Consider the following 109,144-nt stretch of genomic DNA (forward strand, 5'->3'; position numbering starts at 1 on the left):
ATCGACGCCGCCCAGCGCGCCCTGGCCGGCGAGGGCAGCGTGCCGCTGCTCTTCAACGCGGCCCCGCACACCCGCTCCGGCGTCCCGGCGGGCGGCGCGCGCCCGGCCGAGATGTCCGGACGCACCACGCGCGCGGAGCGCCCCGACGGCGGACACGTCCTGGACAACGGCCTGCTCCGGGTCGGCGTCGACGCCCGGGGCCTGGTCGACTCGGCACTCGACCTCGCCGCCGGCCGCGAGACGATCGCCCCCGGCCGCACCGGCAATCTGCTGCAACTGCACCAGGACCTGCCGAACATGTGGGACGCCTGGGACGTCGACGAGTTCTACCGCAACACCGTCACCGACCTCACCGACGCGGACGAGGTCACCCCCGGCGACGACGGCGTCACGGTGAGGGTCGTCCGCACCTTCGGCGCCTCCCGCGTGACACAGGTGCTGTCGCTGCCGCCGGGGGAGAAGCGCCTGGTGGTGGACACCGAGGTCGACTGGCACGAGACGGAGAAGTTCCTGAAGCTCGCCTTCCCCCTGGACCTGCACACCGACCGCTACGCCTCCGAGACGCAGTTCGGGCACTTCTTCCGGCCCACCCACACCAACACCTCCTGGGAGGCGGCCAAGTTCGAGGCGTGCAACCACCGCTTCGTCCACCTCCAGGAACCCGACTGGGGCGTCGCGGTCGTCAACGACGGCACGTACGGCCACGACGTGACGCGCGCGGTCCGCGGCGACGGCGGCACGACCACCACCGTCCGCGTCTCCCTGCTGCGCGCCCCGCGCTTCCCCGACCCCGAGACCGACCAGGGGGTGCACCGCTTCCGGCACGCCCTGGTGCCCGGGGCGTCGATCGGGGACGCGGTGCGCGAGGGCTGGCGCGTCAACCTGCCCGAGCGGCGGCTCCACGGCGCCGGCGAGGTGGCGCCGCTGGTGACCGTCGACCGGGACTCCGTGGTGGTCACGGCGGTCAAACTGGCCGACGACGGGAGCGGCGACGTGGTGGTCCGCTTCCACGAGGCACACGGCGCCCGCGCCCGCGCCACGCTCACCGCCGGCTTCCCGGTCGCCGGCGTGGAGGTGACCGACCTGCTGGAACGCCCCCTCGCGGACACGGCCCCGCCCGCCGTCGACGACGGACGGATCACCGTACGGCTGCGGCCCTTCGAGCTGATGACGCTGCGGCTGAAGCGGGCGTGACCACGACAAGGAGGAGCCCGGCATGAGCGACCTCGCCGCCCCCTCGGGTCCGGACCGGCCGGCCCGCCGCGGACTCGGCCGCAGCGGTGTGGAGATCACCCCGCTCGCCCTCGGCACCTCGGGCATCGCCAACCTGTACACCCCGGTCACCGAGGAGCAGGCGTACGAGGCGGTGCGGACGGCGCTGCGGCGGGGCATTCGCCACTTCGACACCGCCCCGCACTACGGCCTCGGTCTCGCCGAACGCCGGCTGGGCGCCGTCCTGCGGGAGCTGCCCCGCGACACGTACACGGTCTCCACCAAGGTGGGCCGCCGCCTCGAACCGTCCGACGCGGGCGGCGACGACCTCGCCCACGGCTTCGCCGTGCCCGCCACCCACCGCCGCGTCTGGGACTTCAGCGCCGACGGCGTGCGCCGCTGCCTGGAGGCGAGTCTGGAACGCCTCGGTCTGGACCGTGTGGACGCCGTCTACCTCCACGACCCCGACGACCACGAGGAACAGGCCTTCCGCGAGGGCTACCCGGCCCTCGAACGGCTCCGCTCCGAGGGCGTCGTCGGGGCCATCGGCGCCGGCATGAACCAGACCGCGATGCTCACCCGCTTCGTCCGCGACACCGACGTCGACGTGGTGCTGTGCGCGGGCCGGCACACCCTGCTCGACCACAGCGCCGCCGCCGGACTGCTGCCCGCCGCGCTGGACCGCGGCGTGTCCGTCGTCGTCGGCGGCGCCTTCAACTCCGGCCTGCTGGCCGACCCCCGGCCGGGCGCCACCTACGACTACGCCGCCGCCCCCGCCGCTCTCCTGGAGCGCGCCCTGCGGATCAAGGAGGCCGCCGAGCGGCACGGCACCTCGCTGCGCGCCGCCGCCCTGGCCTACTGCGCCGCCCACCCGGCGGTCGCCGGCGTCCTGGTCGGCGCCCGCTCGGCCGCCGAGGTCGACGACTGCGCCGACCGCTTCGCCGAACCCGTCCCGGACGCCCTGTGGGAGGAACTGCGCGCCACCGGCCTGCTGTGAACCCCGGTCACCGGGCGTGCGTGCCCGGCGTGTGCCCGAACGCGCGGCGGAAGACGTCGATGAAGGCGCTCGTGGACGACCATCCGCACCGGTGCGCCACCTGCGTCACGGGGGTCCGCTCGGCCAGCAGGACCAGCGCGCGGTGCAGGCGGAGCTGGGTACGCCATTGCGGGAAGGTCATCCCGAGGTCCCCGCGGAACAGGCGGGACAGCGTGCGGTCGCTCGCTCCGACCTCCCGGCCCAGCTCGGCGAGGGTGCGGTCGTCCGAGGGATCGGCGCGCAGCAGGTCGCAGACCCTGCGCAGCAGCGGGTCGTCCGGGGTGGGCAGATGCAGGGGCTGCTGCACCGAGACGCGGAGCTGGTCGAGGAGCACTCCACGCAGCCTCCTCGCCTCCGGGCTGCCGCGGTCCTCGCTGCGGGTGTGAGCGAGGATCAGCTCGCGCAGCAGCGGGCTCACCGCGAGCACGGCGGGGCCGTCCAGCCGCAGCGGATTCTCCCGCGCGGGCAGCCCCACCAGGTGCAGTTCGAGGTCGCCGTGCGCCTGGTGGGCGTGGACGGTGCCGGCCGGGACCCAGAGGGCACGCGTCGCCGGGGCGACCCAGGAACCGGCGTCGGTGGTCACGGACACCACCCCCCGGCCGGCGTAGACGATCTGGTGGTCGTCGTGCCGGTGCGCGTCGATCTCCCCGCCGGGGCGCAGGCGTTGGGCGCGGGTGGGAGCCACGGGGGTGTGGCGGACTTCCGTCATCGCCTGGCAGATTATCGGAAGCGCGACACGCGCCGCGCCCCGCAGGCTGACGAGGTGCGAAAAAACCTCCCGATCACCCTGCTGTCCGTCGGACACGCCTGCGTCGACGTCTACCAGGGGGCCGTCGCCGCCCTCGTGCCCTTCTTCGTCGCCGAGCGCGCCTACAGCTACGCGGCCGTCTCGGGCGTCGTCCTCGCGGCCTCGGTGCTGTCCTCGCTGGCCCAGCCGCTCTTCGGCGTGCTGACCGACCGCCGGGCCGTCCCCTGGCTGCTCCCGGTCAGCACGCTGCTCGCGGGCCTGGGCATCGCGCTGAGCGGGGTGAGCGACTCCTACGCCGTCACGCTCGCGGCCGTCGCGCTGTCCGGCGTGGGAGTCGCGGCGTACCACCCGGAGGCCGCGCGGCTGGCCAGGGCCGTCGCCGGCGGCAGTCACACCGCGATGGGCTGGTTCTCGCTCGGTGGCAACCTCGGCTTCGCCCTGGCGCCGCTCACCGTCGCCGCCGTGATCGCCGTCGGGGGTCTCCGGCTGACGCCGCTGCTTCTGCTGCCGGCCGTGGCCGGCGCCGCGCTGTGCCTGCCCGTGCTGCGTGCGCAGCGGCCCCGGCCGTCCGGCACGGCCGGGCCGTCCGCGGCGGCCACGGACGACACCGCGTCGTTCGTACGGCTCTCCCTGGCCGTCGTGTGCCGTTCCGTCGCCTTCGTCGGCCTGGGCGCGTTCGTCTCGCTGTACGCCGCCGAGCGCATGGACGGCAGCAGGGCCGCCGGCACGGCCGCCCTGTTCCTGCTGTACCTGGGGGGTGCGGCCGGCAGCGTTCTCGGCGGTGCGCTGGCCGGCCGCTGGGGCCGGATCCGGGTCTCACGTTGGTCGTACCTCCTGACGGCCGCATCCATCACCGGGCTGCTCCTCGTCCCCGGCCCGGCCCTCTACCCGTTCGTCGCGCTGACCTCGGCCGGCCTCTACGTCCCGTTCTCGCTGCAGGTCACCCTGGGGCAGGACTACCTGCCGTCGCGGGTCGGCACCGCCAGTGGGATCACGCTCGGCCTGACCGTGAGCGTCGGCGGCCTGATCAGCCCGCTCATCGGCGCCCTGGCCGACCAGACGTCCCTCCGGACGGCCCTCACCCCGCTGATCCTCATGCCCGTCCTGGCCTGGCTGCTGTTCCGCACCCTGCCCGAGCCCGCGCTCCCGTCACCGTCCGGCGCCACGGAGTCGGACGGCCCCGCGCCGTCGCACCCGTCCTAGGACTTCCGCGCGCTCCCGGCCAGCCGGGTCGGCGGCAGGAACTCCCGTACGTACGTCCGCTCCCAGCAGGCGCCCGTCTCGCGCAGCTCCCGCCAGGTGGTGAAGCGGTACCGGAACAGGCGGGCGCGGATGTGGCGGGGCGGGGCGTCCGCGGGGAAGGGGGAGCGGCGCAGCAGGCGCAGGGTGTCGGGGTCGTTCTCCAGCAGCCGCTCCACCAGCCCGCCGAACCACGGGCTCGCATAGGCGGGGGACAGCGCCGCGAACCACATCAGCCAGTCCAGCCGCAGGTGGTACGGCGCGAACTGGCGCGGCCAGCGCCGGGGGTCGCCCGGCTTCCCCTTGAACTCGTACTCCCGCCAGCCGGAGTCCTCCCGGGGCACCTCGTCCGCCGTCCCCTCCAGCACCACCTCGTGCCGCACCCGGCCCACGGTGCCGAACGCCCCGTAGGTGTTCACCAGGTGCAGCGGGTCGAAGGAGCGGTTCATCGCCTGGCGCCGCGAGAGCATGTTCCGCACCGGCGCGTGACTGAGCGCGAGCAGCAGCGCGGACACCGCGAGCACGACCACCACGTACCAGAGCGGGGCGTCGTCCACCGGCGGCGGATCGGACGGCCACGCCACGACGGGGAGTGCCAGCACGACGGTGATCCAGTTCAGCCAGGCGAAGTTCCCGGACAGCACCAGCCACAACTGGGTGACGATCATCAGCGCGGCGGCCGCCGACGCGACCGGCTGCGGCGCGAACAGCAGGAACGGCACCACCAGCTGGGTGACATGGTTGGCCGCCGCCTCGACACGGTGCAGCGGCCTCGGCAGGTGGTGGAAGAACCAGCTCAGCGGCCCCGGCATCGGCTGGGTCTCGTGGTGGTACTCCAGACAGGTGAGGCGGCGCCAGCACTCGTCGCCGCGCATCTTGATCAGCCCGGCGCCGAACTCCACCCGGAACAGCACCCACCGCAGCAGGAACAGCACGACGACCGGCGGCGCCACCTCGTCGTTGCCGAGGAACACGCCGAGGAACCCCACCTCCAGCAGCAGCGACTCCCAGCCGAACGCGTACCAGGTCTGCCCGACGTTCACGATCGACAGGTACAGCGCCCACGGCACCAGCCACAGCAGCATCGCCGCCCACAGCGGGACCAGCGCGTCCGCCCCCGCCAGCAGGGCCGCCGACACCGCGCATCCGGCCCACGCGCATCCGGCGAAGAAGCGGTCCGAGTAGTGCAGGTGGAACAGGCTGGGGGAGCGGCGCAGGGGCACCCGCGCCACGAAGCGCGGCACCGGCAGCATGCCCCGCTCCCCGATCAGCGCGCGGAACTGCAGCGCCGCGGCCAGGAACGCGGCCAGGTAGAGCACGGCCAGCCCTTTCTGGAAGACCAGCCGGCCTGTCCAGTACTCGGTCGCGCCGAACCACTCCACGGCCGCACCCTCCGTCCTGCGCCGCCCCGCCGGACCGGTCCCGGCCCGGCTCCCGGGCCTCGTGACGCCCTGCCGCCTGTGACTTCCCGTGTACCACCGGGCGCCCCGGGATACCCGTGTCCCGCGGCGGCCCAGCGGTCGAAGAATCGGCCGAATCCTGGCAAGGTGGCCCCATGGCTGATCGGGGAGCGAGCCCCGTGTCACTCCCGGACGACTGGCCGGAACACCCGGATCCGATCCTGGCGCTCAACCGCATGGGCAGTTTCGACTGGGACCTGGACGCCGGGGTGATGCAGATGGACGCCCAGGCGCACGAGATCTTCGACGTGCGCCCCGACGAGTACGACGACCGGCCCGAGACCCTGGCCATCCGCGTCCCGCCCGCGGAGGCGCGGCGGCTGGACTCCGTCGTGGCCCGCGCGCTCAACACCGGCCAGGAGAACTACGGCGCCTACTTCCGCATCCGCTGCCGCGACGGCTCCCTGCGCTGGACCCACACCCAGGGCTACATCCGGCGGGACCAGGCCGGCCGGCCCCACCGCATCATCGGCATCGTCCGCGACGCCACCCAGGAACTGCAGGACAGCAGCGACCGCCGCGACCAGGCCCTCCAGGAGAGCCTGCGCCGTCAGCAGACCAACGTGGTCCAGCTGACCACCGCCGCGCTCGCCCACGCCCGGACCGTGCAGGACGTCATCGACGTCCTCAAGGACACCCACGGCCTCACCCATCTGGGCGCGACCAGTCTGGTGATGGGACTGGTCGAGGCCGGCCGGATCCGGCTCATCGCGGAAGGCCCCGCGGGCAGCCTCGTGCCCGGCACCGAACTCACCGGGATCGACGAGCGGTACCCGATGAGCGAGGCGGTGCGCACCCTCAGCCCGCGCTTCATCGAGTCCCCGGAGGAGTTCGCCGAGCGCTACCCGGAGCTGTGGCGGGGCATCACCGGGCTGAAGATCACCTCGGCCGCGTATCTGCCGCTCATCGTGCAGGCCCGCCCGATCGGCGCGATGGGCCTGCTCTACAGCGACCGGCGCGGCTTCACCGCCGAGGAGCGCAACATCCTGGTCGCGCTCGGCAGCAGCATCTCCCAGAGCCTGCAGCGCGCGATGTTCTACGAGCAGGAGATGGACCTCGCCCAGGGGCTCCAGCAGGCCATGCTGCCCCGCACCATCCCCAGCGTGCCCGGCGCCGACCTCGCGGTCCGCTACCGCGCCGCCTCCTTCGGCGGCGCCTTCGGCCGGGACATCGGCGGCGACTGGTACGACCTGATCCCGCTCCCCGGCAGCACCGCAGGCGGCAGCCGGGTCGGCGCCGTCATCGGCGACGTCCAGGGCCACGACACGCACGCCGCCGCCGTCATGGGACAGCTCCGCATCGTGCTGCGCGCCTACGCCGCCGAGGGCCACACGCCGGCCACCGTGATGGCCCGCGCCTCCGTCTTCCTGCACGAACTGGACACCGACCGCTCCGCGACCTGCCTCTACGCCGAGGTCGACCTGTCCACCGGCGTGATCCAGGCGGTCCGCGCCGGGCACATCGACCCGATGGTGCGCCGTGTCGACGGCTCCTGCCGCCGGGTGCCCGTCCCCGGCGGGCTGCCGCTCGGCCTGTCCGCCGAGTTCGGCGGGCTCGACTACCCGGTCGGGCGGATAGAGCTGGAGCCGGGCGAGACCCTGGTGCTGTGCACCGACGGCCTGGTCGAGCAGCCCGGCGCGGACCTCGACGACGGCGTGGAGACCCTCGCCGCGCTGATCGCCGTCGGCCCCGACGACGTACGCGGCCTGGCCGACCGGCTGATCGACGTGGCCGAGGAGCGCGGCGGCGACGACGACGTGGCGCTGCTCCTGCTGCGCCGCCGCGAGCCGGAGGGTCCGCGCTCAGGCGGCCGGCTCAAGCAGCTGGTGCCGCCCGGCGAACCGGAGGCGCTGTCCGACACCCGGCGCATGATCCGCACCGCGGCCGCCGCGTGGGGCGCCCGGGACCGGGCCGACGAGATCGAACTGGTCGCCGACGAGATGATCACCAACGTGCTGATGCACACCGAGGGGTCCGCGGAGGTCACGCTCCGGGTGCTCGACGGGACCGAACGGCGGCTGCGGGTGGAGGTCGAGGACTCCTCCAGCGCCCTGCCACGCCGCCGGGAGGCGGGGGAGGGCGGCGTCTCCGGCCGGGGCCTGCTGCTCGTGGAGACGCTCACCGACCTGTGGGGCGTGGAGGCGCGCGGCGGCGGCAAGTGCGTGTGGAGCGAGTTCGTGGTGGCCAAGGACCCGGAACCGGCCGGAGGGAGGAACCCCGGCACGGGCTGAGGACGCGCGCCGCCGGTGGCACTCTTGACGCATGCCGGAACTCCCCGAGGTCGAGGCGCTCAAGGACTTCCTCACCGAGCACCTGACCGGCCACGAGATCGTCCGGGCGCTGCCCGTGGCGATCAGCGTCCTGAAGACCTACGACCCGCCGCTCACCGCCGTCGAGGGCCGCGAGGTCACCGCCGTGCGCCGGTACGGCAAGTTCCTCGCGCTGGCCACGGACGGCGGCCCGTACCTCGTCACCCATCTGGCGCGCGCGGGCTGGCTGCACTGGAAGGATCCGCTGCCCAGCGGCGCACCCCGCCCCGGCAAGGGGCCGCTGGCGCTGCGCGTCGCCCTGGAGACCGGCGCCGGGTTCGACCTGACGGAGGCCGGCACCCAGAAGCGGCTCGCGGTGTACGTGGTGGCGGACCCGGCCGAGGTGCCGGGGATCGCGCGGCTCGGGCCGGACCCGCTGGCCGGTGACTTCGACGAGGGGCGGCTTGCGGAGCTGCTCTCCGGGGAGCGCCGCCGGCTCAAGGGCGCCCTGCGCGACCAGAGCCTGATCGCGGGCGTCGGCAACGCCTACAGCGACGAGATCCTGCACGCCGCCCGCATGTCCCCGTTCAAACTGGCCTCCTCGCTCACCCCGGAGGAGACGGCCCGGCTGTACCAGGCGCTGCGCACCACCCTCACCGAGGCGGTGGAACGCTCGCGCGGGCTGGCGGCCGGGCGGCTGAAGGCGGAGAAGAAGACCGGCCTGCGGGTGCACGGCCGCACCGGCGAGCCCTGCCCGGTGTGCGGGGACACCGTCCGCGAGGTGTCGTTCAGCGACTCGTCGCTGCAGTACTGCCCCACCTGCCAGACGGGCGGCAAACCGTTGGCGGACCGGAGACTGTCCCGTCTGCTGAAGTGACCCCCCGCGGCGGACCGCCGGGTCACTCGGGCCGCAGCACCACCAGCGTCTCGCCCTCCGTGGAGCGCACCTCGTACCGCTCGATGTCGTCGGAGCGCATCGCGGAGCCGCCCGGGACGGTGTTGGGGCGGGCGTCGTGCCGGGGCACCGCCCAGTTCGTCATGACGTTCTCGGAGCCGTCGCGGCCGATGCCCACCAGGACGCAGTCGCGCGGTCCCGCCGCGTCCTTCACCCGCAGCTCCACGCTGCTGCCCCAGTCGCGGTCCTCGACCCTCACCTCGGCCCACACCCCGGAACGCTCGTCGGTCGCCGCCACGGTCAGCGGGCGCGGCCCGTCGTCGCCCCGCGCCACCACCGTGACCGCCGGGGCGGACACCGCCAGCACCACGGACGCGGCCAGCGCCAGCAGCACACGGCGCCGTCCGACGCGCCGCCGGGCGGACACCTGGGTGAGCAGCCGGTCCAGCATCCGCGGCGAGGGCTGCGCGACCGGGCGGACCGTGCGCGGGGTCGCGCTGCGGTAGAGCATCAACTGGCGTGTCGCGGGGCCGAACTCGGTGACCTGGACGGCGCAGCTGGGGCACTCCATGAGGTGGTCCTCGAAGCGGAACGCCTCCGCCTCGTCCAGCACGCCGAGCGCGTAGGCGCCGACGTCGCGATGCCTCTCCAGGGACCTCATGCCGAATCCTCGTGCCGTTGGGTGCGGGTGGGGTTACTCCTTGCTCCCACCGGTACGCACCAGGCAGCCGAATGACTCAGCGGCGCACCGAATCGTGACCTAAGTATTCGGAGACCTCGGGCCCGCGGATTGGTCGGATTCTCGCGGACCTCGGAACGGGCCCGCGCGGCCCCTAGAAGAGGTGGATGGCGAGGTGCCCGAGCGGCAGTCCGAGCTGCCACGCCGGCGTCCACACCTTCGGTCCCTCGTCCTCGCCGGCCGCCCCGCCGCCCGGCACCGCGTTGAGATCAGGGGCCAGCAGCTCCGTCTCCCGCAGCCAGCGCCACGCCTCCGCCGCCAGCTCCAGGTCCGGGCCGGGCGCGCCCCGGCCGGACACGACGGCGTCCGCGGCCAGGTCGTCCAGCCGCTGCTGCACCCACTCCTGCCACGGCTGGTCGTAGGCGGTCAGCGACAGCCACGTCTCCAGCTGGGTGATGACCCGGATGCCGGACAGTTCGCCGTCGGTGTCGGACAGGAACACCGTCAGCGCCAGCGCGTCCCGGCCGGCCCGGAACTCCACGGACGTCGGCGGCATGAGGTCGCCGGTGCGCAGCAGCTCGTCCGCGATGTACTCGGCGTAGAACCAGGCCATGGGGACGGCCGGTTCGCCGCCGCCGTCCGTGCTCTCTCGACCTCTGTGCAGCATCCCTTCCTGCCTCCTCCGGTGCGTGCGCGTCGCCCGAGCCCGGATCCCGGTCCGGAACACGGATGAGGACAGCCGATCCCCAACCGGGTTCCACGGCAAGGCGCTTTACGGAGGTTTGACCCGACGGCCGGTTTCACCGCATGTCGGAGGCGTAGCCCGGAAGCACCCGGCGCAGGGCGCGCAGCGCGTAGTACGCGCGGGACTTCACCGTACCGGGCGGGATTCCGAGGGCGGCCGCCGCTTCCGCCACACTCGCCCCCTGGAAGTACACGAGCACCAGGACCTCACGGTGCTCGGGAGTGAGAGTCTTCACAGCTTCCCGGACGTCGAGCGTCGCGGCGGCCCGTTCCGCGTGGTCGGAGATCACCCGGGCGTTCTCCAGCACGGCGTCGCCGACCTCGGCGGGCCGCGCCTGCCGGGCCCGGCGCGCGTCGATGGCGAGCCGCCGTGCCACGGTCAGCAGCCAGGGGCGTACGGAGTCGAAGTTCTCGGCGCGCAGGGCCTCGGGGTGCTGCCAGGCGCGCACCAGCGTCTCCTGGACCAGGTCCTCCGCGCGCTGCCGGTCCCCGTCGCAGAGCCGGAGCAGAAGCGCGAAGAGGGGCCGGCCGTGCTCCCGCTGGAGAGCGGCGAGCTCGTGCTCGGCGGTGGTCCCGTTCGTGAGTGTCATTCCGGCCGTCATGGCCGTATGGCAACGCACCCCGCCGCCGGGGGACAGGGCGCGCACAGGAGTGTGCGACGGACGGTCGATCGCGTCGACGAACGGTTCGACGAACGGTCGGGACGGCCGTTCTCGCACGCCGGACGGCCTAAAGAGCGTGTCGGAACACCGCCCGCAGCGATGTGGCTTCTTACCTGTTTATCCACAAATACGACCACAGCGGGGTGACGTGATGATCGTACGCAGCAGACAGCTGGCCCTCGTCCTGACGGCCGTGCTCGCCGCGGGCGCCGCCTGCCAGGCCCGCGACCACACGCCGCCGGCCCAGGGGCGTCCGGCTCCCTCGGCGGCGGCCCACCGCGGCTTCACCCTGGTCGCGTCGGGAGACGTCCTGCCCCACACCTCCGTCATCGAACAGGCCGGGTTCGACGCCGGGGGCGCCGGGTACGACTTCCGGCCGATGCTCTCCGGCATCCGCTCCGTCGTCGCCCCCGCGGACCTGGCGCTGTGCCACATGGAGACCGTCTACGGCGCGGACGGCGACTACAGCGGCTACCCGCTCTTCAAGTCGCCGCCCGAGGTCGCCGCCGGACTCGCCGCCACCGGCTACGACGGCTGCTCCACCGCCTCCAACCACACGCTGGACGACGGCGAGGACGGAATCCGCCGCACCCTCGACGCCCTCGACCGGGCGGGGCTGCGCCACGCCGGCTCGGCCCGCTCCGCCGAGGAGGCCGCCGCACCGACCCTGCTGAAGGCGGGCGGGGCCCGGGTGGCGCATCTCGCCTACACCTTCGACACCAACGGGATCCCGCTGCCGCCGGACCGGCCCTGGGCGGTGAACCTGATCGACGAGCGGCGGATCGTCGCCGACGCCCGCGCCGCCCGCGGTGCCGGGGCCGACGTCGTGGTGGTCTCCCTGCACTGGGGCACCGAGTGGCAGGACCAGCCCGACGACCTCCAGCTCTCCCTCGCCCGTTCCCTCACCGCGTCGAGGAGCGGGGACCGCCCGGACGTCGACCTGATCCTCGGCACCCACGCCCATGTCCCCCAGGCGTACGAGAAGGTCAACGGGACTTGGGTGGTCTTCGGCATGGGCGACCAGATCGCCGGCGAGATGACCAACCACGAGGGGGTGAGCGACCCGCGCGGCAACCAGTCCACCGTCGGCCGCTTCACCTTCTCCCCGCCGCCTCGCCCCGGCGGCCGCTGGGAGGTCACCCGCGCCGAGTTCGTGCCGCAGCTGTACGACGTCGACGCCGGCCGGGTCGTCGACCTCAACGAGGCCCTGGCCCAGGGCGCCGAACTGCACGCCGTCCGCGACCGCATCCGCGACGTGGTGTTCAGCAGGGGCGCGGCGAAGGACGGGCTCGTGATGGCGGGCGGGCGGGGCTGAGGGGCGGGGTCGGTCCGGGGCCTGCGGTCCGGGGCCTGCGGACCGGGCGCGCGGGCGTCAGTCGTCGTCGACGTGGTCCAGCGCCTTGAGCAGCTCGCCCAGCACACGCAGACAGGCCGTCACCTCGGCGTCCGTCAGGCCGCCGCCGGTCTCCCGCAGCAGGGCGTGCTCCCGGCGCAGCACCTCGCCGATCGCCGCCGTGCCCTTCTCCGTCGGACGGATGAGCGACGAGCGCCGGTGGGCCGGGTTGGGAATGCTCTCCACCAGCCCCTGGTCCGCCGCCTCGTTCACCGTGCGCTGCACGAACTGGCGGCTGATCGCCTGCGCCCGGCCCATCTGCGGCACCGTCATCGGCCCGTTGCGGTGCAGCAGCGTCAGCACCGCGCGCACCCCGAGGGACAGCTCACCGTCCGTCAGGCCGCGTTCGACGCTGCGCTGGGCGCGCCGGTACAGGGGGCCGACCAGGTCGTACACGTCGGTGAGACGTCGGCCGAGCTCGTCCGGCGGGAGGGGGGTCTCGTGGTCCGTCACCCGTCCATCATGACATCCAGGTTGTCAAAGCGACCCCCACATGACACCTTAGTTGTCATGAATGGTGCTTCGGATCTTCGTTCCTTCCCGTCCGCCGACGGCGACCTCGCCTACCGCGACACCGGCTCCGGCGACCTCGTCGTCCTGCTCCACTCCGGCTTCGTCGACCACCGGATCTGGGACGACCACGTGCCCGTCCTCGCCGAGCGGTACCGGGTGATCGCCCCCGACACGCGCGGCCACGGCTTCTCCGCCAACGCCACCGCCCCGTTCCGCTGGGCCGACGACCTGGCCGCGCTGCTGCGCCACCTCGACGCCGGACCCGCCGTCCTCGTGGGACTCTCCATGGGCGGCGTGATCGCCACCGACACCGCGCTCGAGCACCCCGGCCTGGTCCGCGCGGTGGTCACCGCCGGGGCCGCGACCGGCGACCACCGCTACACCGACCCCTGGCACCGCGAGCTGGAGGAGACGATGGCCCGGGCGCTGGCGGCCGGGGACGTGACCGCCTGGCTCGACGCCTTCCTCCGGCTCGTGCCCGGACCGGCGCGCACGGCCGACGCCGTCGACCCCGACGTGCTGCGCCGCGTGCGCGAGATGGCCCTGCACACGCTGTCCAAGCACGGCCCGGGCGAGAAGGACTGGCTGGTCCGGGTGACCGGCTCCTTCGACCGGACCGGCGAGATCCGCGTCCCGCTGCTCGCCGTCAACGGCTCCCTGGAGCCGGCCGATCTGCATGCCGCCGCCGAGCGCCTGGCCGGCGCCGTCCCCGACGGCCGCACGGCGACCATCGACGGCACCGGCCACTACTCCGCGCTGGAGCGCCCCGACGCGTTCAACCGTGTCCTGCTCGACTTCCTGGAAGCGCTCTAGTCCCGCTTCCCACCGTCGTCCCCGGCCGCCCGCGCGAGCGCCGAACGCCGGTAGGAGTAGCCGAAGTAGACGACCAGGCCGACCGCGAACCACACGGCGAACCGCGCCCAGGTCTGCCACTGCAGGAACGTGATCAGCCAGACCGAGAACACCACGCCCACCGCGGGCACCACCGGCATCCACGGTGTGCGGAAGGCGCGCGGCAGCTCCGGCTGCCGGTAGCGCAGCACGATCACCGCCGTGCACACCACCACGAACGCCAGCAGGATGCCGATGTTGGTCAGCTCGGCCGCCTCGCCGATCGGCAGGAACCCGGCGATGGCGGCCGACGCCACCCCCACGATCCAGGTGACCCGCGTCGGCACGTGCCGGGTGGGGTGCGTCCTGGCGAACCAGCGGGGCAGCAGCCCGTCCCGGGACATCGCGAACCACACCCGGGTCACGCCCAGCATGAACGTGAACATCACGGTGAGGATGCCGATGATGGCACCCACCGCGATCACGTCCGCCAGCCCGGTCAGCCCCACCGACTTGAACGCCGTGGAGAAGCCGCTCTCCGGGTCGATGTCCCGGTAGTCCTGCATGCCCGTCAGCACCAGGCAGGCCGCCACGTACAGCACCATCGAGACGATCAGCGAGTAGATGATCGCCTTCGGCATGTGCCGCTGCGCGTCCTTGGACTCCTCCGCCGCCGTCGACATGGCGTCGTAGCCGAACACCGCGAAGAACACCGTCGCCGCACCCGTGAACGCCCCGCCGACACCGAACGGGAAGAACGGCTCGTAGTGCGCCGCCTGGATGTGGAACACGCCGACGCCGATCACCAGCAGCACGACCAGGACCTTCAGCACCACGACGACCGTCTCGAAGCGCGCCGCGTTCTTGATGCCCAGGTTCAGCAGCGCCGCGATCAGCAGACACAGCAGCGCCGCGAACAGATCGACCCGGTGCCCGTCCCCGGTGCCGGGCGCCCCCAGCATCCAGGCCGGAAGGTCCGCGCCCATCTCGTTCACCAGGAAGCTGAAGTAGCCGGAGATGCCGATGCCGACCACCGCGACGATCGCCGTGTACTCCAGCAGCAGGTCCCAGCCGATGAACCAGCCCGCCAGCTCGCCCAGCACCGCGTACCCGTAGGTGTAGGCCGAGCCGGCCTTCGGGATCATTCCCGCGAACTCGGCGTACGACAGCGCCGCCGCCGCGCTCGCGACGCCCGCGATCAGGAAGGACAACAGCACCGCGGGTCCCGCCGTGCCGTTCGCGACCGTCCCCGCGAGGGTGAAGATGCCCGCGCCGATGATGCCGCCCACGCCGATCGCGGTGAGCTGCCAGAGGCCCAGGGTGCGCTCCAGCCGCGGACCCCGGCCGACCTCCGTCTCCTCGATGCGCTCGATCGGTTTGCGGCGGAGAATTCCTTCGCCCGCCCGGAGTCCGGCCATGCGTCTCACCTCTTCGCGTTCGGCAAGCGGCTGACGAGGACTCATGATCCCCCGGGGGCGCCGGTGACGGAAGACACCACGCGAGCCGGAGGGCACGCCTTCACCGGACTACGGCACCACCGTCACCGGCCAGCGCCCCGCCTTCACCAGCCGCACCGCCACCGACCCGACGAACCGGTGCCCCGCCTGCTCGGACGCGCCCACGACCACCGCGTCCGCCGTGAGGTCGTCCGCCGCCTTCACCAGGCCGTTGTACGGGTCGCCCCGGAAGGTGTGGAACTCCCAGCGGACGTCGAAGATCCCCTTGATCCGCTCCATCGACTCCCGGATCTGCGCCGCCAGGTCCTGCGCGATCTCCTCCGTCGCGTCCGCCACCGGCGCGCCGAGCGCGGCCCCTGCCGCCAGCACCGGCTGCACGTACACGATGGCGAGCAGCGCGCCCTGCCGCCGGGCCAGCCCCGCGGCGTAGGCCGCCGCGCGCAGCGACGAGTCGGAGCCGTCCACGCCGGCCACGATCACCTTCGGGCCGTCCGTGCCCCGCTCGAACCGATGGGCCTGCTGTTCCGTCACGACCGCGAGGCTATCGGAGCGCCGCCCGGCCGGGCACCGCGCGGTCCCCGCACATCTCCCTCCTATGCTGCGCCGATCAGGTGAAATGGTTCCGCCGCACCGGTGTCGCGGCGCTGCGCCGGACCTCCGCGGGGCGACTGATGAGTCATGCAGAAGCATCAATTGCTCACCCGGCGCCGGGCGTTGCTCGCCGGTGCCGCCACGCTGGGCGCGGCAGGCGTGGCCACGGCGCTCGTGCCGGGGGCCGGGAACCGGGGCGCTCCGGCGTCACCGCCCGTCGCCGGAGCGCCCGCGGCCCGCCGCCCCCTCAGGCCCTCCGAGTACCGTCTGAGGCCCCTGACCGGCTACGGCCCCCCGCGCACCGCGCCCGGCAGGACCCCGGTGCGCAAGGAGCCGCTGCTGAAGGTGCCGGAGAACGGCCGCACCGTCGTGCTCACCTTCGACGACGGGCCCGACCCCCGCTACACCCCCGACATCCTGGACACCCTGGCCCGGTACGAGGTGCGCGCGATGTTCTTCGTGTGCGGCGAGATGGCGGCCTACAGCCCGGACCTGCTGGCCCGCATGGCCGACGAGGGCCACGTGGTCGGCAACCACACGTGGTCGCACCCCCTGCTGACCGGTCTGCGCCGGCGCCGCATCCGCTCCGAGATGGAACGCACCAGCGACGTCGTCGAGAAGCACCACGGCGCCCGCCCGGAGTGGTTCCGCGCCCCCTACGGCGCGTGGAACCGCGCCGCCTTCGAGCTCGGCGCCGAACTGGGCATGGAACCGCTCGCCTGGACCGTCGACACCCTCGACTGGACCGAGCCCGGCACCCGCACCATCGTCGGCCGGGTCGAGGACGGCGTCGCCCCCGGCGTCGTGGTGCTCTCGCACGACGCCGGGGGCGACCGCTCGCAGAGCGTGAAGGCCCTGCGCTCCTATCTGCCGCACCTGCTGGACTCCGGCTACCACGTCACCGTGCCCCGCCGGGAGTACGTCTGAGAACGCCCTGAGCAGTCCCCGCCCGGGCGGGCGGGGACTGCTCAGCGGATCTCGGCCAGGCGGGCGAAGGCGACCACGTTGCCGTCGTAGCCGTTCTGCTGGGTGAAGCCGCCGCCGCAGGTGATGACCCGCAGCTCCGCGGTGCCCTTGGACGCGTAGACCCGGTCGCCGGGGAAGTCGTTCTTCGAGAAGACCTCCACGCCGTAGATCTCGAACACGGCGGTCTTGCCGTCCTTGCGGGCGATCTCGACCCGGTTGCCCTTCTTCAGCGCGCCCAGGCCGTAGAACACGGCCGGTCCCTGCGCGTTGTCCACGTGCCCGACCACGACCGACGTGCCCTTCTCGCCCGGCGAGACCGCGCCGGTGAACCAGCCCGCCAGGTTCGGGTCCTCGGGCGGCGGCGCGTCCACCCAGCCCTCCGCGTCCAGGCCCACCGGCACGATCGGCGCGTCCACCTGGATCGCCGGGATCCGCACCCGGTCCGGCACCGCGTACGGCAGCGGCTGCAGCGCGCCGACGGTGACACCGGGGGTCGCGCTGTCCGCGGCGGCCGCGCCGGCCGGCTGCGGCGGGCCCACGTCGAACTCCCCGGAGCCGTTGCGGAGCAGCGCGAGGCCGGTGAGCAGGACCAGCGCTATCACGCCCCACGGAGCGCGCCTCCTCGGGCGCGCCTCCTCTTCGGCTTCGGCCGGCTCGAAAGCTGACATTCGCCTTCCCCTCTCGACACGGCCGTCGCCGTGTCACTCGCGCATGACGTGAACGCTAAGCGGAGGGTGCGCCACCGGCGACGGGACGGCGGCGAACGGGTGGCCCCCGGACGGGCGGGGTGCGCCATCCGGGGTGATCCGCGACGAAGATCTTCTGACGGTCCGTGACCTGCGGCGATGGCCCCGCCCGCACGGGAGGGGCGAGGGCGGCCCTCAACCGTACGGACCATTCCCGAAATGCGCGGCGGCGCAGGGCAACTGAGGGTCTTTCCGGGAGGCGCTTTCTCGCCGATCGGACCGGGGACGGGACCCGGGGCGTCTCCCGCGGAGGATCACATGCGCAACACACGTGCCCTTGCGGCCGCCGGAGCCGCGGTCGCCGTCCTCGGGGTCGCCGCCCCGGCGGCCGTCGCGGACGGCGGACGGGTGCCCAACCCGTCCAACATCGTCGCCCTGCCCAGCGTCATCGCCCGGGGCGGCCAGCTCACCATCACCGTCGACGGCTGCCCCAACGGCGGCCACGCCACCTCGAACGCCTTCCCGCGGACGAACCTGACGCCCGTTCACAGCGGCAACGACACCGCCAGGGGCACCGCCACCATTCACCACGACGCCCACCCCGGTCCCTACGACATCACCGTCCACTGCTCCGGCCGCAGCCTGACCCGCCCGGCCGCCTTCACCGTCATCGGCGGTGTCCGCGGCGGCATCGGCGGCAGCAGCACCACCGGGGCCACCCCCGCCGACATGGCGATCGGCGGGTCGCTGGTGGCCGCCGCGGTCGTCGGCAGCGGTGTCTTCTGGATGCGCCGCCGCGCCGAGAAGCGGATCTGAGGCGCTGCTCCCCCCCGGCCTCCCGTTCCGCCCGTGCCCGAAGCCCGCGCCCCGGACCCTGACGGCGTCCGGGGCGCGGCCGTGCCCGCGGGGCGGGCCGGACCGAGGGCGTCGTGCGGTCAGCTCCCGGTCTCCGGGAACAGCCGCAGGAACGGCTCGGCCGTCGCGGCGAGGCCCCGGCTGTAGGGGGCGTCGAAGTCCCAGATGAGGAAGAGCAGGAAGGCGATGAGCGCCGAGAACAGCCCGGCGAGGATCAGTTCGCGGCGGGTGCGCCGGATCTGCAGGGCGAAGATCATGCCGATGGTGACCATGGCTCCGGTGACCAGGCCGAACCACACCACGCCCGGCATGGTCGCCCCGGTCGACTCCGCGCGGGCGCTGCGGGCCTGGTCGGCGGCGGCCACCTGGTCCACCAGAGGCTGGTAGGCCTGCGCCTCGAAGTCGGTGCGCGGCTCGTAGTCGGTCACGTCCCGGCGCAGCCGGTCGAGCAGTGCGGCGCCCTCGTCGGTCAGCCGGTCGTGGTCGGCCATGGTCCGCCACTCCGTGGTGACGACGTGTCCGACATAGGCGTTGACATCGTCACGGATCCGGTCACGGATCTCGGCGGGGTAGACCCGTACCCGCTCGGAGATCTCGTGCAGGGCGACCGCCTCGGCGCGGACGTTCTCCTGGGCGGCGCTGCGGCCCTCCCAGACGCCGGCGATGGCGAGACCCAGCACGATGGCGTACACCACGCCGATCCACATGGTCATGTACTCGATGACGTCCGGTGTCTCGCTGGGGTCCTCGTCCTCGGCCGCCCTCCGGTGCCGGAGGAGGGTGATGATCACCACGACGGCACAGGCGGCGAGCATGGCGAGGATGAGAACAAGCCATTCCGGCAAGAGGTGCCTCCAGGCAGAGAGGATCGATCGGGTGCGCGGGCGGTCGTCAGCGCGGGCGCAGCGCGGCGACGGCGACCACCGCCGGGGTGGTGATGAGCAGGACGAAGACGAGCGGCGACGTGGTGCTCCGGGCCGGCCGCTTCACTTCGGTCGTGCGGTGGCGCGGGTAGGTGACGGTCCGCAGGGTGGGACGCGGGCTCGGGGTCGCGGACGGTTTCGGGGCCGGTGGCGGGGGCGGCGCCGGACGGAGGGCCGGGCGCGGTCCGGCCGTCGGCGCCGGCCGGGGCGACGGCGGGGCGGGGCGCGCCGCGGGCGGCGGGACGGGCCGCACGGTGGGGGTGGGCTTCGGCGGCGGAGGGGTCGGCGTCGGCGAGGGCGGCGGTGGCGGAGGGGGAGGGGGTGGAGTCGGGGTCGGGGTCGGGGTGGGTGTGGGCGTGGGTGTGGGGATCGGCGTGGGGGTGGGTGGCGGCGGCGGGGGAGGCGGGGAGCAGGGCGGGAGGGCCGGGTCGATGTGGCCCGCGATCGCCACCGCCTGCGTGCCGTCCGGCCCCGTCGAGGCGTACGCGCAGGCGTCCGCCGCCGCCCGGCCGGGTGCGCCGGCGAACGCCCAGAGCAGCGTGACCACGGCCAACGCGCGTACCGCGGTACGGGTTCGGGTCGGTACGAGTGCTTGCACGACGAAGATCATGAGTCGTCCGGAGCCATGTCACGCACGAGAGCCGGGGGAATGCCACGAAGGAGGGAAGAAAAGAAAAACGGGCCGCCGTTGAACACAACCTGTGCCGCCGTGCGTACCCCTCGTCGAGCGGCGGCGCGGCAGAGCGCTGCGACACCTCTGCGATCATCTGGAGTTGACGATGAAGACCTCCTGGCGGACCGCCTCACTGGTGGTGAGCGCCGCGGCGGTGCTGACCCTGACGACGGCGTGCGGTCAGGACACCCAGCCGCCCTCCAGCCAGAACGTGGGGATCACGGCGCCGGGCGACCTCGGCGGCATCGGCAGCGGGGCACAGGCGGGCCAGACCTCCCCGGCCCCGAGCCAGCCGGTCAACACGGCGGGGCAGCTGAACGTGGCGACCGACGCCAAGCTCGGCAAGGTGGTGACCGACGAACTGGGCCTGACCCTCTACCGGTTCGACCAGGACTCCGCGAACCCGCCCAAGTCCAACTGCGACGGGGACTGCGCGAAGACCTGGCCGCCGGTGCCGGCGGACGACGCCTCGGCGGGCGAGGGCATCGACAAGGCGCTGCTCGGCGAGATCACCCGCGCCGACGGCACCAAGCAGCTCACCGTGGACGGGTGGCCGGCGTACCGGTACGTCAAGGACGTGAACGCCGGTGACGTCAAGGGCCAGGGCGTGGGCGGCAAGTGGTTCGCGTTCACCCCGGAGGGCAAGAAGGCGCAGTCGGCCGATCTGCCGGGGCTCTCGACCCGGGAGGACCCCGAGCTCGGCGAGATCGTGGTCGACGAGAAGGGCATGACGGTCTACCGCTTCATGAAGGACGAGGCGTGGCCGGAGCCCGTCTCGAACTGCGCCGGCGACTGCGTGAAGAAGTGGCCGGTCGTCTCGCCGGTCGACTTCGCCGACACCAAGGGCATCCAGAAGAAGGGCTACATGACCTTCACCCGGCCCGACGGCGCCGAGCAGCAGACCATCAACTGCTGGCCCATCTACACCTTCGCCGGCGACAAGGCCCCCGGCGACACCAACGGTCAGGGCGTCGGCGGCACGTGGTACGCCGTGCGGCCCGACGGGAAGCCGGTCGGCGCGCCGGAGAAGTGACGACCTCCCCAGGGCGCCGGCCCCGGCGCCGCCGGCCCCGAGTCCGCCCCTCCGCGATCCCGCGGAGGGGCGGACCGTTTTCCCCGGGTTCCTCCCGCGCGCCGGAACACTCCGGAGTGGCGTGATCACGTCATGTGACAAACCCTGTGCATCCGCAAAGCGGGCACGTGCCAGAGGCAGTGACCGGGAACGGATGGTCAATTTCCGTTTGGGGTCGCCCTGTTGGCGGGCGATCAGTAGCCTCTGCTCGAACACCGGATCGCCTACGCCTTGGAGAGATACATGGAGCGTCCCGCCTGGGCCCCACGGAGCATCGACATCACGGTGCCCAGTGTCTCCCGGATGTACGACTACTACCTGGGCGGTTCGCACAACTTCGAGGTCGACCGGGAAGCCGCCCGCAAGGCCATGGAGTTCATGCCGGGACTGCCCAAGATCATGCAGGCGAACCGGGCGTTCATGCGGCGGGCGGTGCGCTTCGCCGTCACCGAGGGGGTCACCCAGTTCCTTGACATCGGTTCCGGCATCCCCACATTCGGGAACGTGCACGAGGTGGCCCAGGCGGCCGACCCCGAGGCCCGGGTGATGTACGTGGACCACGACCCGGTGGCGGTCGCGCACAGCAAAGTGGTGCTGGAGGGCAACGACCGCGCGGACATCCTCGCCGCCGACCTCCGCAAGCCGGGGGAGATCCTCGGCAGTGACGAAGTCGGCCGGCTGATCGACCTGAATCGGCCGGTGGCGCTGCTTCTCGTTGCCATACTTCACTTCGTGGAAGAAGCGGACGACCCGTACGGGGCGGTGGCCGAACTGCGTGAGGCCCTGGCGCCCGGAAGCATGCTGGTCCTCACCCACGCCGCGTACGAGGGGATCCCGTTGCCGCCGGAGCGGGCGGAGGGGGCGGTCGGCGTGTACCGAGACACGCGCAACCCGCTGATCATGCGCACGCGCGACGAGATCGCGCGGTTCTTCGAGGGGTACGACATGGTGGAACCCGGACTGGTGCCGATGCCTCGATGGCGTCCCGACACCGCACCGGAGGACGAGGATCCCTACGCCTTCTCCGGCCTGGCGGGCGTGGGGCGTACGGCGTGAGCGCGGAGCCGGACGGGCCGGAGGGCAGACTGCGCCGGTTCGCGACGATCTGGAGCCGGGCCGTGTACCCGGTGACCTCGACCGCCGACACCCGCTCCGAGTTCGAGGAGCGGCTGCTCCCGGTGGCCCGGCTGCTGAGCGAGGCGCTGCGTGCCCGGGCCTTCGACGCGGAGGCGGGCCGGGCGGCCGGCGCGGCGCTCGTCGAGGCGCACTGCACGGACCCCGAGGCGCTCAGCCGCACCCTGGACTGCGTCGACGCCTACCTCGTCCTCTACTGCGGCGGCGACGGTGACCGCGAGACCCTCAGGGCGCGCAGCGCGCGGCTCCAGCACGCCATGGCGGCCGGCTTCGCCCAGGCCCTGCGCCGGCGCACGCTGGCCGAGCAGGAGGCCGTCGCCAAGGCCGCGCTGGAGGCGCAAGGAGTGGTCGCGCAGGCCCTGCACGCCACCGAGACCCGGTTCCGCGCGGTCTTCGAAGGCGCGGCCATAGGGATCGGCATCGCCGACCTCGAAGGCAACATCCTCCAGGTCAACGGCGCGCTCGGCCGCATGTTCGGCCTGTCGGGACAGAACCTGCTGGGCCGCAACGTCAGGGACTGGACCCACCCCGACGACGCCCCGCAGACCTGGCGGCTCTACGAGGAGCTGGTGAGCGGCGAGCGCGAGCACTACCACCTCGAGAAGGCCTTCTACCGACCTGACGGAACGGTCCTGTGGACCAACCTCACCGTCTCCCTGCTGCGCGACGCCGACGGCGAACCCCAGTACCAGCTCGCCCTCATGGAGGACACCACCGAGCGGCGGCTGCTCAACCTCCGGCTGCGCTACGAGGCCACCCACGACGCGCTCACCGGGCTGCCCAACCGCACCTTCTTCTTCGAGCGCCTGGAGAAGGCCCTCGCGGCCGGACCCGGCCAGCGGTTCGGGCTGTGCTACCTCGACCTGGACGGCTTCAAGACCGTCAACGACAGCCTCGGGCACGCGGCCGGCGACCGGCTGCTCGTCGAGGTCGCCGACCGGCTCCAGTCCTGCGCCACCGCGCCCGGCGAGATGGTGGCCCGGCTCGGCGGCGACGAGTTCGTCGCCCTCACCACCGGCCCCGACACCCGCCGCACGGTCGACGAGCTGGCCGGCCGCATCATGAACGCGCTGCTCGCCCCGATCAGCGTCGACGGCCGGGAGCTGACCGTGCGCGGCAGCATCGGCATCGTCGAGGGACCGGCGGGGGAGCGCAGCGCGGCGGAGGTGCTGCGCAGCGCCGACATCACGATGTACCGGGCCAAGGCGGCGGGCGGCAACCGGTTCGAGCTCGCCGACCCGGAGGCCGACGCCCGCGCCATCACGCGGCACGGGCTCACCACGGCGCTGCCCACGGCCCTGGACCGGGGCGAGTTCTTCATCGAGTACCAGCCCCTGGTGCACCTCGGCGACGGGAGCGTCCGGGGCGCCGAGGCGCTGGTGCGCTGGCTCCACCCGCAGCACGGGGTGCTGTCCCCGGACCGCTTCATCCCGCTCGCCGAGCACACCGGGCTCATCGTGCCGCTCGGCCGCTGGGTGCTGGAGCAGTCGGTGCGTCAGGCCCGCGAGTGGCGCGACGCCAACGGCGGCGACGCGCTCGGCCCGCTGCGCATCAACGTGAACCTGTCGCCCTGCCAGCTCACCCACCCGGGCCTGGTGCAGGACACCGTCGAGATCCTGGAACGCACCGGCGTCACCCCCGACGCGCTGTGCCTGGAGGTCACCGAGTCCGCGCTCATCGGCGCCGACGACGACCTGCTCAAGCCGCTGCGCCGGCTCGCCGAGATGGGCGTCGACATCGCCCTCGACGACTTCGGCACCGGCTACTCCAACCTCGCCAACCTGCGCCGCCTCCCGGTGAGCGTCCTCAAACTGGACCGCTCCTTCACCCAGAGCATGCAGCAGTTCCCCGCCGACCCGGTCGACCTCAAGATCGTCGAGGGGATCGTCTCGCTCGCCCACAGCCTCGACCTCGCGGTCACCGTGGAGGGCGTGGAGACCGGCGCGCAGGCCGAGCAGCTGCGCATCCTCGGCTGCGACACGGCCCAGGGCTGGTACTACGCCCGCCCGGGCCCGCCGGAGCGGCTGCACGAGCTGGCCCTGGTGGACGCGACGGGATGAGGTGCGCACGGTGACCGGCCACCAGGGCACGCCGGTGCCGCCCGAGGTGCCCTGGCCTGTGCGGGCTCGTCCGGGCCGGGCGCGCAGTTCCCCGCGCCCCTGAGGGCGTGGGAAGAGGGGCCTGCCGGACGGCTTGGCGGTCGCGCTGAAGATCGCCGACGGTTCGGAGCCGGCCCTCACCGCTCCAGCAGCATCCCCTGAAGTTCCCGTGCCGCCCGCGGCGGCGCCACGTCGCTGCGGTGGGCCAGGGCGATCGTCCGGTGCAGGCCCGGGCGGGCCAGCGGGGTGACGCGCAGACCGTGGCCGGAGCGGGCGGCCACCATGCGGGGCACCACCGCCACGCCCAGCCCCGCCCGCACGAACCCCAGCACCGCGTCCATCTCCCCGCCCTCCACCGCGAACTCCGGCTCGAACCCCTCCGCCCGGCATGCGGCCACGGTCAGCTCCCGCAGGTCGTAGCCGTGCCGGAACATCACCAGGCGTTCCCCCTCCAGGTCGGCGATCCGCACCGCGCGCCGCGCCCGGCCGGGGCGGGGGGCGTCCGGGGAGGAGACCACCACCAGGTCCTCCCGCAGCAGCTCCACGGTGGTCAGCGCGGGGGAGGGCGTCGGCAGCGGCAGCACCACCAGGGCGAGGTCCAGCGCGCCGCGGGCCAGCTCGCGCACCAGGTCGTGCGAGCCGCCCTCCTCGATCAGCAGCCGGACGCCCGGGTAGCGGTCGTGGAAGGCGCGCAGCACGTCCGGCAGCAGACCCGTGCACAGACTGGGCGTCGCGCCGAGCCGCACCCGGCCGCTGCGCAGCTGTGCCACCTCCTGCACCTCGTGCCGGGCGGTGTCCGCGTCCGCCAGGATCCGCCGGGCCAGCGGCAGCAGCGCCTCGCCCGCGTCGGTCAGCGTGATGTTGCCGCGCGCCCGCCGGAACAGGTCCGCGCCCAGCTCCCGCTCCAGCGCCTTGATCTGCTGTGACAGGGACGGCTGGGCGACGTGGACCAGCTCGGCGGCGCGCGTGAAGTGCCGGGTCTCGGCCACCGCCACGAAGTACTGGAGCTGCTGGAACTGCATCCAGCCATGATAGGCGGACCCTATCGAATCGAGCCGCACCATGTCTTGGACCGATGGGGCCCTCCGGCCCTAGCGTCTGATGACATGGTTCTGGCAACGCGGACGGACCGACGGCCGTCCATGGCACGCACGGTGTGGGACTCGACCGTCGGCAAGAAGACAGTGATGGCGGTCAGCGGCCTGATCATGCTGCTGTACCTGGTCGTCCATATGCTCGGCAATCTGAAGATCTTCTTCGGGGCCGGGGAGTTCAACCACTACGCCCACTGGCTGCGCACGATCGGCGAACCGTTCATGCACTACGAGTGGACGCTGTGGGCCGTCCGCGTGGTGCTGGTCCTCGCCGTGGTCGCCCACGCCGTCTCCGCGTACCAGCTCAGCCGCCGTGACATCAAGGCGCGCCCGGTCGCGTACGTCCACAAGAAGGCGCGGGCGAGCTACGCCACGCGCACCATGCGCTGGGGCGGGATCATCCTCGCCCTGTTCATCGTCTGGCACCTCCTCGACCTGACCACCGGCACCGTCCACTCCGGCGGCTTCGAGTCCGGCAAGCCCTACCAGAACGTCGTGGACACCTTCTCCACCTGGTACGGCAACACCATCTACATCGTCGCGATGCTGGCCGTCGGCCTGCACATCCGGCACGGATTCTGGAGCGCCGCCCAGACCCTCGGCGCCGGCAGCCGCACCCGCGACCGCGTCCTGAAGACCACCGCCAACGCCCTTGCGCTGCTGCTCACGGCCGGCTTCCTCGCCGTCCCCGTGGGCGTCATGACCGGAGTGGTGAGCTGACCATGACCTCGTACACCGACTACACGACCGGCGCACCGGTCGCCGACACCAAGGCCCCGGCCGGACCGATCCACGAGCGCTGGGACACACGCCGCTTCGAGGCCAAGCTGGTCAACCCCGCCAACCGGCGCAAGCACACCGTCATCGTCGTCGGCACCGGCCTCGCGGGCGGCTCCGCCGGCGCCACCCTCGCCGAACAGGGCTACCGCGTCGTCCAGTTCTGCTACCAGGACTCCCCGCGCCGCGCCCACTCCATCGCCGCGCAGGGCGGCATCAACGCCGCCAAGAACTACCGCAACGACGGCGACTCCATCCACCGCCTCTTCTACGACACCGTCAAGGGCGGCGACTTCCGCGCCCGCGAGTCCAACGTGCACCGCCTGGCGCAGATCTCCGTCGAGATCATCGACCAGTGCGTCGCGCAGGGCGTGCCCTTCGCCCGCGAGTACGGCGGCCTGCTCGACACCCGCTCCTTCGGCGGCGTCCAGGTCTCCCGCACCTTCTACGCCCGCGGCCAGACGGGCCAGCAGCTCCTGCTCGGCGCCTACCAGGCGCTCAGCCGGCAGATCGCGGCCGGCAACGTGGAGATGCACCCGCGCACCGAGATGCTCGACCTGATCGTCGTCGACGGCAGGGCCCGCGGCATCGTCGCCCGCGACCTGATCACCGGGAAGATCTCCACCTACTTCGCGGACGCCGTCGTCCTGGCCACCGGCGGCTACGGCAACGTCTTCTACCTGTCGACGAACGCCATGAACTCCAATGCCACCGCGATCTGGCGCGCGCACCGGCGCGGGGCGTACTTCGCCAACCCCTGCTTCACCCAGATCCACCCCACCTGCATCCCGCGCACCGGCGACCACCAGTCCAAGCTCACCCTGATGAGCGAGTCGCTGCGCAACGACGGCCGTATCTGGGTGCCCAAGGCCAAGGGCGACACCCGCCCGCCCGCGCAGATCCCCGAGGACGAGCGCGACTACTACCTGGAGCGCATCTACCCGTCCTTCGGCAACCTCGTCCCGCGCGACATCGCCTCCCGCGCCGCGAAGAACGTCTGCGACGAGGGCAGGGGAGTGGGCCCCGGCGGCCAGGGCGTCTACCTCGACTTCGCCGACGCCATCGAGCGGATGGGCCGCAAGGCCGTCGAGGCCAAGTACGGCAACCTCTTCGACATGTACCAGCGGATCACCGACGAGGATCCGTACGAGGTGCCGATGCGGATCTACCCTGCCGTGCACTACACCATGGGCGGCCTGTGGGTCGACTACGACCTCCAGACCACCGTCCCCGGCCTGTTCGCGATCGGCGAGGCCAACTTCTCCGACCACGGAGCCAACCGGCTCGGCGCGTCCGCCCTGATGCAGGGCCTGGCCGACGGCTACTTCGTGCTGCCGGCGACCCTCAACGACTACCTCGGCCGCAACCCGAGGCTCGACGAGGTGACCGGCGACCACCCCGCCGTGCGGGAGGCCGTGGCGGAGACCGAGCAGCGCGTCGAGCGGCTGCTGTCGGTCGACGGCGACCGCACCCCGGACTCCTTCCACCGCGAACTCGGCGAGCTGATGTGGGAGTTCTGCGGCATGGCGCGCAGCGACTCCGGGCTGCGCAAGGCACTGGAGCGCATTCCGCAGATCCGTGAGGAGTTCTGGCGGCGGATCAAGGTCCCCGGCACCGGCGAGGAGTTCAACCAGTCGCTGGAGAAGGCCAACCGCGTCGTCGACTACCTGGAGCTCGCCGAGCTGATGTGTCTCGACGCGCTGCACCGCACCGAGTCCTGCGGCGGGCACTTCCGCGAGGAGTCCCAGACGCCGGACGGCGAGGCGGCCCGCAAGGACGACGAGTTCTCCTACGCGGCCGCCTGGGAGTTCACCGGGACCGGCGAGGCTCCGGTCCTGCACAAGGAAGACCTGGTCTTCGAGTACGTCCACCCCACCCAGCGGAGCTACGCATGAAGCTCACCCTGCGCGTCTGGCGCCAGAAGAACGCCGACGCCGACGGCGCCATGTCCACGTACGAGGTGGACGACGTCTCCCCGGACATGTCCTTCCTGGAGATGCTCGACACCCTCAACGAGGAGCTCATCCTCAAGGGCGAGGACCCGGTCGCCTTCGACCACGACTGCCGCGAGGGCATCTGCGGCGCCTGCTCGCTGGTCATCAACGGCGACGCCCACGGGCCCGAGCGCACCACCACCTGCCAGCTGCACATGCGGTCCTTCAAGGACGGCGACACCATCGACATCGAGCCGTGGCGGGCCGCCGCCTTCCCGGTGATCAAGGACCTGGTGGTCGACCGCTCCGCCTTCGACCGCATCATCCAGGCCGGCGGCTACATCACCGCGCCCACCGGCTCCGCCCCCGAGGCGCACGCCACCCCGGTGCCGAAGCCGGACGCCGACCTCGCCTTCGAGCACGCCGAGTGCATCGGCTGCGGCGCCTGCGTCGCGGCCTGCCCCAACGGCGCGGCGATGCTGTTCACCTCGGCCAAGATCAACCACCTGAACGTGCTGCCGCAGGGCGCGCCCGAGCGGGAGACCCGGGTGCTGGACATGGTGGCGCAGATGGACGAGGAGGGCTTCGGCGGCTGCACCCTCGCCGGGGAGTGCGCCACCGCCTGCCCCAAGGGCATCCCGCTGACCTCCATCACGGGCATGAACAAGGAGTGGCTGCGGGCGACCCGCAAGGCGGGCAAGCGGTAGCCGCTCCCACGGACGTTCGCCGGAGGGTGCGGACGGGCGGGGCCGGAAGAAGGTGCTCCTTCCGGCCCCGTCTCGCGTACCCGGACCCCTTCTGCCGCACTGTGGAAAATAAAGCGCGATTAATCACTTTCGTCCCGTTTTTTACCTCCTGATCAGGAGAACCGGAGAGGAGTGACCCGAGAGGAGGGTGATGACAGATGATCACCCGCGAAGAGATCTCGATCCTGCTGGATCACCCCGTGTACGACGGGGACGGCAACAAGATCGGCGACGCGAAGCACGTCTTCCTCGACGACGCGAGCGGACGCCCCGAGTGGGTGACCGTCAAGACCGGGATGTTCGGCTCCAGCGAGTCGTTCGTGCCCATCCGTGACGCCTCCATGGTCCAGGACCACCTGGAGGTGCCTTACCCCAAGGACAAGGTGAAGGGCGCGCCCAGTGTCGACATCGACGCGGGCGGCCATCTGTCGGTGGACGAGGAACACCGGCTCTACGAGTACTACGGCATCAACTGGGACAGCGTTCTCGGCGACCCCGAGGACAGCCGCGGCACCACGGGTCAGGCCGGAACCGCCGGGGCCGCGGGCGCCGCCGGAGCGGCGGGCGCCGCCGGAGCGGCGAGCGGACGCCGCGGCACGTCCGGCGCGCCGGGCACGACGGGGGCGAAGGGCGGCATGTCCTCCGCGGCGGGCGCCAAGGGCACCACGGCCGAACGGTCCGGCGCGGCCGGCGCGATGTCCCACCGCGCCGAGGCCGGCACGGGCGACGCGATGACGCGCTCCGAGGAGCGCATGCACGTCGGCGTCGAACGCCACGAGACCGGCCGGGCGCGCCTGCGGAAGTACGTGGTGACCGAGGAGGTCCAGCAGACCGTCCCGGTCCGCCACGAGGAAGTACGCGTGGAGCGCGAGCCGGTCACCGATGCCAACCGCGAGGAGGCCATGTCCGGGCCGGCCTTCAAGGAGGACCAGCACGAGGTCACGCTGCACGAGGAACGCCCCGTGGTCACCACCGAGGCCGTGCCGGTCGAGCGCGTCCGGATGACCACCGAGGAGAAGGTCACGAACGAGACCGTGCGCGGCCGGGTGCGCAAGGAGCGCATCGAGGCCGAGACGGAGATGACCGACGAGCACGGCCGCCGGGGCCGCGACGTCCCGGGCCGCGGCCGTGACATCCCGGGCCGGGGCCGCGAGTAGCGCCCCCCGTCCCCGCTCTCCCCGCGGCGCGCCGGTGTGCTCACCGGCGCGCCGCGCTGCCGCCGAGCCCCGCGAGCGCGGCGAGCCGCCGGTAGGAGTCCAGCAGCGCCTCACGGTCGTAGGTGCTGGTGGTGACGAGGACCTCCTGGGCGCCGGTGTCCTTGAGCACCGCCTCCAGCTCCCGCTCCACCTCCTCCTCGGTGCCGGCGAGCTGTCCGGTCAGCCCCGCCTCGTAGAAGCCGCGCTCCTTGTCGCTCATCGCCAGGGACTCGACGCGCCCGGCGGGCGGCAGCGGCGGGAAGGTGCCGTGCGTGCGGGAGTACGCCATCGACCAGGCCTCCGGGATCAGCAACCGCCGGGCCTGCCCGGGCGTGTCCGCCACCGCCACGGTGCCGGAGACCACCACGTACGGCTCGTCCGCCCACGCGGAGGGGCGGAACTGCTCGCGGTAGCGGTCGACGCCGCGCCGCATCCGGTCGCGGTCGCGCAGGTCGCCGATGACCATCGGCAGCCCGGCGCGGGCGGCGATGTCCGCGCCCTCGCCCATCGCCAGGACGAACGGCGGCACGGTCAGCCCCTCGGGCGGCCGGGCGTGCACCCCGGTGGGAGAGGTGCCCTCGAACCAGCCGAGCAGCTCGTCGATCTGGGCGGCGAAGTCCTCCGCGTCGCCCTTGTCGCGCCCGAGCGCCCTGCGCACCCCGTCGGTGAACCCCACCGAGCGGCCCAGACCCATGTCGATCCGGTCAGGGAACAGCGAGGCCAGCACGCCGAACTGCTCGGCCACCACCAGCGGACGGTGGTTGGGCAGCATCACCCCGCCGGTGCCGACGCGGATGGTGCGGGTCGCCCCGGCGACCGCCGCCGCCAGCACGGTCGGCGCCGAACCGGCCACCCCGGGCACGCCGTGGTGCTCGGCCACCCAGAACCGGTGGTACCCGAGCCGCTCCGCCTCCCGCGCGAGATCCACCGTGTCCCGCAGGGCCTCGGGGGCGGTGTGCCCTTCGCGCACCCGTGAGCGGTCGAGGAGGGAGAAGCGGGTCGCGGCGATCACGGAACTCATACCGGGTTCAACACCCGGGGGCCGCCAGGATTCCTGCGCGCGCTGTCTAGGGTGTGGGGGTGACCCGCCGCACCGAGCCCACCGACCGCACCCGGCGTCCGCTGGCCGTGTTCGATCTCGACAACACCCTCGCCGGCACCGCGCACCGCCAGCACTTCCTGGAGCGCAGGCCCCGCGACTGGGACGGCTTCTTCGCCGCCGCGCCGCAGGACCCGCCGCTCGCCGAGGGGATCGCGCTGGTGCGGGAGAGCGCCCAGACGTGCGACATCGTCTACCTCACCGGCCGGCCCGAACGCTGCCGCCGCGACACCCTGGACTGGCTGGCCGCTCAGGGACTGCCCGAGGGAGAGCTGCACATGCGCGGCAACGCCGACCGGCGGCCCGCCCGGTTCACCAAGGCGGCCGTGCTGCGCCGCCTGGCCCGCACCCGGGAGGTGCGGATGCTGGTCGACGACGACGAGCTGGTCTGCGAGGACGCCCGCCGGGCCGGGTACACCGTCGTCCACGCCCGCTGGGCGACCCCCTCGGGCGAGCTGAAGGACGCGCAGGAGCGCGAGGGCCGTACCTGAGCCGTACGGCGGCTCAGTCCGTCTCCTCCAGCCGGAAGCCCACCTTCAGGCCCACCTGGTAGTGCGCGACGCGCCCCTCCTCGATCTGCCCGCGTACCTGCGTCACCTCGAACCAGTCCAGATGGCGCAGCGTCCGCGACGCCCGCTCGATGCCGTTGCGGACGGCCGCGTCCACGCCGTCGGGCGAGGTGCCGACGATCTCGGTGACCCGGTAGGTGTGGTTCGACATGCTCTGCTCCTCTCACGGTGGCCCCACCGCCTGTGGCGCACGTCACTCCACCGTGCCCCACCCCGGATCCGGGCGCGAGGCGTCGGCCCGGTTCACCCGACGCCCTTGACCCGGGCATTGGTCCATACCAAGATGCTGGGCACCCGTCCGAGCTCCGGCTCGCCCCCCACGCCGGGCCCCGCCCTGTCCGCCAGACAGAAAAACAGGACCCCACGTGAGACGCCGTCTGCTCGCCCTCGTCTGTGTGTCCGCCTCCCTGCTCACCGGCTGCGGGGTGATGTCCGACAGCGCGGCGCAGCGGCGCACCGTCACCGTGTGGCTGATGCAGCACAGCGCCTCGCAGGACTTCCTGGACCGCTTCACCGAGGAGTTCGAGCGCGAGCACGAGACCCTCGACCTCGACATCCGCATCCAGGAGTGGACCGACATCGGCGAGAAGGTCCAGCGGGCCCTGCGCGGCAAGGACGCGGACGGGCCCGACGTCATCGAGGTCGGCAACACCCAGGTGTCCGCCTACGCCGAGAGCGACGGTCTGCTGGACCTCACCCTGGAGTCCATGCGCGACTGGGGCCGCGACGACTGGCTGCCCGGCCTCGCCGAACCCGGCCGCTGGGGCTCCCAGCAGTACGGCATCCCCTGGTACGCCGCCAACCGCGTCGTCGTCTACCGCAAGGACCTGTTCCGCGCGGCCGGCGTCACCCCGCCGAAGACCCGCGACGAGTGGCTGGAGATCACCGAGCGGCTCGACACCGGCGACACCCAGGGCATCTACCTCGCCGGACAGGACTGGTACACGCTCGCCGGGTTCATCTGGGAGGAGGGCGGCGAACTCGCCACCGAACGCGACGGCGTCTGGCGGGGCGCCCTCGACAGCGAGGCCGCCCTGCGCGGCATGGACTTCTACCGCCGCCTCCAGCGGCTCGGCGACGGCCCCGTCGACGCCGACGAGGAGCACCCGCCCCAGGCGGGGGTGTTCGCCGAGGGGCGGGTCGCCCAGATCGTCGCCGTCCCCGGACTGGTCCGTGCCATCGTCCAGCAGAACCCCGGACTCGAGGACGAGATCGGCTACTTCCCCGTCCCCGGCAAGGAGGCGGGCCGCCCCGGCGCCGTCTTCACCGGCGGCTCCGACCTCGTCGTCCCGGCCGGCACGGACGTCGAGGACGCCGCCGTCGAGGTCGTCGCCGCCCTCACCGGCGCCCGCTGGAACACCGACCTCGCCCGCACCATGAACTACGTCCCCAACAAGGCGGACCTCGCCGGCTCGGTAGCGGGGGAGGAGGGCCTGGAGGCCATGGCGGCCGGCGCCGCACGGGGCCGGGCCACCCCGGCCACGCCCCGGTGGAGCGTGGTCGAGGCCGACAACCCGATCAAGGAGTACATGACGAAGGTGCTCACCGGCGCCGACCCCGGGAAGGAGGCCGAACGCGCCGCGCGGCGCATCACGGAAACCCTCGCCTTCGAGTGAGTGCGCACGAGGGCGTCCTGACGCGCCGCGCGGTGACGGGTCAGCGGGCGGCGCTCAGCGGGCCACGCTCAGCGACAGCGCGAATTGCCCCTCGCCGTCCGTCCACCACCGGGACAGCTCCAGCCCCGCGGCCGACAGCTCCGCGCGCACCCCCTCCCGCCGGAACTTCGCCGACACCTCGGTGCGCAGCTCCTCGCCCTCCGCGAAGTCCACGACCAGCTCGAGCGCCGGGATCTTCACGGACTGCGCGATGCGCGAGCGCAGCCGCATCTCGATCCACTCCCGCTCCGCGTCCCACAGCGCCACATGGTCGAAGGCGTCCGGGTCGAAGTCGGCGCCCAGCTCCCTGTCGACGACGTGCAGCACGTTCTTGTTGAACGCCGCCGTCACCCCGGCCGCGTCGTCGTAGGCACGCACCAGCGTCCTGACGTCCTTCACCAGGTCCGTGCCGAGCAGCAGCGCGTCGCCCGGGGCGAGCAGGGCGCGGACGGAGGCGAGGAACGCGGCCCGCTCGGCCGGGAGCAGATTGCCGATGGTGCCGCCGAGGAACGCCACCAGGCGCGGCCCCGGCGTGTCCGGCAGGGGCAGCTCGGCGGTGAAGTCCGCGACCAGCGCGTGCACCTCCAGACCCGGCCGCTCGGCCGCCAGCGCCCGCCCCGCCCCGGTCAGCGCGGACTCGCTGACGTCGACCGGGACGTATGTGTGCAGCCCGTCGAGGGCGGCGATCAGATGCCGGGTCTTCTCCGAGGAGCCCGAGCCCAGTTCCACCAGGGTGCGGGCGCCGGACGCGGCGGCGATCTCGCCCGAGCGGGCGAGCAGGATCTCCCGCTCGGCGCGCGTCGGGTAGTACTCGGGCAGCGCGGTGATCTCCTCGAACAGCTCGCTGCCCCGTGCGTCGTAGAACCACTTGGGCGGCAGCGTCTTGGGGCTGCCGGTCAGTCCCGCGCGGACGTCGGCGCGCAGCGCGGCGCCGGCGGCGTCCTCGGGGAGGGTGCGGGTCAGACGGAACGGACTCACGTGAGGGACTCCTTGAGCGGGGTGAGCAGTACGTCGGCGCGGCTCGCGGCGAGCAGGGTGCGGTCGGGCACCTCCTGCCAGTGCGGGTCGTCGTCGTAGGGCTCGGAGGCGACGACGGTTCCCCCGCCCGGCCGGGCGAGATACCAGAGGGTGTCCCCCCACGCGGTCGCGGCCACGGTGGCGCCGTCGGTGAGCAGCAGGTTCAGCCGGGCCTCCGGGACCGCCTCGGCGACCTCGGCGACCGTGTCGGCCAGCGCCTGCCCCATGGTGTCGCCGGCCCGCAGCCGCGCCAGCACCAGCGCCCACAGGAACGCCGAGTCGTTGCGCGCCTCCAGCGACAGCAGGTCCTCGGCGGGCAGTGTGGCCGCCAGGGACGCGAGCGAACCCGGCCAGCCCGGCACCGCCCCGTTGTGGCTGAACAGCCACGCCCCCGACGCGAACGGGGCCGCGGCCGCCTCCGCGTCGGCGCCCGACAGCGTCGCGTCCCGCACGGCGGCGAGCAGCGCCTCCGTGCGCACCACCCGCGCCAGGTCCGTGAACGACAGGTCCGCCCAGATGGGCCCGGCCCGCCGGTAGCGGGCCGGGACCGGGTCGCCGTCGGCGTACCAGCCCACGCCGAAGCCGTCCGCGTTGACCGTGCCGTACCGCTGCCGGCGGGGCGCCCACGACTGCCGGTACAGCCCGTGCGGCGGTCCCACCAGCAGCGCGCCCAGCGGCTCCGCGGGTCCCACGTACGCCAGGTGACGGCACATCAGGCGTCCTCCGCCGAGCGGGCGGTGCGGAACCCGGCGAAGATCTGCCGCCGGATCGGATGATCCCAGTTGCGGAACGTGCCCCGGCAGGCCACCGGGTCCACGGCGAACGAACCGCCGCGCAGCACCTTGTACTCCGGCCCGAAGAACACCTCCGAGTACTCCTTGTACGGGAACGCCCGGAAGCCCGGGTACGGCAGGAAGTCGCTCGCCGTCCACTCCCACACGTCCCCGATCAGCTGCCGTACGCCCAGCGGCGACGCCCCCGCGGGAAAACTGCCGGCCGGCGCCGGACGCAGATGGCGCTGGCCGAGGTTGGCGTGCTCGGGCGTCGGGTCGGCGTCGCCCCACGGGTAGCGCCGCGAGCGGCCCGTCGCCGGGTCGTGCCGGGCGGCCTTCTCCCACTCGGCCTCGGTCGGCAGCCGGCGCCCCGCCCAGCGGGCGTACGCGTCCGCCTCGTACCAGCACACGTGCAGCACCGGCTCGTCCGGCGGCACCTGATCGGTGACGCCGAAGCGGCGCCGCAGCCACTGCCCGCCCTCCCGGCGCCAGTACAGCGGCGCGGTGAGGCGGGCGCGGCGCACGTGCGCCCAGCCCTCGGGCGTCCACCAGCGCGGGTCGTCGTAGCCGCCGTCCTCGACGAACGCCTGGTACGCGCCGTTGGTGACCGGCGTGGCGTCGATCCAGAACGGCGCCACCTCCCGCCTGTGCGCGGGCCGTTCGTTGTCCAGCGCCCACGGCTCGGCCGAGGTGCCCATGGTGAACGGGCCGCCCGGCACCAGGATCTCCGCCGGTCCCGTGTACGGCGTCACCGGCACCGGGTCGGGCGCGGTGAGGGCGGCCGGGCCCTTGCGGAGCTGGTGGGTGATCAGCATCGTCTCGTCGTGCTGCTGCTCGTGCTGGGCGATCATCCCGAAGGCGAACCCGGCCTCGGTCAGCCGGGTGCCGTCGAACGCCGTGCGCTCCAGCACGTCCAGTGCCCGTCCGCGCACGTCGGCCGCGTACCGGCGGGCCTCCTCGGGCGACAGCAGGGGCAGGTTCGGGCGTTCGGCGCGGGGGTGCTCGAAGGCGTCGTAGAGGCTGTCGATCTCCGGGCGGATCGCCTCCTGTCCGGCCACCGCGCGCAGCAGCCACTGCTCCTCCTGGTTGCCGATGTGCGCCAGGTCCCACACCAGCGGCGACATCAGCGGCGAGTGCTGCGCGGTCAGGTCGGGGTCCTCCACACAGCTGGTCAGCAGCGTGGTGCGGTCCCGCGCGACGACCAGCGAGGCGACCGCGCGCTCACGCAGGGTTTCGGCGTCGAGGGCGGGGTCGGTCATGAGGGGGTGTCCTTCCCGTGCGGGTGGGTGGTGAGCAGGGGCGCGCCGGATCCGTCCGGACGCCCGTCGTGCCGCGCGCGCCACGCGTCGAGCAGGTCGTCGGCGGGGCAGCGGCCCCGGGCGACGTAGCGGTCCCGGAACGCCGCGACGCGGTCGACCAGGGCGGTCGCGGCCCCGAGCCGGGGCAGGGCGTCCAGCGCCGCCGCGAAGCAGACGGCCGCCGCCTCCCGCAGCTCCGGGTCGGCCAGCCCGTCACGGGCCGCGTCCCGCCACAGCGGGTTCTGCGGGGCGGCCAGGCCCCGGGTCCGCTCGGCCAGCGGTTTCACCGTCCGGTACGCGGTCTCGGCGGCCGCCGGGTCGTCGAACAGCGCCGCCGTCACGGCCAGGGGCACGGTCCAGCCGTCCTCGCCGGGCTGCGCGTCCATCATCCGCAGCTCCAGATGACCGCGCGGCCTGACCGGCGGGAACAGCGTCGTGACGTGGTAGTCCAGGTCGTCGCGCGTGGGCGCGCGCGGCGACCGGCGGTGCGTCCAGTGCCGGAACGACAGGTCCTCCGGCACCTCCCACGGCCCGTCGTCGTCCCGGCGCACGCACATCACGGGCGCGTCCAGCACATGCCGGGCCCAGGCGCCGCGCGGGTCGGCGTCCAGCGCGGGCGCTCCGGCCCGCCCGGCGCCGATCTGCGCCCAGCGCAGCTGCCGTGTGGAGAGCCAGCCGGTGGGCCGGCCCGCGGAGACGGGGGAGTTGGCGAAGACCGCCACCAGGACGGCGCCCAGCAGATGCGCCATCCACCAGCGGCGCACATGGCCGAGCGGGCCCGGTTCCTCGTGGCCGGCGTCCACGCACACCTGCACCGAGGCGGAGGTGCACATCATGAACCGGCCGGCCGCGCCGGCGCGGTCGAGGGCGGCCTCCATCGCGTCGTAACGCGGCTGCCGGAGGAACCGGCGGGGGGTCTGCCAGGGGTCGTGGCCCAGGCCGGCCAGGGTCAGGCCGTCCCCGCGCAGGACGGCGCGGACGGCGTCCAGGTCGGCGGAGACGAGGGTCAGGCACTCGGTGAGGGACGCGGCGGGCGGCGAGCTGAGCTCGAGCTGGCCGCCGGGCTCGACGGTGAGCGCCGAGCGCAGGGGCACCTCACGCAGTGCGGCGTAGGCCGCTGCGAGTCGTTCGGGGGAGACGGGGAGCCGCGGGTCGCGCACCTCATGGACCAGCCATTCGACCTCCACGCCGAGGCGGCGGGGCGGTCCGGTCTTGAAACAGATGCCCCGGATCAGGGCCTCGGCCTCTGCTTCGGTGACGGCCGTGCGGACCGGCGCGCCACCGCTCGACGGATCTGACATGCGGGAATCCTCCTGAGACACCACCATGTCGCCGGCCCGGAGCCAGGTCGGTCCCGGCCGGCATCGACGCGTCCACCCAAAACCCTCGGGGCGCCGTGCACAAGGGCGCCCGGCGGGCGTAAGGGGTCCGTCACCTCCGCGTCCCGCCTGCCACCGGGGCTTTCGCCTCCGGGCCCGGACCGTCCGGGGGGCGGCGAAAACCGCGTTGCGCCGCCTCACCAGCATCACTCAGGATGCTCGGGTGAGCACGACGAGGGGGAACGCGCGGGGCGCGGTCACGGCGGCTACGGGGGTGGCGCCGTGAGCGCGCGCCTGCGGGGCATCGCCCGGGAGACGGAACGGATCGTGGCGGAGGGCGCCTACCTCGCGCCGGACGGCCGCCGGGTGCCGGTCGGGGCCGCCGTCGAGGCGGCGCGGCAGGGCACCACGCTGCACGGACCGGAGCCGGTCCCGGTGCCGCCCTTCGAACCGGCGCCCACCCGCTTGGAAGTGACGGGCGAGAGCAGCCTGGCCGCCGCCCGCCGCCTCACCGGCCCGCACGCCCCGGATCCCGTGGCCGTCCTCAACTTCGCCTCGGCGCGCAACCCGGGCGGCGGCTACCTCAACGGCGCGCAGGCCCAGGAGGAGGCCCTGTGCCGCGCCTCCGCGCTGTACACGTGCCTGCTGCGGGCGCCCGGCTTCTACGAGCACCACCGCGCCCACCGGGACCCGTTCTACACCGACCGGGTGATCCACACACCGGCCGTGCCGGTGTTCCGCGACGACCGCGGCGCCCTGCTGGACGCCCCGTTCACGGTGGGTTTCCTCACGTCACCGGCGCCGAACGCGGGTGTGATCCGCTCCAGGGCGCCCGAGCGTCTGGGGGAGGTGCCCAGCGCGCTCGTCCGCCGCGCGGGCCGGGTCCTGGAGACGGCCGCCCACCACGGCTACCGGCGGCTGGTGCTGGGCGCGTGGGGCTGCGGCGTGTTCCGCAACGACCCGGCCCAGGTGGCGGAGGCGTTCCGTGCGCACCTGGGCCCCGGCGGGCGCTTCGAGGACGCCTTCGTCCACGTGGTGTTCGGCATCCTGGACCGCACCCGGGACGGCGCGACCCGCACCGCGTTCGAGCGGACCTTCGCGGACCTGGCGGACGCGCCGGCGGTCACTCCCAGCCGTACCGCTCCCTGAGCCGCTGCCGCACCGAGTTGAACCGCATCCGGTCCAGCGCGCACGCCTCCCGGCGCATGCCCTGCTCGTGCAGCCGCAGCACCCGGTCGACCGCCACCCAGGAGTCGCGCCCCGACCGGTCCCACGGCCCGCCGCCGATCGGCACCCACTCCCGGTCCCCGGCACGCCCCTTGCTCGACAGCCGCACGGCGAGGAACGTCCCCGCCGCCTCGCGGGCGACGACCAGCACCGGCCGGTCCTTGCCGCGGCCGTCGTTCTCCTCGAACGGGACCCAGGTCCAGACGATCTCCCCGGGGTCCGGGTCGCCGTCGTGCGCGGGCGAGTACTCGGTGCGCACCCGGCCCACGGAGCGCGGCTCGGCCTCGACGGTGGCGTACGGGCCGTCACGGCCCGGGGTGTGCTCAGGGGTGTAGGCGGTCACAGGCGGTACCGTACGTCACCCGTCCGGCGGTACCGCGCAAGGGGGTTGACCACCCACGGGACGCTACGGTCTGCCGTCGGCCCCCGTGAGCTCCCGTCCCGTCACCATCTCGCTCCCGATCCGCACGAACACGCCGCGCCGCAGCGGCATCCACGACCGGGGACCGGTGCGCAGCAGCCGCTCCCGCTCGGCCGGGTCGGTCACCACCGCCGCCCGGCCGGTGACCACCACGCTCCAGCCGGACCGCCGCCCGGCATGGACGTCGTCCGCCTCGAACGCCACCACCACCCCGTCGACGGCCCGCACCAGGTCCGAGTCCGCGGAGGTGCACAGCACCACGGACCCGTCCGGGTCCAGGGTGAAGTTCACCGGCAGCACCGCGGGAAGCGCGTGCCGCGTGTACACGACGCGACCGACCGGCACCTCGCCCAGCAGGCGCAGGCACTCCTGCCGGTCGAGCGCCCGGAAGCCATCGCTGTGGATCATTCTTTCATCGTCGGCGGTGGGACGGGCCCCGACCAGGGCCGGACGGCCCCGTCGACGTCGGCGTACGGCCCGGAGCCCACGGTGGGCGCTCCTCGTGCCGCGGCGCTGTGCGGATGCCTGATCCCCCGCGCGGGTGGAACCCTGAGGGCATGGGCAAGACCGCACTGATCGTCATCGACATGATCAACACCTATGACCACCCGGACGCCGACCAGCTGCTCCCGTCCGCCGAGACGGTGGTCCCGGTGATCTCCGGACTGCTGGAGCGGGCGCGGCGGCAGGACGCGCCGGTGATCTACGTCAACGACAACTTCGGCGAGTGGCGCTCCCACCACGGCGAACTGCTCGACAAGGCGCTGGCGGGGCCGCACGCGCACCTGGTCGAGCCGCTGGTGCCGGACGAGTCGTCGCTGTTCGTGGTCAAGGCCCGGCACTCGGTCTTCTTCGAGACCCCGCTCAGCTATCTGCTCTCCCAGCAGGGCATCGACCGGCTCGTGCTGTGCGGGCAGGTGACCGAGCAGTGCGTGCTCTACTCCTCGCTCGACGCGCACATCCGGCACTTCCGGGTGACCGTCCCGCGGGACGCCGTCGCGCACATCCACGAGGACCTGGCGGACGCGGCCCTGCGGATGATGGAGCGCAACATGGGCGCACAGGTGTGCGACAGCGGCGAGCTGTGGAGGTGACCCGGAGCGGCCGTCCTGCCGGGGCGACACTGGGGGCATGAGCCGTCCCTCCCTCCCGCCGCCGGAACTGCGCGCCTATCTGGAGGAGCTGGTACGCCGTACCTCCGCCGTCTGCGGCGACCGTCTGGTGAGCGTCCTCGCCGTCGGCTCGCTCGCCCTGGGCGACTACCGCCACGGGCGCAGCGACGTCGACGTGACGGTCGTGGTGGACCCCGCCCCGTCGCGCGCGGACCTGACCGAGCTGGCCGCGACGCTGGCCCACCCCGCGCTGCCCTGCCCCGCCGCCGGCCTCGAACTGGTCGCCTACGCGGCCGACTTCGCCGCCCGCCCGTCGGGCGAGGCGGGCTACCTGCTCGATCTGAACACCGGACCGTCGCTGCCCGAACGCGCCAGTCAGGACCCCGCCGACGCGCCCGCCTTCTGGTACGTCATCGACCGATCCGTCGCCCACCAGGCCGGGTTCCCGCTGTACGGGGCGCCGGCGCGGGACGTGATCGCCGCCCCGGACCGGCCCGCGGTGCTCGCCGCGCTCCGCGCCTCCGTGCGGGAACACGCCGGCGGAGAGGGTCACCTGGCCGACAACAGGGTGCTGAACGGCTGCCGTGCCGCCGTCCACTGCCGTACCGGCCACTGGTTCGCCAAGCGCAGGGCGGGGGAGATCGTCGCCGCGTCCGAGCCCGCCTTCGAGCCCTTGATCACCGAGGCGCTGCGCAGCTTCGGACGCCCCCGCGCGGAGGCGGCCGTGCTGCCCGCCGAGGACGTGCGGGCGTTCCTGGCCTGGGTGGCCGCACGCGTCGAGGAGGCGGCTGCGGCCGCCGGGGTCTGAGCCCGCGCGCCTCACCGTCCAGCATCAGATCGAGCAGGCGCTCCGCCTGCTCCCGGTGGCCGGGGCCCGCCGAGGTGAGGGCGATGCCCTCCAGCGCGGCGCCGCTGTCCGAGGCGGGGACGTCGGTGCGGATCGTGCCGGCCGCCGCGCAGGCGTCCAGCGGCCGCCTCGACGTTCTCGTCCCCAACGCGGGCCCCATGGCCGTCGGGTCGCCGCCGCGACGACCCGGATGCGCGACGAGATCGCGATGCCGCCCTCCGCCGTCGCCTCCGCCATCGGTTACGCGATCGCCTGAGCGGCCGTCGGCCGGCGGTTCGCGGAATCGGCAGGCCGCCGGCGGACGTCCGCGAGCGGGAAATCGGGTCGACGTGCGCGAGGACCGTCCTCTACCGTTCCGTCCGCGGCATCGCGTGCCGGTCACCGGCCGGGTGAGGCATGGAGGCGCCGCGGATGCCCGTGGAGGCATTGACCTTGTCCGTCGAGTTCAACCACACCATCGTCCTCACTCCCGACCGGGAGAAGTCCGCCCGCTTCGTCGCGGAGATCCTGGGCCTGGAGCCCGGACCGTCCGCCGGGATGTTCCTCCCGGTGACCACCGACAACGGCGTCACCCTCGACTTCGCCACCGTCGACATCGACATCCCCGTGCAGCACTACGCGTTCCTCGTATCCGAGGAGGAGTTCGACGCGATCCTCGCCCGGCTCGTCGCCGCACGGGTCCCCGTCCAGGCCGACCCGCACGGCCGGCACCCGCGCCGCCTCAACCGCAACGACGGCGGACGCGGCGTGTACTTCCGCGACCCCGCGGGCCACGGCCTGGAAGTGCTCACCCGCCCCTACGGCACCGACCCGGACTCCCCCCTGAACGGCGTGACCGAGGAGATCCCCGGGGCGGTCTGACGCGACACCCCAGCCCCCGAAGCCCACCGGAAGGACCAGCCGCCCGTGAAACGCAACAGGCTCGCCGGCACCGACGTGCACGTCACGGAACTGGGCTTCGGGGGCGGTCCGCTCGGCGGGCTGTTCGAGGCGGTCGACGACGACACCGCGGCGCAGGCGCTGGAGGCGGCCTGGGACAGCGGGATCCGCTACTTCGACACCTCGCCCCACTACGGGATCGGGCAGTCCGAACGCCGTGTCGGCGCGCTGCTGCGGGGCAGGCCGCGGGAGGCGTGGACGCTGTCCACGAAGGTCGGCAGGGTGCTGGTGTCGCAGGACCCCGGCGGCCGGACCGACGAGGCCTTCGAGGTGCCCGCCACCCACCGCCGGGTGTGGGACTTCACCCGGGACGGCGTGCTGCGCAGCGTGGAGGACTCGCTGACGCGTATGGGCGTCGACAGGATCGACGTGCTGTATCTGCACGATGCGGAGGAGCACTTCGAGGAGGCGCTGCGCGACGGCTACCCGGCCCTCGCCGAACTGCGCGCCCAGGGGACGGTGGGCGCCGTCGGCGCGGGGATGTACCACACGGGCAAGCTGACCCGGCTGGTCGAGGAGACCACGTGGACGTGGTGATGCTGTCCGGCCGCTACACGCTCCTCGACCACAGCGCGCTCGACGACCTGCTCCCCGCCTGCGCGGCCCGCGGCGTCTCCGTGCTCGCCGCGTCGGTCTTCAATTCCGGCCTCCTCGCCACCCCCCACCCGTCCGCCGCCGCGACCTACGACTACGCGCCCGCCGCGCCCCGGACGCTGGAGCGCGCCCGCCGCCTGGCCGCCGTCTGCGAGGCCCACGGCGTGGCCCTCCCGGCCGCGGCGATGGAGTTCCCGCTGCACCACCCCGCCGTCGCGGGCGTCGTCGTCGGCATGCGGTCGGTCGACGAGGTACGGCGCAACACCGAGGCGTACGGCACGACGGTCCCGGCGGGGCTGTGGGCGGACCTGCGCGGCGAGGGCCTGCTGGACGCGCGGGCACCCGTACCCGCCTAGCCATGGGCGCGTACCGCGGCGGCCGCCTCGTCGAAGGCGCCACCGAGCGGCATCTCCGGCCGCTCAACCGCACGACGGCTAGTCTGGGGCGGGCCGTCGCCCGGCGTCGCGCGGTGCTGCTCATGGGATCCGTGACCGCCGCGCACCAGGAACGAGTTGCCGCAACCCCGTCCGGAGGGAGCCGTCCATGACCGTCCGCCGTGTCGTGCCCAACCTTCACTCCGAAAACCCGGGGGAGAACGGGGAGTTCTACGGTCTGCTGGGCTTCGAGGAGGTCATGGACCGCGGCTGGATCATGACGCTGGCCTCGCCGTCCAACCCGACCGCGCAGGTCAGCGTGATGACCGGCGACAGGACGGCGCCGGTCCACCCCGACATCAGCGTCGAGGTGGACGACGTGGACGCGGTGTACGAGGCCGTCCGGGGGAGCGGCGCGGAGATCGTCCATCCGCTGCAGGACGAGGAGTGGGGCGTCCGCCGCTTCTTCGTCCGCGACCCCGACGGCCGCGTGGTCAACGTCCTCAGCCACCGCTGAGCCCACGGGCCTTCAGGCCCTGGCCCCCGCCTCCCGCTCCTGGTGTGCCCGGCCGAGGTGGCGGGGGAGCAGCAGCGGGGTGGCCAGGAGCAGGGCGCCCGCGAGGGCGATGGCCGTGCGGGGGCCGGTGAGGCTCGCCAGCAGACCCCAGAGCGCCGTCAGGACGGCGATCGACGCCTTGCTGGTCGCCGACCACGCCGACAACGTGCGCACCACCCGGTCCGCCGGCGTCCGCTCCAGCCGGCGCGTCGCGCACACCGGGTTGAACACGCCCATGCTCGTGATCAGCCCGAACTCGATCACGATCACCAGGATCAGACCCGCCGCGCCCGGCCCCACGAACGCCAGACCGACCGACCAGCAGGCCCGCAGCGTCCCCGCGACACGCAGCACCCGCCGCGCCCCGAACCGCGCCACCAGCCGCCGCGACAGCCGTGCGCCGACGAGCCCGCCCAGACACGGCACCGCGAAGGCCAGCCCGTACTGCCAGGGAGCGAAGCCCAGCGGGCCCACCATCAGCACCACCAGCAGCGGCGACGACGCCATGATCAGGCCGTTGACCAGCACCGTGTTGAGGAACAGCGGACGCAGCTCACGGTCGCGCAGGATGTACCGCCAGCCGTCGAGCAGGTCGCCTGCCCGCAGCCGGGGCCGCGGGTCGGGCCGTTCGGGACGCCGGTCGCCGCCGCCCGCCGCGCCCAGCGCGCCGGCCGACAGCAGATAGCTCACGGCGTCGGCGACCACCGTCGTCACCGGCCCGAACCAGCCGATCGCCGCCCCGCCCAGCGGCGGCCCCAGCATCGTCGCGGTCCAGGCCGTCGACTCCAGCCGCCCGTTCGCCCGCAGCAGGTCCTCCCGCTCCACCACGTCCTTCAGATACGCGCCGACCGCCGCCTGGAAGGTGATGTCGGCCGCCGCCACCGTCACCGACACCACCAGCAGCTGCGCCACGGTGAGCGCGTCCAGGGCGTACGCCACGGGCACGCTCAGCAGCACCGCGCACCGGACGAGGTCCGTCGCGATCATCACCGGGCGTTTGCGGCGGTACTCCACCCAGGGCCCGAGCGGCACCGACAGCACCGCGCCGACCGCGGGGCCCACCGCCGCCAGCAGCGAGACCTCCGCCGGACCGGCGTGCAGCACCAGCAGGGCGACCAGCGCGAACGCGTCGAACGCGAACCGCGTGCCGAAGGTGCTGACCCCGTACGCCGTCCACAGCCACCCGAACCGCCACGCCGGCGACCGCCGCCCGTCCACCCGCCCCCCCGCTCGCGCCGATCCCGTCCCCGGCGGCCGCCGGGGACCGGCCCATCCAAGCGAGCCGGGCCGCGTCGGGCAAACCGATCCGGTTTACCCGCGGCGGGGCGGGCTACGCGGCTCGCACAGGAGAAGCGGGCGAACGCATCCGCGACCGCGACCACGCACCGGGAGGCGCCCCATGACCACGCGCGTACGCGACGTGATGTCCGCGCACATCACCTCCGTGGAGCCGATGACCTCGGTGACCCGGGCGGCGTGGCTGATGCGCGAGCGGAACGTCGGTGACGTCCTCGTCGCCTACGACTGCGACCTGTTCGGCGTGCTCACCGACCGCGACATCGTGCTGCGGGGCGTCGCCGAGGGGCACGACCCCGAGGCCACGACCGTCGGCTCGCTGTGCACCCGCCCGCCGCTGGTGACGCTCGACCCGGACGACACGACCGGCCACGCCGTCGAGCTGATGCGGAAGCACGCCGTTCGGCGGCTCCCCGTGGTGGAGCACGGCGGCTGCCCCGTGGGCGTGGTCAGCCTCGGCGACCTGGCCGCCGAGGAGGACCCGCACTCCGCGCTCGCGGACATCAGCCGCGCGACGCCGACCCACTGAGCCCGCCGTTCGAGCCGGCCGCCGGGTTCAGCCGTCGACCGTCACCGCGCACGACCAGCCGTACGGCCCCGGCCACAGCCGCAGGTCCTCCCAGCCCACGTCCGTCGGCACCTCCCCGGTGACCCGCACGTCCTCCAGGCCCGCGACCGCGAGCCGCACGTCAAGACCGCCCTCGGCCTCGTCGGCCTCCACATCCACCGGCACCTCGCCGTACGCCTCCAGCCGGTACAGGATCTCGTCCAGCAGCGCGGCCAGCAGATCGTCGTCGTTCGTCTCGTCCAGCCGGATGCGGTCCACCCCGGTCGGTCTCACGCCGGAGACGTCGGCGAAGCACTCCACCATCGCCACCACGGCCTCGGCCAGGCAGTGCTCGCGGCTCGCCGCCCAGGCCTCGATGCGTACGTCGTCCTCCTGCGCCACCGAGCGGTGCCCGCTGCGGTCCCGTCGCGGCGCCTGCCCCGCGTCACCCGTGTCACCGGCCATGCACCACGACTGCCCGAGCGCACGGACCCCATGCCCCGCGGCGGTGCTTCGCGCACCGTGAGAGGGGGTACGCGGGTGCCGACCGGGTGATGACCGCTCGGAGGGAGGGCACCGTCATGCGGTTCCGTGATCGCCGGCAGGCCGGACGCGCACTGGCCGCGCGGCTGCGGGAGAGGCAGGACGCGGGCGCCCTGCCCGACCCTCTCGTCCTGGCGCTGCCCCGCGGCGGCGTCGCCGTCGCCGCCGAGGTCGCCGAGGCGCTCGGCGCGCCCCTCGACGTCCTCGTCGTGCGCAAGATCGGCGCCCCCGGCCACGAGGAGTACGGCGTCGGCGCCATGGCCGGCGACGGCGGTCCCGTGTTCGACGAGGAGGCCGTGCGCGGCCTGGGGCTGACGCAGGCCGACCTCGCGCCCGTCGTCGCACGGGAACGCGCCGAGCTGCTCCGGCGCGAACGGCTCTACCGGCAGGGCAGGCCCGCGCCCGACCCGCGCGGCCGCACGGTGATCGTGGTCGACGACGGCCTGGCCACCGGTTCCACGGCCCGCGCCGCCCTGCGCGCCCTCCGCGCGCGCGACCCCGCCCGCCTGGTCCTGGCCGTCCCGGTCGCCTCCCCGCAGGGCGCCGCGGCCCTCCGCCCCGAGACCGACGACCTGGTCGCCCTCCACGAACCGGCCGCCTTCATGGCCGTCGGCCAGTGGTACGACGTGTTCGACCAACTGACGGACACGGAGGTGCTGGAGGCGCTGCGCGGGCGGGAGCAGACGTAGCGCGAGGCGCCCGGGCGGCGCCCGCTCAGATCACCGCGTCCGCCCGCAGCGCCTCGATGTCCTCAGGCGTGCGGCCCAGGTCGCGCAGGATCGTTTCCGTGTGTTCGCCCACCGCCGGCACCGGGTCCATGCGGGCCGGAAGGCCGGCGAGGTCGGCGGGTGGCAGGAGCGCCTCCGCCGTGCCGCCCGGCACCCCGATCTCGCGCCACCGGCCGCGCTCCGCCAGCACCGGGTGGTCGAGGAACGCCGCGACGTCGTTCACCCCGGCGCAGGCGATGCCGGTCCCTTCCAGGTTCTTGAGCAGTTCCTCCGCGTCGTCGCGGGCGCAGCGGTCGGCCACGATCGCGTTCAGTTCGTCCCGGTGCGCCACACGGTCCGAGCTCGTCGCGAACCGCGGGTCGTCCGTCAGCTCCGGCCGGCCGAGGAACTCCCGGCACAGCGCGGCCCACTCGCGTTCGTTCTGGATGGAGAACAGCACCTCGCGCCCGTCCGCCGCCCGGAACGTGCCGTACGGGGCGATCGTCGCGTGCTGGGTGCCCAGCCGGGGCGGCTGGGCACCGCCGTACCGGGTGTAGTAGGCGGGCTGACCCATCCACTCCGCCAGCGCCTCGAACAGGGACACCTCCACGGGGTGCACCTCGCCGGTGGTGGCGCGCGTGTAGAGGGCGGTGAGGACACCGCTGTACGCGTACATCCCGGCGGCGATGTCGGCCACGGAGATGCCCGTGCGGGCGGTCTCCCCGGGGGTGCCGGTGAGCGACACCAGACCCGTCTGGCACTGCACCAGCAGGTCGTACGCCTTGCGGTCGGCCCACGGGCCGGTCGTGCCCCAGCCCGAGATCGTGCACGGGACGAGGCGCGGATGGCGGCGGGCCAGGTCGTCCGCGCCCAGCCCGAGCCGGCCGGCCGCGCCCGGTGCGAGGTTCTGCACGAACACGTCGGCGTCCGCCAGCAGTTCGTGCAGGATGTCCCGCCCGCGCGGATCCTTCAGGTCGAGCGTGAGGGACTCCTTCGAGCGGTTGATCCACACGAAGTAGCTGGACGTGCCGTGCACGGTGGTGTCGTAGCGCCGGGCGAAGTCGCCCTCGCCCGGCCGCTCCACCTTGATCACCCGGGCGCCGAGGTCGGCCAGCTGCCGGGTGGCGTAGGGCGCGGCCACCGCCTGCTCCACGGTCACCACCGTCACCCCGGACAAGGGGAGTCTCCGCACGTCCACGCCTCCTGCCCACGCCCCGGTTCCCCGGGCACCGGCCTTCCTCGGCCGGTACGCGATCACTACGCGATTAGTACGACCAGGGCGAACCGCCTGTCAACGCCTGCCCGTCAGCGTCCGCCCGCGGCCGGCACGCCGGCCGGACGGCTGCGCGACACGATGCGCGTGCCCCACGCGTCCACCGCGCGGACCTGGAGCGACCCGCAGCCGCAGCGCGTCCACACCGTGCTGCCCGCCGCGGTGACGTGCCGTGAGACGACCTGGAACGGCTCCGCGTGGTCCGGCCACCCGCAGTAGGGGCAGGCGGCGCCGGTCGTGCTGGTCATGGCGACTCCTTGGATCCTCACGTGCTTCACGTGACTCGTGTGCCTGTCGTCGGTCGCGACACATCAAGGGTGCGCCGTCGATTACGTTCACGTCCAGGTTGACTTTTTGGACGCCACCGTGAAGTCTCGACTTCATGATTGACCTGCGCCGGCTCCATGTCCTGCGAGCGGTCGCCCACTACGGCACGGTCACCGCGGCCGCCCGCGCGCTGCACTTCACGCCCTCCGCCGCCTCCCAGCAGATCCGCCAGCTCGCCCGCGACCTCGGCGTCGACCTGCTGGAACCCCAGGGCCGCGGGGTGCGTCTCACCCCGGCCGCCGAGAGCCTGCTCGCGCACGCCGACGCCATCCAGGCCCGCTGGGACCAGGCCGAGCTGGATCTGCGCGCCGACCACGGCGACCCGGCCGGGGTGCTGCGGGTGACCGGGTTCCCCGTGGCCGTCTCGGTGCTGCTCGCGCCGATGGCGGCCCGGCTCGGTGAGCGGCACCCGCGGCTGTCGGTCCGGATCACGGAGGCAGCCGTTCCGGCCATCTTCGACCTGCTCTTCGAGGGCGCCGCCGATCTGGCCGTGGTGGAGTCCACCCCGCACAACCCGCCGATGAGCGACACGCGGTTCGACCAGCAGCCCTTGCTGGACGACCCGTTCGACCTGGTGGTGCCGGACGCGCACGCGCTGGCCGGGCGGGACCGGGTCGACCTGGCCGAGGCGGCGCACGAACCGTGGATCGCCCCGGTGCCGGAGAGCCCGTGCCGGCTCCAGGTCATGGCCGCGTGCGGCGCGGCCGGCTTCGCCCCGGAGGTCGTCCACCACGCCGGCGACTGGAACGCCACGGCGCATCTCGTGGCTCACGGCCTCGGCGTGGCCCTGATCCCCCGTCTGGCCCACGTCACCCCGCACCTGCGGGTCACCCGCGTCCGCTGCGCGGGCGACCCGCACCGCAGACTTCTGACCGCCACCCGCACCGGCGGCCACGCCCGCCCGGCCGTCGCGGCGGCCCTCGGCGAACTGCGCCGGCTCGCGCCGGCAGCGCTCGCCTGACCCGGCGCCGGCCGTCAGGCGTCCGTCGCCTTCCGTCCCGGCGCCCCCACCCGCAGCCCGTCCATGACGAGGTCCAGCAGGCGGGCGGCCCGCGGCTGCCAGTCGCTCGAGGGGTCGAGCTGCCAGAGTCTGCCGATCGCGAGGATCAGGTCCTCGGAGGTCACGCCGGGGCGGATGACGCCCGTCTCCTCGCACGCCCGCAGCAGACGGTCCGCCGCCTGCAGCAGCGTGTCGTGTCCGGGCTTCGCCGGGCCGTCCGGGGAGCTGGTGGCCTGCCGGATCGCGTCCGCGAGACCCGCCTTGGTCATGCTGAACCGGGCCAGCCGGTCCATCCACTCCCGCAGCGCCCGGTCGGGCTCCCGCCGGCCGAGCAGCTGGTCCGCGCTGTCGGCGACCTGCTGCATCTCGTGCCGGTAGATCTCCATGACCAGTGCCTCGCGGCTGGGGAAGTTCCGGTAGAACGTGCCCTGTCCGACGCACGCCTTCTTGGCGATCACGCTCAGCGGGGTGTCCGCCGACCGCGTCAGCTCGGTGACCGCGACGGCCAGGATGCGCTCGCGGTTGCGCTGAGCGTCCGCCCGCTGGGGTGTCTCCGCGCTCCGCGACGCGTCCTTGTGATCGCCCACCGGTCCTCCTCCCGGGTCGTGACCGAAACCCGACCTTGATAAGCGGACAGCTGTCCACTACGTTTCGAAGTAACGGACAGCTGTCCGCTTCCGGTCCATCGTATCGGCGGACCCGGGCGGCACGGGACGGCCCTTCCGCATGCCCCGGGCCACCGTCGCGTCCGCCCGACCGCGCACGTCACACCATCCCGCAGTCCGCACGCTCCGCACAGCGCCACGACCACGTCCGCCTGCCCGAATCGCGGAAAGAAGGCCGTCCATGACGCCCCCCACGTCGTCCAGCACCGTCACCCTGAACGTCAACGGCGAGAAACACACGCTGACCGTCGACCACCGCACCACCCTGCTCGACGCCCTGCGTGACCGCCTCGACCTGACCGGCACCAAGAAGGGCTGCGACCACGGGCAGTGCGGCGCCTGCACCGTCCTCGTCGACGGCCGCCGCACCGTCTCCTGCCTTCAGCTGGCCGTCGCCTCCGAGGATCGCGCGATCACCACCGTGGAGGGCATCGCCGAGGGGGACCGGCTGCACCCGGTGCAGCAGGCCTTCCTCGACCTCGACGGCTTCCAGTGCGGCTACTGCACCCCCGGCCAGATCTGTTCGGCGGTCGCCGTCATCGAGGAGCACGCCGCCGGCTGGCCCAGCGCCGTCACCGCGGACGTACGGCCCGAGGCCGGCCCGCCGCCCCTGACCACCGAGGAGATCAAGGAACGTATGAGCGGCAACCTCTGCCGTTGCGGCGCCTACGGCCAGATCGCGCGGGCGGTCGCCCGCGCGGCCGCCGAGGCGTCCGCCGAGAAGCTCACCGAGGAGACCACCGCATGAGGGAGTTCGACTACCGGCGCGCCGACGACGTCACCGGCGCGGTCGCCCTGCTGGACGCCGACCCGGACGCCCGCTACCTCGGCGGCGGCACCAACCTCGTCGACCTGATGAAGAACGGCGTCGAGACCCCCGCGCGGCTCGTCGACATCCGCTCCCTCCCGCTCGACCGGATCGGGACCGACGACGACGGCGGCGTGCGCATCGGCGCGACCGTCACCAACAGCGACCTCGCCGCGCACCCGCTGATCCGCGAGCGCTACCCGGCGCTCGCCCAGGCCGTGCTGGCCGGCGCCTCCGGGCAACTCCGCACCATGGCCACCGTCGGCGGCAACCTGCTCCAGCGCACCCGCTGCGGCTACTTCACCGACATCACCCGGCCCTGCAACAAGCGCGAACCCGGCAGCGGATGCCCGGCGATCGAGGGGGAGCACCACAATCACGCCGTCCTCGGCGCCTCCGAGCACTGCGTGGCCGTGCACCCCTCCGACATGGGCGTCGCCCTCACCGCCTTCGACGCCGTCGTCTCCTGGCGTACCGCCGACGGCGCCTACGAGGCCCCGCTGACCGACTTCTACCTGCCGGTCGGCGACACCCCGCACCGCGAGACCGTCCTGCCGCCCGGCGCGCTCATCACCCATGTCACCCTGCCGCCCGCACGCGTCGCCGCCCGCTCGCGCTACCGCAAGGTCCGCGAACGTGCCTCGTACGCCTTCGCGATCGGCTCGGTCGCCGCCGCGCTGGAGGTGGACGACGGCGTCATCCGCGACGCCCGCCTCGCCCTCGGCGCGGTCGCCTCCCGGCCCTGGCGGGCCCGTCTCGCCGAACGGATCCTCGTCGGCGCGCCCGCCACCGCCGAGTACTTCGCCGTCGCCGCCGACGCCGAACTCGCGGCGGCCCGCCCCCTGCCCCACAACGGCTACAAGGTGACCCTCCTGCGCAACCTCGTCGTGGCCGTGCTGACCGAACTCGCCGAGGAGACCTCCCGATGACCGTCGCACCCCAACGCCCCGCCGCACCGGGCCTGATCGGCACCGCGCACACCCGCGTCGAGGGCCGCGACAAGGTCACCGGCGCCGCCCGTTACGGCGGCGACATCCCGTTCGCCGGGCTCGCCCACGGCGTGCTCGTGCTGTCCACGGTGGCCCGCGGCAGGATCCGGTCGGTCGGCACCGGCCCGGTGCTCGCGATGCCGGGCGTCCTCACCGTCCTCCACCACGGCAACGCCCCTCGCCTGAACAGCGAGTACGTCGGCATGCTGGGCGTCCCGCCGGACCCGACCGCCGTCGTCTTCCAGCACGACCGCGTCCCGCACGCCGGCTGGCCCGTCGCCCTCGTCGTCGCCGAGACGCCCGAGCAGGCGCGGGCGGCCGCCGACGCCCTCGTCGTCCGTTACGAGGAGGAGCCGCACGACGTCGCCCTGTCCGCGGACCGGCCCGACGCCTACGCCGCCGACGGGCACATGCCCGGCACCACGGAGAAGGGCGACCTGGAGGCCGAACTCGCCGCCTCCGCGCATGTGGTGGACGCGGAGTACACCACGCCCGAGGAACACCACGCCATGATGGAGCCGCACGTGGCGACGGCGTGGTGGGACGGCGGCCGGCTCGACGTCGTCGACTCGAACCAGGGCATCACCTGGGTCGCCGACGAACTCGCCCGGATGTTCTCCCTCGACGCGTCCGCGGTGCGGGTCCGCTCCGAGCACGTCGGCGGCGGCTTCGGCAGCAAGGGCGTCCGCGCGCCGCAGGTGGCCGCCGCGATGGCCGCCGCCGAACTGGGCCGCCCGGTGCGGGTGTCCCTGACCCGGCGCCAGATGTTCTCCGTCACCGGCTACCGCAGCCCCACCGTGCAGCGCGTCCGGCTGGGCGCCGGCCCCGACGGACGGCTGCGCGCCCTGGAGCACACCTCGCTCAACCAGACGTCCACGGTCTACGAGTTCGTCGAACCGGGCGCGGGCGTGGCCCGCACGATGTACGACGCCACCGCCCACCGCACCGAGAACCGCGTGGTACGGCTGGACGTGCCGTCCCCGACATGGATGCGGGCGCCCGGCGAGGCCCCGGGGTCGTTCGCGCTGGAGTGCGCCCTCGACGAACTGGCCGAGAAATGCGGCGTCGACCCGATCGAGCTGCGGCTGCGCAACGAGCCGGAGACCGGGCCGGTCAGCGGGCTGCCGTTCGCCGGGCGCAACGTCGCCGCCTGCTTCCGCGAGGGCGCCCGCCGCTTCGGCTGGGACGCCCGCGACCCGCGCCCCGGCGTGCGCCGCGACGGACGGTGGCTGGTCGGCACCGGCACGGCCGCCGCGTCCTTCCCCGCGGGCACCCTGCCGTCCACGGCGGCGGTGACCGCGGAGGCCGACGGGACCTTCACCGTCCGGATCTCCGCCTCCGACATCGGCACCGGGGCGCGTACGGCGCTCACCCTGATCGCGGCCGACGCGCTGCGGGTGCCGTCGGAGCGGATCCATGTGCGCATCGGGGACAGCGACTTCGGCCCGTCGGGCATCGCCGCCGGTTCCATGGGCACGCGCTCCTGGGGCTGGGCGGTCGCCGCGGCCGCCGAGGAACTGCGCGAACACCTCGTGCCGGGCGTCGCGTTACCGCCGGAGGGGATCACGGTACGGTCCGACACCACGCAGGCGATCGCCGCGCTCGCGGCCCGGGAGCGGCACACCTGGGGCGCCCAGTTCGCCGAGGTCGCCGTCGACGTCACCACGGGCGAGGTACGGGTGCGGCGGATGCTCGGCGTCTTCGCCGCCGGCCGGATCGTCAACCCGCTGACCGCCCGCAACCAGCTCGTCGGCGGCATGACCTGGGGCATCTCCATGGCCCTGCACGAGGAGGCGGTGCGCGACCCGGCCTCCGGCGCGCTCTACGGCGCCGACCTGGCCGGCTACCACGTCGCCACGCACGCCGACGTGCCGCTGGAGGTCGACGCCCTCTGGGTCGACGACCACGACCCCGACGACCCGGTCGGCATCAAGGGCATCGGCGAGGTCGGCATCGTGGGCGCGGCGGCCGCCGTCGCCAACGCGGTGTGGCACGCCACGGGGGTGCGCCACCGCGGCCTGCCGATCCGCCCGGACCGGGTGCTGCGGGCGGGAGTTCCGGATGCTTGACCTCGCCGACGACCTGCGGCGCTGGCTGGCCGAGGAGCGGGAGTTCGCGGTGGCCACGGTCGTCTCCGTGGGCGGCAGCGCCCCGCGCGGCCCCGGCGCCGCCCTCGCCGTCGACCGCGACGGCACGGTGATCGGCTCGGTGTCCGGCGGCTGTGTCGAGGGCGCGGTGTACGACCTGTGCGTGGAGGCCCTCGCGGACGGACGGGCCAGGACCGAGCGGTTCGGCTACAGCGACGAGGACGCCTTCGCGGTCGGCCTGACCTGCGGCGGCACGATCGAGGTGCTGGTCACGCCGGTCGGCGCGGGCAGCCCCGTCCGGCCGGTGCTGGAGTCCGCCCTGACGCACCTGTCCGGTGGTGGCCCGGGCGCGCTGGCCTGGGTGACGGACGGCCCGGCCGACCTGCTGGGCCGGGCGCTCCTCGTCCGCCCCGACGGCACGTACGAGGGCGGCCTCGGCGGCGCGGCGGAACTGGACCGCGCCGCCGCCGCCGCGGCCCGCGGTCTGCTGGACGCGGGCCGCACGGGGACGGTCACGGTGGGGCCGGGCGCGGACGCGTACTGCGCCGGCCGTCCGGCCCTGTTCGTGCAGTCCTCCGTGCCGCCGCCCCGGATGATCGTCTTCGGGGCGATCGACTTCGCGGCGGCGCTGGTACGGGTCGGCAAGTTCCTCGGCCACCACGTCACGGTGTGCGACGCCCGGCCCGTGTTCGCGACCCGGGCCCGCTTCCCGGAGGCGGACGAGGTGGTCGTCGACTGGCCGCACCGCTATCTGCGCACCACGCGCACCGACGCCCGCACGGTGCTGTGCGTGCTGACGCACGACGCCAAGTTCGACGTGCCGCTGCTGGAGGTGGCACTGGGACTGCCGGTCGCGTACGTCGGCGCGATGGGCTCCCGCCGCACCCACACGGACCGCCTGCGCCGCCTGCGGGAGGCGGGGGTGGGGGAGCGGGCACTGTCCCGCCTGCGCTCCCCGATCGGCCTGGACCTCGGCGCCCGCACCCCGGAGGAGACGGCCCTGTCCATAGCGGCGGAGATCGTGGCGGCATGGCACGGCGGCACGGGCGCCCCGCTGACGACGACGTCCGCTCCGATCCACCGGGAGGGGCGGACGGCTCCGGCGGCGGCGTGAGCGACGGTTGCCGGTGTGAAGGGCGACGGGGGCCCGCGTCACCGCGGACGGCGAAGGGGCCGGAAGCCGGAGCTTCCGGCCCCTTCGGGGGCGTGCGTCAGGCCGCGGCCTGCTCGCCGTCGACCAGGGCGTGCAGGCGGTCGAGGACCTCCGCCAGCTGCTCGGCGACCTCGGTGTCGTCCGCCGGGTGGGTCTCGGCGAAGCGGGTCACCGAGCCGGGGATGGAGAGCTTGATGTCCTCGACGACCTTGCCGCCGGCGATGCCCACGGCCTTGCGGGCCTCGTCCTGCGCCCAGACGCCGCCGTACTGGCCGAAGGCGGTGCCGACCACGACGACCGGCTTGCCGGAGACGGCGCCGGCGCCGAACGGCCTGGACAGCCAGTCGATGGCGTTCTTCAGCACGGCCGGGATGGTGCCGTTGTACTCGGGGGTGAAGAGCAGCAGCGCGTCCGCGCCGGCCGCGGCCTCGCGCAGCTTCGCCGCGGCGGCCGGGACGCCACCCTCGACGTCGATGTCCTCGTTGTAGAACGGGATCTCCGCGAGGCCCTCGTAGAGCGCCACATCGGCGCCCGCGGGAGCGAGCTTGACCGCGGCCTCGGCCAGCTGACGGTTGTGCGAACCGGCGCGAAGGCTGCCGACGAGAGCCAGGATGCGAACAGACATGAGGAAACTCCAGGGGGTGGACTATGACCTGCGACATAATGCGGACCGGGGTCCGCTTTGCAGTTGTAGCACTTCAACCGGACCGCGGTCCAGTTTCATTCCCGATGCCTTAGGCTGGTTTCATGTCCGCCGCGCCCCCGTCCGCCCCGCCTCCGCAGGAGCCCGTCGAGCCCCCGCAGCTGCTCCAGCTGGGTCTCGACGACGACGAGCCCTGCCTGCGCGCCGACGCCGCCCGCAACCGGGCCCGGCTGCTGGAGGCGGCCGCCGGACTCGTCGCGGCGCGCGGCGCCGACGCCGTCACCATGGAGGAGGTCGCCGCCGCGGCCGGTGTCGGCAAGGGCACCGTCTTCCGCCGCTTCGGCGACCGCACCGGCCTGCTGATGGCCCTCCTCGACCACAGCGAGAAGAAGCTCCAGGCCGCCTTCCTCAGCGGCGCCCCGCCGCTGGGCCCGGGCGCGCCCCCGGCCGAGCGGCTGCGCGCCTTCGGCCGCGCCGCCCTGCGCCGCACCGTGGAGGACCTGGAGCTCCAGCTCGCGGCCCAGCCGGACCCGGGCCGCCGCTTCACCGTCCCGCCCTACCGGGTGCGGCACCACCACGTCGCCCTGCTGCTGCGCCAGGCGGTCCCGGACGCCGACTGCGACCTGCTCGCCCACACGCTGCTGGCCCAGCTCGACCCCGCCCTGGTGCACCACCTGATGCACCAGTGCGGCATGCCCGCGCGGCGCCTCGAGGACGCCTGGACGGACCTCGTCGACCGCATCACCGGCACCGCCGCCTGACCTCCCCGGACGCCCCCTCCGCACCCCGGCGCGCGCTCTCAACTCCCCCGATTGAAGGGCGCGTTACGTCTTCTGCGAAGATGCCGTACGTCATGGTGCAGATACCGAACCCGCCCGCCCCCGCGCCCCCCGCACCGACGGGCTCCGTGCCGACGAGCGCCGATGTGGCCCGCCTGGCCGGCGTCTCGCGTGCGACCGTCTCCTACGTGCTGAACAACGCCCGTGCCGTCCGGATCAGCGAACCCACCCGCCGCCGCGTCCGCGAGGCCGCGCGCGAACTGGGGTACGTCCCGCACGCGGCCGCCCGCAGCCTGCGCGCCGGGCACAGCCGTATGGTCCTGATGCCCGCGCCCGCGTTCCCCGTGGGCCCGCTGTACAGCAGGTTCATCAACGAGCTGCAGGCGGCGCTGAGCCTGCTCGACTACACGGTCGTCCAGCACGGCACCGTCGGCGTCCACGACGACGAGGCCGCGCGCGCCTGGGCGGAGCTGCGCCCGGTGGCGGTGCTGGTTCCCGGCTCCGGGCTCGGCCCGCGCGGCGTCGAGGTGCTCAAGCGCTCCGGGGCGCGGGCCGTCGTCACCCTCGGCCCCGAGACCGTGGAGGGCGCGCACGCGCTGCTCATGGACCACGATGTCGTCGGGTACAGCGCGGGCGCCCACCTGTTCGACCGGGGGCGCCGCCGGATCGGCGTGGTCGTGCCGGGGGAGCCGGGGCTCGACACGTTCTCCGCGCCGCGCCTGGCGGGGGTGCGGGCCGCGGTGCGCGGCACGGACGCGACGGTGACCGAGCTGCCGCTCGCCCATGACGAGGAGGCCGCGGCCCGGCTCGCCGCGCGCTGGCGGGATCTCGGCCTCGACGCGGTGTTCACGTACAACGACGAGTACGCGATGCTGCTGATGCGGGCGTTGCAGGACGAGGGGGTCCGCATCCCCGAGGAGACGGCCGTGGTCGGCGCGGACGACCTGATGCTGGGCAGGCTCCTGCGCCCCCGGCTCAGCACGGTCCATCTCGAACTGCCGTCCGGCCAGGAACTGGCCGACCTGGTCGACCGAGCGGTCCGCGACCCGTCGGCGGCGCCGGAGGCGCACAAGGTGCTGGGCGCGAGGGTGATCCGCCGGGACTCCACCTGACGACTGCCCGCGGCTGGGCGTACCCGTGCGCCGCGTACGAGTCAGGGCGTCTCAGGCGCCCTGACCGCCCTGCTGCTGCGCCTGCTGCTCGGCGATCTGCTGACGCACCTGGTCCATGTCCAGCTTGCGGGCCTGGCCGATGACGTCCGTCAGCGCGGCCTCCGGCAGCGCGCCCGGCTGGGCGAACACCGCGACCTGGTCGCGGACGATCATCAGCGTCGGAATCGACTGGATGCCGAAGGCGGCGGCCAGCTCCGGCTGCGCCTCCGTGTCCACCTTGCCGAACACCAGGTCCGGGTTGGCCTCGGCCGCCTTCTCGTACACCGGTCCGAACTGCTTGCAGGGGCCGCACCACTCCGCCCAGAAGTCGATCAGCACGAACTCGTTGTCGGTGACCGTCTGGTCGAAGTTCTCCTTGGTGAGTTCGACGGTGGCGCTCATGGTCTGGTCCCTCTTCCTGCTGTCGGCTCCGGAGTCGGCACAACACGGCCGACCGGTCACGTATTCCGCGCCCCTACCCATGTGGCCACCCGGCACACCACCCATCAGACTGACGCCATGACGGACACACCATCGAGGCACACGGAAGCGACCGCCTACGACGTCGTGGTGATCGGCGCCGGACCGGTCGGGGAGAACGTGGCGGACCGCACCCGCGCGGCCGGGCTCTCCACCGCTGTGGTGGAGAGCGAACTGGTCGGCGGCGAGTGCTCCTACTGGGCCTGCATGCCCAGCAAGGCCCTGCTGCGCCCGGTCCTCGCCCGGGCCGACGCCCGCCGCCTGCCAGGGCTGAGCGCGTCCGTCCAGGGTCCCCTGGACACCGCCGCCGTGCTCGCCCGCCGCGACTCCTTCACCTCCGGCTGGAAGGACGACGGCCAGGTCCGGTGGCTGGAGGGCACCGGCGCCGACCTCTACCGCGGGCGGGGACGCCTCAGCGGCCCGCGCACCGTCACCGTCACCGGCCCCGACGGCCGGGAGAGCGTCCTCACCGCCCGGCACGCCGTCGCCGTGTGCACCGGCAGCCGCGCCCAGCTCCCCGACCTGCCAGGACTCGACGAGGTCCGCCCCTGGACCAGCCGTGAGGCCACCAGCGCCCGCTCCGCGCCCGGCCGGCTGGTCGTGGTGGGCGGCGGGGTCGTCGCCACCGAGATGGCCTGCGCCTGGCAGGCGCTCGGCTCGCGCGTCACCGTCCTGGTGCGCGGCGACGGCCTGCTCGGCCGTATGGAGCCCTTCGCGGGCGAGCTGGTCGCCGAGGCCCTCACCGAGGCCGGCGCCGACGTCCGCACCGGCACCTCCGTGAAGGCCGTGACCAGGGAGAACGGCGCCGTCGTCGTCCTCACCGACACCGGCGACCGGATCGAGGCCGACGAGATCCTCTTCGCCACCGGCCGCGCCCCCCGCACCGACGACCTCGGCCTGGAGACGATCGGCCTCGAGCCGGGGTCCTGGCTGGACGTGGACGACAGCCTCCGGGTGACCGGCCACGACTGGCTGTACGCCGTCGGCGACGTCAACCACCGGGCCCTGCTCACCCACCAGGGCAAGTACCAGGCGCGCATCGCGGGCGCCGCCATCGTCACCCGGGCGGCGGGCGAGCCGGTGCGGACCGAGAAGTGGGGCGCGCACGCCGCCACCGCGGACCACGCGGCCGTCCCGCAGGTCGTCTTCACCGACCCGGAGGCGGCCTCCGCCGGCCTCACCCTCGCCGAGGCCGAGCAGGCCGGCCACCGGGTGCGGGCCGTGGACGTCGACCTGTCGTCGGTGGCGGGCGCGAGCCTGTACAGCGACGGCTACCGGGGCCGGGCCCGCATGGTCGTCGACCTCGAGGACGAGATCGTGCGCGGCGTCACCCTCGTCGGTCCGGGCGTCGGCGAGCTGATCCACGCGGCGACCGTCGCGGTGGCCGGCCGCGTCCCGGTCGGCCGGCTGTGGCACGCCGTCCCGTCGTACCCCACGATCAGCGAGGTGTGGCTGCGGCTGCTGGAGGCGTACCGCGACGCCTGACCGGCGCTCCCACCGGATCCCGGCCGGGCGGGCGCGGCTACGGCAGGTCGAAGCCCAGCGCCCGCGCCGCCTCCTCGGCCGTCGGCTGCCCCCAGTACCGCGCCGCCGCCGCGTTGCAGGACAGCGACCGCGGCTCGGCCCGGTCCAGGTACAGCGTCCCGTCCAGGTGGTCGGTCTCGTGCTGCACGATCCGGGCGGGCCAGCCGGTGAACTCCTCGTCCAGCGCCCGCCCGTGTTCGTCCTGCCCGGTCAGCCGCACCGACGCGTGCCGCGCCACCACCGCCTGGTAGCCGGGCACGCTCAGACACCCCTCGAAGAACGCGGCCCGCTCCGTGCCGACCGCCTCGTACGCCGGGTTCACCAGCACCCGGAACGGCTGCGGCTCCCGCCCCCGCGCGACCCGTACCTCCTCCGGCACCGGCGCCGGGTCCTCGATCACCGCGATCCGCAGCCCCACGCCCACCTGCGGCGCGGCCAGCCCCACACCGGGCGCCGTGCGCATGGTGACCCGCAGCGCCCGCACGAACCGCGCCAGCAGCGCGTCGCCCAGCTGCCCGTCGTACGGCTCGGTGGCGCGACGCAACACCGGATGCCCGGCGGCGACGATGGGCAACGGCCCCTCGTCGGCGAGAAGTTGCTCGACCCGCTCGGCCAACGGCACGCGATCGCTCGGAGTGTTCATCACGCCAGAATCGCACGACCGTCAGCATGTGAGCCGCAGCTCACACACCCCTCCCGGGAACCCGACGGCCCGTCGTACGGTCCGATGCCCCGCCGACACGCACGGTGCCCGGCTCCCCGAGGGGAACCGGGCACCGGCCTCATGAGGGCTCACATCTCGTCGAAGTCGCCGCCCAGCGCGGCCGCGAGCCGCAGATGCGGCTGCGCCTCGGCGTCCCGCCCCTGCCGCTGCAGGGTGCGGCCGAGCATCAGACGGGCGTAGTGCTCCACCGGGTCGCGGTCCACGATGATCCGCAACTCGGCCTCCGCGCGGCGCAGCTGGGCCGAGTGGTAGTAGGCGCGGGCGAGCAGCAGACGCGGCCCGGTCTGCTCGGGCACCTCCTCGACCAGGCTGCCCAGGACCCGCGCGGCGGCGGCGTAGTCCTTGGCGTCGAAGAACATCCCCGCGCGCTCCCAGCGCTCGGCGTGCGTTCCGTGGTCGTAGTACGTCGTGTTCACCCGGCACCTCCTTCGCGCCCGTCAACCGGGCCGGCCGTCCCGGTATTCCCCCTCCCTCCGCACCCCTGTGACCAGCCGCGCGGCCGGGTGCGGGACGCGTAGGCTGGCCGCACCGACTCGCTCCGGAGGGACCGCGTGACGACCACCACCCCGCCGATCACCCTGGACGACGTGCGCTCCGCCGCCGCACGCCTGCGCGGCGTCGCCCACCGCACGCCCGTGCTGCGCTCCCGCACCCTGGACGCGCTCGTCGGCGCCGAGGTGCACCTCAAGTGCGAGAACGTCCAGCGGGTGGGCGCCTTCAAGTTCCGCGGCGCCTACAACACCGTGTCCCGGCTCACCCCCGGCCGGCTGTCGCGGGGCGTGGTCGCCTACTCCTCCGGCAACCACGCCCAGGCCGTCGCGCTCGCCGCCCGGGAACTGGGCACCACCGCCGTCGTCGTCATGCCGGAGGACGCCCCGCCGTCCAAGCGCGCGGCCACCGAGGGGTACGGCGCGACGGTCGTCGCCTACGACCGGTACACCGGCGACCGCGCGGCCATCGCCGAGGCCCTCGCCGACGAGCGGGGCCTCACCCTCGTACCTCCCTACGACCACCCCCACGTCATCGCGGGACAGGGCACGGCGGCGCTGGAACTGGTCGAGGAGACCGGCGAGTTGGGTGCGCTGATCGCGCCGGTCGGCGGCGGGGGACTGATCGCGGGGAGCGCCACCGCCGTGAAGGGCCTGCACCCGGCGACCCGGGTGATCGGCGTCGAGCCGGAGGCCGGGGACGACACACGGCGCTCCCTGGAGGCGGGCCGGCGCGTCACCGTGCCCGTGCCTCGCACCATCGCCGACGGCCAGGCCGTGTCCACCCCCGGCGAGCTGACCTTCGCCGTGAACCGCCGCCTGCTGGACGAGGTCGTGCTGGTCGACGACGAGGCGATCAAGGAGGCGATGCGGTTCGCCTTCACCCGGCTGAAGATCGTCCTCGAACCGAGCGGGGCCACCCCGCTGGCCGCGCTGCTCACCGGCCGCGCCGGCCCGCTCCCGCACCGCGTGGGCCTGATCCTCTCCGGCGGCAACGTCGACGCGGAACGCTTCGCCCGCCTCTGCGCCCCCGGTGACTGAGCCGGGCGACGGCGCCCCTCACCCGTATGGCGCTCCCGGGTGGACAGGCGGACGATGAGGGGGCGGGGCCCGGCCGGCCCTCGCCGTACCGGGCCGGTCACCGGAAGGGAGCAGGATCATGCTCGAGGTGAAGACGCTGGACAAGCCCGACGAGCGACGCGACTTCCCGAGGGGCCACATCGAAGCCGTCCACCTGACGGGGCTGGACTTCGCGGTCGCCACGTTCGAGCCGGGATGGCGCTGGTCCGAGTCGGTCGGACCGATCGCCGGCACGGAGTCGTGCGGCATCCACCACAACGGCTACGTGCTTCAGGGCCGTATGCACATCCGCATGGACGACGGCGCCGAGAGCGAGGTAGGACCCGGCGACGTCTTCGTGTGCCCGCCGGGCCACGACGCGTGGGTCGTCGGCGACGAGCAGGTCGTGGTTCACGACTTCGCGGGCGCCATGGCCACGGACTACGCGAAGGCGGACTAGGCACCCCTCACACGTCCGCCGGCTGGTCGAGGTAGTGCGCGCGTCCCTCGTCGTCGAGTGCGAAGGGCCCCGCGGGGATGACGCAGAACTCGTTCCCCTCGGGGTCCGCCATCACCAGGAACCCGCCGTCGTCGTACCCCTCCAGCCGCCGCCCGCCGAGCCCTTCGATCCGGCGCTGCTCGGCGGCCGGGTCGGGGGAGGCGATGTCGACGTGCATGCGGTTCTTGCCGGACTTGGGCGTGTCGGCGCGCTGGAAGCCCAACACCAGGCCGTTCTCCCGGCGCAGCCACACATAGGGGCCGGTGCGTCCCACGACCGGCCTGCCGAGTACGTCCGACCAGAACGCGGCGAGCCGCTCGGGGTCCGTCGCGTCGACGATGAGGGCGTTGATCTGTGCTGAGGAATCGGTCATGGCGCGATCCTCTCCCGATACGGCGTGCGGACGGTCTTGGCGCGGACCTCGGACGCCGCTAGGGTCCGTTTACAACGTTGTGTGACTCGTTGTGCGACTCGTTGTGACTCTCACGGGCTCTCGCGGAGGATGCCGATGCCGGGTTCGCGCGCCACCCACCGCTCACCGGTCCGGACGTGGGCGCGAGCCGTGTGCGCCCTGGCGGCGGCATGGGCCGCGGTCGTCGCCGCCCCGGCCGTGCCGTCATCCGCGCAGCCGCCTTCCGTCCGGCCGCCTTCCGTGGCCGCCGACGCGGGAACGGACTACGTGGCACTGGGCAGTTCGTTCGCCGCGGGTCCCGGCATCCCGCCCCTCCAGTCGAGCGACGGCGCCTCCGCGTGTTCCCGGTCGGCCGGCAACTACCCCAGCCTGGTGGCCCGCGAGATCGGCGCGGACCTGACGGACGTGTCGTGCAGCGGCGCGACGACCGGGCACGTGCTGAGGGACACGCAGGGCACCCGCCCGCCGCAGATCCAGGCCGTGACCCCGGACACGCGCCTCGTCACGGTCACGATCGGCGGCAACGACGTCAACTACCTGGGCAGCATCAACGCCTACTCCTGCCAGGCGAGCGGCAGCACAGCCTGCCCGGCCGTGGACCGCGACGCCATCGAGCGGACGTTTCCCGAACTCCCCGGCCGTATCGCGGACATCGTGCGCGCGGTCCACGCCGTGGCGCCCGAGGCCCGCGTCCACCTGGTCACCTACTTCACCCTGCTGCCGGGCTCCGGCACATGCGCCGTCGCACCCCTGACCGACGAGCAGGCGGACTACGAACGGAGCATCGCCGCGCGCCTGGCCGCCGCCACCGCCGAGGCGGCCGCCGCGACGGGCGCCACCCTGGTCGACCTGGCGGGCGCGAGCCGCGGTCACGACGCGTGCTCGGCGCACCCGTGGGTGGAGTCGTACCGCCCGGCACAGGGCCGGTCCACCTACCACCCCAACGAGGCGGGTATGCGGGCGGCGGCCGACCTCGTGCATGCGGCCCTGACCTCCGGCGGAGTGACGCAGACGGCCGCCTTCCGCTCCGGCATCCCCGGCGCGTGCGTCGACGTCCGCAACGCCGCCACCGCCGACGGCACGCCCGTCCAGCTCCACACCTGCAACGGCACGGCGGCCCAGCGCTGGACCCACGTCCCGGGCGAGGGCGGCACCCTGCGCGCCCTGGGCCGCTGCCTCGACGTCAGCGGCGGCGGAACCGCCAACGGCACCAAGGTCCAGCTCTGGCACTGCAACGGCACCGGCGCCCAACGCTGGATCCCCGGCCCCGGCTCGTCCCTGGTCAACCCCCGGTCGGGCCGCTGCCTGGACGACCCGAACGGCTCCACCGCGGACGGCACGCAGCTCCAGATCTGGGACTGCAACGGGACGGCCGCGCAGCGGTGGACGCCGACGGCGGCCTGACCGCACTGCCCTCAGCCGGAGGGCCGGCCGGCACCGTTGCCGACAGCCCCCCTCACACCGGCAGCAACCGCCCCACCAGCGCGTCCAGTTGCCGTACGTTCCTGCACTCCCGCATGTCCACCAGCTCCGCGTACGCCGGGGCGGCGGAGTCGCCCGTGCCCCAGAGGGCACGGGGCTCGGGGTTGAGCCAGTGGACGCGGCGGGCGCGGCGGGTGAGGTCGCGGAGGGCGGGGAGGTTGGGGTCCGCCCTGTTGGTGCGGGCGTCGCCGAGGACGAAGACCGTGGTGCGCGGGCCGGCGGCGTCGGCGTAACGGTCGGTGAACTCGCCCAGCGCGGCGCCGTAGTCGCTGCTGTCGTGCCAGGCGGTGAGCCGGGCCTCCGCGCGGATGCGCGCGTTCAGGCCCTCCGGGTCGGCCGCGCCGTGCACCAGCAGGCCGGTCACCTCGTCGACGCGGTTGACGAAGGCGAACACCCGCACCTTGGAGAACTGGTCGTGCAGCGCCTGCACCAGCAGCATCGTGAAGTCGGAGAACCCGGCCACCGAGCCCGACATGTCGCACAGCAGCACCAGTTCGGGCCGGGCGGGCCGGCGCCGCCGCAGGACGGGCTTCACCGGCACCCCGCCGGTCGACAGCGAGCCGCGCAGCGTCCTGCGCAGGTCGACGGTGCCGCGCGCGGCCCTGCGGCGGCGTGCCGCGAGCCGGGTCGCCAGCTTCCGGGCGAGCGGCCGGACCGTGCGGCGCATCTCCGCCAGCCGGTCCTTGCCGGCCAGCAGGAAGTCGACCCGGTCGGCGGTCGGCGCGAGCGCGCGGCGGGCGATCTCGTCGCGGCCCCGGCGCTCCGCGGCCCGGCGCCGCGCCTCCGCGGTGACCAGCCGCCGGAACTCCTCGACACGGCGCCGGATCTCGTCCTCCAGCAGCCGGTCGGCGAAGCCCCCCGACCCGTCCCGCCCGCGCACCTCGTCCCGCACCCGCGCCAGCAGCGTCTGCGGGCGCAGCCGGTCCAGCGTCTGGTACGACGACCAGCCGTCCGAGCCGGGCGCACTCCCGTACCCGCCGAAGCCGTCGACCGCCTCCACCGCCAGCCGGGCCAGCGCCGCGGTGTCGTTCGCGGCCAGCGCCTCGGCGAGCCGGGCGCGCAGCGCCTCGCGGTCCGCGTCGCCGCCGGCCTCCGGGACACCCACGCCTCGCGGGAAGTACAGGTCGAAGACCGCGTCGAACACCGGGCGCCCGCCGGCGCCGTGCAGCAGGGTCGCCGCCAGGCCCTCCCGGAGCAGTTCCCGGTCGGCGAGACCCAGCGCCTCCACGGCGCGCGCCGCGTCCACGGTCTCCCCGGTGCCGATCCGCAGGCCGTGCGCGCGCAGCGCGTCGACCAGGCCGGTCAGCCGGGTCACCAGGTCCGTGTCCGCGGCGGCGGTCACAGCGCGTCCAGGTCGAGCTTGGCCGCCGCCTTCTGGATGTCGTCCTGGTGCTTGAGGACCACACCCAGGCTGTCCCGTACGACCGTCTCGTCCAGCGTGCTCGCGCCGAGCGCCAGCAGGGTGCGCGCCCAGTCGACGGTCTCGGCGACCGACGGCGCCTTGCGCAGGTCCATCGCACGCAGCGCACCCACCACCCGCACCACGGACTCGGCCAGCGCCGCGTCGATGTCCGGCACCTTCAGCCGGACGATCCGCCGCTCCAGCTCCGCGTCCGGGAAACCGATGTGCAGGAACAGGCAGCGGCGGCGCAGCGCCTCGGACAGCTCCCGGGTGGCGTTGGAGGTGAGCACGGTGAACGGCCGGCGGGTCGCGGTCACAGTCCCCAGCTCGGGCACCGTCACCTGGAAGTCGCCGAGCACCTCGAGCAGCAGCCCTTCGATCTCGACGTCCGCCTTGTCGGTCTCGTCGATCAGCAGCACCTTGGGGTCGTCGCCGCGGATCGCGGTGAGCAGCGGACGGGGCAGCAGGAACTCCTCTCCGAAGATGTCCGTGCGCGCCTCGTCCCACGTCTCGCCCCTCCCGGCACTGATCCGCAGCAGCTGCTTGGCGTGGTTCCACTCGTACAGCGCGCGCGACTCGTCCACGCCCTCGTAGCACTGAAGACGCACCAGCCGGGCGTCGCAGGCGCGGGCGACGGCCTTGGCCAGCTCGGTCTTGCCCACCCCCGCCGGGCCCTCCACCAGCAGCGGCTTGCCGAGCCGGGCGGCGAGGAAGACGGTGGTGGCGACCGCGGGCGACGCCAGATAGCCGGTCTCGGCGAGGCGTGCCGAGACGTCGTCGACGGAAGTGAACAACTGCGGCCTCCGGCTGGGCGCGGGAACGACGGTGTCCGGGCACCCCGTGAATGCCCGGACCCCTATCCAAGCGCTTGCTCACCCGTCTGTCACGCGGTCGCGCCCACCGCCCGCACCGCCGGGGTGCGCAGCACGCGCCGCGCCGTGAACAGGCTCGTGCCGACGGTCGCCGCCGCGCCGACCACGGCGACGGCCGCCCACACGCCCGCCAGCTGCCCCGGCAGCACCGCGTCGCCGCGGACCACGGTGAACGGCACGACCCCGGCGAGCGCCGCCAGGGTCCCGAACAGCAGCCCGACGACCGTGAGGACCAGCCCCTCGACGCCCACCACGCCCAGCACCTGCCCGGGCGTCGCCCCGGCGAGGCGCTGCTGCCCGAACTCCCGGCCCCGGTAGGTGGTCGCCGCGTACAGGGAGTTGACCAGCATCACGCAGACGAACACCACGACGATGCCGACCACCGTGTAGTTGAGGGTCTCCAGGTTCTTGGCGTCGACGGACTTCACCAGCCCCGAGGCCGCGACCGCGTCGCTCTCCACGGCCTGCATGGTGAGCGTGGCCGTGGACACCGCCGTGAAGAGGATCAGCGCCATGAGGATCCCGGACAGCTCACCGGCCCGCCGCCGCAGGTTCCGCACCGCGAGCCAGCCGCTCGCCCCGCCGGGCGACAGCCGGCCGAGCACGCCCGTCAGCAGCCGCGGCGCCATCAGCGCGAACCCCACCGACAGCAGGATCGCGCCCTGCGCCGGGAACGCCATCAGCATCTCGTCCGTCGCGGAGAAGGCGAACGTGGAGGACGCCGCCACCGCGCCGGCCGCCAGCGCCGCCCAGGCGAGCCACGGCCGCCGCCGCACGGTGCGCCGCCGCCCCCGCGTGACCCGCCGCACCGCGAGCAGCGCCGCGCCCGCCGAGGCGACCAGCGTGACGCCGACGCCGGACGACAGCGCCACCGCCCCGAAGGAGTGGTCCACGGACCCGGCGACCTGCCCCGTGTCCTGGAACAGCTCCACCAGCAGCCGCCCGCCCAGCACCGCCGGCAGCACCGCCGCAGCCGTACCCACCAGGGCCACCGCGACGGCCTCGCCCACCACCAGCCGCCTGATCTGCCCGGGTGTCGCCCCCGAGCAGCGCAGCAGCTCCAGCTCGGCCGCCCGCTGCCGCACGTTCACCGTCAGCGCGGAGGCGACGGCGAAGAACACCAGCAGCGTGCCGTACCCGCCGACCACCCCGGCCGCCGTGCGCAGCGTCTCCGAGCTGACCGGATCGACGCCCGGCGCGCCGGCGGTGTCGTGCATCGAGTGGAACGCCATGACGATCGCCGCGCCCAGGAAGGCGGACAGCAGTGTCGCGAGGAACCGTCCGGGCCGCTGCCGGACCGACCGCAGAGCCAGTACGAGCATCGCTCACACCCCCACCGGCGCGTCGTCGCCCAGGTGCGCCAGCCGCTCGGCCACCGCGTCCGCGGCCGGCGCGTCCATCCGCCCGGCCAGCCTGCCGTCCGCGAGGAACAGCACGCTGTCCGCCCAGGAGGCGGCGACCGGGTCGTGCGTCACCATCACCACGGTCCGCCCGTGCGTCCGCACCGCCTCCCGCAGCAGCGCCAGCACGTCCCGCGCGCTGCGCGTGTCCAGCGCCCCCGTCGGCTCGTCCGCGAAGATCACCCGCGGCTCGGCGACCAGCGCCCGCGCGATCGCCGCCTTCTGCCGCTGACCGCCGGACAGCTGGTCCGGCCGGTGCCCGAGCCGGTCGCCCAGCCCGACCGCCGTGAGGATCTCCGTCACCCGCCGCCGGTCCACCCGACGGCCGGCCAGCTTCAGCGGCAGCACGGTGTTCTGCGCCACCGTCAGCGTCTCCAGCAGGTTGTACTGCTGGAACACGAACCCGACCCGCCCGCGCCGGAACCTCGTCAGCTCCGTCTCCCCGGCGCCCGTCAGCTCCGTCCCGTCGACCCGCACGATCCCCGCGTCCGGCCGCTCCAGACCCGCCGCGCACTGCAGCAGCGTCGACTTGCCCGAGCCGGACGGCCCCATCACCGCCGTGAACGTGCCTCGCGCCAGACCCAGCGTCACTCCGTCGAGCGCGGTCACGGCGCTGTCCGCCGTGCCGTACGACTTGGTGACCTTGACCAGCCGCAGCGCCTCGGCGGCCGGCTCCGTGTGCGGGTCGTGCCGCGCCCTGCTGCGCACCATCGTCATCTCCTCCGTCCGGCACGCCCTGTGCCCTGGTCACGACGCTACGGAGGAGCGGAGCGCCCCACACGGGGCGCAGTGCCCGTCCCGGGGGTGTACACAGCGACACCCCCGGGGGGCGGTTCACCGGACCAGGACGACCTCCAGAGTGCGCGGCCCGTGCACGCCCTCGACCCGGTCCAGCTCGATGTCGCTGGTCGCGGAGGGCCCGGAGATCCATGTCAGCGGGCGGGCGGGGTCCAGCCGTTCGAGGGCCTGCGGGACGGACGCGACCACCTGGTCCGGGACGCGCACCACGCAGATGTGGTGGTCGGGGACCAGGCTGATCCGGCGGCGGCCCTGGTCGGGGGAGCCGTCGAGGACGATCGTGCCGGTCTCGGCGATCGCCACGGCGCAGGCGGTGAGGACGCTGTCGACCCGGTCCAGTTCCCGCGGGGTGCTTCCCGCCTCGTCCGGCACCCGGGTCACCTCGGCCGCCGCGAGCCAGCCCGTGTCGAGGCCGGGCGGCACGAGCACGGTCGCCGCACCCCGCGCCGCCAGGAGTTCCGCGACGACGCCCGGCAGCGAGCCCGCGTCGGTCCGGTGCACGACCGCCCGGTAGTCCGCCAGGTTCTCCGCCAGCAGGTCCACCGTCTCCTCGACGGTCCGCTCCCCGTGCTCGCGCAGATAGTCCCGCTCGACCGGCGCGTCCTCGCCCGGCGGCACGTCCGCCAGGGCCCGCCGCACCCGGCCCAGGATCCGCTCCCTGCTGCTCACTCGGCACCGCCCTTCCCGCCGCGCGTCCGCTGCCACCAGTCCCGGAACGGCTCCGCCGGCACCGGCGGCAGGTCCCGGGTCCCGCTCCACGCCCGGCCCGGCCCCGGCAGGGTGCGCGGATGCAGCCGGCGCGTGCGCGCGGCGAGCCGCTGCCCGGTGCGCAGCGCGCCGGGGCGGGTGAGCGCCCAGCGGGCCGCGCGCATCGCCGCCCGCTCGGCGGCGTGTCCCTTCGCCGGACGCAGCCGCACCTTGTTGCCCTCGCGGACGGCCTCGCCGCCCTCCACCACCCGCTCCCGCAGATGCACCAGCACCTCGGGGATGTCGATGGCGACGGGGCACACCTCGTAGCAGGCCCCGCACAGCGACGACGCGTACGGCAGCGACGCGTCGATGTCGCTCCCCGTGCCCCGGAGCTGGGGGCTGAGGATGGCGCCGATCGGGCCGGGGTACACCGAGCCGTACGCGTGGCCGCCGGCCCGCTCGTACACCGGGCAGACGTTCAGACAGGCCGAGCAGCGGATGCACCGCAACGCCTGCCGGCCCACCTCGTCGGCGAGGGTGTCGGTGCGCCCGTTGTCCAGCAGCACCAGATGGAAGGCCCGGGGTCCGTCCCCGTCCGTGGTGCCCGTCCACATCGACGTGTACGGGTTCATCCGCTCGGCGGTCGAGGAGCGGGGGAGGGTCTGCAGGAACACCTCCAGGTCCTGCCAGGTCGGCACGATCTTCTCGATGCCCACCACCGAGATCAGCGTCTCCGGCAGGGTCAGGCACATCCGCCCGTTGCCCTCGGACTCCACCACGACGAGCGTGCCGGTCTCCGCGACCATGAAGTTGGCGCCGGAGATGCCGACCTTGGCGCGCAGAAACTTCTCCCGCAGGTGCAGCCGTGCCGCCTCCGCGAGGTCGGCGGGCGTGTCCGTGAGCCCTTCGGGAGCGGGGCGGCCCCACTCGCCCATCTCCCGGGTGAAGATGTCGCGGATCTCCCCGCGGTTGCGGTGGATCGCCGGGACCAGGATGTGCGACGGACGGTCCTTGCCCAACTGCACGATCAGCTCGGCGAGATCGGTCTCGTAGGCGTGGATGCCCCGCGCCTCCAGTGCCTCGTTGAGGGCGATCTCCTGGGTGGCCATCGACTTGACCTTGACGACCTCCGTCTCGCCGGTCGCCTTCACCAGCCCGGCGACGATCCGGTTCGCCTCGTCGGCGTCGGCGGCCCAGTGGACGACACCGCCCGCCGCCGTCACCGACTCCTCCAACTGCACCAGATAGCGGTCGAGATGACGCAGCGTGCGGTCCTTGATCCGTTTCCCCGCCTGCCGCAGCCGCTCCCAGTCGTCCAGCTCCGCCACCGCCCGCGCCCGCTTGGCGCGGATGGTGTGCGTGGCGTGGCGCAGATTGCCGCGCAGGGTGGTGTCGCGCACGGCCTCCCGGGCCGCCGCCGGGAAAGCGGGCATACCGACGAACGTTCCGCTCATACGGCCGGGTCCTCCTCCGTGCTCGCCAGGATCTCCGCGATGTGCACCGGCCGCATGCCGGTCCGCAGCCGGGTCATCGTGCCGCCGATGTGCATCAGGCACGAGTTGTCCGCCGCGCACAGCACCTCCGCGCCCGTCGACTCGGCGTTGCGCACCTTGTCCGCGCCCATCGCCGCCGACACGTCGGCGTTCTTCAACGCGAACGTGCCGCCGAACCCGCAGCACTCGTCCGCGCCCGGCAGCTCCACCAGCTCCAGCCCCTTCACCGCGCGCAGCAGCCGCGACGGCCGCTCGCCGAGCCCGAGCGAGCGCAGCCCGTGGCAGGTGGGGTGGTACGTCACCCGGTGCGGGTAGTACGCCCCGACGTCCGTCACCTCCAGCACGTCCACCAGGAACTCGGTGAGTTCGTACGTCTTCGGCACCACCGGCGCCAGCACCGTGGCGAGACCGTCCCCGCGCCCCTCCGACCGGGCCCGCTCACCCATGCGCGGGTACAGCTCCCGCACCATCGCCCCGCACGACCCGGACGGCGTCACGGTCGCGTCGTAGCCGCGGAAGACGTCGGCGAAGTGACGGGCCAGGGGCTCCGCCTCGTGCCGGTACCCGGTGTTGTAGTGGGCCTGGCCGCAGCAGGTCTGCGCCTCGGGGAAGTCGACGTCGACGCCCAGCCGGGTGAGCAGCTTCACCACCGCACGGCCGGTGCCGGGATAGAGCGTGTCGTTGACGCAGGTCAGGAACAGGGCGACACGCATCGCGGCTCCTCGTCCGGTCGATCATCGGGTGATGGGCAGGGTAGTGCGGGTCCGGGCGCCGGGGGAGACCCGGTCACCGCCCGGCGAGCCGGGCGCGGGCCGCCTCCCACCGCCGGGTGTCGCCGCGCGGCTCGTACCGGGTGAGCGGCTGGGTGGCGGCCAGCAGCCGCCGCATGGCGGGGAGATCGCCGACCCGCCCCTGGGCGCGGGCCTGTACCAGCACGTTGCCGAACGCCGCCGCCTCGGTCGGCCCGGCCACCACCGGCAGCCCGCAGGCGTCGGCGGTGAGCTGGCACAGCAGGGCGTTGCGGGCGCCGCCGCCCACGACGTGCACCACGTTCACGGCCCGCCCGGCGAGCCGCTGCGCGTCCTCGACGGCGGTGCGGTGGGCGAGGGCGAGCGAGTCGAGGATGCAGCGCACGGTCGCGGCGGGGGAGTCCGGCACCGGCTGGCCCGACGCGCGGCACGCCTCGCCGATCCGCTCCGGCATCCGCCCCGGCGCGAGGAACGCGGTGTCCCCGGCGTCCACCACCGACCGCAGCGCCGGCGCCCCGGCCGCCTCGCGCAGCAGCGCGCCCAGGTCCGGCTCGCCCCAGGCGCGCAGGCACTCCTGGAGCAGCCACAGGCCCATGATGTTGCGCAGGTGGCGGACGGTGCCGTCCAGCCCCAGCTCGTTGGTGAAGTTGGCGGCCCGGCTCTCCTCGGTCAGCACGGGCGCGTCCAGCTCAAGCCCGGCCAGCGACCAGGTGCCGGTGCAGATGTACGCGAACCGCTCACCGTCCGCCGGTACGGCGGCCACCGCGGACGCCGTGTCGTGCGAGGCGACCGCGGTCACCGGCACCGGCCCGCTCAGCCCCGTCTCCTCCAGCACCTCGGGCCGCAGCACCCCCGCCGGGTCACCCGGCAGACGCAGCGGCGCGAACAGCCCCAGGTCGATGCCCAGCCGCTCCGCCACCCCGTACGCCCAGGTCCGGGTGCGCGGGTCGATCAACTGTGTGGTGGAGGCGTTGGTCAGCTCGGTGCCCTGCTCCCCGGTGAGCCAGTACGTGAGCAGGTCGGGTATCAGCAGCAGCCGCTCCGCCTGCGCGAACTGCCGTGTGTCCCGGGCCGCGACGAGCTGGTACAGCGTGTTGAACGGCGCGTACTGCAGCCCGGTCGCCGCGTACAGCTCCCCGGCCGGCACGGTCGCCCACACCGTCTCGGCGACCGTGCCGGTCCGGCCGTCGCGGTAGTGCACCGGGTTGCCGAGCAGCGCCCCGTCCGCGTCCAGCAGTCCGTGGTCGACGGCCCAGCTGTCGATGCCGACGGAGTCCACCGCCCCGGCCGCCCGCAGTCCGTCCAGCACCCCGGCGTACAGCCCCAGCACGTCCCAGCGCAGCCCCTCCGGCACCCGCACCGGACGGTTCGGGAACCGGTGCGCCTCCGTCAGCTCCAGGCTGCCGGGGCCCACCCGGCCGACCATGACGCGCCCGCTGGACGCGCCGAGGTCCACCGCCGCGTACGTCCCCACGCCGCCGCTCATCGCAGGAAGGCGGCGGCGACGCCGGCGTCGACCGGGACGTGCAGTCCGGTGGTGTGGGTGAGGTCGCCGCCGGTCAGCGCGAACACGGCGTTCGCCACGTGCTCCGGCAGAACCTCACGCTTCAGCAGCGTCCGCCGGGCGTAGAACTCGCCCAGCTTCTCCTCCGGCACCCCGTACACGGCCGCCCGCTGCGCGCCCCAGCCGCCGGCGAAGATCCCCGAGCCGCGCACCACACCGTCCGGGTTGACGCCGTTGACCCGGATGCCGTGCTCGCCCAGCTCCGCCGCCAGCAGCCGCACCTGGTGCGCCTGGTCGGCCTTGGCCGCCGAGTACGCGATGTTGTCCGGACCGGCGAACACCGCGTTCTTGCTGGCGATGTACACGATGTCGCCGCCCAGCCGCTGGGCGGTCATCACCCGCGCCGCCTCCCGCGACACCAGGAACGAACCCCGGGCCATGACGGAGTGCTGGAGGTCCCAGTCCTTCGCCGACGTCTCCAGCAGCGGCTTGGAGAGGGAGAGCCCGGCGTTGTTCACCACCAGGTCCACCCCGCCGAAGGCGAGCACGGCCGCCCGGAACGCGGCCGCGATCTGCTCCTCGTCGGTCACGTCCACGGTCACCGCGACGGCCTTGTCCGGCCCGCCCAGCTCCTCCGCGACCGAGGCGGCGTTCTCCCCGTTCAGATCGGCCACGACCACACACGCGCCCTCGGCGGCCAGCCGCCGCGCGATCGCCTTCCCGATCCCGCTGCCCGCGCCGGTCACCAGAGCCACCCGGGTGGCCAGCGGCTTCGGCGGCGGCATCCGCCGCAGCTTGGCCTCCTCCAGCGCCCAGTACTCGATGCGGAACTTCTCCGACTCCTCGATCGGCGCATACGCCGACACCGCCTCGGCCCCGCGCATCACGTTGATCGCGTTGAGGTAGAACTCGCCGGCCACCCGCGCCGTCTGCTTGTCCTTGCCGAAGCTGAACATGCCCACGCCCGGCACCAGCACGATCGCCGGGTCGGCGCCGCGCATCGCGGGGGAGTCCGGCTCCGCGTGCCGCTCGTAATAGGCGGCGTACTCCCGCCGGTAGTCCGCGTGCAGCTCCTCCAGCCGGGTCACCGCCTCGTCGAGCGGTGCGGACGGCGGCAGATCCAGCACCAGCGGCCGCACCTTGGTGCGCAGGAAGTGGTCCGGACAGGAGGTGCCCAGCGCCGCGAGCCGCGGATGCCCGGCCCGCGCCAGGAAGTCCAGGACGGCGTCGGAGTCGTCGAAGTGCCCCACCTGCGGCCGGTCCTGCGAGGCGATGGCCCGCATATACGGCGCGAGAGCCGCCGCCCGCTCCCGCCGCTCGCCCTCCGGCAGCGCCTCGTACCCCTCGACCACCGGTCCGAACGGCTCGGGCCGGCCCCGCTCGGCGAGGAACCGTTCGGCGGTGCGGATGATGTACAGCGAGTTCCGCTCGCACTCCTCGGAGGTGTCACCCCAGGCGGTGATCCCGTGCCCCCCGAGCACACACCCGACCGCCTCCGGATGGGCGGCCTTGACGGCGGCGATGTCCAGCCCCAGCTGGAACCCGGGCCGCCGCCACGGCACCCACACCACGGTGTCGCCGAAACACTCCGCGGTCAGCTTCGCCCCGTCGGCGGCACACGCCAGCGCGATGCCCGAGTCGGGGTGCAGATGGTCGACGTGCGCCGCGTCGACGAGCCCGTGCATGGCGGTGTCGATGGAGGGCGCGGCGCCGCCCTTGCCGTGCAGGCAGTAGTCGAACGCGGCGACCATCTCGTCCTCGCGCTCGACCCCCGGATACACGTCGGCGAGCGCCCGCAGCCGGTCCAGCCGCAACACGGCCAGCCCGCCCTCGGTCAGGGTCCCGAGATCCCCACCGGACCCCTTGACCCACATCAGCTCCACATCACCCCCCGTGACGGGATCGACCTCACGTCCCTTCGCGGAGGCGTTCCCCCCGGCGTAGTTGGTGTTCCGGGGATCACTCCCCAGCCGATGCGACCGAGCGAGCAGAGCTTCAACTTCACGGTGAACCATGACAACCAGTCCTTGAGGAAGAGGGGGTGAGCACAGGTACCTCAGGGGCGCGGGGAACTGCGCGCCCAGCCACGACGCACCCGCACCCGGCGACGGAACAGAAACCCGGCAGACGCCTACGCCCCCCAGCCGGCCTGCTCACCCCCGACCCGCTCGGCCACGATCTTCTCGGCCCACCCGGACCGCGCGTACGCCGCCATCGGATCGGGATCCAACCCCATCTCCTCCCGCACCTCCCGCAGCAGCGGACGCACGTCCGTACTGAACGCGTCCATCAACACGGCGTTGGCGCCGAGCACGTCCCCGGTCCGCTGTGCCGCACCCAACGCGTCCCGGTCGACCAGCAGCGCCTTGGCGGTGGCCTCCTGCACATTCATGACGGACCGAAGAATGGCGGGAATCTTCGATTCCACGTTGTGGCACTGATCCAGCATGAACGCCACCTCCCCCGACAGCCCGCCCCCGCGCACCACCTCGTACATGATCCGGAACAACTGGAACGGGTCGGCCGCGCCGACCATCAGGTCGTCGTCGGCGTAGAACCGCGAGTTGAAGTCGAACCCCCCGAGCTTCCCCTCCCGCAGCAGCGTCGCCACGATGAACTCGATGTTGGTGCCGGGCGCGTGGTGCCCGGTGTCCACCACCACCTGCGCCTTCGGCCCCAGCTTCAGGCAGTGCGCGTACGCCGTCCCCCAGTCGGGGACGTCCGTCGTGTAGAACGCCGGCTCGAACAGCTTGTACTCCAGCAGCATCCGCTGGTCGTCGCCGAGCCGGCCGTACACCTCGGCGAGCGCCTCCGCCAGCCGGTCCTGCCGGGCCCGGATGTCGTCCTGCCCGGGGTAGTTGGTCCCGTCCGCGAACCACAGCTTGAGGTCCGTGGAGCCGGTCGCGTCCATGATGTCGACGCACTCCAGCAGATGGTCCACGGCCTTCCGGCGCACGGCCGCGTCCGGGTGGCAGACGGAGCCGAGCCGGTAGTCGTCGTCCTGGAAGGTGTTGGAGTTGACCGCGCCGAGCCGCAGCCCGCGGTCCTCGGCGTGCCGGGCCAGCGCCGCGTAGTCGTCGACCTTGTCCCAGGGGATGTGCAGCGCGACGGTCGGCGCCACGCCCGTGAACTCGTGCACCTTCGCCGCGTCGTCCAGCTTCTCCTGCGGGGTGCGGGGGACGCCCTGCTGCGCGAACACCTTGAACCGGGTGCCCGAGTTGCCGTACGCCCACGACGGCGTCTCGACTGCCTGGGTCTTGAGGGCGGCTTTCACCGCGGCGCGCTCGGTCACGTCAGGGCTCCTGGGGCATCGGGTCGTCACGACCAGAGTGAAACGATTCAGGACGCGAAGCTAGGGGTCCCCCGAAGGGGTGTCAAGCCCTCCGGCCGCGACCGTCCCCCGTGACCTGCGCGTGACCCGAAGCTGTCGAAAGTTTTTCGACCGTGACCCATTGACGTGACATGCGGGACGCGCCTAACGTCCCGGCAACCCAGTTGAAACCTTTCACGACGTCGTCCGGGCCGACCCGCCGACGTCGTCGAGGAGCCCTCATGACCCACCCGTCCGACACGGGTCCGGCCCCGGTTCTCGCGCTCAAGGGCATCTCGAAGTCCTTCGGCGCGGTCCGCGCCCTGCGGGACGTCTCCCTGGAGCTGTTCCCCGGGGAGGTGCACGCCCTGGCCGGAGAGAACGGAGCCGGCAAGTCCACGCTCATCAAGACGCTCGCCGGAGTGCACCGGCCGGACGCCGGCCAGGTGCTGCTCGACGGCGGGCCCGTCGTCTTCCACGGACCCGGCGACGCCCGCGACGCCGGCATCGCCGTGATCTACCAGGAGCCGACGCTCTTCCCCGACCTGTCGATCGCCGAGAACATCTTCATGGGGCGCCGGCCCCGCCGCTCCCTGCGCCGGATCGACCACAGGGCCACCCGTGACGCCACCACCGCCCTGATGAAGCGGCTCGGCGTCGAACTGGACCCGGACCGGCCCGCCCGCGGACTGTCCATCGCCGACCAGCAGATCGTCGAGATCGCCAAGGCGCTCTCCTTCGACGCTCGTGTCCTGATCATGGACGAGCCCACCGCCGCGCTCACGAACAGCGAGGTCGCCCGCCTCTTCGGCGTCGTCCGGGCGCTGCGCGACCAGGGCGCCGCGGTGCTGTTCATCTCGCACCGCCTGGAGGAGATCTTCGAGATCTGCCGGAGGGTCACCACCCTGCGCGACGGCGCCTGGATCGCGAGCGAGCCGCTCGACGGCATGACCGAGGACGACCTGGTCCGCCGCATGGTCGGCCGCGACCTGGCCGAGCTCTATCCCAAGCAGGACGTGACGCCCGGCGAGGTCGCCCTGAGCGTGCGCCGCCTCACCCGCGAGGGCGTCTTCACCGACGTCTCCTTCGACGTACGGCGGGGCGAGATCGTGGGGCTCGCCGGACTGGTCGGCGCCGGACGCACCGAGGTGGCCCGCGCCGTCTTCGGCATCGACCGCCGGGACGCCGGCGAGGTGGAGGTCGACGGACGCAGTCTCCCCAACGGCGCCCCGTCCGCCGCCATGGCCGCCGGGCTCGCCCTGGTGCCCGAGGACCGGCGTGCCCAGGGCCTGGTGATGGACATGTCCATCGAGCGCAACATCGGCCTCACCGGCCTCGGCGCCACCGTGAAGGCCGGCCTGATGGACCGCGGCGCCGAACGCAGCCGCTCCCTCGACTGGGCGGTCAGGCTCCGGGTCAAGTACGCCCGGATCGCCGACACGGTGAACACCCTGTCCGGCGGCAACCAGCAGAAGGTCGTCCTCGCCAAGTGGCTCGCCACCCGCCCCAAGGTGCTCATCGTCGACGAGCCCACGCGCGGCATCGACGTCGGCACCAAGGCCGAGGTGCACCGGCTGCTGTCGCAGCTCGCCGCCGACGGCGTGGCCGTCCTGATGATCTCCTCCGACCTGCCCGAGATCCTCGGCATGGCCGACCGCGTGCTGGTGATGCACGAGGGCCGGCTCACCGCCGAGATCCCCCGCACCGACGCCACCGAGGAAACCGTGATGGCCGCAGCCACGGGGAGGACAGCCGCATGACGGTGCTCAGCCCCGACCCCACCCCCGTCGCCGAGGCGCCCAAGGCCGGCGCCACCCGGCTGGTGGACCGCGTCTTCAAGATGCGCGAACTCGCCATCCTGGCCGTCTTCCTGGTGATGACCGCCGTCACCCAGGCCGGCAACAGCGAGTTCCTGTCCGAGCAGGGCGTCAAGGACCTGCTGCTGAACGCGACCATCCTGGTGCTGGTCGCCACCGGCCAGGCCCTGGTCGTCATCACCCGCAACGTCGACCTGTCCGTCGGCTCCACCCTCGGCATCAGCGCCTTCGCCGCCGGCCTCTACCTCCAGGACGGCGGGAACCCGGTCGTCGCCGTCGCCCTCGCCGTCCTGCTCGGCATCGGCTTCGGCCTGCTGAACGGCCTGCTCGTCTCCCTCGGCCAGGTGCCCGCCCTCGTGGTCACCCTCGGCACGCTCTACATCATCCGCGGCGTCGACTCCATCTGGGTCGGCTCCCGGCAGATCACCGCCGCCGACCTCCCCGCCGGATTCGTCGACTTCGGCTCCGGCGGCATCTCCGCCGTGCCCTACCTGGCGCTCATCGCGCTCGTGGTGCTGGTGGCGACCGCGTACTACCTGCGGCACTTCGGCGGCGGGCGCGAGCTGTACGCGCTCGGCTCCAACCCGGAGGCGGCCCGGCTCGCCGGCATCCCGGTGCGCAAGCGGATCCTCGCCGCGTACACCTTCTGCGGCGCCCTCGCCGGACTGGCCGGGGCGATGTACCTCGCCCGGTTCGGCAACGTCGACTCCGGCACCGGCAGCGGCTACGAACTCACCGTCGTCAGCGCGGTCGTGGTCGGCGGCGTCGTCTTCACCGGCGGCTCCGGCAGCGTCTACGGCGCCGCACTCGGCGCGCTGCTGCTGACCTCGATCAACAGTGTGCTGCCCGCGCTCGGCGTCAGCTCCGTGTGGGTGCTCGCCATCAACGGCGTCCTGCTCGTCCTCGCCATCGCGGTCGACCGGATCGTCGCGCTGCGCGTGGCCACCGCCCTGAAGAAGAGGAACGCCCGCCATGCCTGACTCCCTCACGCGCGCCGTTCGCTGGGACACGGTCGTCGGCGCCCTGCTCGTGGTCGTTCTGCTGCTGTCGTTCACCACGGTCGACGGCTTCGGCAACGCCCTCAACCTGTCGTTCCTCCTCGGCAACACCCTGCCGATCGCGCTGATCGCCCTGCCCATGACGCTGCTCGTGGTCTCCGGCGAGATCGACCTGTCCGTGGCGTCCACGGCGGGCCTGTCCGGCGCGGTGATGGGCGCCCTGTGGAACCAGGGCATGGCCATCGAGGCGATCATCCCGGTCTGCCTGCTCATCGGCGTGGTCTGCGGCCTGGTCAACGGCCTGCTGGTGACCCGGCTCGGGCTGCCCTCCCTCGCCGTCACCATCGGCACCCTCGCCGCCTACCGGGGCATCGCACAGATCGTGCTCGGCTCCGACGCGGTCACCGACTTCCCCTCCGCCTACCTGGACTTCGCCGCGGGACGCATCGGCGACACCTTCGTCCCGTACGCCTTCCTGCCCTTCCTGGTCCTGCTCACGATCGCCGTCGTCGCCCTGCACGCCACCCCGTTCGGCCGGTCGCTGTTCGCGATCGGGGCCGGCGAGGAGGCCGCCCGGTTCGCCGGCGTCCGCGTCAAGCGGCAGAAGCTGATCCTGTTCACCGTGACCGGCCTGATGTCGGCCCTCACCGGCGTCTTCTGGGCGCTGCACTACGCCAGCGCCCGCTACGACAACGCCACCGGGCTCGAACTGTCCGTCGTCGCGGCCGTCCTCCTCGGCGGCATCGACTTCGACGGCGGCAAGGGCACCCTCGGCGGCGCGATCGCCGGCGTGTTCCTGCTGGGCGCGCTGCAGAACGTGATGAGCCTGAAGGACGTCTCGGCCCAGTCCCAGATCGTCGTCACCGGCGTGCTGCTCGTGCTGTCCGTCCTCGGCCCGCGCGTCGCCCGGCAGATGGCCGCCGCCCGCGCCGGACGGAGGGCCGCGGCCGCACCGCGCCCGGACCCGAAGACGCCCGCACCGACCTCCTGAACCGTCCTCCTCCCTTAAGGAACCCGCCATGCGCACCGCATCCCTCCGCCGCACCTGCGCGGCGCTCGCCGCCGTCACCTCCCTCGCCCTCGCCGTCACCGCATGCGGCGGCACCACCAAGGAGGACGTCAAGAACGAGGGCGGCGCCGCCGCCTCCGCCGGCAAGGCCGACCCGGACGCCGCCACGAAGAAGGGCCTCACCGTCGGCTTCCTGCCCAAGCAGGTCAACAACCCGTACTTCACCTCCGCCGACAAGGGCGGCGAGAAGGCCGTGAAGGAGCTCGGCTCCACCTTCAAGGAGGTCGGCCCCACCAGCGCCACCGACACCGCCGGCCAGGTCTCCTACGTCAACACGCTCACCCAGCAGCAGGTGGACGCGATGGCCGTCTCCGCCCAGGACCCGGGCGCCCTGTGCACCGCGCTCAAGCAGGCCATGAAGAACGGCATCAAGGTCGTCACCTACGACTCCGACACCACCCCCGGCTGCCGCAACGCCTTCGTCTCCCAGGCGTCCGCCGAGGACCTCGGCCGCACCGAGGTGCAGCTGCTCGCCGAACAGATCGGCTACAAGGGCGAGATCGCGATCCTGTCCGCCGCGCAGACCGCGACCAACCAGAACACCTGGATCGAGTTCATGAAGGACGAACTCAAGGACCCCAAGTACAAGGACATGAAGCTGGTCAAGGTCGCCTACGGCAACGACGACGCCCAGCAGTCCTTCCAGCAGACCCAGGGCCTGCTCCAGGAGTACCCGGACCTGAAGGGGATCATCTCCCCGACCACCGTCGGCATCAAGGCCGCCGCCCAGTACCTGTCCGGCTCCAAGTACAAGGGCAAGGTCAAGCTCACCGGCCTCGGCACCCCCAACGACATGCGCAAGTACGTCAAGAACGGCACCGTCGAGGCGTTCGAGCTGTGGGACCCGGCCAAGCTCGGCGAGCTGGCCGCCCGCACCGCGGTCGCCCTCGCCTCCGGCCAGATCACCGGCCAGGAGGGCGAGACCTTCACGGCCGGCGCCATGGGCGAGTACACCATCGGCAAGGACGGCGTGATCAACCTGGGCAAGCCCACCGTCTTCGACGCCGGGAACATCGACCAGTTCGACTTCTGACCCCGCGAGCTGCTTCCCGAAAGGCGGTACTCCGTGCGACGCGTCTGCTTCCTGCTCAAGGTCCGCCAGGACCGCATCGACGAGTACCGCGCACGCCATGCCGCCGTGTGGCCCGAGATGCGCGCGGCGCTCTCGGCCACCGGCTGGCACAACTACTCCCTCTTCCTGCGCGACGACGGCCTGCTCGTCGGGTACCTGGAGACCGAGGACTTCGAGGCGGCGCGGGCCGGCATGGAGGCCACCGAGGTCAACGCCCGCTGGCAGGCGGAGATGGCGCCCTTCTTCGAGTCCCTCGACGGCTCCCGGCCCGACGAGGCGATGACCCCGCTGACCGAGGTCTTCCACCTCGACTGACGGTCACGGGCCCACCCGGCCCGTGACCGGAAAGAGGCGGACGTGCGGGTAGTGTGAGGGCCCGCCGCGCCGCCCCCCGTCTCCCCGTATCCCTGGAGGTCCCTGCCCGATGGCCCAGTCGGTGGGTATCAAGGACGTCGCCCGCGTCGCCGGAGTCTCCGTCGGCACCGTCTCCAACGTGATCAACCGTCCGGACACGGTCGCCGCCGAGACCCGCGCCCGGGTGCTGTCCGCCATCGACCGGCTCGGCTACGTCCGCAGCGAGTCCGCCCGCCAGCTGCGCGCCGGCCGCAGCCGCATCATGGGCCTGCTCGTTCTCGACATGGGCAACCCCTTCTTCGTCGACGTGGCGCGCGGCGCCGAGCGGGCCGCGCGCCAGGCCGGCCTCGGCGTCATGGTCTGCAACAGCGCCCAGAGCCCGAGCGAGGAGGCCGAGTACCTGTCGCTCTTCGCGGAGCAGCGGGTGCGGGGCGTGCTGCTCACCCCCGCGGACGCCACCGGCCGCAACATCGAGGCGTTCCGCCGGCACGGCATCCCGTTCGTGCTGGTCGACCGGGTCGCCGAGGGCACCACCGAGTGCTCGGTCTCGGTGGACGACGTGGCCGGCGGCGCCCTGGCCGTGCGCCACCTGGTCGACGCCGGACACCGCTCCCTCGCCTACGTCAGCGGTCCGCCCGGACTCAACCAGGTCCGGGACCGGCGCACCGGCGCGCTGAACGCCCTCGCCGAGGCCGGACTCGGCCCCGACAGCCTGCACGAGCTGCCCACCGAGCGGCTCGACGTCGCCGCGGGACGTGACGCGGGCGCCCGTCTCCTCGGCCTGGCCCGCCGGCCCACCGCCGTGTTCTGCGCCAACGACCTGCTCGCCCTCGGCGTGCTCCAGGCGATGTACGCGGCCGGCGTCGGCGTCCCCGACGACCTGGCCATCGTCGGCTACGACGACATCGAGTTCGCCGCCGCGGCGGCCGTGCCGCTCACCTCCGTACGGCAGCCCGCCGTCACCATGGGGGCGCTGGCGGCGGAACTGCTGCTGGAGGAGACCGAGGACACCGGCGCCCCCCACGAGCACCGTCGGGTGGTGCTCGCCCCGGAACTGGTGGTGCGGCGCTCCAGCCTGTCGGCCCGTTGACCGCCGTTCAGGAAGTTCTTCATGATCCCGGGGTCGTTGGCCGCAGGAACATGTGCTGAACTGGTCGCGGCCCGACAATCCGTTCGTCCCGGGAGTCCCGTTGACCGACACGTACCGCCAGCCCGGAGTGGTCCTCACCGACCGCCGGTTCACCGTGCCCCTCGACCACGACGACCCCTCCGGGGAGACGATCGAGCTGTACGCGCGCGAGGTCGTCGCGAGGGACAAGGCGGACCAGGACCTGCCGTGGCTGCTGTACCTCCAGGGCGGGCCGGGCTTCGGGGCGAACCGTTTCGTCGGAAAGCCGGCCTGGCTCGGCCGCGCCCTGGAGGACCACCGGGTCCTCCTCCTCGACCAGCGCGGCACCGGCAGCTCCACCCCCGCCAACCGGCAGACGCTCCCGCTGCGCGGCGGCCCCGCCGAGCAGGCCGGCCACCTCACCCGTTTCCGCTCCGACTCGATCGTCCGGGACTGCGAGGCCATCCGCCCGCAGGTGACCGGCGGCGCCCCATGGACCGTGCTCGGCCAGAGCTTCGGCGGCTTCTGCACCGTCACCTACCTGTCCACGGCTCCCGAGGGACTGGACGCCGCCCTGATCACCGGCGGCCTGCCCTCCCTCGACGCGCACGCCGACGACGTCTACCGGGCCGCCTACCCGCGCGTCGAGCGCAAGGTCGCCGCCCATTACGCCCGCTACCCGCAGGACGTCGAGCGCGCCCGCCGCATCGCCGACCACCTCCTGACCCACGACGTGGTCCTGCCGAACGGCTACCGGTTCACCGTCGAGGCGTTCCAGTCGCTCGGCCGGATGCTCGGCAGCGGCGAGGGCAGCCACCGCCTGCACTTCCTCCTCGAGGACGCCTTCGTCCCCACCCCGGCAGGACCCGCCCTCTCCGACGCCTTCCAGGAGGAGGCGCAGGGCCTCCTGTCGTTCGCCGGGCACCCCCTCTACGCGCTGGTCCACGAGGCGATCTACGCCCAGGACGCCCGCCCCACCGCCTGGTCCGCCGAACGGGTGCGGGCCGAGTTCCCGCAGTTCGACGCGGCCAAGGCGCTCTCCGGCGACGAGCCCGTGCTGTTCACCGGCGAGACGATCCACCCCTGGATGTTCGACTGCGACCCGGCGCTGCGCCCCCTGCGCGAGACCGCGGAACTCCTCGCCGCCCGCACCGACTGGACCCCGCTGTACGACCCGGCCCGCCTGGCCGCCAACGAGGTGCCGGTCGCGGCGGCCGTCTACCACGACGACATGTACGTGGACACCGCGCACTCCCTGGCCACCGCCCGGGCGATCCGCGGCCTGCGCACCTGGGTGACGGACGAGTTCGAGCACGACGGCGTCCGCACCGGCGGCCCCCGCGTCCTGGACCGCCTGCTCGCCCTCGCCCGCGACGAGGCCTGACCGCGCGCCCCCGTGCGCTGTCGGTGGCGGGGGCTAGTCTGCGGAGCATGACCGAGCCGACGATCAGTCAACTCCAGCCCATGCCCGACGACTGGCAGCGCGCTCTGGCCGTGGTCGCCCACCCGGACGACCTGGAGTACGGCTGCGCGGCGGCCATCGCGGCCTGGACCGACGCCGGCCGCGAGGTCTCCTACGTGCTGGCGACCCGCGGCGAGGCGGGCATCGACACGGTGGACCCCGCCCGGTGCGGGCCGCTCCGGGAGCGCGAACAGCGGGCGAGCGCGGCCGTGGTGGGCGTGTCCGAGGTCGCCTTCCTGGACCACGCGGACGGCGTGATCGAGTACGGCCCCGCCCTGCGCCGGGACATCGCGGCGGCGATCCGGCGCCATCGCCCCGAGCTGGTGGTCACGCTGAACCACCGGGACACCTGGGGCGGCAGCGCCTGGAACACCCCGGACCACGTGGCCGTCGGCCGCGCCACGCTCGACGCGGCCGGTGACGCGGGCAACCGCTGGATCTTCCCGGAGCTGACCGAGCGGGGGCTGGAGCCCTGGGACGGCGTGCGCTGGGTGGCGGTCGCCGGCTCGGACGCGCCCACCCACGCGGTGGACGCGACCGCCGGACTCGAGCGGGCGGTGCGCTCCCTGCTGGAGCACCGCACCTACATCGAGGCGCTCACCGACGAGGACCCGGAGACGTACGCGCGCACACTGCTGACCGGCTTCGCCGAGGAGGCGGGCAAGCGGTTCGGGAACCGTCCGGCGGTCGCCTTCGAACTGTTCCCGAGGTGAGCGCCGTGGGGGGAGACGAGGAACGGCTCGCGCGGAGCTTCGAGGAGCACCGCGCCCACCTCAGGTCCGTGGCCTACCGCATGCTCGGCTCGCTCGCCGAGGCGGAGGACGCCGTGCAGGAGACCTGGCTGCGGCTGGGCCGGGTGGACCCCGCCGGGATCGGCAACCTCGGCGGCTGGCTCACCACCGTGACCGGCAGGATCTGCCTGGACCTGCTGCGCTCGCGCACGGCACGCCGGGAGCAGCCGATGGACGACACGTTCGTCCCGGACCCGGTGCTCCGGCCGCTGTCCCGGACGGACCCGGAGCAGGAGGCGCTGGAGGCCGACTCGGTGGGCATCGCCCTGCTGGTCGTGATGGAGACCCTCGCCCCCGACGAGCGGCTGGCGTTCGTGCTGCACGACATGTTCGCCGTGCCGTTCGACGACATCGCCCCGGTGGTGGAGCGCACCCCGGCCGCGACCCGTCAGCTCGCCGGCCGGGCCCGCCGCCGCGTCCGCGACTCCGCCCCGCCGTCCGAGCCCGACGCGGCTCGGCAACGGCAGGCCCTCGACGCCTTCCGCGCCGCCGCGCGCACCGGCGACTTCGAGGCGCTGCTCGCCGTGCTCCACCCGGACGTGGTGCTGCGCGCGGACGCGGGCGCGCTGGTCCGCGGCGCGGCCGGCTCCAAGCGGCTCCGGGGCGCGCAGCGCGTCGCCGAGTCGGCGATGCTGTTCGCCCGCTACAACGCCACCGCCCGCATGGTCCTGGTCAACGGCGCCCCGGGCCTGGTCAGCGTGGTCGACGGCCACGTCGGCTCGGTCCTGGCGGCCACGGTCCACGAGGGCCGCATCACGGCCCTCTACATCCTGGCCGACCCGGAGCGCCTGGAGGGGCTGGTCCTCCCGGACGAGGAGGACTCCCGGAACGCCTGACAGGCGCCTCCGTCTCACGGTCCCGGGCCGCCCGACGTCTTGCCCGGCGTGCTCAGCCGGCTGGACCACCGCTGCCCCGGGACGCTGCCCCGGTGTCCGTCCGCGGGGCGGGGATGCCCGCACGCGGAGGACTCCGCCGCACCGCCCGCATCCGCAACCCCTCCGGCATCAGCGTCAGCCGTTCCGTCACCCGGAGCCGGTACGACGGGTCCGGGTGCAGGTCGTAGCGGCGGAGGAGGAGGCCCAGGACCAGCGTCGCCTCGTGCAGCGCGAACTGGCGGCCGATGCAGGCGCGGGCGCCCGTGCCGAAGGGCTTGTAGGTGTGGGGCGGCCGGGAGCGCACCGCCGCCGGCTCGAAGCGGTCCGGGTCGAAGCGGTCGGCGTCCGCGCCCCACACCTCGGGGTCACGGTGCAGCATCGGGACGAGCACCAGCGTCCAGGCGCCGCGCCGCATCGGATGCTCGTCCGCCAGCACCGTGTCCCGCGTCGCCTCCCGTGAGTACGCCGGCGCGGTCGGCCACAGCCGCAGCGACTCGTCGAGGACGCGGCGGACGTGACGGAGGCGGGCGACCTGTTCGTAGGCCGGCGTGTCCGTGTCGCCCCAGACGCGGTCCACCTCGGCGCGGGCGCGCTCCGCCACGTCCGGGTGGAGGGACAGGTAGTGCAGGGCGAAGGACAGGGCGCCGGAGGTGGTTTCGTGGCCGGCGACCAGGAAGGTGATGACCTGGCGGCGCACGTTCTCCGGTGACAGCCGTTCCCCGGTGACCGGGTGCGCGGTCTCCAGCATCCGGTCCAGCAGATCGCCGTCCGCGTGCCCGTCCGCGCGGCGGCGGCGGACCACCTCGTCGACGATGTGGCCGAGGCGCGCGATGTCCTCGGCGTTGCGCCGGTTCGCCCGGCGCAGCAGCAGCGGGGCCAGCGCCGGCGGCACGTTGTTCAGCCGTTGCGCGTGCGAGAGGGTGCCGACCATCGCCGTGACGAACGGGTGCGGGCGGGACCGTTCGAAGGAGCCGAAGTCGTGCCCGAACCCGGTGCGGGCGATCGTCTCCAGCGTCAGCTTGGTCATGTCGCCGGGCACGTCCACCCACCGGCCGGCCGCCGCCGCCCGGTCCCAGTGCTCGGTCAGGCGCGCGGCCACCGACAGCATCATCGGGTGGTAGCCGGACATCGCCTCGCGGCTGAACCCGGGCGCCAGCACATCGTGCGCCAGCTGCCAGTTGGGCTCGTGGTTGTAGGCGGTGAACAGGCCGTCGCCCGCGAGCGGGCGCAGGTTGGCCACACCCAGTCCCACGTGCTTGGCGAACCGCGACTCGTCGGCCAGGTCGGCCACCAGCCGGGCGCCCCACGTGAACACGAATTCCTTGCCGAACGCCCTGCGCCGGAAGACCGGGCCGAGCTGCCGGGCGATCCGCACCGAGTCCTGCACGGGCGTGCGTCTGCCCGCCCCGATGACGTCGCCGAGCAGCGGCAGCCGGTACGGCGGGTGCGGGATGCGGTGCAGTGCGGGCCAGCCCTGCTCCGCGCTGCGGAACCCCTTCGGCACGGCGGCCCCTGCCGTCGTCTCCGCCATGACGCGGTCTCCTTCGGTCCGGCGAGCGAGTGGCGACGTGTTGCACATGAGTTCAATAAGCGGTCACAGTCTGGTCCGGCCGCCGGACCGGCGTCAACTACAGTGCGGGAATGGCTGTGGACCAGGGCGGGCGGGCGCGCCGCCGGCTCAGCACCGAGGAGCGCCGGGAGCAACTGCTCGCCGTGGGTGCGCGGTTGTTCTCCGAGAGCCCGTACGACGAGGTGTGGATCGAGCAGGTCGCCGAGATCGCCGGGGTGTCGCGCGGGCTGCTCTACCACTACTTCCCGGCCAAACGGGACTTCTTCGCGGCCGTGGTGGAGCGTGAGAGCGAACGGATGCTCCGGATGACGGCGCCCGTGCCGGGCGTCCCGGTGCGCGAGCAGCTCGCCGCCGGGCTCGACGCCTACCTGGAGTACGTCGAGGCCCACGCGCACGGCTACCGGGCCTTTCACCGCGCCGACGCGGCGGGTGACCAGGCGGTGCGGCGGGTCTACCGGCGGGCGCTGGCCGCGCAGGAGCGGCAGATCCTCGCCGCGCTCGCCGCCGACCCCGAGTTCGGTCCCGTCCTGGAGTCCCGGCCTGACACCCGGCTCGCGGTGCGCGGCTGGCTGGCGTTCACCACGGCTGTCTGTCTGGAGTGGCTGCGCGGGGCGCAGTTGGGGCGCGAGCAGGTGCGCGACCTGTGCGCACGCGCCCTGCTGGGCGTCCTCGCGCCCTGAAAGGTTTCGGAAGGATCACCGGGGCCGGTTGGCGCGCGCCCTGATCTCCGATAGGTTAGGCAAGGCTTACCTAATAGGAGGTTGGGATGGGTGACCACACGCACGGCTGGGCCGCCGCGCCGGGCGCGGCCGAGCGGGCCCGCTCCGTGCTCGCCGCCGCATGGTCCTGCACGGTGACCGCGGAGGGCACCCGCGAGGACCTGGTCGGCGCGCACACCGTCACGGAGGACGGGCGGGTGCTGCTGGACGCGCCCGAGGACGGCGCCCTGCTCGCCGCCGTGCTCCGCGCGCCGCGCCAAGAGCCGTCCGCCGTGCTGGAGTTCGCCGACGTCGCGCCCGTCCCCGTGCGTGACCGCGTCCGCTCCCGGGTGTGGCTCGCCGGACGGTTCTCCGCCGAGGGCGGCCGGCTCGCCCTGCGGCCCACCCGCGTGGTCCTCCGCCGGCCCTCCGGCGCGCTGACGGTCGGCGCCGACGAGTTCGCCGCGGCCGCGCCCGACCCGCTGGCCGGCGCCGAGGCACGGCTGCTGACCCACCTCGCGGACTGCCACGCCGACGCCGTCGACCGGCTCACCCGCCTGGTGGACCCGGCGCGTCTGCAGGGCGCCGTCCGGGTGAGGCCGCTCGCCGTGGACCGGCACGGGCTGACCCTGCGCATCGAACACGCCCGCACCGACAGCGACGTACGGCTGCCGTTCCACGCGCCCGCCGACGACGTCTCGCGGCTCACCGAGCGCATGCACGTCCTGCTCTCCCAGGCGGCCGCCGCCTCCTGCCCCCGGCCGCTACAGCGGCAGCGCGCAGACGGCGACGGGTGACGTGAACGGCTCGCCCGCCGGACGCAGTTCACCGCTGTCCGGGTCCACGCGGAACACGCTGACGTCGCCCGACCTCTGATTCGCCGTGAACAGCAGCCCGCCGTCGGGGGAGAGGGCGACGTGGCGCGGGAAGTCGCCGCCCACCGGCACCGTGCCGAGCAGCCGCAGCCGCGCCCCGTCCTCCTCGACGGCGTACCGCGCGACGCTGTCGTGGCCCCGGTTGGCGAGGTACGCGTACCGGCCGTCACCGGTGACGACGAGCTGCGCCGGGTAGTTGGTGCCCGAGCCCGGTTCCGAGCCCGTCGGCTGCGGATCCCCGATCGTCAGGCGTCCCGACCCGGGTTCGTACGCGCACACCGTCACCGTGTCGTCCAGCTCGTTGGCGAGGTAGGCGTACCGCCCGCCGGGGTGGAAGGCCAGATGACGCGGTCCCGCGCCGGCCCGTGCGGTCGCCCGTGACACCTCGGTGAGGGTGCCGGCCTTCTCGTCGAGACGGTACGTGTACACGGTGTCCGTGCCGAGGTCCACCGCGAGGACGTGGCCGCCGTCCGGGGCCGTGATGAACTGGTGCGCGTGCGGTCCCTGCTGACCCGGCCCCGGGGCCGGGTCGGAGTGGGTGACCAGGTCCGTGCGCTCGCCCAGCGCGCCCGACGTCTCGATCCGGTGCACCGCGACACTGCCCGAGCCGTAGTCGGCGCTCAGCAGGAACCGGCCACCGGGATGCACCGACAGATGACAGGGGGAGGACCCGCCCGTGGCGCTGCTGCCCAGCACCTCCCGGTCGGACAGCCGCACGGCGGTCACCGCGCCGTCCTCCCGCTCGTTCACCGCGTACAGCGTCCGGCCGTCCGGGTGCACGGCGAGGAACGACGGGTCGCCCACCCCTCCGATGACGCCCGCGCCGCTGATCCGCCCCGTCGCCGGGTCGTACGAGGCGAGCCCGATGCCCTCTCCGCCGCCGTCGACGGAGGTGTACGTGCCCAGGTACAGCGGGCGCGGACCCGAGGGCGTCGTGCTCGGCGAGGGCGGGCCGGTCACCGTGGCCGGGGCCGGCGGGGTCGGGGCGCCGGACGGCGGGGCGCCTCCGTCGCAGGCGGGCAGCGACATGCCGGCGGCCGTCCCCGCGAACGCGCCCACGAAACGGCGCCTGCTCAAGCCGGCCTTCTTCATCACACGCACCTTCGGTCGTCTCCCGTCCCGCTCGCCTCGGGCAACCTTGGCGTCGGTCACCCGTCGAACGCAAGGGAGCCCCCGCCCGCACGGGCGGGCCGCCGGCCGTCCTTCCGGCGTACGGAGCCGCCCCTGTCAGCGCTGCCGCGCCCGCTTCCCCTCCCGGTCGCGGCGGAAGCGGACCGGGAGACCGGACAGCCGTTCCCGCAGGCGGGTGAGGCGCGGGAGCCGTTCCCGCTGCTCCCGCGAGTGACGGTCCAGCTCCTCGAACAGCCGCCGGGTGCGGTGCTCGGTGTCCATCTCGTCGAGGATGCGGTTGACCTCCGTCAGCAGGGCGCCCAGCAGATGCCACCGCCGCGGGTCGCGCCCGGCCTCCTCGTACAGCAGCTCCGCCAGCTTGTCCCGGGTGCCAGCCGCCTGCCGCAGCTGCGAGGCGAGCCGCTCCTCCGCCGACTCGGCGTTGGCGCTCACGCTCGTGGTGACCAGCACGGCGAAGCTGACCACGGCGTCGGCGATCTCCGCCAGCAGCTCCTCGAAGATCTGCCCCGTCTCCTCGCCGAAGAGACGTTCCGGCTCCCGCTCCTTCGCCAGGTCCGTCAGTGTGCGGGCCAGCACCCGCAGCACCACCGTGCAGATCTCCAGCGTGTCCAGACCCGTGCGCAGCACCACCCGGTGCAGCAGTCCCTCCCGGACCCGCGGGTTGAGCCGCAGACTCTCCTCCGCCTGCCGCAGGTCGGCGTCCACCTCGCTGATGTCGTGGTCGAGCCGGCGTGCCTCGTGCAGCCGGGCCGCGGCGCGCGCGGCCGGCGGACGGCCCGCGGCCTCCTCGCCGATCCGCAGCATCAGCTGCCGCACCCGGCGCGCCAGCTCCTCGATGGACTCGCCGGCCTCCTCCACCCACACCGGCGGCGCCAGCAGCAGGTTGAACCCCATCCCGACGAAGGCGCCGATCAGCGTCTCGACGATGCGCGCCCAGGCGGTGTCCCCGTGGGTGGTCACGCCGAGCACCAGCATCGCGCTGATCGCCACCTCGGGCACGAACTCGCCCGCCCGCACGAGATGACCGGTGACCAGCGCCGCGAGGATCAGCAGACCGAGGCTCCACCAGGTCAGGCCCACCAGCAGGCTGAACAGGATCGCCAGCACCACGCCGGTCACCACGGAGTTCACCCGGCGCAGACCGGTCGTCAGCGTGGAGTACAGGGTGACCTGGACGACGAGCAGCGCCGTCAGGGGAGCGGTGAGCGGCGCGGCCTCGGGGCTCAGCCGGACCGCGATGACGTAGGCGAGCGTCGCCGCGGCCGCCGACCGCACCGTCTGCACGGTCAGCGGGTCACGGTGCTGCTTGAGGATCCGGACGGCAGGCTCGGTCATCTGGCGTACGACGTGCATCCTCGGACGGTTCCCCCTCCTCGCGTGTGACGAACGTGTTCCGTGTGACAGCAGTCGCCCGGGGGAGGGCAACGGGACCATGCCCCGTCGCCCGGCGGGCTACAGCTTGTCGATGAAGGCGAAGAGATTGTTCCGCGTGCGGTCGATCTGCTCCTCGAGGGTGAGGCTCTCCTCGAACCGCGCCCCGGTCTCCGGCACCTTCAGACCGCGCAGATACAGGGAGCAGGCCAGGTCGGTGCACATGTAGGCGCCGACCGAGTTGCCCTCCCGGCCCGCCGGGCCCGACTTGCGCGCGGTCATCAGCGCCACCCCGCCGCGTGGATGGGTCGTCAGACACAGTGAGCACATGCTGCGGTGGAGGAAGCCCCGCTGCGCGGGCTGGAAGCGCAGGGCCACGCCGACGAGCCGGTCCTGCCGCTCGACGACCAGATAGCTGCGGTCGGGCGCGCCCGGATCGCCCCAGCCCAGGAAGTCGAGGTCGTCCCACGGACGCCCGTCCAGGTCCCGGGGCACGCTCAGCCGCTTCGCCTCACCCTTCGAGCAGTTGATGAACGAACCGCGGATGTCCTGCTCGGTGAGTGCTCTCATGAGGTCGTCTCCTGTGATGTTCCATCAAACCTAGGGGGTCTAGGTTTCGGCGGCCAGCGTAGGGACCGGCCCCGTGCGGGAGCCAACGGTTTTCCGCCGCGCCCCGGTCCGCCGCCCGCCGCCCCGGCGCCCCCGCCCCGGGGCGCGCCGTACGCTGTACCGCAGTCGCGGAGGGGGAGGGGTACGCACGATGGGGGACTCCTGGGAACGGGCCCGCCGGGTGCTCGCGGACGCGGGACTGCCGCCCGGCGCCCTGGCCGGGGTGCGTCCGCTGGCCGGGGGCACCTACAACACCGTCGAGGAGATCCTCCTGTCCGACGGTACCCGGTACGTCCTGAAGGTCCCGCCCCCGCCCACCGTCCCCGGGCTGCGTCACGAGCGGCGGCTGCTGGTCGCGGAGGCCGGCTTCTGCGCCGGGGCGGAGCAGGCGGGGGTGCCCGCGCCGCGCGCCGTGTCCCTCGCCCCGGACGACACCGAACCGCATCTGCTGCTCACCGCGTGCCCGGGCGTGCCCTGGCCCGAGGCGGCGCCCGCCGGGGAGGAGCGCGAGGCCCTGCGCACGGAGCTGGGCCGCCAGGTGGCGCGGCTGCACCGGGTCACCGGAACCGCGTTCGGCTACCCCTCGGGCGCCCTCGGCCCGCTCGCCCCCGACTGGCGGACCGCCTTCACCGCGATGGCCGACGCCGTGCTCGCCGACGCCCGCGACCACCGCCCCTGGCTGCCCCTCCCCGTCGACGAGGTGGCCGCCGTGTTCCGGGCCGCCGCTCCGGCGCTGGACGCGGTCACCGTGCCGGTGCTGGTCCACTTCGACCTGTGGCCCGGCAACATCCTGGTGGACCGGCCGGCGGACGGACGCGCCCGGATCGGCGGACTGATCGACGGGGAGCGGATGTTCTGGGGCGACCCGCTCGCCGACTTCGTCTCCCTGGCGCTGCTCGACGACATCCGGCGGGACGACGCCTTCCTCGCCGGCTACGCGGAGGAGGGCGGCCCCGTGGTCCTCGACGAGGGCGCCCGTCTGCGCCTCGCTCTGTACGGCGCCTACCTCGACCTGATCATGCTCACCGAGACGGTGCCCCGGGCCGTGGGCGCCGAGGACGCGCGCCGGGTCCGGGAGCGCGTCGGCCCCCACCTGACCGCCACGCTGGAGGACATCGGCGAGGCGAGTAAGTTCACATCATGAACTAAGGGGGACGGAAAGTCGCGCCGGGCCGCCGCCCGGCGGTATGTTGCAGGTCGGGCCGGGTGCATGGGAGGGAAGCCACATGGCGGGGAACGGGCGCACGGTGCGCGACCTCAGACGGGCCAACCGCACGGCCGTGCTGCAGCGGCTCTACTTCGACGGCCCTCTCAGCCGCTTCGAACTCGGCCCCGCGACCGGCCTCAGCTCCGGCTCCGTCAGCAATGTCGTCGCCGACCTGATCGCGGACGGGCTGGTGGAGGAGGCGGGCAGCGTCGACTCCGACGGCGGCCGCCCCCGCACCCTGCTGCGCGTGGCCCCGGCGAGCGGTCACATGATCGGCGTGGACGTCGGCGAGACCCGCGTCCGCGTCGAGCTGTTCGACCTCGCCCTCACCGAGCTGGCCCGCACCGAACGCCCGCTGGAGCAGCAGCGGTACGAGGTCGAGGTCATCGTGGACCACATCCGCTCCGGCATCGACGAGGTGCTCGCCGCCGCGGACCTCGCTCCCGAACGGCTCCTCGGCGTGGGCATCGGCGTCCCCGGCATCGTCGAGCGCACCGCCGACCGGGGCGCGGTGGTGCACGGCCAGACCATCGGCTGGGACGCGGTCCCGCTGGAGTCCCTGCTCCGGGACGGCTCCCCGCTGCCCGACGGCGTGCCCTACTTCATCGACAACGGCGCCCGGACGCTCGGCCAGGCCGAGATGTGGTTCGGCGCCGGACGCGGCGCGGGCAACGCCCTCGTCGTCCTCTTCGGCTCCGGCGTCGGGGCCTGCCTGGTCACCCCCGAGGTGCGGCACGGCCGGGCGGTGGAGTGGGGGCACCTGACCGTCCGGGTCCGGGGCCGCCGCTGCCGCTGCGGCGCGCTGGGCTGCCTGGAGGCGTACGCGGGGGCGGAGTCGCTGCTCGCCCGCTGGCGCGAGGAGGGCGGCCGGGTCCCGGAGGACACCGACGAGGAGACGGCGCTCACCGCGATGCTCGCCGCCGCCTATCCGGCCGACGGCGCGGACGCCGATCCGGTCGCCCTGGCCGTGCTGGAGGAGACCGCCGAGTACCTGGGCGCGGGACTGTCCGACCTGATCAACCTGTTCCAGCCGGAACGCATCCTCATGGGCGGCTGGGCCGGCCTCCAGCTCGGCTCCCGCTTCCTGCCGGCCGTGCGCCGCCACGCCCTGTCGTACGCGCTGCGCCATCCGGCGGAGCGGGTCACGATCGAGCTGGGCAAGCTGGGCCCGGACGCGGTGACCGTCGGCGCGGCCATCCTGCCGCTCGCCGACTTCTTCGACCGGGGCGGCCGCCGCCCCGAGCCGGACCCGGCCGTCCCCGCGCCCGCCTGGCGCACGGCCCTGCGGGACCGCGTCCCGCGCTGAGACGCGTCGCGGTCTGCGCGGGCCGGCAGGCCGTCGTTCAGCGTCTTCGCGTGCGCTTGGCGCGCGGCGCTGGAGGAACGCGTGCCGGGCCGGGACGTCTCGCGGACTTCGCCGACCGGGCGCCCGCCGACCCGACGGACCCGCCTGGCGCGCGGCCCGCCGGGACCGCGTCCCGCGCCGGGGGCGGCGGGAGGTCAGCCGGTGGACTCGTCCGGCACCGGGGCCTCCGGATAGGACGCCGCCGAGTGCGGCGCGCCCTGGCGGCCCGTGCCCGCCTCGTCCGTGTCGGGCACGTCCTCGTCGGACTCCGGCCCGTCCGACTCCTCGGCCTTGCGCTCGCTCTCCCGCTCGGCGGCGGCCGGCGCGACCTCCCAGGGGTCCTCGTCGGGACCGGCCTGCTGGTCGGGCAGATCCCGGGGGACACCCACGCCGTTCTCACCGGGACCTTCGAGGCGATGGTCGGTCACGACGCTCTCCCTTCATCCGTACGGCCCTCGCGGGTACCCCGCGCGGGCCCGCGCAACCGCGCAGCTCAGCCCACCGCGCTGCCGTGCAGCGGCGCCGTGTTCTCCCCGGCGCCCTGCCGCATGCCCCGCAGGAACTCCTCCACCACCTGCGTCGCCGTGCGCGTCGGCCGCCAGCCGAGTTCCACCCGGGCCCGGGTGCAGTCCATCAGCGGCAGCCGCAGCACCGCGTCGAACAGGTGCGGGGACGCGGGCAGCAGGCGCAGCCCCCAGGCCGCGGCGACCGCCGACCGGGCCGCGGCGCGCGGCAGCCGCACCCGGCGCGTGCCCAGCATCTCGCCCAGCAGCTCCACGTCCACCGTCGGCTCCGCCGCGAGGTTGTACGGCCCCCGCGCCTGCGCGGACAGCACCGCCAGCCGGTACGCCTGCGCCGCGTCGTCCGTGTGCAGCACCTGCATCCGCAGACCGGGGATGTCGGGCAGGAACGGCAGGAGGTCGGGACGGGCCAGCTGCCCCGGCAGATGACGCCCCCCGAAGATGCGCCGCTGCTCGCTCGCCGACCCCCGCTTGAAGAGGAACGCGGGCCGCATCCGCACCACCCTGAGGGCGGGCCGGTCGCGCTCCACGATGTCCAGGGCCCGCTCCAGATAGGCCTTCTCCCGGCAGTACGCGGCGTCCGGCCAGCCGTGCGTCGGCCACGACTCGTCCACCGCGTGATCCTTCGGACCGGGGGAGTAGGCCCCCACCGAGGAGGCGTGCACCAGCGTCGGCACCTCCGCCCGGGCCACCGCGTCGAACACCCGCATGCTGCCGAGCACGTTGCTGCGCCAGGTGGTCGCGGGGTCGTGCGTGGGCTGGAACGCCCACGCCAGGTGGATCACCGCGTCGGCGCCCGCGAACTCCCGCACCAGGTCGAACCGGTCGGAGGCCAGGTCCACCGCCGCCCACTCGGTCTTCGGCGGCGACCAGTCGGGAAGCCGCCGGGCCAGCCCCCGTACGGAGCCCACCTCGGGTTCCTCCGAGAGGGCCCGCACCACGCTGGTCCCGACGTTTCCGGTGGCGCCCGTGACGACGACCCTGAGTCCCGTTGCGCTGCTCACGTTCCGCTCCCTCCGGCCGCACTGCTCCGCGGAGCGGTCCGGGTACCCCGCGGGCGGGCGGACTCACGCGGGCCGGGGCCGCGCGGGCGCGGGCACAGAAGAGAGCCCCGGCCGCGACGGGGGAATCACGGCCGGGGCGGCAACAGGTGGGCGCGCATGGCGGTCGCCTCTCGGCGAACGGCTCCACAGGGCTTCAGCCGGACGATCGTCCCTGTGGGCGAATGGTGAGGCCCGGGGACACTGTCCCATCCGCACCCACGGTCTGTTCAACGGGCAACTGCCTCGCTGTGTTCCGCCCGGGCCCCGGTTCCGCGGTGACGTGTGTCACCGCCTCCGCCGGCGGTCAGCGGCCCCGCGCCTCCGGGTCGAGGTCCGCCCACAGGTTCTCCGCCTGGAGCACCAGCGTGCCCAGCACCGCCGTCCGGGCCGGGCCCTGCCCTGCCTCCTGGGTCAGGCCCTCCTGGAGCCGGGTGTGCAGATCCCGCATCGCCGCCTCGGTCCGCCGGTCCAGCAGCGGGTCACCGGGGTTCTCCTCGCCCAGCAGCCGGTCCGCCTCGGCGCGGCAGCTGTCCCCGAGCAGCTCCAGCAGCTTTCCGTAGGCGCGCAGCACCTCCGGGTCGGGAGGGGCCGGAGAACGCTCCTCGTCCGCGGCGACGGCCAGGCTGCGGGTCAGAGCCATGACATGGCCGGTGATCCGGCCGAGCCGCTCGTCCTCGTCCTCCGACGGCAGCGCCTCCGTCGGCGCCCGGTGCAGCGTGCGCAGCATCCCGGACGTCAGCCGCATGCTCTCCCTGCTCCAGCCGCGCGCCGAGCGCAGCGCGTCCAGCCGGTCCTGGAGGCGCTGCGCCGCGTTCAGCCGGCCGACGGCCGTCTGCGCGTCCCACTCGCCCTCGCGCAGGTCCCCGGCGACGGCGCTCAGCACCTCGCCCGCCTCCCGGGCCAGCGCCGCCAGGTTCTCCCGCACGTCCCGCAGATGGACCGGCGGCAGGACGAGCGCGTTCACCGCGACGCCGATGACCGCGCCGAGCGCCGCCTGCCCCAGCCGGTGCCCCACGGCCTCCGCGCTCACCGTGCCCGAGGCGATGGTGAACACGGCCGTGGTCGCCGCGTAGATGCCCTGGTCGCCGAACCGGGACCAGTTCGACAGCAGCACCAGGACCGGAAGGGACAGGGCGAGCGCGCCCGTGGTGTCGTCGGTGACCGCCTGCGCCCCCGACGCCACCAGCGCGCCGATGCAGATCGCGGCGAACTGCCGTGCCCCCGTCACCAGCGAGCTGTACACGGTGGCCTGCACCAGCACCAGCGCGACCCACGGCGCCATCAGCGCCATCGGGTCGCCGAGCCACACCTGCGCCACCAGCCAGGCCAGCAGCGCCGCAAGGGCCGCCTTCAGCGACTGGACCAGCAGATCGCGTTCCCGCCCCGGCCCGCGGACGACGGCCCGCGCCGCCCGGCCCACCGAGCGCGCCTCCCAGCGCACCGCGTCCGCGGCCCGGGCCAGCCGCCCGGTCGTACCTCCGTCGTTCCCTGTCCCGTCGATCACCCGCGTCATGGGCCTGCGGTTTCCCTGCCGCACCGGAGAGCACGCATACGGAGTCTCAGGCCAGCGGGGAGTCGGCCAGCGACGCCAGCAGGTGCGCGGGATCGTCGTACACCACGTCCGCGCCCGCCTCGGTCAGGTCGGCGCGCGGGATGCCGCCGCACAGCAGGCCCACACAGCGCACCCCGGCCCGGGCGCCCGCCCGCATGTCCCACACCGTGTCTCCCACGAACACCGCGCGCTCGGCGGGCGCCCCGGCCAGCTCCAGCGCGTGCTCGACGGGCTCGGGAGCCGGCTTGCCCTCGTCGACGTCGTCGGCGCTCGCCGTCGCGGAGATCGCCCGGTCCGCGTCGATGGCCCGGCGCAGCGCGCCCAGCTCCGCCCCGCCGGCTGAGGTGGCGAGCACGACCGTCCAGCCGTCGTCGTGCAGACGCTCCAGCAGCCGCCCGGCGTCGGGCAGGGCCGGCAGCCGGTCGAAGTACTGCCCGTACAGCGTCTTGTGCGCGGCGCTCAGCTCCGCGTCCCGGGAGGCGTCCCGGCCCTCGCCGAGGACGTGTGCGATCAGGTCGGTGGAGGGCAGCCCCACGGCCCGGTGGACCGCGTGCATGGGCACCTGGTGCCCGGCCTGCCGGAACGCCTCCCACCAGGCCGTGACGTGCAGATGATTGGTGTCGGCCAGAGTGCCGTCGACGTCGAACACCGCCGCCCGTGTCATGAAGGTCCTTCCTCTCCTCGCGGACCGGTTCGGGTACCACCGCGGCCGCCCCCCACGCCCGCCGGCGTCCTGCGCTCCCGCGCCCAGGCGAGCAGCTCCTCCAGCGACCAGGTGGTGACCACCCGCTCGGGCGGCACCCCGCACTCCTCGGCGCGGGCGCACCCGAGGATCTGCCAGTCCAGCTGCCCGGGGGCGTGCGCGTCGGTGTCGACGGAGAACAGCACCCCCGCGTCCACCGCGCGCCGCAGCAGCCGCCGGGGCGGGTCGAGCCGCTCCGGCCGGCTGTTGATCTCCACGGCGGTGCCGGTCTCCGCGCACGCCGCGAACACCTCGTCCGCGTCGAACTCCGACTCCGGCCGTCCCCGCCCGCTCAGCAGCCGCCCGGTGCAGTGCCCGAGGATGTCGGAGTGCGGGTTCCGCACGGCGGCCACCATCCGGCGGGTCATCGACCGGGCGTCCATCCGCAGCTTGGAGTGCACGGACACCACGACCACGTCCAGCCGCTCCAGCAGCTCAGGCTCCTGGTCGAGGGAGCCGTCCTCGAGGATGTCGCACTCGATGCCGGTGAGCAGCCGGAACGGCGCCCATGTCTCGTTGAGCTCCGCCACCAGGTCCAGCTGCTCCCGCAGCCGCCCGGCCGTCAGCCCGCGCGCCACGGTCAGCCGGGGGGAGTGGTCCGTCAGCACCGCCCACTCGTGGCCCAGCGCGGCGGCCGTGCGGCCCATCTCCTCGACCGGGCTGCCCCCGTCGGACCAGTCGGAGTGCAGATGGCAGTCCCCGCGCAGCAGCGCCCGCAGCTCGCTTCCCGCCCGGTCCGCGGGCTCCCGTTCCGCCTCCTCGCGCAGCTTGTGCAGATACGCGGGGACCTGCCCGCCCAGCGCCTCCACCGCCACCTGCGCGGTCTTCGGCCCCACGCCCTTGAGCCGCTCCAGCGTTCCGGCGGCGGCCCGCTCGCGCACGTCGTCCGGGCCCAGTTCCGCCAGCGTGCGCGCCGCGGTGCGGAAGGCCCGTACGCGGTACGTCGGGGCCAGCGACCGCTCCAGCAGGAACGCGATCTCCTCCAGCGCCTCCACGGGGTCCATGGTCACCTCCTCGCTCCAGGGTTCCCCAGGGCGTACGGGGCCGCACGCCGCGTCGGGGGCGGTTGGCCCGCCCCGCCGCGGGTACTGCGACCGGGCACCCCCGACACCGACGACGAGGAGGCCCGAATGTCCCTCTCCACCCCCGTGAACGGCAAGGTCGCCGTGGTCACCGGCGCCGACTCCGGCATCGGGCGGGCCACCGCCGTGCGGCTCGCCGCCGCCGGCATGGACGTGGGCATCACTTACCACAACGACCGTGAGGGCGCGGAGGAGACCGCCGAGGAGGTGCGCGTCCACGGCTGCCGCGCCGAGGTCGCCCACCTGGACCTGACCGAGCTGCCCGGCGCCGCCGACACGGTGGACGAGCTGTGCGACCGGCTGGGACGCGTCGACGTGCTGGTCAACAACGCCGGCACCGGCACCATGACGCCGTTCCTCGACCTGGAGTTCGAGAAGGTGCGCGAGGTGCTCGACGTCGACCTGCTCGGCCCGTTCCTGTGCTCGCAGAAGGCGGCGCGGCACATGATCCGCCAGGGTGACGGCGGCCGGATCGTCAACGTGACGTCCGTGCACGAGCACCAGCCGCGGGTGGGCGCCGCCCCGTACTGCGCGGCCAAGGGCGGCCTCGGGCTGCTCACCCAGGTGATGGCCCTGGAGCTGGCCGAGCACGGCATCACGGTGAACGCGGTCGCCCCCGGAGAGATCGCCACCCCCATGACCGGCCAGGAGGACACCGACCCGCACACCGAGAGCCGCCCCGGCATCCCGCTCGGCCGCCCCGGTGACGCCCGGGAGGTCGCCGCGGTGATCGCCTTCCTGGCCGGCCCCGACGCCTCGTACGTCACCGGGGCCTCGTGGAGCGTGGACGGCGGGATGCTCCGTATGGGACCGCAGGCGGGGTCGCATCTGACGAGCCACGACTGGCGCCGGCCCTGAGGCGCCGGGGAGCGGACCCGGGCGTGATGTCGGGAAAGCCGTGATCATCCCGTTTGGGGCTACTCTCGATGCATGACCGAAAGCGCGAGTCCGTACATGTCGCAGCCGCGGATCATGGTGCTCGGGGTGCAGCCCGGACCTCCGCCGTTCCGGATCGTGGAGATCGACGGGGAGGTCGTCGGGGAGGCCAGGTCCATCACCGACGTGCTGCAGGCAGCCGTCGCGTACGGCATCACGGTGCACGACCTGGACGACCCCGACACGGTCCGCTGGGTGGGCGGGGACAAGTTCACCTGGTCCACGCGCCAGGCCCCCCGCGTCCGCGAGGAGCACAAGGAGAAGCCCTAGACAGCCGTACGCCTCCGCCCGCGGGGGACGGAGGCGTACACGGCACGCTGTGCCGCGGGCTCACTCCTTCTTGCGGCGTACGTGCACGGCCCTGCTCATCCGCCGGCCCACGAGCAGGTAACCGAGCAGCGCTCCGGCGGTGTTGAGGATGACGTCGTCGATGTCGAAGGCGCGGCCGGTGACCAGCGCGCCCTGCGCCACCTCGACCAGCAGCATCACCACGGCCGTCAGGACGAGGATGCGCAGGAAGCCCCGGGTGCGCGGGGCGACGACCGGTGCGAGCACCCCGAAGGGCACGCCCAGCAGGATGTTGCCGCCGATCTGCTTGACCGCGTCGCGCAGCGCGGGCTGGTCCAGGTAGGCCCGCAGGGAGCGGCCCGGGTGCAGATTGGTGTGCGTCAGGGCCTCCGAGGCGGGGGACGGCTGCAGCGTGAGCCGGGCCAGCACCACCGCGAAGACCACCATGAAGGCGAAGGCGCACAGGAGCACCAGCAGCCTGAGGGGCAGGGGGAGCGGTTGGGGGGCGGCGCGGGCCATCGGGAGTCCTCCAGTCGTCAACGTCCTTGAGTGTTACGGCGGTTACCCCCGGCCGGACCGGACAGTCCGGTCAGCCGGCGAAGGTGATCCGTACCCGTTCGAACCCCAGGGAGCGCAGCAGGCCCTGGAGCATCTCCCGGGTGTTGGCCTCCGCGCGCGCGGTCAGCCCGCTCTCCTCGGCCGCCTCCCGGATGTGCCGCACGGCGAGCTTCTGCACGGCCTGTTCGCTGTTGGGGTTGTCCGAGAACAGATCACCGAGGCGGTCGAGCAGGCCGCGCTGCTTGGAGACGGCGTAGGAGCGGTCCACGTCCAGCGCCGGGGTGCCGAGACGGGCGCGGGGCAGCCGCAGGACGGCGGAGGTGCGCTCCTCGTCCGTCCGGACGTCGCCCTCCTTCAGCCCGCCGAGGTCCACGTACGCGTCCACGGTGCCCGCGCCCACGTACAGGGTGCGGCTGCCGCGGACCGCGTCCGGCAGGAACTTGGTGTCCTTCTCCAGGTCCACCACCACCTGGAAGTTGCCCGAGGCGGCGTCGTAGCGGCTGATGTCCTGGATGGACTCCAGCAGCGCGGGCCCCGAGCGGTCTCGGGTCTCCGTGCCGAACAGGTCCTTCAAGCCCGGCAGTACGCTCAGCCGGATCCCGGCGAACAGCACGGCCAGCACCACCACCGTCGCGCCCAGCGCCTTCACCCAGCCGGGCACGCGCGCGGACGGTCGCTTCACTGGAGTCGTCATGGCGGCAGCCCTCCTTCCTCCCGTCCGCATTCCCGTCATCTCACGGAACAGACAGGGCAGTTGGGGGAAGGGCACCCGCACCGGGGGCACGGAGGGGGCGCACGGGCGGGCGGACCCGCGGCAGGGCTACACCGGCCCGGACCTCGACTCGGGCGCGGTCAGCGCCGCGTCCAGGGTGGGCCAGGGCGGCAGCAGACGGGTCAGGCCGGTGAGCCGCAGCATCCGCAGGGTCAGCGGATGGACGCAGACCAGCTGCAGCCGCCCGTCGGCGAGGCGGTGCCGGGCCCGGTGGAGCAGACGCAGCCCGGAGAGGTCGAAGAACTCGACGCGGGTCAGGTCGATGACGACGCGGGCGTCCGGCTCGGCGGTCGCCAGGTCCAGGTGCGGCACGATCTCCACGGCGGCCGCGATGTCGATCTCACCGTGGAACTCCAGCACGGTGTGGCCCCGGTCGCGGCGCACGCGCAGATGCCGCGTCAGCGGCGGGGGTTCGTACCGCACGACGCCATCGCCTCCAGCCTGCCGGGTGCTCCGGGGAGCGCCTCCGGCCCCAACACCGGTCCCCGGCACGCGAGTTACTTGCGGACGACTGCATTTGAGCATGTTCGAATGACATATGTCTTCGTCTTGCGACCGAGTTTTTCGCCACTTTGATCGATGACTGAAAGCGGGGAGCGCGGACAGGCGTCACTCAGACGGGGCCGGACCGCCCCGCATCCGACGCCGCGGAGGAGACATGGCACTGGTGACCACGGGCGTGGTGGTGCTCGACTGCGCCGAACCCGAGAAACTCGCCGAGTTCTACAAGGAGTTGCTGGAGGCGGAGCACGTCGACGCGAGCGCCAACCGGGTGGAGATCCGCGCCGCCGACGGCTTCCGCCTGGCGCTGCGCCGCGACGTGAACGCGACCGCGCCGAGCTGGCCGCGCCCGGAGAACTCCCTCCAGGCGCACCTGGAGTTCGTGGCGGAGGACCTGGACGGGGTGGAGCGGAGGATCGTGAGCCTGGGCGGCCGCCCGACGGAGAGCGGGGACTCGTCAGGCGCCGCCGAGGAACGGGGGTACGCCGACCCGGCGGGACACTCCTTCACGGTGCGCAGGGGTGTGCCGACGGCGCCCAAGCAGGGGTGAACACGCCGGAGGGGCCGACCGACGTCAGCCCCTCCGGCGTTCGAGGTGCGGGGTCCGGGGCTCGGGCCCCGTGACGGCTCCGGGTCAGTCCCGGCCCCCCTGATCGGGAACGGGCCACGTCCCCGTGGACCGTTCGATCGCCTTCGCACCGGCACGGTCCACCGCACTGCGCACCACCGCGAAGATCGCGCCCTGGATCGCGGCGGCCAGCAGAATCTCGCCCCAGCCGCGGTCGCGGTCCAGCGCGTCCGGCGCGTTGTCCTCCTTCCTGATCACCTTCCAGGTCTTCTGGAAGGCCATGCCCGCCACGGTGCCGCTGGTCCAGCCCAGCGCGAAGCCGATCGGCTTGTACGCCAGGGGCAGCTTCTTCTTCGCCTTCTTGCTCTTCTTCGCCACGTCGCTTCTCCTAGATCGGCTGCGTATCGATTGCGTCGTCAGGGATGGCCGGTCGGGCCGGAGGCCGGTCAGGGGCGGCCCCGCGCGGGGACCTCCTCCCCGGGCGGCACCGGACCGGGCGGGGATCCGTCACCGAACGGCCGGCCGCCCAGCTCCTCGCGGTGGTGAGGGGTCGTCCAGCCGGCCAGGCCGGGCCCGAGGGGGACGATGCCGGACGGGTTGATGCCGGTGTGCACCTGGTAGTAGTGCCGCTTGATGTGGTCGAAGTCGACCGTGTCGCCGAACCCCGGCGTCTGGTACAGGTCGCGGGCGTACGCCCACAGCACCCGGCTCTCCGTCAGCTTCCACAGGTTGCACTTGAAGTGGCCGTGGTAGACCGGGTCGAACCGCACCAGCGTGGTGAACAGCCGGATGTCCGCCTCGGTGACGGTGTCCCCGACCAGGTACCGCTGCCGCTCCAGCCGCTGCTCCAGCGACTCCAGCCGGCGGAACAGCCGTGTGCAGGCGGCCTCGTACTCCTCCTGCCCGGTGGCGAAACCCGCCCGGTACACACCGTTGTTGACGTCCCGGAAGACGTCGTCCATCACCGCGTCGATCTCGTCGCGCCGCTTCTCGGGGTACAGGTCGGGCGCCCCCTCGCGGTGCAGGGCCGTCCACTCGGTGGCGAAGTCCAGGGTGATCTGCTGGTAGTCGTTGGTGACCAGCTTCCCGCTGGGCACGTCCACGACGGCCGGCACGCTCACCCCGCCCGGATAATCCGTCTCCCGCCGGTCGTACGCCTCGCTGAGGTAGCGGATGCCGAGCACCGGGTCCCGGCCGTCCGGGTCCAGGGTGAAGCGCCAGCTCCGGTCGTCCTGGACCGGGTCCGCGACGGCCAGGGACACCGCGTCCTCCAGCCCCAGCAGCCGCCGCGACACCAGCGCCCGGCTCGCCCAGGGGCAGGCGCGGCTCACCACCAGCCGGTAACGCCCGGCCTCCACCGGCCAGCCGTCCCGCCCGTCCGCGGTGATCCGGTCCTGGAAGTGCGCCCGGGACCGTTTGAACGCCTTCCTGCCGTACGCACGGTTGCCGCCGCCCCCGTCGTCGCGGCCGCCCATGGTGGTCTCCCTCTGTCGTCGGTACCAGGTCGTCCCTGTCACCGCGTTCCCCGTTTTCCCCCGACCGCACGGTATGAGCTGCGCCGACCGGGGCAATCGCCCGTCGTGACTACACGATCGGATCGCAGAACACGGCTCACCGTCCTGGTGGCGCTCGCGGCCAACCTCGTGATCGCCGCCGCCAAGGCCATCGGCGGCCTGGTCGCGTCCTCCCCCGCGCTGCTGTCGGAGGCGGCGCACTCGGTGGCGGACAGCCTGAACGAGATCTTCCTGCTCGCCGCCCTGCGCCGCAGCCGCCGCCCGGCCGACCGCCGCCACCCCTTCGGCTACGGCAAGGAACGGTTCTTCTGGTCGCTGCTCGCGGCCGTCGGCATCTTCGTGATGGGCGGCTGCTTCTCCTTCTACCAGGGGATCGACGCCCTGCGGAACGGGGGAGAGGAGCACCTGAGCGGGTACGTCGCCGGGCTCGTCGTGCTCGGCGTGGCCCTCCTCGCCGAGGGCGGCTCGCTGCTGCGCGCCCTCTACCAGGTGCGCCGCCAGGGCGGCGGAATGGGCGATCCGGCGCTGCGCACGGTGATCGCCGAGGACGGCACCGCGGTCGTCGGCGTCGTCCTCGCCATGGCCGGCATGGCGCTGCACATGGTCACCGGGCAGGTGGTGTGGGAGGCGTCCGCCTCGCTCGCCATCGGGCTGCTGCTGGGATACGTCGCCTACCGGCTCGGCCGCGAGGCCCGGGACCAGCTCATCGGTGAGGCCGCCGACCCGCGGGCGAGCGACCGGATCCGGGAACTGCTGCGCGCCCAGCCCGAGATCGACAGCGTGGAGGCGCTGTTCACCATGAAGACCGGGCTCGACACCGCCCTGGTGGCCGCCCGCGTCGATCTGGTGCCGGGACTGGACAGCGAGCGGGTGGAACAGGTCGCCGTGCGCATCAAGCGGTCCATCGTCCGGGTGGTCCCCGAGGCGGCCCAGGTCTTCCTGGACGTCACCGAGCGCGGCGCGGCGGAGGCATGGGAGGGCCCCGCCGCGACGGGGGAACGCGGCGGGGCCTGACGCTCGTCTGCCCGGCGGCCCGGGCTTCATGCGCGACCGGTCCGGGAAATCCTCCCGGACCGCCGCGCCGGCCCCGTCAGACCTGGCCGGACCGCTCCAGCACGAGGACCGGGATCTCCCGGCTGGTCTTCTTCTGGTACTCCTCGTACTGCGGGAAGGCCTCGACCGCGCGCTTCCACCACTCGGCCTTCTCCTCACCGGTGACCTCACGGGCCGTCATGTCCCACTTGGCGGGGCCGTCCTGGAGCTCGACCTGCGGATGGGCCTTCAGGTTGTGGTACCAGACCGGGTGCTGGGGCGCGCCGCCCAGCGAGGCGACCACCGCGTACCGGCCCTCGTGCTCCACCCGCATCACCGGGGTCTTGCGCAGCTTGCCGCTCTTCGCGCCCCGGCTGGTGAGCAGGACGACCGGCTTTCCCTGCAGCGTCGTCCCCTTCGTACCGCCGGACCGCTCGATCAGGTCCACCTGTTCCCGCACCCAGGCCGTCGGGCTGGGCTCGTACTCGCCTTCGAGAGGCATGGCATCCGTCCCATCTTCTCGCGTCGTACGGCCGAGTCGATCATCGCTCCACGCCCGCCGCACCCGGACGTCGTCCGGGCCGGGCGTGTCCCGGCCGTGGAGGACCAGTGCCCAGCAAACACCGTCCGACCCCCGCCGTGCGGCCAGGACGGGCGGGCGAGTCGCGAGCGGTTTCCCCGGACGCACGCCCGTCCGCGCCCTGCAGCCCCTCTCGGCGGGGCAAGGGCGTGACCGACCCCGGGAGGCCGGACCGTGACAGCACCGGCCCCGGAACCGCCCGGCCCGGCGGCTCTGCCCACACCGAGCGCGGGTACGCCGGGCGGTTCCGGCACGGCCGGGCGCTGATCGCGGTCCGCGCACCGGCATCGGTCCTGTGCCGACCACCGGTTCCGGTGGGATCGCTGCGTACCGTTCCCGGTCCGCCCAGGCCCAGCACGCGGGCCGCCCGCGCCAAGCAGCGGTACCGGATCGCGGGCCGATCACGACGGCACGGGCGACGCGGCGGGCACGGGCGACGCGGCGGGCACGGGGGCCGGCGTCCTGTGCCCGCTGCATACCGCTCCTGCTCCGCCCGAGCCCAGCACAGAGGGCGGCCGCTCGCGCTGAGCGGCGCTACCGGGTCGCGGCGATCCGGTCGGCGTGCCGAGCACCGGGACTCGGACCCGTGCCCGCCGCTCGCCCCCGGGCTGCGGGGTCCCTCAGCCCGGCGTCAACGCCATCCGCAGCGCGAGTGCCGTCATCACCCCGCTCGCCACCAGGGCCGTCGCCAGCCGGCCCCGGTGGCCGGTCAGCGCACGGCCCAGCAGGGCGCCGCCGGCGGCCAGGAGGACCTGCCAGCTCGCCGAGGCCGCGAAGGCCGCCGTCACGAACACGGACCGCTCCGCCGCCCCGGCCGCCGACCCGCCCTGCGAGCCGAGCACCAGCGCCGCGAAGTAGATCACCGTGGTCGGGTTGAGCAGGGTGAGGCCCAGCAGCGCCAGATACGCCCGCAGGGCGCCCGGAGGCGCGGACGCGGCGCGGGCGGCGAGCCGCCGGCCGCGGTACTCCCGTACCGCGCCGACCGCGCCCCACGCCGCCAGCGCGGCCAGGACGAGGACGCACACCCAGCGCAGCGGGCCCAGGACGGGGCGCAGCGCCGACGCGAGCGCGGAACCGCCGAGGACCGCGGCGAGCGCGTACAGACCGTCGGCCGTGGCGACGCCGAGGGCCGCACACACCCCGGTGCGCAGGGTCGTACGGGCGGCGAGGGAGACGAGGCAGGCGCCGACGGCGCCCACCGGGACCGCGATGCCGTACCCGGCCAGCAGTCCCGCGAGCAGCGCGGCGGTCACGGACGCGGGGGAGTCGTGCCTTCCTGGGCGCCTGACTGCCGCTGTCGGCCCGCGACGACGACGAGGGCGGACGGCGGCAGCGGGACCATGTGCGTGGACATGGGCAGGATCCTCGGTCCCGCCGCCCGGTACCGGCAAACGGTTTTGCGTGGCTAGGGTGCCGGGGTGACCGACAAGCCCTTCCTCTACGTCGTCGTCTGCGCCGCCGGAGTCGCCGCGGACGTCAGCAAGCTGATCACCGCGGCCCAGGAGCGGGACTGGGAGGTCGGCGTCATCGCCACCCCGACGGCGATGAACGGCTTCTTCGACGCCGCCGCCGTCGAGACGGGGACCGGCCGCCCGATCCGCTCCGCCTGGCGCCGCCCCGGCGACCCGCGCCCCTTCCCGGCGCCCGACGCCGTGGTGGTCGCCCCGGCCACCTTCAACACCGTCAACAAGTGGGCGGCCGGCATCGCCGACACCCTCGCCGTCGGCACCCTGTGCGAGGCGGCCGGGCTCGGCGTGCCGATCGCCGTCCTGCCCTGCGTCGCCGACGCGCTGGCCGCCCACCCCGCCTACCGGGACGCCGTCGCCCGGCTGCGCGGCATGGGCGTCCGCTTCGGCGACCCGTACGCGGGGCAGGACGAAGTGGACGGCGGGCGGCGGGAGTTCGGCTGGGAGCGGGCCCTGGACCTGCTGCGAAGCGGCTGAGCGGCACCCCGCTTCGAGTACGCGCGAACACGTACGCTCGCTCCTGCGACAGCAACCGTTCCCGACGGCAGGAGCAGCAACGATGCAGTACGTGAAGCTCGGTTCGACGGGTCTTGAGGTCTCGCGCGTCTGCCTGGGCTGCATGACCTACGGCGACCCCGGCCGCGGCAGCCACGGGTGGACCCTCGACGAGGAGGCGTCCCGGCCGCTGATCCGGCAGGCGCTGGAAGCGGGGATCACCTTCTTCGACACCGCCAACGTGTACTCGGACGGCACCAGCGAGGAGATAGTCGGCCGGGCGCTGCGCGACTTCGCCCGCCGCGACGACGTAGTCCTCGCCACCAAGGTGCACGGCCGGATGCGGCCAGGACCCAACGGCGCGGGGCTCTCCCGCAAGGCGATCATGACCGAGCTGGACCACAGTCTGCGCCGTCTCGGCACCGATTACGTCGACCTCTACCAGATCCACCGCTGGGACCCGCACACGCCGGTCGAGGAGACGATGGAGGCGCTGCACGACGTCGTCAAGGCGGGCAAGGTCCGCTACCTCGGGGCCAGTTCGATGTACGCCTGGCAGTTCTCCAAGGCGCAGTACACCGCGAAGCTGCACGGCTGGACCACGTTCGTGTCCATGCAGAACCA

110 protein-coding genes and 2 pseudogenes (2 of these 112 only partly in view) are annotated in these 109,144 nt (G+C 73.8%); 56 read left to right on the forward strand and 56 right to left on the reverse strand.

Annotation, left to right across the window (positions count from 1 at the left end):
- Together ACP7TJ_RS29875 and ACP7TJ_RS29880 are read left to right on the forward strand one after the other, a co-directional pair.
- Positions 1–1,194: the final stretch of an alpha-mannosidase gene (locus tag ACP7TJ_RS29875; protein ID WP_427766697.1), read on the forward strand. Its footprint begins 1,821 nt before the window's first position; only the last 1,194 of its 3,015 coding nucleotides appear in the window; its start codon lies off the left edge, out of view; it ends in the stop codon at positions 1,192–1,194.
- Positions 1,195–1,216: 22 nt separating this feature from the next.
- On the forward strand, positions 1,217–2,209 hold the full coding sequence (locus ACP7TJ_RS29880) for an aldo/keto reductase (RefSeq protein WP_367488877.1): 993 nt from the start codon (positions 1,217–1,219) through the stop codon (positions 2,207–2,209).
- Between the two features lie 7 nt (positions 2,210–2,216).
- Here ACP7TJ_RS29880 and ACP7TJ_RS29885 read toward each other — a convergent pair whose 3' ends face one another.
- Positions 2,217–2,957 (reverse strand): AraC family transcriptional regulator, encoded by a 741-nt coding sequence (locus ACP7TJ_RS29885; RefSeq protein WP_093765693.1) that lies wholly within the window; start codon positions 2,955–2,957, stop codon positions 2,217–2,219.
- A gap of 54 nt (positions 2,958–3,011) precedes the next feature.
- Between ACP7TJ_RS29885 and ACP7TJ_RS29890 the strand changes: the two genes are divergently transcribed.
- Entirely contained in the window at positions 3,012–4,199 is a 1,188-nt protein-coding gene (locus ACP7TJ_RS29890) for an MFS transporter (RefSeq protein ID WP_427766702.1), read from the forward strand.
- On the opposite strand, the gene ACP7TJ_RS29895 is transcribed toward ACP7TJ_RS29890, so the two are convergent.
- A complete protein-coding gene (locus ACP7TJ_RS29895) occupies positions 4,196–5,617 on the reverse strand; it encodes a lipase maturation factor family protein (protein ID WP_093765695.1) in 1,422 nt (473 codons plus the stop codon). The two genes, ACP7TJ_RS29890 and ACP7TJ_RS29895, sit on opposite strands and share 4 nt — an antisense overlap.
- Before the next feature lie 173 nt (positions 5,618–5,790).
- Between ACP7TJ_RS29895 and ACP7TJ_RS29900 the strand changes: the two genes are divergently transcribed.
- Both ACP7TJ_RS29900 and ACP7TJ_RS29905 read left to right on the forward strand, forming a co-directional pair.
- The gene (locus ACP7TJ_RS29900) at positions 5,791–7,926 is read left to right on the forward strand and encodes a SpoIIE family protein phosphatase (RefSeq protein WP_093765696.1); all 2,136 of its coding nucleotides are present in this window, start codon (positions 5,791–5,793) and stop codon (positions 7,924–7,926) included.
- A 31-nt stretch (positions 7,927–7,957) separates the two neighbouring features.
- The gene (locus tag ACP7TJ_RS29905) at positions 7,958–8,821 is read left to right on the forward strand and encodes an Fpg/Nei family DNA glycosylase (protein ID WP_167743933.1); all 864 of its coding nucleotides are present in this window, start codon (positions 7,958–7,960) and stop codon (positions 8,819–8,821) included.
- A 22-nt stretch (positions 8,822–8,843) separates the two neighbouring features.
- Here ACP7TJ_RS29905 and ACP7TJ_RS29910 read toward each other — a convergent pair whose 3' ends face one another.
- The 3 genes from ACP7TJ_RS29910 to ACP7TJ_RS29920 all read right to left on the reverse strand — a co-directional run bounded on the left by ACP7TJ_RS29910 (position 8,844) and on the right by ACP7TJ_RS29920 (position 10,864).
- Complete coding sequence (locus tag ACP7TJ_RS29910; protein WP_093765698.1) at positions 8,844–9,500, reverse strand: zf-HC2 domain-containing protein; 657 nt, start codon at positions 9,498–9,500, stop codon at positions 8,844–8,846.
- A gap of 172 nt (positions 9,501–9,672) precedes the next feature.
- A complete protein-coding gene (locus ACP7TJ_RS29915) occupies positions 9,673–10,185 on the reverse strand; it encodes a hypothetical protein (protein WP_266403293.1) in 513 nt (170 codons plus the stop codon).
- A gap of 133 nt (positions 10,186–10,318) precedes the next feature.
- On the reverse strand, positions 10,319–10,864 hold the full coding sequence (locus ACP7TJ_RS29920) for a sigma-70 family RNA polymerase sigma factor (RefSeq protein ID WP_033275399.1): 546 nt from the start codon (positions 10,862–10,864) through the stop codon (positions 10,319–10,321).
- Between the two features lie 211 nt (positions 10,865–11,075).
- Here ACP7TJ_RS29920 and ACP7TJ_RS29925 point away from each other — a divergent pair, with 211 nt between their 5' ends.
- Complete coding sequence (locus tag ACP7TJ_RS29925; RefSeq protein WP_390920238.1) at positions 11,076–12,239, forward strand: CapA family protein; 1,164 nt, start codon at positions 11,076–11,078, stop codon at positions 12,237–12,239.
- A gap of 57 nt (positions 12,240–12,296) precedes the next feature.
- Here ACP7TJ_RS29925 and ACP7TJ_RS29930 read toward each other — a convergent pair whose 3' ends face one another.
- Complete coding sequence (locus ACP7TJ_RS29930; RefSeq protein ID WP_093765702.1) at positions 12,297–12,770, reverse strand: MarR family winged helix-turn-helix transcriptional regulator; 474 nt, start codon at positions 12,768–12,770, stop codon at positions 12,297–12,299.
- Between the two features lie 57 nt (positions 12,771–12,827).
- Here ACP7TJ_RS29930 and ACP7TJ_RS29935 point away from each other — a divergent pair, with 57 nt between their 5' ends.
- A complete protein-coding gene (locus ACP7TJ_RS29935) occupies positions 12,828–13,643 on the forward strand; it encodes an alpha/beta fold hydrolase (RefSeq protein WP_093765703.1) in 816 nt (271 codons plus the stop codon).
- Here the strand turns inward: ACP7TJ_RS29935 and ACP7TJ_RS29940 are convergent.
- Together ACP7TJ_RS29940 and ACP7TJ_RS29945 are read right to left on the reverse strand one after the other, a co-directional pair.
- Positions 13,640–15,079 (reverse strand): amino acid permease, encoded by a 1,440-nt coding sequence (locus ACP7TJ_RS29940; protein ID WP_093765704.1) that lies wholly within the window; start codon positions 15,077–15,079, stop codon positions 13,640–13,642. The two genes, ACP7TJ_RS29935 and ACP7TJ_RS29940, sit on opposite strands and share 4 nt — an antisense overlap.
- A gap of 108 nt (positions 15,080–15,187) precedes the next feature.
- Complete coding sequence (locus ACP7TJ_RS29945; RefSeq protein WP_093765705.1) at positions 15,188–15,649, reverse strand: universal stress protein; 462 nt, start codon at positions 15,647–15,649, stop codon at positions 15,188–15,190.
- A gap of 147 nt (positions 15,650–15,796) precedes the next feature.
- Between ACP7TJ_RS29945 and ACP7TJ_RS29950 the strand changes: the two genes are divergently transcribed.
- Complete coding sequence (locus ACP7TJ_RS29950) at positions 15,797–16,636, forward strand: polysaccharide deacetylase family protein (protein ID WP_427766711.1); 840 nt, start codon at positions 15,797–15,799, stop codon at positions 16,634–16,636.
- A gap of 41 nt (positions 16,637–16,677) precedes the next feature.
- On the opposite strand, the gene ACP7TJ_RS29955 is transcribed toward ACP7TJ_RS29950, so the two are convergent.
- Complete coding sequence (locus ACP7TJ_RS29955; protein ID WP_093765707.1) at positions 16,678–17,343, reverse strand: class F sortase; 666 nt, start codon at positions 17,341–17,343, stop codon at positions 16,678–16,680.
- Between the two features lie 336 nt (positions 17,344–17,679).
- Between ACP7TJ_RS29955 and ACP7TJ_RS29960 the strand changes: the two genes are divergently transcribed.
- Entirely contained in the window at positions 17,680–18,177 is a 498-nt protein-coding gene (locus ACP7TJ_RS29960; protein ID WP_093765708.1) for a hypothetical protein, read from the forward strand.
- Between the two features lie 119 nt (positions 18,178–18,296).
- On the opposite strand, the gene ACP7TJ_RS29965 is transcribed toward ACP7TJ_RS29960, so the two are convergent.
- Positions 18,297–19,061, reverse strand: coding sequence for a DUF4239 domain-containing protein (locus ACP7TJ_RS29965; RefSeq protein WP_093765709.1), 765 nt, complete (start codon positions 19,059–19,061; stop codon positions 18,297–18,299).
- A gap of 857 nt (positions 19,062–19,918) precedes the next feature.
- Between ACP7TJ_RS29965 and ACP7TJ_RS29970 the strand changes: the two genes are divergently transcribed.
- The 3 genes from ACP7TJ_RS29970 (at position 19,919) to ACP7TJ_RS29980 (ending at position 24,078) form a co-directional block, all read left to right on the forward strand.
- Entirely contained in the window at positions 19,919–20,845 is a 927-nt protein-coding gene (locus tag ACP7TJ_RS29970; RefSeq protein WP_093769215.1) for an SCO0930 family lipoprotein, read from the forward strand.
- 282 nt (positions 20,846–21,127) lie between these two features.
- Positions 21,128–21,940 carry an SAM-dependent methyltransferase gene (locus ACP7TJ_RS29975; protein WP_367547778.1) on the forward strand — a complete coding sequence of 271 codons (813 nt, stop codon included), beginning with the start codon at positions 21,128–21,130 and terminating at the stop codon, positions 21,938–21,940.
- A complete protein-coding gene (locus ACP7TJ_RS29980) occupies positions 21,937–24,078 on the forward strand; it encodes a putative bifunctional diguanylate cyclase/phosphodiesterase (RefSeq protein ID WP_093769213.1) in 2,142 nt (713 codons plus the stop codon). Before ACP7TJ_RS29975 ends, ACP7TJ_RS29980 begins: the two co-directional genes overlap by 4 nt.
- Positions 24,079–24,254: 176 nt before the next feature.
- Here ACP7TJ_RS29980 and ACP7TJ_RS29985 read toward each other — a convergent pair whose 3' ends face one another.
- On the reverse strand, positions 24,255–25,139 hold the full coding sequence (locus tag ACP7TJ_RS29985; RefSeq protein WP_167743924.1) for a LysR family transcriptional regulator: 885 nt from the start codon (positions 25,137–25,139) through the stop codon (positions 24,255–24,257).
- A 120-nt stretch (positions 25,140–25,259) separates the two neighbouring features.
- Here ACP7TJ_RS29985 and ACP7TJ_RS29990 point away from each other — a divergent pair, with 120 nt between their 5' ends.
- The 4 genes from ACP7TJ_RS29990 (at position 25,260) to ACP7TJ_RS30005 (ending at position 29,825) form a co-directional block, all read left to right on the forward strand.
- Positions 25,260–25,931 (forward strand): succinate dehydrogenase, encoded by a 672-nt coding sequence (locus ACP7TJ_RS29990; RefSeq protein WP_390920226.1) that lies wholly within the window; start codon positions 25,260–25,262, stop codon positions 25,929–25,931.
- A gap of 2 nt (positions 25,932–25,933) precedes the next feature.
- A complete protein-coding gene (locus ACP7TJ_RS29995) occupies positions 25,934–27,883 on the forward strand; it encodes a fumarate reductase/succinate dehydrogenase flavoprotein subunit (RefSeq protein WP_093769210.1) in 1,950 nt (649 codons plus the stop codon).
- Positions 27,880–28,629 carry a succinate dehydrogenase/fumarate reductase iron-sulfur subunit gene (locus ACP7TJ_RS30000; protein WP_093769209.1) on the forward strand — a complete coding sequence of 250 codons (750 nt, stop codon included), beginning with the start codon at positions 27,880–27,882 and terminating at the stop codon, positions 28,627–28,629. Before ACP7TJ_RS29995 ends, ACP7TJ_RS30000 begins: the two co-directional genes overlap by 4 nt.
- A 197-nt stretch (positions 28,630–28,826) precedes the next feature.
- Positions 28,827–29,825 (forward strand): PRC and DUF2382 domain-containing protein, encoded by a 999-nt coding sequence (locus ACP7TJ_RS30005; protein WP_367448653.1) that lies wholly within the window; start codon positions 28,827–28,829, stop codon positions 29,823–29,825.
- 40 nt (positions 29,826–29,865) lie between these two features.
- On the opposite strand, the gene ACP7TJ_RS30010 is transcribed toward ACP7TJ_RS30005, so the two are convergent.
- A complete protein-coding gene (locus ACP7TJ_RS30010; protein ID WP_427766719.1) occupies positions 29,866–30,885 on the reverse strand; it encodes an LLM class flavin-dependent oxidoreductase in 1,020 nt (339 codons plus the stop codon).
- 59 nt (positions 30,886–30,944) lie between these two features.
- Between ACP7TJ_RS30010 and ACP7TJ_RS30015 the strand changes: the two genes are divergently transcribed.
- Positions 30,945–31,454 carry an LNS2 domain-containing protein gene (locus tag ACP7TJ_RS30015; protein WP_376724386.1) on the forward strand — a complete coding sequence of 170 codons (510 nt, stop codon included), beginning with the start codon at positions 30,945–30,947 and terminating at the stop codon, positions 31,452–31,454.
- Positions 31,455–31,467: 13 nt separating this feature from the next.
- Here ACP7TJ_RS30015 and ACP7TJ_RS30020 read toward each other — a convergent pair whose 3' ends face one another.
- The gene (locus ACP7TJ_RS30020) at positions 31,468–31,683 is read right to left on the reverse strand and encodes a dodecin (RefSeq protein WP_093769205.1); all 216 of its coding nucleotides are present in this window, start codon (positions 31,681–31,683) and stop codon (positions 31,468–31,470) included.
- A gap of 214 nt (positions 31,684–31,897) precedes the next feature.
- On the opposite strand from ACP7TJ_RS30020, the gene ACP7TJ_RS30025 reads away from it, so the two are divergent.
- Positions 31,898–33,148, forward strand: coding sequence for an extracellular solute-binding protein (locus tag ACP7TJ_RS30025; RefSeq protein ID WP_427766724.1), 1,251 nt, complete (start codon positions 31,898–31,900; stop codon positions 33,146–33,148).
- A 54-nt stretch (positions 33,149–33,202) separates the two neighbouring features.
- Here ACP7TJ_RS30025 and egtD read toward each other — a convergent pair whose 3' ends face one another.
- From egtD to egtA, 4 genes are read right to left on the reverse strand one after another with little or no spacing between them, the layout of a single operon-like run.
- On the reverse strand, positions 33,203–34,165 hold the full coding sequence (egtD, locus tag ACP7TJ_RS30030; RefSeq protein WP_427766726.1) for an L-histidine N(alpha)-methyltransferase: 963 nt from the start codon (positions 34,163–34,165) through the stop codon (positions 33,203–33,205).
- Positions 34,162–34,917 (reverse strand): ergothioneine biosynthesis protein EgtC, encoded by a 756-nt coding sequence (egtC, locus tag ACP7TJ_RS30035; protein ID WP_189911234.1) that lies wholly within the window; start codon positions 34,915–34,917, stop codon positions 34,162–34,164. The genes egtD and egtC overlap by 4 nt, the downstream gene beginning before the upstream one ends.
- A complete protein-coding gene (gene egtB / locus ACP7TJ_RS30040) occupies positions 34,917–36,236 on the reverse strand; it encodes an ergothioneine biosynthesis protein EgtB (protein ID WP_427766730.1) in 1,320 nt (439 codons plus the stop codon). The genes egtC and egtB overlap by 1 nt, the downstream gene beginning before the upstream one ends.
- On the reverse strand, positions 36,233–37,576 hold the full coding sequence (gene egtA, locus ACP7TJ_RS30045; protein WP_266550984.1) for an ergothioneine biosynthesis glutamate--cysteine ligase EgtA: 1,344 nt from the start codon (positions 37,574–37,576) through the stop codon (positions 36,233–36,235). Before egtA ends, egtB begins: the two co-directional genes overlap by 4 nt.
- Before the next feature lie 300 nt (positions 37,577–37,876).
- Between egtA and ACP7TJ_RS30050 the strand changes: the two genes are divergently transcribed.
- Positions 37,877–38,743 carry a TIGR02452 family protein gene (locus tag ACP7TJ_RS30050; RefSeq protein ID WP_427766734.1) on the forward strand — a complete coding sequence of 289 codons (867 nt, stop codon included), beginning with the start codon at positions 37,877–37,879 and terminating at the stop codon, positions 38,741–38,743.
- On the opposite strand, the gene ACP7TJ_RS30055 is transcribed toward ACP7TJ_RS30050, so the two are convergent.
- Together ACP7TJ_RS30055 and ACP7TJ_RS30060 are read right to left on the reverse strand one after the other, a co-directional pair.
- Entirely contained in the window at positions 38,718–39,164 is a 447-nt protein-coding gene (locus ACP7TJ_RS30055; RefSeq protein WP_093769197.1) for a type II toxin-antitoxin system PemK/MazF family toxin, read from the reverse strand. The genes ACP7TJ_RS30050 and ACP7TJ_RS30055 overlap by 26 nt on opposite strands.
- A gap of 63 nt (positions 39,165–39,227) precedes the next feature.
- Entirely contained in the window at positions 39,228–39,650 is a 423-nt protein-coding gene (locus ACP7TJ_RS30060) for a pyridoxamine 5'-phosphate oxidase family protein (protein ID WP_093769196.1), read from the reverse strand.
- Positions 39,651–39,799: 149 nt separating this feature from the next.
- Between ACP7TJ_RS30060 and ACP7TJ_RS30065 the strand changes: the two genes are divergently transcribed.
- Positions 39,800–40,336, forward strand: coding sequence for an isochorismatase family cysteine hydrolase (locus tag ACP7TJ_RS30065; RefSeq protein ID WP_367547792.1), 537 nt, complete (start codon positions 39,800–39,802; stop codon positions 40,334–40,336).
- 37 nt (positions 40,337–40,373) lie between these two features.
- A complete protein-coding gene (locus tag ACP7TJ_RS30070) occupies positions 40,374–41,162 on the forward strand; it encodes a nucleotidyltransferase domain-containing protein (RefSeq protein WP_427766739.1) in 789 nt (262 codons plus the stop codon).
- A 13-nt stretch (positions 41,163–41,175) separates the two neighbouring features.
- Here the strand turns inward: ACP7TJ_RS30070 and ACP7TJ_RS30075 are convergent.
- Positions 41,176–41,322: pseudogene (locus ACP7TJ_RS30075) on the reverse strand (TetR/AcrR family transcriptional regulator); the annotation flags it as partial.
- 311 nt (positions 41,323–41,633) lie between these two features.
- On the opposite strand from ACP7TJ_RS30075, the gene ACP7TJ_RS30080 reads away from it, so the two are divergent.
- The 3 genes and pseudogenes from ACP7TJ_RS30080 to ACP7TJ_RS30090 all read left to right on the forward strand — a co-directional run bounded on the left by ACP7TJ_RS30080 (position 41,634) and on the right by ACP7TJ_RS30090 (position 43,625).
- Positions 41,634–42,062: a VOC family protein gene (locus tag ACP7TJ_RS30080; RefSeq protein WP_189911298.1), complete on the forward strand. Its 429-nt coding sequence runs from the start codon at positions 41,634–41,636 to the stop codon at positions 42,060–42,062.
- 45 nt (positions 42,063–42,107) lie between these two features.
- Positions 42,108–43,090, forward strand: a pseudogene (locus tag ACP7TJ_RS30085) (aldo/keto reductase).
- A 187-nt stretch (positions 43,091–43,277) separates the two neighbouring features.
- Entirely contained in the window at positions 43,278–43,625 is a 348-nt protein-coding gene (locus tag ACP7TJ_RS30090; RefSeq protein ID WP_093769190.1) for a VOC family protein, read from the forward strand.
- A 12-nt stretch (positions 43,626–43,637) separates the two neighbouring features.
- Here ACP7TJ_RS30090 and ACP7TJ_RS30095 read toward each other — a convergent pair whose 3' ends face one another.
- A complete protein-coding gene (locus tag ACP7TJ_RS30095; protein WP_427766743.1) occupies positions 43,638–44,882 on the reverse strand; it encodes an MFS transporter in 1,245 nt (414 codons plus the stop codon).
- 181 nt (positions 44,883–45,063) lie between these two features.
- Between ACP7TJ_RS30095 and ACP7TJ_RS30100 the strand changes: the two genes are divergently transcribed.
- Positions 45,064–45,489, forward strand: a complete 426-nt coding sequence (locus ACP7TJ_RS30100) for a CBS domain-containing protein (protein WP_167743910.1) — start codon at positions 45,064–45,066, stop codon at positions 45,487–45,489.
- Positions 45,490–45,516: 27 nt separating this feature from the next.
- Here ACP7TJ_RS30100 and ACP7TJ_RS30105 read toward each other — a convergent pair whose 3' ends face one another.
- Positions 45,517–45,972: an archease gene (locus ACP7TJ_RS30105; RefSeq protein WP_093769187.1), complete on the reverse strand. Its 456-nt coding sequence runs from the start codon at positions 45,970–45,972 to the stop codon at positions 45,517–45,519.
- 116 nt (positions 45,973–46,088) lie between these two features.
- On the opposite strand from ACP7TJ_RS30105, the gene ACP7TJ_RS30110 reads away from it, so the two are divergent.
- On the forward strand, positions 46,089–46,739 hold the full coding sequence (locus ACP7TJ_RS30110; RefSeq protein WP_167743909.1) for a phosphoribosyltransferase: 651 nt from the start codon (positions 46,089–46,091) through the stop codon (positions 46,737–46,739).
- Between the two features lie 25 nt (positions 46,740–46,764).
- On the opposite strand, the gene ACP7TJ_RS30115 is transcribed toward ACP7TJ_RS30110, so the two are convergent.
- Positions 46,765–47,955 carry a CaiB/BaiF CoA transferase family protein gene (locus ACP7TJ_RS30115; RefSeq protein ID WP_367452804.1) on the reverse strand — a complete coding sequence of 397 codons (1,191 nt, stop codon included), beginning with the start codon at positions 47,953–47,955 and terminating at the stop codon, positions 46,765–46,767.
- A 107-nt stretch (positions 47,956–48,062) separates the two neighbouring features.
- Positions 48,063–48,278, reverse strand: a complete 216-nt coding sequence (locus ACP7TJ_RS30120) for a hypothetical protein (protein WP_425948568.1) — start codon at positions 48,276–48,278, stop codon at positions 48,063–48,065.
- A gap of 134 nt (positions 48,279–48,412) precedes the next feature.
- Between ACP7TJ_RS30120 and ACP7TJ_RS30125 the strand changes: the two genes are divergently transcribed.
- On the forward strand, positions 48,413–49,318 hold the full coding sequence (locus ACP7TJ_RS30125; protein ID WP_427766748.1) for a LysR family transcriptional regulator: 906 nt from the start codon (positions 48,413–48,415) through the stop codon (positions 49,316–49,318).
- A 14-nt stretch (positions 49,319–49,332) separates the two neighbouring features.
- On the opposite strand, the gene ACP7TJ_RS30130 is transcribed toward ACP7TJ_RS30125, so the two are convergent.
- Complete coding sequence (locus tag ACP7TJ_RS30130; protein ID WP_427766751.1) at positions 49,333–49,944, reverse strand: TetR/AcrR family transcriptional regulator; 612 nt, start codon at positions 49,942–49,944, stop codon at positions 49,333–49,335.
- Positions 49,945–50,203: 259 nt separating this feature from the next.
- Between ACP7TJ_RS30130 and ACP7TJ_RS30135 the strand changes: the two genes are divergently transcribed.
- Genes ACP7TJ_RS30135 through ACP7TJ_RS30150 form a run of 4 tightly spaced genes read left to right on the forward strand, consistent with a single transcriptional unit; the run spans position 50,204 to position 55,020 of the window.
- On the forward strand, positions 50,204–50,770 hold the full coding sequence (locus tag ACP7TJ_RS30135) for a 2Fe-2S iron-sulfur cluster-binding protein (RefSeq protein ID WP_193457267.1): 567 nt from the start codon (positions 50,204–50,206) through the stop codon (positions 50,768–50,770).
- Complete coding sequence (locus ACP7TJ_RS30140; RefSeq protein WP_376724391.1) at positions 50,767–51,759, forward strand: FAD binding domain-containing protein; 993 nt, start codon at positions 50,767–50,769, stop codon at positions 51,757–51,759. Before ACP7TJ_RS30135 ends, ACP7TJ_RS30140 begins: the two co-directional genes overlap by 4 nt.
- Positions 51,756–53,888, forward strand: coding sequence for a xanthine dehydrogenase family protein molybdopterin-binding subunit (locus ACP7TJ_RS30145; protein ID WP_427766754.1), 2,133 nt, complete (start codon positions 51,756–51,758; stop codon positions 53,886–53,888). The genes ACP7TJ_RS30140 and ACP7TJ_RS30145 overlap by 4 nt, the downstream gene beginning before the upstream one ends.
- Positions 53,881–55,020 carry an XdhC family protein gene (locus ACP7TJ_RS30150; RefSeq protein ID WP_427766757.1) on the forward strand — a complete coding sequence of 380 codons (1,140 nt, stop codon included), beginning with the start codon at positions 53,881–53,883 and terminating at the stop codon, positions 55,018–55,020. Before ACP7TJ_RS30145 ends, ACP7TJ_RS30150 begins: the two co-directional genes overlap by 8 nt.
- A gap of 97 nt (positions 55,021–55,117) precedes the next feature.
- On the opposite strand, the gene ACP7TJ_RS30155 is transcribed toward ACP7TJ_RS30150, so the two are convergent.
- Entirely contained in the window at positions 55,118–55,684 is a 567-nt protein-coding gene (locus ACP7TJ_RS30155; protein WP_093769177.1) for an NAD(P)H-dependent oxidoreductase, read from the reverse strand.
- Positions 55,685–55,806: 122 nt separating this feature from the next.
- On the opposite strand from ACP7TJ_RS30155, the gene ACP7TJ_RS30160 reads away from it, so the two are divergent.
- Both ACP7TJ_RS30160 and ACP7TJ_RS30165 read left to right on the forward strand, forming a co-directional pair.
- Positions 55,807–56,463 carry a TetR/AcrR family transcriptional regulator gene (locus tag ACP7TJ_RS30160; protein ID WP_167743902.1) on the forward strand — a complete coding sequence of 219 codons (657 nt, stop codon included), beginning with the start codon at positions 55,807–55,809 and terminating at the stop codon, positions 56,461–56,463.
- A gap of 92 nt (positions 56,464–56,555) precedes the next feature.
- On the forward strand, positions 56,556–57,593 hold the full coding sequence (locus ACP7TJ_RS30165; protein ID WP_093769225.1) for a LacI family DNA-binding transcriptional regulator: 1,038 nt from the start codon (positions 56,556–56,558) through the stop codon (positions 57,591–57,593).
- A gap of 51 nt (positions 57,594–57,644) precedes the next feature.
- Here ACP7TJ_RS30165 and trxA read toward each other — a convergent pair whose 3' ends face one another.
- Complete coding sequence (gene trxA / locus ACP7TJ_RS30170) at positions 57,645–58,034, reverse strand: thioredoxin (RefSeq protein WP_093769175.1); 390 nt, start codon at positions 58,032–58,034, stop codon at positions 57,645–57,647.
- 117 nt (positions 58,035–58,151) lie between these two features.
- Here trxA and ACP7TJ_RS30175 point away from each other — a divergent pair, with 117 nt between their 5' ends.
- Positions 58,152–59,597 (forward strand): dihydrolipoyl dehydrogenase family protein, encoded by a 1,446-nt coding sequence (locus ACP7TJ_RS30175; protein WP_367547805.1) that lies wholly within the window; start codon positions 58,152–58,154, stop codon positions 59,595–59,597.
- 37 nt (positions 59,598–59,634) lie between these two features.
- Here the strand turns inward: ACP7TJ_RS30175 and ACP7TJ_RS30180 are convergent, their stop codons facing one another.
- Positions 59,635–60,279, reverse strand: coding sequence for a peptide deformylase (locus tag ACP7TJ_RS30180; RefSeq protein ID WP_370166393.1), 645 nt, complete (start codon positions 60,277–60,279; stop codon positions 59,635–59,637).
- A gap of 149 nt (positions 60,280–60,428) precedes the next feature.
- Positions 60,429–60,776 (reverse strand): tetratricopeptide repeat protein, encoded by a 348-nt coding sequence (locus ACP7TJ_RS30185; RefSeq protein ID WP_167743898.1) that lies wholly within the window; start codon positions 60,774–60,776, stop codon positions 60,429–60,431.
- A 135-nt stretch (positions 60,777–60,911) separates the two neighbouring features.
- Here ACP7TJ_RS30185 and ACP7TJ_RS30190 point away from each other — a divergent pair, with 135 nt between their 5' ends.
- Together ACP7TJ_RS30190 and ACP7TJ_RS30195 are read left to right on the forward strand one after the other, a co-directional pair.
- On the forward strand, positions 60,912–61,889 hold the full coding sequence (locus ACP7TJ_RS30190; RefSeq protein ID WP_370166396.1) for a threonine ammonia-lyase: 978 nt from the start codon (positions 60,912–60,914) through the stop codon (positions 61,887–61,889).
- A gap of 118 nt (positions 61,890–62,007) precedes the next feature.
- On the forward strand, positions 62,008–62,367 hold the full coding sequence (locus ACP7TJ_RS30195) for a cupin domain-containing protein (RefSeq protein ID WP_093769170.1): 360 nt from the start codon (positions 62,008–62,010) through the stop codon (positions 62,365–62,367).
- 7 nt (positions 62,368–62,374) lie between these two features.
- On the opposite strand, the gene ACP7TJ_RS30200 is transcribed toward ACP7TJ_RS30195, so the two are convergent.
- Positions 62,375–62,779: a VOC family protein gene (locus ACP7TJ_RS30200; RefSeq protein ID WP_093769169.1), complete on the reverse strand. Its 405-nt coding sequence runs from the start codon at positions 62,777–62,779 to the stop codon at positions 62,375–62,377.
- Positions 62,780–63,085: 306 nt separating this feature from the next.
- On the opposite strand from ACP7TJ_RS30200, the gene ACP7TJ_RS30205 reads away from it, so the two are divergent.
- On the forward strand, positions 63,086–64,222 hold the full coding sequence (locus ACP7TJ_RS30205; RefSeq protein ID WP_246532116.1) for a ricin-type beta-trefoil lectin domain protein: 1,137 nt from the start codon (positions 63,086–63,088) through the stop codon (positions 64,220–64,222).
- Positions 64,223–64,274: 52 nt separating this feature from the next.
- Here the strand turns inward: ACP7TJ_RS30205 and ACP7TJ_RS30210 are convergent, their stop codons facing one another.
- The 10 genes from ACP7TJ_RS30210 to rhaI form a co-directional block, all read right to left on the reverse strand.
- Complete coding sequence (locus ACP7TJ_RS30210) at positions 64,275–65,642, reverse strand: vWA domain-containing protein (protein WP_189911247.1); 1,368 nt, start codon at positions 65,640–65,642, stop codon at positions 64,275–64,277.
- Positions 65,639–66,496, reverse strand: a complete 858-nt coding sequence (locus ACP7TJ_RS30215) for an AAA family ATPase (RefSeq protein ID WP_167743895.1) — start codon at positions 66,494–66,496, stop codon at positions 65,639–65,641. Before ACP7TJ_RS30215 ends, ACP7TJ_RS30210 begins: the two co-directional genes overlap by 4 nt.
- An 89-nt stretch (positions 66,497–66,585) precedes the next feature.
- Entirely contained in the window at positions 66,586–67,896 is a 1,311-nt protein-coding gene (locus tag ACP7TJ_RS30220) for an FtsX-like permease family protein (RefSeq protein ID WP_193457258.1), read from the reverse strand.
- Positions 67,897–67,899: 3 nt separating this feature from the next.
- On the reverse strand, positions 67,900–68,691 hold the full coding sequence (locus ACP7TJ_RS30225; RefSeq protein WP_427766769.1) for an ABC transporter ATP-binding protein: 792 nt from the start codon (positions 68,689–68,691) through the stop codon (positions 67,900–67,902).
- Positions 68,692–68,808: 117 nt separating this feature from the next.
- On the reverse strand, positions 68,809–69,441 hold the full coding sequence (locus ACP7TJ_RS30230) for a LutC/YkgG family protein (protein ID WP_427766772.1): 633 nt from the start codon (positions 69,439–69,441) through the stop codon (positions 68,809–68,811).
- Positions 69,438–70,916, reverse strand: a complete 1,479-nt coding sequence (locus tag ACP7TJ_RS30235) for a lactate utilization protein B (RefSeq protein ID WP_427766775.1) — start codon at positions 70,914–70,916, stop codon at positions 69,438–69,440. The genes ACP7TJ_RS30230 and ACP7TJ_RS30235 overlap by 4 nt, the downstream gene beginning before the upstream one ends.
- On the reverse strand, positions 70,913–71,668 hold the full coding sequence (locus ACP7TJ_RS30240) for a (Fe-S)-binding protein (protein WP_427766777.1): 756 nt from the start codon (positions 71,666–71,668) through the stop codon (positions 70,913–70,915). The genes ACP7TJ_RS30235 and ACP7TJ_RS30240 overlap by 4 nt, the downstream gene beginning before the upstream one ends.
- 73 nt (positions 71,669–71,741) lie before the next feature.
- Entirely contained in the window at positions 71,742–73,190 is a 1,449-nt protein-coding gene (locus ACP7TJ_RS30245; protein WP_427766780.1) for a rhamnulokinase, read from the reverse strand.
- On the reverse strand, positions 73,187–75,223 hold the full coding sequence (locus tag ACP7TJ_RS30250) for a bifunctional aldolase/short-chain dehydrogenase (RefSeq protein ID WP_427766783.1): 2,037 nt from the start codon (positions 75,221–75,223) through the stop codon (positions 73,187–73,189). Before ACP7TJ_RS30250 ends, ACP7TJ_RS30245 begins: the two co-directional genes overlap by 4 nt.
- Positions 75,224–75,339: 116 nt before the next feature.
- Entirely contained in the window at positions 75,340–76,500 is a 1,161-nt protein-coding gene (gene rhaI / locus ACP7TJ_RS30255; RefSeq protein ID WP_193457253.1) for an L-rhamnose isomerase, read from the reverse strand.
- A gap of 260 nt (positions 76,501–76,760) precedes the next feature.
- Here rhaI and ACP7TJ_RS30260 point away from each other — a divergent pair, with 260 nt between their 5' ends.
- The 9 genes from ACP7TJ_RS30260 to sigJ all read left to right on the forward strand — a co-directional run bounded on the left by ACP7TJ_RS30260 (position 76,761) and on the right by sigJ (position 86,025).
- Positions 76,761–78,278, forward strand: a complete 1,518-nt coding sequence (locus ACP7TJ_RS30260) for a sugar ABC transporter ATP-binding protein (protein ID WP_266403394.1) — start codon at positions 76,761–76,763, stop codon at positions 78,276–78,278.
- Positions 78,275–79,315, forward strand: coding sequence for an ABC transporter permease (locus ACP7TJ_RS30265; RefSeq protein WP_266403397.1), 1,041 nt, complete (start codon positions 78,275–78,277; stop codon positions 79,313–79,315). The genes ACP7TJ_RS30260 and ACP7TJ_RS30265 overlap by 4 nt, the downstream gene beginning before the upstream one ends.
- Positions 79,308–80,324: an ABC transporter permease gene (locus ACP7TJ_RS30270; protein ID WP_266403400.1), complete on the forward strand. Its 1,017-nt coding sequence runs from the start codon at positions 79,308–79,310 to the stop codon at positions 80,322–80,324. Before ACP7TJ_RS30265 ends, ACP7TJ_RS30270 begins: the two co-directional genes overlap by 8 nt.
- Positions 80,325–80,352: 28 nt before the next feature.
- Positions 80,353–81,435 carry a rhamnose ABC transporter substrate-binding protein gene (rhaS, locus tag ACP7TJ_RS30275; protein ID WP_266403403.1) on the forward strand — a complete coding sequence of 361 codons (1,083 nt, stop codon included), beginning with the start codon at positions 80,353–80,355 and terminating at the stop codon, positions 81,433–81,435.
- Positions 81,436–81,468: 33 nt separating this feature from the next.
- Entirely contained in the window at positions 81,469–81,789 is a 321-nt protein-coding gene (locus tag ACP7TJ_RS30280) for an L-rhamnose mutarotase (RefSeq protein WP_093769154.1), read from the forward strand.
- Positions 81,790–81,898: 109 nt separating this feature from the next.
- The gene (locus tag ACP7TJ_RS30285; RefSeq protein ID WP_093769153.1) at positions 81,899–82,918 is read left to right on the forward strand and encodes a LacI family DNA-binding transcriptional regulator; all 1,020 of its coding nucleotides are present in this window, start codon (positions 81,899–81,901) and stop codon (positions 82,916–82,918) included.
- Between the two features lie 100 nt (positions 82,919–83,018).
- Entirely contained in the window at positions 83,019–84,320 is a 1,302-nt protein-coding gene (locus ACP7TJ_RS30290; protein ID WP_266403405.1) for an alpha/beta fold hydrolase, read from the forward strand.
- Between the two features lie 47 nt (positions 84,321–84,367).
- Positions 84,368–85,111 (forward strand): PIG-L deacetylase family protein, encoded by a 744-nt coding sequence (locus ACP7TJ_RS30295; RefSeq protein ID WP_093769152.1) that lies wholly within the window; start codon positions 84,368–84,370, stop codon positions 85,109–85,111.
- Positions 85,108–86,025: an RNA polymerase sigma factor SigJ gene (gene sigJ, locus ACP7TJ_RS30300; RefSeq protein ID WP_255304011.1), complete on the forward strand. Its 918-nt coding sequence runs from the start codon at positions 85,108–85,110 to the stop codon at positions 86,023–86,025. Before ACP7TJ_RS30295 ends, sigJ begins: the two co-directional genes overlap by 4 nt.
- A 52-nt stretch (positions 86,026–86,077) precedes the next feature.
- On the opposite strand, the gene ACP7TJ_RS30305 is transcribed toward sigJ, so the two are convergent.
- On the reverse strand, positions 86,078–87,595 hold the full coding sequence (locus tag ACP7TJ_RS30305; RefSeq protein WP_427766791.1) for a cytochrome P450: 1,518 nt from the start codon (positions 87,593–87,595) through the stop codon (positions 86,078–86,080).
- Positions 87,596–87,705: 110 nt separating this feature from the next.
- Here ACP7TJ_RS30305 and ACP7TJ_RS30310 point away from each other — a divergent pair, with 110 nt between their 5' ends.
- Positions 87,706–88,314, forward strand: coding sequence for a TetR/AcrR family transcriptional regulator (locus tag ACP7TJ_RS30310; RefSeq protein ID WP_189911260.1), 609 nt, complete (start codon positions 87,706–87,708; stop codon positions 88,312–88,314).
- Positions 88,315–88,400: 86 nt separating this feature from the next.
- A complete protein-coding gene (locus ACP7TJ_RS30315) occupies positions 88,401–89,129 on the forward strand; it encodes a DUF2470 domain-containing protein (RefSeq protein ID WP_390920181.1) in 729 nt (242 codons plus the stop codon).
- Here the strand turns inward: ACP7TJ_RS30315 and ACP7TJ_RS30320 are convergent.
- The 3 genes from ACP7TJ_RS30320 to ACP7TJ_RS30330 form a co-directional block, all read right to left on the reverse strand.
- Entirely contained in the window at positions 89,097–90,299 is a 1,203-nt protein-coding gene (locus ACP7TJ_RS30320) for a lactonase family protein (protein WP_167743877.1), read from the reverse strand. The genes ACP7TJ_RS30315 and ACP7TJ_RS30320 overlap by 33 nt on opposite strands.
- Before the next feature lie 135 nt (positions 90,300–90,434).
- Positions 90,435–91,691: an FUSC family protein gene (locus ACP7TJ_RS30325; protein ID WP_189911261.1), complete on the reverse strand. Its 1,257-nt coding sequence runs from the start codon at positions 91,689–91,691 to the stop codon at positions 90,435–90,437.
- A gap of 99 nt (positions 91,692–91,790) precedes the next feature.
- Positions 91,791–92,279 (reverse strand): FBP domain-containing protein, encoded by a 489-nt coding sequence (locus ACP7TJ_RS30330; protein ID WP_093769146.1) that lies wholly within the window; start codon positions 92,277–92,279, stop codon positions 91,791–91,793.
- Positions 92,280–92,469: 190 nt separating this feature from the next.
- On the opposite strand from ACP7TJ_RS30330, the gene ACP7TJ_RS30335 reads away from it, so the two are divergent.
- Together ACP7TJ_RS30335 and ACP7TJ_RS30340 are read left to right on the forward strand one after the other, a co-directional pair.
- A complete protein-coding gene (locus ACP7TJ_RS30335; protein WP_367540965.1) occupies positions 92,470–93,462 on the forward strand; it encodes a phosphotransferase family protein in 993 nt (330 codons plus the stop codon).
- 82 nt (positions 93,463–93,544) lie between these two features.
- Complete coding sequence (locus ACP7TJ_RS30340; protein WP_427766796.1) at positions 93,545–94,831, forward strand: ROK family protein; 1,287 nt, start codon at positions 93,545–93,547, stop codon at positions 94,829–94,831.
- 194 nt (positions 94,832–95,025) lie between these two features.
- Here the strand turns inward: ACP7TJ_RS30340 and ACP7TJ_RS30345 are convergent, their stop codons facing one another.
- The 5 genes from ACP7TJ_RS30345 to ACP7TJ_RS30365 all read right to left on the reverse strand — a co-directional run bounded on the left by ACP7TJ_RS30345 (position 95,026) and on the right by ACP7TJ_RS30365 (position 99,732).
- The gene (locus ACP7TJ_RS30345) at positions 95,026–95,298 is read right to left on the reverse strand and encodes a hypothetical protein (RefSeq protein ID WP_093769143.1); all 273 of its coding nucleotides are present in this window, start codon (positions 95,296–95,298) and stop codon (positions 95,026–95,028) included.
- A 65-nt stretch (positions 95,299–95,363) separates the two neighbouring features.
- Positions 95,364–96,395 (reverse strand): SDR family oxidoreductase, encoded by a 1,032-nt coding sequence (locus ACP7TJ_RS30350; protein ID WP_093769142.1) that lies wholly within the window; start codon positions 96,393–96,395, stop codon positions 95,364–95,366.
- Between the two features lie 343 nt (positions 96,396–96,738).
- A complete protein-coding gene (locus ACP7TJ_RS30355; RefSeq protein WP_246532117.1) occupies positions 96,739–97,947 on the reverse strand; it encodes an FUSC family protein in 1,209 nt (402 codons plus the stop codon).
- A gap of 46 nt (positions 97,948–97,993) precedes the next feature.
- The gene (locus ACP7TJ_RS30360; protein ID WP_266403421.1) at positions 97,994–98,650 is read right to left on the reverse strand and encodes an HAD family hydrolase; all 657 of its coding nucleotides are present in this window, start codon (positions 98,648–98,650) and stop codon (positions 97,994–97,996) included.
- Positions 98,647–99,732, reverse strand: a complete 1,086-nt coding sequence (locus ACP7TJ_RS30365) for a PHP domain-containing protein (RefSeq protein WP_193457243.1) — start codon at positions 99,730–99,732, stop codon at positions 98,647–98,649. The genes ACP7TJ_RS30360 and ACP7TJ_RS30365 overlap by 4 nt, the downstream gene beginning before the upstream one ends.
- 126 nt (positions 99,733–99,858) lie before the next feature.
- On the opposite strand from ACP7TJ_RS30365, the gene ACP7TJ_RS30370 reads away from it, so the two are divergent.
- On the forward strand, positions 99,859–100,668 hold the full coding sequence (locus ACP7TJ_RS30370; protein ID WP_376724405.1) for an SDR family oxidoreductase: 810 nt from the start codon (positions 99,859–99,861) through the stop codon (positions 100,666–100,668).
- A gap of 72 nt (positions 100,669–100,740) precedes the next feature.
- Entirely contained in the window at positions 100,741–101,016 is a 276-nt protein-coding gene (locus tag ACP7TJ_RS30375) for a hypothetical protein (RefSeq protein WP_093769138.1), read from the forward strand.
- 60 nt (positions 101,017–101,076) lie between these two features.
- On the opposite strand, the gene ACP7TJ_RS30380 is transcribed toward ACP7TJ_RS30375, so the two are convergent.
- The 3 genes from ACP7TJ_RS30380 to ACP7TJ_RS30390 all read right to left on the reverse strand — a co-directional run bounded on the left by ACP7TJ_RS30380 (position 101,077) and on the right by ACP7TJ_RS30390 (position 102,787).
- The gene (locus tag ACP7TJ_RS30380) at positions 101,077–101,553 is read right to left on the reverse strand and encodes a VanZ family protein (protein WP_093769137.1); all 477 of its coding nucleotides are present in this window, start codon (positions 101,551–101,553) and stop codon (positions 101,077–101,079) included.
- 70 nt (positions 101,554–101,623) lie between these two features.
- On the reverse strand, positions 101,624–102,286 hold the full coding sequence (locus tag ACP7TJ_RS30385; RefSeq protein ID WP_167743869.1) for a DUF4230 domain-containing protein: 663 nt from the start codon (positions 102,284–102,286) through the stop codon (positions 101,624–101,626).
- 126 nt (positions 102,287–102,412) lie between these two features.
- Complete coding sequence (locus ACP7TJ_RS30390) at positions 102,413–102,787, reverse strand: STAS domain-containing protein (RefSeq protein ID WP_193457241.1); 375 nt, start codon at positions 102,785–102,787, stop codon at positions 102,413–102,415.
- Between the two features lie 235 nt (positions 102,788–103,022).
- Between ACP7TJ_RS30390 and ACP7TJ_RS30395 the strand changes: the two genes are divergently transcribed.
- Positions 103,023–103,415: a VOC family protein gene (locus tag ACP7TJ_RS30395; protein WP_093769134.1), complete on the forward strand. Its 393-nt coding sequence runs from the start codon at positions 103,023–103,025 to the stop codon at positions 103,413–103,415.
- An 84-nt stretch (positions 103,416–103,499) separates the two neighbouring features.
- Here the strand turns inward: ACP7TJ_RS30395 and ACP7TJ_RS30400 are convergent, their stop codons facing one another.
- Complete coding sequence (locus ACP7TJ_RS30400; protein ID WP_093769133.1) at positions 103,500–103,811, reverse strand: DUF4235 domain-containing protein; 312 nt, start codon at positions 103,809–103,811, stop codon at positions 103,500–103,502.
- 68 nt (positions 103,812–103,879) lie between these two features.
- Complete coding sequence (locus ACP7TJ_RS30405; protein ID WP_093769132.1) at positions 103,880–104,908, reverse strand: glutathione S-transferase family protein; 1,029 nt, start codon at positions 104,906–104,908, stop codon at positions 103,880–103,882.
- A gap of 105 nt (positions 104,909–105,013) precedes the next feature.
- On the opposite strand from ACP7TJ_RS30405, the gene ACP7TJ_RS30410 reads away from it, so the two are divergent.
- On the forward strand, positions 105,014–105,961 hold the full coding sequence (locus ACP7TJ_RS30410; protein ID WP_167743867.1) for a cation diffusion facilitator family transporter: 948 nt from the start codon (positions 105,014–105,016) through the stop codon (positions 105,959–105,961).
- 76 nt (positions 105,962–106,037) lie between these two features.
- On the opposite strand, the gene ACP7TJ_RS30415 is transcribed toward ACP7TJ_RS30410, so the two are convergent.
- Both ACP7TJ_RS30415 and ACP7TJ_RS30420 read right to left on the reverse strand, forming a co-directional pair.
- Positions 106,038–106,481: a nitroreductase family deazaflavin-dependent oxidoreductase gene (locus ACP7TJ_RS30415; RefSeq protein WP_093769130.1), complete on the reverse strand. Its 444-nt coding sequence runs from the start codon at positions 106,479–106,481 to the stop codon at positions 106,038–106,040.
- Positions 106,482–107,179: 698 nt separating this feature from the next.
- Complete coding sequence (locus ACP7TJ_RS30420) at positions 107,180–107,812, reverse strand: LysE family transporter (RefSeq protein ID WP_367547831.1); 633 nt, start codon at positions 107,810–107,812, stop codon at positions 107,180–107,182.
- Between the two features lie 165 nt (positions 107,813–107,977).
- Between ACP7TJ_RS30420 and ACP7TJ_RS30425 the strand changes: the two genes are divergently transcribed.
- Positions 107,978–108,502, forward strand: coding sequence for a flavoprotein (locus ACP7TJ_RS30425; protein WP_093769128.1), 525 nt, complete (start codon positions 107,978–107,980; stop codon positions 108,500–108,502).
- Between the two features lie 82 nt (positions 108,503–108,584).
- On the forward strand, positions 108,585–109,144 hold the 5' portion of the coding sequence (locus tag ACP7TJ_RS30430; RefSeq protein WP_093769127.1) for an aldo/keto reductase. 409 nt of this gene lie beyond the right edge of the window; the window shows 560 of its 969 coding nt (coding positions 1–560); the start codon lies at positions 108,585–108,587; its stop codon lies off the right edge, out of view.

The organism is Streptomyces sp. DSM 41931 (assembly GCF_050271085.1).
Taxonomy (GTDB): domain Bacteria; phylum Actinomycetota; class Actinomycetes; order Streptomycetales; family Streptomycetaceae; genus Streptomyces; species Streptomyces albogriseolus.

What these genes read in the sequence shown, in the direction of transcription:
- ACP7TJ_RS30010 (WP_427766719.1), bottom strand. Translation starts at nt 30,885, where the DNA reads ATGAGTTCCGTGATCGCCGCGACCCGCTTCTCCCTCCTCGACCGCTCA.
- ACP7TJ_RS29990 (WP_390920226.1), top strand. Translation starts at nt 25,260, where the DNA reads ATGGCACGCACGGTGTGGGACTCGACCGTCGGCAAGAAGACAGTGATG.
- ACP7TJ_RS30330 (WP_093769146.1), bottom strand. Translation starts at nt 92,279, where the DNA reads ATGAGAGCACTCACCGAGCAGGACATCCGCGGTTCGTTCATCAACTGC.
- ACP7TJ_RS30060 (WP_093769196.1), bottom strand. Translation starts at nt 39,650, where the DNA reads ATGATCCACAGCGATGGCTTCCGGGCGCTCGACCGGCAGGAGTGCCTG.
- ACP7TJ_RS30195 (WP_093769170.1), top strand. Translation starts at nt 62,008, where the DNA reads ATGCTCGAGGTGAAGACGCTGGACAAGCCCGACGAGCGACGCGACTTC.
- ACP7TJ_RS30325 (WP_189911261.1), bottom strand. Translation starts at nt 91,691, where the DNA reads ATGCACGTCGTACGCCAGATGACCGAGCCTGCCGTCCGGATCCTCAAG.
- ACP7TJ_RS30335 (WP_367540965.1), top strand. Translation starts at nt 92,470, where the DNA reads ATGGGGGACTCCTGGGAACGGGCCCGCCGGGTGCTCGCGGACGCGGGA.
- ACP7TJ_RS30150 (WP_427766757.1), top strand. Translation starts at nt 53,881, where the DNA reads ATGCTTGACCTCGCCGACGACCTGCGGCGCTGGCTGGCCGAGGAGCGG.
- ACP7TJ_RS29975 (WP_367547778.1), top strand. Translation starts at nt 21,128, where the DNA reads ATGGAGCGTCCCGCCTGGGCCCCACGGAGCATCGACATCACGGTGCCC.
- ACP7TJ_RS30320 (WP_167743877.1), bottom strand. Translation starts at nt 90,299, where the DNA reads ATGAAGAAGGCCGGCTTGAGCAGGCGCCGTTTCGTGGGCGCGTTCGCG.
- ACP7TJ_RS29950 (WP_427766711.1), top strand. Translation starts at nt 15,797, where the DNA reads ATGCAGAAGCATCAATTGCTCACCCGGCGCCGGGCGTTGCTCGCCGGT.
- ACP7TJ_RS30070 (WP_427766739.1), top strand. Translation starts at nt 40,374, where the DNA reads ATGAGCCGTCCCTCCCTCCCGCCGCCGGAACTGCGCGCCTATCTGGAG.
- ACP7TJ_RS30000 (WP_093769209.1), top strand. Translation starts at nt 27,880, where the DNA reads ATGAAGCTCACCCTGCGCGTCTGGCGCCAGAAGAACGCCGACGCCGAC.
- egtA (WP_266550984.1), bottom strand. Translation starts at nt 37,576, where the DNA reads ATGTCAGATCCGTCGAGCGGTGGCGCGCCGGTCCGCACGGCCGTCACC.
- ACP7TJ_RS30355 (WP_246532117.1), bottom strand. Translation starts at nt 97,947, where the DNA reads ATGACGCGGGTGATCGACGGGACAGGGAACGACGGAGGTACGACCGGG.
- ACP7TJ_RS30415 (WP_093769130.1), bottom strand. Translation starts at nt 106,481, where the DNA reads ATGCCTCTCGAAGGCGAGTACGAGCCCAGCCCGACGGCCTGGGTGCGG.
- ACP7TJ_RS29880 (WP_367488877.1), top strand. Translation starts at nt 1,217, where the DNA reads ATGAGCGACCTCGCCGCCCCCTCGGGTCCGGACCGGCCGGCCCGCCGC.
- ACP7TJ_RS30090 (WP_093769190.1), top strand. Translation starts at nt 43,278, where the DNA reads ATGACCGTCCGCCGTGTCGTGCCCAACCTTCACTCCGAAAACCCGGGG.
- ACP7TJ_RS30260 (WP_266403394.1), top strand. Translation starts at nt 76,761, where the DNA reads ATGACCCACCCGTCCGACACGGGTCCGGCCCCGGTTCTCGCGCTCAAG.
- ACP7TJ_RS30270 (WP_266403400.1), top strand. Translation starts at nt 79,308, where the DNA reads ATGCCTGACTCCCTCACGCGCGCCGTTCGCTGGGACACGGTCGTCGGC.
- ACP7TJ_RS30395 (WP_093769134.1), top strand. Translation starts at nt 103,023, where the DNA reads ATGGCACTGGTGACCACGGGCGTGGTGGTGCTCGACTGCGCCGAACCC.
- ACP7TJ_RS30365 (WP_193457243.1), bottom strand. Translation starts at nt 99,732, where the DNA reads ATGGACCCCGTGGAGGCGCTGGAGGAGATCGCGTTCCTGCTGGAGCGG.
- ACP7TJ_RS30005 (WP_367448653.1), top strand. Translation starts at nt 28,827, where the DNA reads ATGATCACCCGCGAAGAGATCTCGATCCTGCTGGATCACCCCGTGTAC.
- ACP7TJ_RS30145 (WP_427766754.1), top strand. Translation starts at nt 51,756, where the DNA reads ATGACCGTCGCACCCCAACGCCCCGCCGCACCGGGCCTGATCGGCACC.
- ACP7TJ_RS30305 (WP_427766791.1), bottom strand. Translation starts at nt 87,595, where the DNA reads ATGGCGGAGACGACGGCAGGGGCCGCCGTGCCGAAGGGGTTCCGCAGC.
- ACP7TJ_RS30155 (WP_093769177.1), bottom strand. Translation starts at nt 55,684, where the DNA reads ATGTCTGTTCGCATCCTGGCTCTCGTCGGCAGCCTTCGCGCCGGTTCG.
- ACP7TJ_RS29885 (WP_093765693.1), bottom strand. Translation starts at nt 2,957, where the DNA reads ATGACGGAAGTCCGCCACACCCCCGTGGCTCCCACCCGCGCCCAACGC.
- ACP7TJ_RS30375 (WP_093769138.1), top strand. Translation starts at nt 100,741, where the DNA reads ATGACCGAAAGCGCGAGTCCGTACATGTCGCAGCCGCGGATCATGGTG.
- ACP7TJ_RS30020 (WP_093769205.1), bottom strand. Translation starts at nt 31,683, where the DNA reads ATGTCGAACCACACCTACCGGGTCACCGAGATCGTCGGCACCTCGCCC.
- ACP7TJ_RS29940 (WP_093765704.1), bottom strand. Translation starts at nt 15,079, where the DNA reads ATGGCCGGACTCCGGGCGGGCGAAGGAATTCTCCGCCGCAAACCGATC.
- ACP7TJ_RS30220 (WP_193457258.1), bottom strand. Translation starts at nt 67,896, where the DNA reads ATGCTCGTACTGGCTCTGCGGTCGGTCCGGCAGCGGCCCGGACGGTTC.
- ACP7TJ_RS30110 (WP_167743909.1), top strand. Translation starts at nt 46,089, where the DNA reads ATGCGGTTCCGTGATCGCCGGCAGGCCGGACGCGCACTGGCCGCGCGG.
- egtC (WP_189911234.1), bottom strand. Translation starts at nt 34,917, where the DNA reads ATGTGCCGTCACCTGGCGTACGTGGGACCCGCGGAGCCGCTGGGCGCG.
- ACP7TJ_RS30285 (WP_093769153.1), top strand. Translation starts at nt 81,899, where the DNA reads ATGGCCCAGTCGGTGGGTATCAAGGACGTCGCCCGCGTCGCCGGAGTC.
- ACP7TJ_RS30240 (WP_427766777.1), bottom strand. Translation starts at nt 71,668, where the DNA reads ATGCGTGTCGCCCTGTTCCTGACCTGCGTCAACGACACGCTCTATCCC.
- ACP7TJ_RS30385 (WP_167743869.1), bottom strand. Translation starts at nt 102,286, where the DNA reads ATGACGACTCCAGTGAAGCGACCGTCCGCGCGCGTGCCCGGCTGGGTG.
- ACP7TJ_RS29960 (WP_093765708.1), top strand. Translation starts at nt 17,680, where the DNA reads ATGCGCAACACACGTGCCCTTGCGGCCGCCGGAGCCGCGGTCGCCGTC.
- ACP7TJ_RS30340 (WP_427766796.1), top strand. Translation starts at nt 93,545, where the DNA reads ATGGCGGGGAACGGGCGCACGGTGCGCGACCTCAGACGGGCCAACCGC.
- ACP7TJ_RS30165 (WP_093769225.1), top strand. Translation starts at nt 56,556, where the DNA reads ATGGTGCAGATACCGAACCCGCCCGCCCCCGCGCCCCCCGCACCGACG.
- ACP7TJ_RS30235 (WP_427766775.1), bottom strand. Translation starts at nt 70,916, where the DNA reads ATGAGCGGAACGTTCGTCGGTATGCCCGCTTTCCCGGCGGCGGCCCGG.
- ACP7TJ_RS29910 (WP_093765698.1), bottom strand. Translation starts at nt 9,500, where the DNA reads ATGAGGTCCCTGGAGAGGCATCGCGACGTCGGCGCCTACGCGCTCGGC.
- rhaS (WP_266403403.1), top strand. Translation starts at nt 80,353, where the DNA reads ATGCGCACCGCATCCCTCCGCCGCACCTGCGCGGCGCTCGCCGCCGTC.
- ACP7TJ_RS30125 (WP_427766748.1), top strand. Translation starts at nt 48,413, where the DNA reads ATGATTGACCTGCGCCGGCTCCATGTCCTGCGAGCGGTCGCCCACTAC.
- ACP7TJ_RS30245 (WP_427766780.1), bottom strand. Translation starts at nt 73,190, where the DNA reads ATGAGCGGCGGCGTGGGGACGTACGCGGCGGTGGACCTCGGCGCGTCC.
- ACP7TJ_RS30180 (WP_370166393.1), bottom strand. Translation starts at nt 60,279, where the DNA reads ATGAACACTCCGAGCGATCGCGTGCCGTTGGCCGAGCGGGTCGAGCAA.
- ACP7TJ_RS30315 (WP_390920181.1), top strand. Translation starts at nt 88,401, where the DNA reads ATGGGTGACCACACGCACGGCTGGGCCGCCGCGCCGGGCGCGGCCGAG.
- ACP7TJ_RS29905 (WP_167743933.1), top strand. Translation starts at nt 7,958, where the DNA reads ATGCCGGAACTCCCCGAGGTCGAGGCGCTCAAGGACTTCCTCACCGAG.
- ACP7TJ_RS30310 (WP_189911260.1), top strand. Translation starts at nt 87,706, where the DNA reads ATGGCTGTGGACCAGGGCGGGCGGGCGCGCCGCCGGCTCAGCACCGAG.
- ACP7TJ_RS30295 (WP_093769152.1), top strand. Translation starts at nt 84,368, where the DNA reads ATGACCGAGCCGACGATCAGTCAACTCCAGCCCATGCCCGACGACTGG.
- ACP7TJ_RS29970 (WP_093769215.1), top strand. Translation starts at nt 19,919, where the DNA reads ATGAAGACCTCCTGGCGGACCGCCTCACTGGTGGTGAGCGCCGCGGCG.
- ACP7TJ_RS29920 (WP_033275399.1), bottom strand. Translation starts at nt 10,864, where the DNA reads ATGACGGCCGGAATGACACTCACGAACGGGACCACCGCCGAGCACGAG.
- egtB (WP_427766730.1), bottom strand. Translation starts at nt 36,236, where the DNA reads ATGACCGACCCCGCCCTCGACGCCGAAACCCTGCGTGAGCGCGCGGTC.
- trxA (WP_093769175.1), bottom strand. Translation starts at nt 58,034, where the DNA reads ATGAGCGCCACCGTCGAACTCACCAAGGAGAACTTCGACCAGACGGTC.
- ACP7TJ_RS30380 (WP_093769137.1), bottom strand. Translation starts at nt 101,553, where the DNA reads ATGGCCCGCGCCGCCCCCCAACCGCTCCCCCTGCCCCTCAGGCTGCTG.
- ACP7TJ_RS30405 (WP_093769132.1), bottom strand. Translation starts at nt 104,908, where the DNA reads ATGGGCGGCCGCGACGACGGGGGCGGCGGCAACCGTGCGTACGGCAGG.
- ACP7TJ_RS30250 (WP_427766783.1), bottom strand. Translation starts at nt 75,223, where the DNA reads ATGGTTCACCGTGAAGTTGAAGCTCTGCTCGCTCGGTCGCATCGGCTG.
- ACP7TJ_RS29925 (WP_390920238.1), top strand. Translation starts at nt 11,076, where the DNA reads ATGATCGTACGCAGCAGACAGCTGGCCCTCGTCCTGACGGCCGTGCTC.
- ACP7TJ_RS29900 (WP_093765696.1), top strand. Translation starts at nt 5,791, where the DNA reads ATGGCTGATCGGGGAGCGAGCCCCGTGTCACTCCCGGACGACTGGCCG.
- ACP7TJ_RS30105 (WP_093769187.1), bottom strand. Translation starts at nt 45,972, where the DNA reads ATGGCCGGTGACACGGGTGACGCGGGGCAGGCGCCGCGACGGGACCGC.
- ACP7TJ_RS30360 (WP_266403421.1), bottom strand. Translation starts at nt 98,650, where the DNA reads ATGACACGGGCGGCGGTGTTCGACGTCGACGGCACTCTGGCCGACACC.
- ACP7TJ_RS30120 (WP_425948568.1), bottom strand. Translation starts at nt 48,278, where the DNA reads ATGACCAGCACGACCGGCGCCGCCTGCCCCTACTGCGGGTGGCCGGAC.
- ACP7TJ_RS30100 (WP_167743910.1), top strand. Translation starts at nt 45,064, where the DNA reads ATGACCACGCGCGTACGCGACGTGATGTCCGCGCACATCACCTCCGTG.
- ACP7TJ_RS30200 (WP_093769169.1), bottom strand. Translation starts at nt 62,779, where the DNA reads ATGACCGATTCCTCAGCACAGATCAACGCCCTCATCGTCGACGCGACG.
- ACP7TJ_RS30175 (WP_367547805.1), top strand. Translation starts at nt 58,152, where the DNA reads ATGACGGACACACCATCGAGGCACACGGAAGCGACCGCCTACGACGTC.
- ACP7TJ_RS30065 (WP_367547792.1), top strand. Translation starts at nt 39,800, where the DNA reads ATGGGCAAGACCGCACTGATCGTCATCGACATGATCAACACCTATGAC.
- ACP7TJ_RS30135 (WP_193457267.1), top strand. Translation starts at nt 50,204, where the DNA reads ATGACGCCCCCCACGTCGTCCAGCACCGTCACCCTGAACGTCAACGGC.
- ACP7TJ_RS30370 (WP_376724405.1), top strand. Translation starts at nt 99,859, where the DNA reads ATGTCCCTCTCCACCCCCGTGAACGGCAAGGTCGCCGTGGTCACCGGC.
- ACP7TJ_RS29915 (WP_266403293.1), bottom strand. Translation starts at nt 10,185, where the DNA reads ATGCTGCACAGAGGTCGAGAGAGCACGGACGGCGGCGGCGAACCGGCC.
- ACP7TJ_RS30225 (WP_427766769.1), bottom strand. Translation starts at nt 68,691, where the DNA reads ATGACGATGGTGCGCAGCAGGGCGCGGCACGACCCGCACACGGAGCCG.
- ACP7TJ_RS29995 (WP_093769210.1), top strand. Translation starts at nt 25,934, where the DNA reads ATGACCTCGTACACCGACTACACGACCGGCGCACCGGTCGCCGACACC.
- ACP7TJ_RS29955 (WP_093765707.1), bottom strand. Translation starts at nt 17,343, where the DNA reads ATGTCAGCTTTCGAGCCGGCCGAAGCCGAAGAGGAGGCGCGCCCGAGG.
- ACP7TJ_RS29935 (WP_093765703.1), top strand. Translation starts at nt 12,828, where the DNA reads ATGAATGGTGCTTCGGATCTTCGTTCCTTCCCGTCCGCCGACGGCGAC.
- ACP7TJ_RS30160 (WP_167743902.1), top strand. Translation starts at nt 55,807, where the DNA reads ATGTCCGCCGCGCCCCCGTCCGCCCCGCCTCCGCAGGAGCCCGTCGAG.
- ACP7TJ_RS29985 (WP_167743924.1), bottom strand. Translation starts at nt 25,139, where the DNA reads ATGCAGTTCCAGCAGCTCCAGTACTTCGTGGCGGTGGCCGAGACCCGG.
- ACP7TJ_RS30140 (WP_376724391.1), top strand. Translation starts at nt 50,767, where the DNA reads ATGAGGGAGTTCGACTACCGGCGCGCCGACGACGTCACCGGCGCGGTC.
- ACP7TJ_RS30265 (WP_266403397.1), top strand. Translation starts at nt 78,275, where the DNA reads ATGACGGTGCTCAGCCCCGACCCCACCCCCGTCGCCGAGGCGCCCAAG.